The sequence below is a fragment of the Streptomyces sp. BK022 genome (genome assembly GCF_004217355.1).
Classification (GTDB): domain Bacteria; phylum Actinomycetota; class Actinomycetes; order Streptomycetales; family Streptomycetaceae; genus Streptomyces; species Streptomyces griseoluteus.
In genome coordinates this window covers 558,565-669,861 of sequence record NZ_SHKU01000004.1, presented here as the reverse complement: position 1 = coordinate 669,861, position 111,297 = coordinate 558,565, and the positions used below count along the sequence as shown (strand labels likewise).

105 protein-coding genes and 4 pseudogenes (3 of these 109 running past the window's edge) are annotated in these 111,297 nt (G+C 71.9%); 52 read left to right on the top strand and 57 right to left on the bottom strand.

The annotated features are described in order from the left end of the window. Together EV284_RS19850 and EV284_RS19845 are read left to right on the top strand one after the other, a co-directional pair. Positions 1–1,535, top strand: partial view of an SDR family oxidoreductase gene (locus EV284_RS19850; protein WP_165425584.1) — the 3' portion only. Its footprint begins 52 nt before the window's first position; only the last 1,535 of its 1,587 coding nucleotides appear in the window; its start codon lies off the left edge, out of view; its stop codon occupies positions 1,533–1,535. A gap of 70 nt (positions 1,536–1,605) precedes the next feature. Then, a complete protein-coding gene (locus EV284_RS19845) occupies positions 1,606–2,982 on the top strand; it encodes a deoxyribodipyrimidine photo-lyase (protein WP_130335949.1) in 1,377 nt (458 codons plus the stop codon). Here the strand turns inward: EV284_RS19845 and EV284_RS19840 are convergent. Then, the gene (locus EV284_RS19840; protein ID WP_130335947.1) at positions 2,957–3,946 is read right to left on the bottom strand and encodes a MerR family transcriptional regulator; all 990 of its coding nucleotides are present in this window, start codon (positions 3,944–3,946) and stop codon (positions 2,957–2,959) included. The genes EV284_RS19845 and EV284_RS19840 overlap by 26 nt on opposite strands. A 102-nt stretch (positions 3,947–4,048) precedes the next feature. Between EV284_RS19840 and EV284_RS19835 the strand changes: the two genes are divergently transcribed. The 3 genes from EV284_RS19835 to EV284_RS19825 all read left to right on the top strand — a co-directional run bounded on the left by EV284_RS19835 (position 4,049) and on the right by EV284_RS19825 (position 8,157). Further along, entirely contained in the window at positions 4,049–4,675 is a 627-nt protein-coding gene (locus EV284_RS19835) for a sigma-70 family RNA polymerase sigma factor (RefSeq protein WP_130335945.1), read from the top strand. Positions 4,676–5,023: 348 nt separating this feature from the next. Beyond that, positions 5,024–7,747 carry a sugar-binding domain-containing protein gene (locus EV284_RS19830; RefSeq protein WP_130336492.1) on the top strand — a complete coding sequence of 908 codons (2,724 nt, stop codon included), beginning with the start codon at positions 5,024–5,026 and terminating at the stop codon, positions 7,745–7,747. 143 nt (positions 7,748–7,890) lie between these two features. Then, a complete protein-coding gene (locus EV284_RS19825) occupies positions 7,891–8,157 on the top strand; it encodes a GlsB/YeaQ/YmgE family stress response membrane protein (RefSeq protein ID WP_130335943.1) in 267 nt (88 codons plus the stop codon). Between the two features lie 8 nt (positions 8,158–8,165). Here EV284_RS19825 and EV284_RS19820 read toward each other — a convergent pair whose 3' ends face one another. The 3 genes from EV284_RS19820 to EV284_RS19810 all read right to left on the bottom strand — a co-directional run bounded on the left by EV284_RS19820 (position 8,166) and on the right by EV284_RS19810 (position 10,805). Further along, positions 8,166–8,942 carry a GNAT family N-acetyltransferase gene (locus tag EV284_RS19820; RefSeq protein ID WP_130335941.1) on the bottom strand — a complete coding sequence of 259 codons (777 nt, stop codon included), beginning with the start codon at positions 8,940–8,942 and terminating at the stop codon, positions 8,166–8,168. A 62-nt stretch (positions 8,943–9,004) separates the two neighbouring features. Continuing rightward, positions 9,005–9,859 (bottom strand): GNAT family N-acetyltransferase, encoded by an 855-nt coding sequence (locus EV284_RS19815; protein ID WP_130335939.1) that lies wholly within the window; start codon positions 9,857–9,859, stop codon positions 9,005–9,007. Positions 9,860–10,031: 172 nt separating this feature from the next. Further along, entirely contained in the window at positions 10,032–10,805 is a 774-nt protein-coding gene (locus EV284_RS19810) for a chaplin (protein ID WP_130335937.1), read from the bottom strand. A 310-nt stretch (positions 10,806–11,115) separates the two neighbouring features. On the opposite strand from EV284_RS19810, the gene EV284_RS19805 reads away from it, so the two are divergent. The 3 genes from EV284_RS19805 (at position 11,116) to EV284_RS19795 (ending at position 14,750) form a co-directional block, all read left to right on the top strand. Continuing rightward, the gene (locus tag EV284_RS19805; protein ID WP_130335935.1) at positions 11,116–12,789 is read left to right on the top strand and encodes an alpha/beta hydrolase; all 1,674 of its coding nucleotides are present in this window, start codon (positions 11,116–11,118) and stop codon (positions 12,787–12,789) included. Positions 12,790–12,909: 120 nt separating this feature from the next. Beyond that, a complete protein-coding gene (locus EV284_RS19800; RefSeq protein WP_130335933.1) occupies positions 12,910–13,434 on the top strand; it encodes a DUF4232 domain-containing protein in 525 nt (174 codons plus the stop codon). Positions 13,435–13,703: 269 nt separating this feature from the next. After that, positions 13,704–14,750, top strand: coding sequence for a SpoIIE family protein phosphatase (locus tag EV284_RS19795; protein ID WP_242625738.1), 1,047 nt, complete (start codon positions 13,704–13,706; stop codon positions 14,748–14,750). Between the two features lie 12 nt (positions 14,751–14,762). Here EV284_RS19795 and EV284_RS19790 read toward each other — a convergent pair whose 3' ends face one another. After that, on the bottom strand, positions 14,763–16,256 hold the full coding sequence (locus tag EV284_RS19790; RefSeq protein WP_130335929.1) for a hypothetical protein: 1,494 nt from the start codon (positions 16,254–16,256) through the stop codon (positions 14,763–14,765). 261 nt (positions 16,257–16,517) lie between these two features. Between EV284_RS19790 and EV284_RS19785 the strand changes: the two genes are divergently transcribed. Continuing rightward, positions 16,518–17,654, top strand: coding sequence for an aminoglycoside phosphotransferase family protein (locus EV284_RS19785; RefSeq protein WP_130335927.1), 1,137 nt, complete (start codon positions 16,518–16,520; stop codon positions 17,652–17,654). 264 nt (positions 17,655–17,918) lie between these two features. Then, a complete protein-coding gene (locus tag EV284_RS19780) occupies positions 17,919–19,886 on the top strand; it encodes a peptidoglycan recognition family protein (RefSeq protein ID WP_130335926.1) in 1,968 nt (655 codons plus the stop codon). Between the two features lie 13 nt (positions 19,887–19,899). Here the strand turns inward: EV284_RS19780 and EV284_RS19775 are convergent, their stop codons facing one another. The 3 genes from EV284_RS19775 to EV284_RS19765 form a co-directional block, all read right to left on the bottom strand. Continuing rightward, the gene (locus EV284_RS19775) at positions 19,900–20,397 is read right to left on the bottom strand and encodes a hypothetical protein (protein ID WP_086695114.1); all 498 of its coding nucleotides are present in this window, start codon (positions 20,395–20,397) and stop codon (positions 19,900–19,902) included. Positions 20,398–20,468: 71 nt separating this feature from the next. After that, positions 20,469–21,371 (bottom strand): universal stress protein, encoded by a 903-nt coding sequence (locus tag EV284_RS19770; protein WP_130335924.1) that lies wholly within the window; start codon positions 21,369–21,371, stop codon positions 20,469–20,471. A 164-nt stretch (positions 21,372–21,535) separates the two neighbouring features. Continuing rightward, entirely contained in the window at positions 21,536–21,778 is a 243-nt protein-coding gene (locus tag EV284_RS19765) for a DUF397 domain-containing protein (protein WP_130335922.1), read from the bottom strand. Between the two features lie 249 nt (positions 21,779–22,027). Between EV284_RS19765 and paaK the strand changes: the two genes are divergently transcribed. Then, on the top strand, positions 22,028–23,323 hold the full coding sequence (gene paaK, locus EV284_RS19760) for a phenylacetate--CoA ligase PaaK (RefSeq protein ID WP_130335920.1): 1,296 nt from the start codon (positions 22,028–22,030) through the stop codon (positions 23,321–23,323). Here the strand turns inward: paaK and EV284_RS19755 are convergent. The 5 genes from EV284_RS19755 to EV284_RS19735 all read right to left on the bottom strand — a co-directional run bounded on the left by EV284_RS19755 (position 23,320) and on the right by EV284_RS19735 (position 28,448). Next, positions 23,320–24,813 carry an acyl-CoA synthetase gene (locus EV284_RS19755; protein ID WP_130335918.1) on the bottom strand — a complete coding sequence of 498 codons (1,494 nt, stop codon included), beginning with the start codon at positions 24,811–24,813 and terminating at the stop codon, positions 23,320–23,322. The two genes, paaK and EV284_RS19755, sit on opposite strands and share 4 nt — an antisense overlap. 56 nt (positions 24,814–24,869) lie before the next feature. Further along, positions 24,870–26,429 (bottom strand): NAD(P)/FAD-dependent oxidoreductase, encoded by a 1,560-nt coding sequence (locus EV284_RS19750; protein WP_130335916.1) that lies wholly within the window; start codon positions 26,427–26,429, stop codon positions 24,870–24,872. A gap of 48 nt (positions 26,430–26,477) precedes the next feature. Then, complete coding sequence (locus EV284_RS19745) at positions 26,478–27,020, bottom strand: hypothetical protein (RefSeq protein ID WP_130335914.1); 543 nt, start codon at positions 27,018–27,020, stop codon at positions 26,478–26,480. Between the two features lie 135 nt (positions 27,021–27,155). Next, positions 27,156–28,013 (bottom strand): oxygenase MpaB family protein, encoded by an 858-nt coding sequence (locus tag EV284_RS19740; RefSeq protein ID WP_130335913.1) that lies wholly within the window; start codon positions 28,011–28,013, stop codon positions 27,156–27,158. Positions 28,014–28,052: 39 nt separating this feature from the next. After that, positions 28,053–28,448 carry a ferredoxin gene (locus EV284_RS19735; protein ID WP_130335911.1) on the bottom strand — a complete coding sequence of 132 codons (396 nt, stop codon included), beginning with the start codon at positions 28,446–28,448 and terminating at the stop codon, positions 28,053–28,055. A gap of 155 nt (positions 28,449–28,603) precedes the next feature. Between EV284_RS19735 and EV284_RS19730 the strand changes: the two genes are divergently transcribed. Continuing rightward, a complete protein-coding gene (locus EV284_RS19730) occupies positions 28,604–28,957 on the top strand; it encodes a DUF6479 family protein (RefSeq protein WP_130335909.1) in 354 nt (117 codons plus the stop codon). Positions 28,958–28,984: 27 nt separating this feature from the next. On the opposite strand, the gene EV284_RS19725 is transcribed toward EV284_RS19730, so the two are convergent. Then, positions 28,985–29,434 (bottom strand): RpiB/LacA/LacB family sugar-phosphate isomerase, encoded by a 450-nt coding sequence (locus EV284_RS19725; protein WP_130335907.1) that lies wholly within the window; start codon positions 29,432–29,434, stop codon positions 28,985–28,987. A 388-nt stretch (positions 29,435–29,822) separates the two neighbouring features. Between EV284_RS19725 and EV284_RS19720 the strand changes: the two genes are divergently transcribed. After that, positions 29,823–30,308: a phospholipase gene (locus tag EV284_RS19720; RefSeq protein ID WP_130335905.1), complete on the top strand. Its 486-nt coding sequence runs from the start codon at positions 29,823–29,825 to the stop codon at positions 30,306–30,308. A gap of 52 nt (positions 30,309–30,360) precedes the next feature. Here EV284_RS19720 and EV284_RS19715 read toward each other — a convergent pair whose 3' ends face one another. Then, positions 30,361–32,430: a SpoIIE family protein phosphatase gene (locus tag EV284_RS19715; RefSeq protein WP_130335903.1), complete on the bottom strand. Its 2,070-nt coding sequence runs from the start codon at positions 32,428–32,430 to the stop codon at positions 30,361–30,363. Between the two features lie 262 nt (positions 32,431–32,692). Here EV284_RS19715 and EV284_RS19710 point away from each other — a divergent pair, with 262 nt between their 5' ends. After that, positions 32,693–34,057 (top strand): DEAD/DEAH box helicase, encoded by a 1,365-nt coding sequence (locus EV284_RS19710; RefSeq protein ID WP_130335901.1) that lies wholly within the window; start codon positions 32,693–32,695, stop codon positions 34,055–34,057. Positions 34,058–34,083: 26 nt separating this feature from the next. Here EV284_RS19710 and EV284_RS19705 read toward each other — a convergent pair whose 3' ends face one another. Together EV284_RS19705 and EV284_RS19700 are read right to left on the bottom strand one after the other, a co-directional pair. Next, positions 34,084–34,467, bottom strand: a complete 384-nt coding sequence (locus EV284_RS19705; RefSeq protein WP_130335899.1) for an SRPBCC family protein — start codon at positions 34,465–34,467, stop codon at positions 34,084–34,086. A gap of 165 nt (positions 34,468–34,632) precedes the next feature. Then, positions 34,633–35,061: a CBS domain-containing protein gene (locus EV284_RS19700; RefSeq protein WP_165425583.1), complete on the bottom strand. Its 429-nt coding sequence runs from the start codon at positions 35,059–35,061 to the stop codon at positions 34,633–34,635. A 134-nt stretch (positions 35,062–35,195) separates the two neighbouring features. Here EV284_RS19700 and EV284_RS19695 point away from each other — a divergent pair, with 134 nt between their 5' ends. Next, positions 35,196–35,426, top strand: a complete 231-nt coding sequence (locus tag EV284_RS19695) for a DUF2945 domain-containing protein (protein ID WP_130335895.1) — start codon at positions 35,196–35,198, stop codon at positions 35,424–35,426. A 203-nt stretch (positions 35,427–35,629) separates the two neighbouring features. Then, positions 35,630–36,562 carry a helix-turn-helix transcriptional regulator gene (locus EV284_RS19690; RefSeq protein ID WP_242625737.1) on the top strand — a complete coding sequence of 311 codons (933 nt, stop codon included), beginning with the start codon at positions 35,630–35,632 and terminating at the stop codon, positions 36,560–36,562. A 10-nt stretch (positions 36,563–36,572) separates the two neighbouring features. Here EV284_RS19690 and EV284_RS19685 read toward each other — a convergent pair whose 3' ends face one another. Both EV284_RS19685 and EV284_RS19680 read right to left on the bottom strand, forming a co-directional pair. Further along, on the bottom strand, positions 36,573–37,367 hold the full coding sequence (locus EV284_RS19685) for an SAM-dependent methyltransferase (protein ID WP_278045849.1): 795 nt from the start codon (positions 37,365–37,367) through the stop codon (positions 36,573–36,575). A 280-nt stretch (positions 37,368–37,647) separates the two neighbouring features. Next, positions 37,648–37,872 (bottom strand): DUF397 domain-containing protein, encoded by a 225-nt coding sequence (locus EV284_RS19680; protein WP_242625736.1) that lies wholly within the window; start codon positions 37,870–37,872, stop codon positions 37,648–37,650. Between the two features lie 563 nt (positions 37,873–38,435). On the opposite strand from EV284_RS19680, the gene EV284_RS19675 reads away from it, so the two are divergent. Together EV284_RS19675 and EV284_RS19670 are read left to right on the top strand one after the other, a co-directional pair. Then, positions 38,436–38,738 (top strand): hypothetical protein, encoded by a 303-nt coding sequence (locus EV284_RS19675; protein WP_130335891.1) that lies wholly within the window; start codon positions 38,436–38,438, stop codon positions 38,736–38,738. After that, positions 38,728–38,997: a helix-turn-helix transcriptional regulator gene (locus EV284_RS19670; protein WP_242625735.1), complete on the top strand. Its 270-nt coding sequence runs from the start codon at positions 38,728–38,730 to the stop codon at positions 38,995–38,997. Before EV284_RS19675 ends, EV284_RS19670 begins: the two co-directional genes overlap by 11 nt. A gap of 167 nt (positions 38,998–39,164) precedes the next feature. Here the strand turns inward: EV284_RS19670 and EV284_RS19665 are convergent, their stop codons facing one another. Together EV284_RS19665 and EV284_RS19660 are read right to left on the bottom strand one after the other, a co-directional pair. Then, a complete protein-coding gene (locus EV284_RS19665; RefSeq protein WP_130335889.1) occupies positions 39,165–39,809 on the bottom strand; it encodes a dihydrofolate reductase family protein in 645 nt (214 codons plus the stop codon). Between the two features lie 102 nt (positions 39,810–39,911). After that, a complete protein-coding gene (locus tag EV284_RS19660) occupies positions 39,912–41,363 on the bottom strand; it encodes an aromatic amino acid ammonia-lyase (RefSeq protein WP_130335887.1) in 1,452 nt (483 codons plus the stop codon). A 107-nt stretch (positions 41,364–41,470) separates the two neighbouring features. Between EV284_RS19660 and EV284_RS19655 the strand changes: the two genes are divergently transcribed. Then, positions 41,471–42,295: a MurR/RpiR family transcriptional regulator gene (locus EV284_RS19655; RefSeq protein WP_130335885.1), complete on the top strand. Its 825-nt coding sequence runs from the start codon at positions 41,471–41,473 to the stop codon at positions 42,293–42,295. Then, entirely contained in the window at positions 42,261–43,631 is a 1,371-nt protein-coding gene (locus EV284_RS19650; RefSeq protein WP_130335883.1) for an MFS transporter, read from the top strand. The genes EV284_RS19655 and EV284_RS19650 overlap by 35 nt, the downstream gene beginning before the upstream one ends. A gap of 97 nt (positions 43,632–43,728) precedes the next feature. On the opposite strand, the gene EV284_RS19645 is transcribed toward EV284_RS19650, so the two are convergent. Continuing rightward, on the bottom strand, positions 43,729–44,505 hold the full coding sequence (locus tag EV284_RS19645) for a response regulator (RefSeq protein ID WP_130335881.1): 777 nt from the start codon (positions 44,503–44,505) through the stop codon (positions 43,729–43,731). A gap of 112 nt (positions 44,506–44,617) precedes the next feature. Here EV284_RS19645 and EV284_RS19640 point away from each other — a divergent pair, with 112 nt between their 5' ends. Continuing rightward, positions 44,618–46,210 carry a sensor histidine kinase gene (locus tag EV284_RS19640; protein WP_242625734.1) on the top strand — a complete coding sequence of 531 codons (1,593 nt, stop codon included), beginning with the start codon at positions 44,618–44,620 and terminating at the stop codon, positions 46,208–46,210. A gap of 157 nt (positions 46,211–46,367) precedes the next feature. Here EV284_RS19640 and EV284_RS19635 read toward each other — a convergent pair whose 3' ends face one another. Together EV284_RS19635 and EV284_RS19630 are read right to left on the bottom strand one after the other, a co-directional pair. After that, complete coding sequence (locus tag EV284_RS19635; RefSeq protein ID WP_130335879.1) at positions 46,368–48,002, bottom strand: cation acetate symporter; 1,635 nt, start codon at positions 48,000–48,002, stop codon at positions 46,368–46,370. Then, the gene (locus tag EV284_RS19630) at positions 47,999–48,394 is read right to left on the bottom strand and encodes a DUF485 domain-containing protein (RefSeq protein ID WP_242625733.1); all 396 of its coding nucleotides are present in this window, start codon (positions 48,392–48,394) and stop codon (positions 47,999–48,001) included. Before EV284_RS19630 ends, EV284_RS19635 begins: the two co-directional genes overlap by 4 nt. Before the next feature lie 409 nt (positions 48,395–48,803). Here EV284_RS19630 and EV284_RS19625 point away from each other — a divergent pair, with 409 nt between their 5' ends. Beyond that, positions 48,804–49,346 (top strand): SUKH-4 family immunity protein, encoded by a 543-nt coding sequence (locus tag EV284_RS19625; protein ID WP_130335875.1) that lies wholly within the window; start codon positions 48,804–48,806, stop codon positions 49,344–49,346. Between the two features lie 113 nt (positions 49,347–49,459). On the opposite strand, the gene EV284_RS19620 is transcribed toward EV284_RS19625, so the two are convergent. Continuing rightward, positions 49,460–49,867, bottom strand: coding sequence for a hypothetical protein (locus tag EV284_RS19620; RefSeq protein ID WP_130335873.1), 408 nt, complete (start codon positions 49,865–49,867; stop codon positions 49,460–49,462). Between the two features lie 99 nt (positions 49,868–49,966). On the opposite strand from EV284_RS19620, the gene EV284_RS19615 reads away from it, so the two are divergent. Beyond that, the gene (locus EV284_RS19615; RefSeq protein WP_130335871.1) at positions 49,967–50,737 is read left to right on the top strand and encodes a transposase; all 771 of its coding nucleotides are present in this window, start codon (positions 49,967–49,969) and stop codon (positions 50,735–50,737) included. 229 nt (positions 50,738–50,966) lie between these two features. On the opposite strand, the gene EV284_RS19610 is transcribed toward EV284_RS19615, so the two are convergent. Next, on the bottom strand, positions 50,967–51,389 hold the full coding sequence (locus EV284_RS19610) for an Imm1 family immunity protein (protein WP_130335869.1): 423 nt from the start codon (positions 51,387–51,389) through the stop codon (positions 50,967–50,969). A gap of 449 nt (positions 51,390–51,838) precedes the next feature. Here EV284_RS19610 and EV284_RS19605 point away from each other — a divergent pair. Both EV284_RS19605 and EV284_RS19600 read left to right on the top strand, forming a co-directional pair. Next, positions 51,839–52,552 (top strand): annotated as a pseudogene (locus tag EV284_RS19605) (transposase). 11 nt (positions 52,553–52,563) lie between these two features. Continuing rightward, positions 52,564–53,286, top strand: coding sequence for an SMI1/KNR4 family protein (locus EV284_RS19600; RefSeq protein WP_242625732.1), 723 nt, complete (start codon positions 52,564–52,566; stop codon positions 53,284–53,286). A 199-nt stretch (positions 53,287–53,485) separates the two neighbouring features. Here the strand turns inward: EV284_RS19600 and EV284_RS19595 are convergent, their stop codons facing one another. From EV284_RS19595 to EV284_RS19580, 4 genes are all read right to left on the bottom strand, one after another. Continuing rightward, positions 53,486–54,694, bottom strand: coding sequence for a hypothetical protein (locus tag EV284_RS19595; RefSeq protein ID WP_130335867.1), 1,209 nt, complete (start codon positions 54,692–54,694; stop codon positions 53,486–53,488). A gap of 187 nt (positions 54,695–54,881) precedes the next feature. Further along, positions 54,882–55,928 (bottom strand): GDSL-type esterase/lipase family protein, encoded by a 1,047-nt coding sequence (locus tag EV284_RS19590; protein WP_130336480.1) that lies wholly within the window; start codon positions 55,926–55,928, stop codon positions 54,882–54,884. Between the two features lie 415 nt (positions 55,929–56,343). Then, positions 56,344–56,997 (bottom strand): histidine phosphatase family protein, encoded by a 654-nt coding sequence (locus tag EV284_RS19585; protein WP_130335865.1) that lies wholly within the window; start codon positions 56,995–56,997, stop codon positions 56,344–56,346. A 136-nt stretch (positions 56,998–57,133) separates the two neighbouring features. After that, positions 57,134–57,760, bottom strand: coding sequence for a TetR/AcrR family transcriptional regulator (locus EV284_RS19580; protein ID WP_242625731.1), 627 nt, complete (start codon positions 57,758–57,760; stop codon positions 57,134–57,136). A gap of 152 nt (positions 57,761–57,912) precedes the next feature. Here EV284_RS19580 and EV284_RS19575 point away from each other — a divergent pair, with 152 nt between their 5' ends. The 3 genes from EV284_RS19575 (at position 57,913) to EV284_RS19565 (ending at position 60,730) form a co-directional block, all read left to right on the top strand. After that, positions 57,913–58,863 carry an RNA-binding protein gene (locus EV284_RS19575; RefSeq protein ID WP_130335863.1) on the top strand — a complete coding sequence of 317 codons (951 nt, stop codon included), beginning with the start codon at positions 57,913–57,915 and terminating at the stop codon, positions 58,861–58,863. A 150-nt stretch (positions 58,864–59,013) separates the two neighbouring features. Continuing rightward, positions 59,014–59,901 carry an MBL fold metallo-hydrolase gene (locus EV284_RS19570; RefSeq protein ID WP_130335861.1) on the top strand — a complete coding sequence of 296 codons (888 nt, stop codon included), beginning with the start codon at positions 59,014–59,016 and terminating at the stop codon, positions 59,899–59,901. A 67-nt stretch (positions 59,902–59,968) separates the two neighbouring features. After that, positions 59,969–60,730 carry an isocitrate lyase/phosphoenolpyruvate mutase family protein gene (locus tag EV284_RS19565; RefSeq protein ID WP_130335859.1) on the top strand — a complete coding sequence of 254 codons (762 nt, stop codon included), beginning with the start codon at positions 59,969–59,971 and terminating at the stop codon, positions 60,728–60,730. A gap of 159 nt (positions 60,731–60,889) precedes the next feature. Here the strand turns inward: EV284_RS19565 and EV284_RS19560 are convergent, their stop codons facing one another. After that, the gene (locus EV284_RS19560) at positions 60,890–63,322 is read right to left on the bottom strand and encodes a hypothetical protein (protein ID WP_130335857.1); all 2,433 of its coding nucleotides are present in this window, start codon (positions 63,320–63,322) and stop codon (positions 60,890–60,892) included. Between the two features lie 196 nt (positions 63,323–63,518). On the opposite strand from EV284_RS19560, the gene EV284_RS19555 reads away from it, so the two are divergent. The 3 genes from EV284_RS19555 (at position 63,519) to EV284_RS19540 (ending at position 68,495) form a co-directional block, all read left to right on the top strand. Continuing rightward, a complete protein-coding gene (locus tag EV284_RS19555) occupies positions 63,519–64,040 on the top strand; it encodes a hypothetical protein (RefSeq protein ID WP_130335854.1) in 522 nt (173 codons plus the stop codon). 356 nt (positions 64,041–64,396) lie between these two features. Next, on the top strand, positions 64,397–65,965 hold the full coding sequence (locus EV284_RS33345; RefSeq protein WP_242625761.1) for a DUF4157 domain-containing protein: 1,569 nt from the start codon (positions 64,397–64,399) through the stop codon (positions 65,963–65,965). Between the two features lie 121 nt (positions 65,966–66,086). Beyond that, complete coding sequence (locus EV284_RS19540) at positions 66,087–68,495, top strand: FdhF/YdeP family oxidoreductase (RefSeq protein WP_130335852.1); 2,409 nt, start codon at positions 66,087–66,089, stop codon at positions 68,493–68,495. Here the strand turns inward: EV284_RS19540 and EV284_RS33340 are convergent. After that, a pseudogene (locus EV284_RS33340) lies at positions 68,492–68,938 on the bottom strand (MarR family transcriptional regulator); the annotation flags it as partial. The gene EV284_RS19540 and the pseudogene EV284_RS33340 sit on opposite strands and share 4 nt — an antisense overlap. Before the next feature lie 123 nt (positions 68,939–69,061). Next, positions 69,062–69,259, bottom strand: a pseudogene (locus tag EV284_RS33560) (helix-turn-helix domain-containing protein); the annotation flags it as partial. A gap of 232 nt (positions 69,260–69,491) precedes the next feature. Here EV284_RS33560 and EV284_RS19530 point away from each other — a divergent pair. The 3 genes from EV284_RS19530 (at position 69,492) to EV284_RS19520 (ending at position 71,930) form a co-directional block, all read left to right on the top strand. Next, the gene (locus tag EV284_RS19530; protein WP_130335848.1) at positions 69,492–70,157 is read left to right on the top strand and encodes a DUF4097 family beta strand repeat-containing protein; all 666 of its coding nucleotides are present in this window, start codon (positions 69,492–69,494) and stop codon (positions 70,155–70,157) included. A gap of 45 nt (positions 70,158–70,202) precedes the next feature. Then, positions 70,203–71,021: an alpha/beta hydrolase gene (locus EV284_RS19525; protein WP_130335847.1), complete on the top strand. Its 819-nt coding sequence runs from the start codon at positions 70,203–70,205 to the stop codon at positions 71,019–71,021. Positions 71,022–71,177: 156 nt separating this feature from the next. After that, positions 71,178–71,930: an MgtC/SapB family protein gene (locus EV284_RS19520; RefSeq protein ID WP_242625730.1), complete on the top strand. Its 753-nt coding sequence runs from the start codon at positions 71,178–71,180 to the stop codon at positions 71,928–71,930. Between the two features lie 134 nt (positions 71,931–72,064). Here EV284_RS19520 and EV284_RS19515 read toward each other — a convergent pair whose 3' ends face one another. Next, on the bottom strand, positions 72,065–72,679 hold the full coding sequence (locus EV284_RS19515; RefSeq protein ID WP_165425581.1) for a phosphatase PAP2 family protein: 615 nt from the start codon (positions 72,677–72,679) through the stop codon (positions 72,065–72,067). A 2-nt stretch (positions 72,680–72,681) separates the two neighbouring features. After that, positions 72,682–73,356 carry a DedA family protein gene (locus EV284_RS19510; protein WP_130335843.1) on the bottom strand — a complete coding sequence of 225 codons (675 nt, stop codon included), beginning with the start codon at positions 73,354–73,356 and terminating at the stop codon, positions 72,682–72,684. A gap of 149 nt (positions 73,357–73,505) precedes the next feature. On the opposite strand from EV284_RS19510, the gene EV284_RS19505 reads away from it, so the two are divergent. Both EV284_RS19505 and EV284_RS19500 read left to right on the top strand, forming a co-directional pair. Then, positions 73,506–73,877, top strand: a complete 372-nt coding sequence (locus EV284_RS19505) for a BlaI/MecI/CopY family transcriptional regulator (protein WP_130335841.1) — start codon at positions 73,506–73,508, stop codon at positions 73,875–73,877. Further along, on the top strand, positions 73,874–74,815 hold the full coding sequence (locus tag EV284_RS19500) for a M48 family metalloprotease (protein WP_130335839.1): 942 nt from the start codon (positions 73,874–73,876) through the stop codon (positions 74,813–74,815). Before EV284_RS19505 ends, EV284_RS19500 begins: the two co-directional genes overlap by 4 nt. A 54-nt stretch (positions 74,816–74,869) precedes the next feature. Here the strand turns inward: EV284_RS19500 and EV284_RS19495 are convergent, their stop codons facing one another. Then, a complete protein-coding gene (locus EV284_RS19495; RefSeq protein WP_130335837.1) occupies positions 74,870–76,069 on the bottom strand; it encodes an alcohol dehydrogenase catalytic domain-containing protein in 1,200 nt (399 codons plus the stop codon). A 407-nt stretch (positions 76,070–76,476) separates the two neighbouring features. Between EV284_RS19495 and EV284_RS19490 the strand changes: the two genes are divergently transcribed. The 3 genes from EV284_RS19490 to EV284_RS19480 are packed head-to-tail and all read left to right on the top strand — an operon-like array spanning position 76,477 to position 79,319. After that, a complete protein-coding gene (locus tag EV284_RS19490) occupies positions 76,477–76,698 on the top strand; it encodes a ferredoxin (RefSeq protein ID WP_130335835.1) in 222 nt (73 codons plus the stop codon). Further along, positions 76,695–78,086, top strand: a complete 1,392-nt coding sequence (locus EV284_RS19485; protein ID WP_130335833.1) for an FAD/NAD(P)-binding oxidoreductase — start codon at positions 76,695–76,697, stop codon at positions 78,084–78,086. Before EV284_RS19490 ends, EV284_RS19485 begins: the two co-directional genes overlap by 4 nt. Before the next feature lie 12 nt (positions 78,087–78,098). Beyond that, positions 78,099–79,319, top strand: a complete 1,221-nt coding sequence (locus tag EV284_RS19480; protein WP_130335831.1) for a cytochrome P450 — start codon at positions 78,099–78,101, stop codon at positions 79,317–79,319. A 66-nt stretch (positions 79,320–79,385) separates the two neighbouring features. On the opposite strand, the gene EV284_RS19475 is transcribed toward EV284_RS19480, so the two are convergent. Together EV284_RS19475 and EV284_RS19470 are read right to left on the bottom strand one after the other, a co-directional pair. Beyond that, positions 79,386–81,209, bottom strand: a complete 1,824-nt coding sequence (locus tag EV284_RS19475) for a glycoside hydrolase family 15 protein (protein ID WP_130335829.1) — start codon at positions 81,207–81,209, stop codon at positions 79,386–79,388. 294 nt (positions 81,210–81,503) lie between these two features. Next, entirely contained in the window at positions 81,504–81,710 is a 207-nt protein-coding gene (locus tag EV284_RS19470) for a hypothetical protein (RefSeq protein WP_130335827.1), read from the bottom strand. Between the two features lie 250 nt (positions 81,711–81,960). Here EV284_RS19470 and EV284_RS19465 point away from each other — a divergent pair. Beyond that, positions 81,961–83,147: pseudogene (locus EV284_RS19465) on the top strand (amino acid permease). Positions 83,148–83,173: 26 nt separating this feature from the next. On the opposite strand, the gene EV284_RS19460 reads toward EV284_RS19465, so the two are convergent. Beyond that, positions 83,174–84,448: an FAD-dependent oxidoreductase gene (locus EV284_RS19460; protein WP_242625729.1), complete on the bottom strand. Its 1,275-nt coding sequence runs from the start codon at positions 84,446–84,448 to the stop codon at positions 83,174–83,176. A 683-nt stretch (positions 84,449–85,131) separates the two neighbouring features. On the opposite strand from EV284_RS19460, the gene dhaK reads away from it, so the two are divergent. Genes dhaK through EV284_RS19445 form a run of 3 tightly spaced genes read left to right on the top strand, consistent with a single transcriptional unit; the run spans position 85,132 to position 87,185 of the window. Then, a complete protein-coding gene (gene dhaK / locus EV284_RS19455; RefSeq protein WP_130335825.1) occupies positions 85,132–86,124 on the top strand; it encodes a dihydroxyacetone kinase subunit DhaK in 993 nt (330 codons plus the stop codon). 46 nt (positions 86,125–86,170) lie between these two features. Beyond that, positions 86,171–86,782 carry a dihydroxyacetone kinase subunit DhaL gene (gene dhaL, locus EV284_RS19450; protein ID WP_130335823.1) on the top strand — a complete coding sequence of 204 codons (612 nt, stop codon included), beginning with the start codon at positions 86,171–86,173 and terminating at the stop codon, positions 86,780–86,782. Further along, complete coding sequence (locus EV284_RS19445; RefSeq protein ID WP_130335821.1) at positions 86,775–87,185, top strand: PTS fructose transporter subunit IIA; 411 nt, start codon at positions 86,775–86,777, stop codon at positions 87,183–87,185. Before dhaL ends, EV284_RS19445 begins: the two co-directional genes overlap by 8 nt. A gap of 39 nt (positions 87,186–87,224) precedes the next feature. On the opposite strand, the gene EV284_RS19440 is transcribed toward EV284_RS19445, so the two are convergent. Then, positions 87,225–87,911, bottom strand: a complete 687-nt coding sequence (locus EV284_RS19440) for a glycoside hydrolase family 75 protein (RefSeq protein WP_242625728.1) — start codon at positions 87,909–87,911, stop codon at positions 87,225–87,227. A 375-nt stretch (positions 87,912–88,286) separates the two neighbouring features. Between EV284_RS19440 and EV284_RS19435 the strand changes: the two genes are divergently transcribed. Both EV284_RS19435 and EV284_RS19430 read left to right on the top strand, forming a co-directional pair. Beyond that, the gene (locus EV284_RS19435) at positions 88,287–89,261 is read left to right on the top strand and encodes a fibronectin type III domain-containing protein (protein ID WP_207229078.1); all 975 of its coding nucleotides are present in this window, start codon (positions 88,287–88,289) and stop codon (positions 89,259–89,261) included. Between the two features lie 151 nt (positions 89,262–89,412). Further along, on the top strand, positions 89,413–89,952 hold the full coding sequence (locus tag EV284_RS19430; protein ID WP_130335817.1) for a hypothetical protein: 540 nt from the start codon (positions 89,413–89,415) through the stop codon (positions 89,950–89,952). A 4-nt stretch (positions 89,953–89,956) separates the two neighbouring features. On the opposite strand, the gene EV284_RS19425 is transcribed toward EV284_RS19430, so the two are convergent. The 4 genes from EV284_RS19425 to EV284_RS19410 all read right to left on the bottom strand — a co-directional run bounded on the left by EV284_RS19425 (position 89,957) and on the right by EV284_RS19410 (position 94,039). Then, entirely contained in the window at positions 89,957–90,511 is a 555-nt protein-coding gene (locus EV284_RS19425; protein WP_130335815.1) for a PadR family transcriptional regulator, read from the bottom strand. A gap of 22 nt (positions 90,512–90,533) precedes the next feature. Continuing rightward, positions 90,534–92,549 carry an NADPH-dependent 2,4-dienoyl-CoA reductase gene (locus tag EV284_RS19420; RefSeq protein WP_130335813.1) on the bottom strand — a complete coding sequence of 672 codons (2,016 nt, stop codon included), beginning with the start codon at positions 92,547–92,549 and terminating at the stop codon, positions 90,534–90,536. Positions 92,550–92,698: 149 nt separating this feature from the next. Next, positions 92,699–93,073: a hypothetical protein gene (locus tag EV284_RS19415; protein WP_130335811.1), complete on the bottom strand. Its 375-nt coding sequence runs from the start codon at positions 93,071–93,073 to the stop codon at positions 92,699–92,701. A gap of 84 nt (positions 93,074–93,157) precedes the next feature. Then, positions 93,158–94,039, bottom strand: a complete 882-nt coding sequence (locus tag EV284_RS19410; protein WP_130335809.1) for a hypothetical protein — start codon at positions 94,037–94,039, stop codon at positions 93,158–93,160. 307 nt (positions 94,040–94,346) lie between these two features. Here EV284_RS19410 and EV284_RS19405 point away from each other — a divergent pair, with 307 nt between their 5' ends. Further along, complete coding sequence (locus tag EV284_RS19405) at positions 94,347–96,428, top strand: SpoIIE family protein phosphatase (RefSeq protein ID WP_130335807.1); 2,082 nt, start codon at positions 94,347–94,349, stop codon at positions 96,426–96,428. 15 nt (positions 96,429–96,443) lie between these two features. Here the strand turns inward: EV284_RS19405 and EV284_RS19400 are convergent, their stop codons facing one another. Continuing rightward, complete coding sequence (locus EV284_RS19400) at positions 96,444–97,241, bottom strand: putative protein N(5)-glutamine methyltransferase (RefSeq protein ID WP_130335805.1); 798 nt, start codon at positions 97,239–97,241, stop codon at positions 96,444–96,446. 247 nt (positions 97,242–97,488) lie between these two features. After that, positions 97,489–98,565 carry a hypothetical protein gene (locus EV284_RS19395; protein WP_130335803.1) on the bottom strand — a complete coding sequence of 359 codons (1,077 nt, stop codon included), beginning with the start codon at positions 98,563–98,565 and terminating at the stop codon, positions 97,489–97,491. A 144-nt stretch (positions 98,566–98,709) separates the two neighbouring features. On the opposite strand from EV284_RS19395, the gene EV284_RS19390 reads away from it, so the two are divergent. Next, positions 98,710–99,138 carry a MarR family winged helix-turn-helix transcriptional regulator gene (locus EV284_RS19390; RefSeq protein WP_130335801.1) on the top strand — a complete coding sequence of 143 codons (429 nt, stop codon included), beginning with the start codon at positions 98,710–98,712 and terminating at the stop codon, positions 99,136–99,138. 7 nt (positions 99,139–99,145) lie between these two features. Here the strand turns inward: EV284_RS19390 and EV284_RS19385 are convergent, their stop codons facing one another. Further along, positions 99,146–99,916 carry a GNAT family N-acetyltransferase gene (locus EV284_RS19385; RefSeq protein WP_130335799.1) on the bottom strand — a complete coding sequence of 257 codons (771 nt, stop codon included), beginning with the start codon at positions 99,914–99,916 and terminating at the stop codon, positions 99,146–99,148. A 172-nt stretch (positions 99,917–100,088) separates the two neighbouring features. Between EV284_RS19385 and EV284_RS19380 the strand changes: the two genes are divergently transcribed. The 3 genes from EV284_RS19380 to EV284_RS19370 all read left to right on the top strand — a co-directional run bounded on the left by EV284_RS19380 (position 100,089) and on the right by EV284_RS19370 (position 102,118). Continuing rightward, entirely contained in the window at positions 100,089–100,694 is a 606-nt protein-coding gene (locus tag EV284_RS19380; RefSeq protein ID WP_130335797.1) for a sulfite oxidase-like oxidoreductase, read from the top strand. A 4-nt stretch (positions 100,695–100,698) separates the two neighbouring features. After that, the gene (locus EV284_RS19375; protein ID WP_130336470.1) at positions 100,699–101,466 is read left to right on the top strand and encodes a ferredoxin reductase; all 768 of its coding nucleotides are present in this window, start codon (positions 100,699–100,701) and stop codon (positions 101,464–101,466) included. 70 nt (positions 101,467–101,536) lie between these two features. Next, a complete protein-coding gene (locus EV284_RS19370) occupies positions 101,537–102,118 on the top strand; it encodes a hypothetical protein (RefSeq protein ID WP_130335795.1) in 582 nt (193 codons plus the stop codon). Between the two features lie 15 nt (positions 102,119–102,133). On the opposite strand, the gene EV284_RS19365 is transcribed toward EV284_RS19370, so the two are convergent. The 3 genes from EV284_RS19365 to EV284_RS19355 are packed head-to-tail and all read right to left on the bottom strand — an operon-like array spanning position 102,134 to position 104,665. Then, positions 102,134–102,847: a class I SAM-dependent methyltransferase gene (locus EV284_RS19365; RefSeq protein WP_130335793.1), complete on the bottom strand. Its 714-nt coding sequence runs from the start codon at positions 102,845–102,847 to the stop codon at positions 102,134–102,136. Between the two features lie 30 nt (positions 102,848–102,877). Further along, a complete protein-coding gene (locus EV284_RS19360; RefSeq protein WP_130335791.1) occupies positions 102,878–103,717 on the bottom strand; it encodes an alpha/beta hydrolase in 840 nt (279 codons plus the stop codon). Positions 103,718–103,774: 57 nt separating this feature from the next. Beyond that, positions 103,775–104,665 carry a hypothetical protein gene (locus EV284_RS19355; RefSeq protein ID WP_242625727.1) on the bottom strand — a complete coding sequence of 297 codons (891 nt, stop codon included), beginning with the start codon at positions 104,663–104,665 and terminating at the stop codon, positions 103,775–103,777. Positions 104,666–104,956: 291 nt separating this feature from the next. Here EV284_RS19355 and EV284_RS19350 point away from each other — a divergent pair, with 291 nt between their 5' ends. Continuing rightward, complete coding sequence (locus tag EV284_RS19350; protein WP_130335789.1) at positions 104,957–106,141, top strand: serine hydrolase; 1,185 nt, start codon at positions 104,957–104,959, stop codon at positions 106,139–106,141. 4 nt (positions 106,142–106,145) lie between these two features. Here EV284_RS19350 and EV284_RS19345 read toward each other — a convergent pair whose 3' ends face one another. The 4 genes from EV284_RS19345 to EV284_RS19330 form a co-directional block, all read right to left on the bottom strand. After that, positions 106,146–107,150, bottom strand: a complete 1,005-nt coding sequence (locus EV284_RS19345; RefSeq protein WP_207229095.1) for an asparaginase — start codon at positions 107,148–107,150, stop codon at positions 106,146–106,148. 38 nt (positions 107,151–107,188) lie between these two features. Further along, a complete protein-coding gene (locus EV284_RS19340) occupies positions 107,189–107,947 on the bottom strand; it encodes a FadR/GntR family transcriptional regulator (protein ID WP_130335787.1) in 759 nt (252 codons plus the stop codon). Positions 107,948–108,065: 118 nt separating this feature from the next. After that, positions 108,066–108,902: an undecaprenyl-diphosphate phosphatase gene (locus tag EV284_RS19335; RefSeq protein ID WP_130335785.1), complete on the bottom strand. Its 837-nt coding sequence runs from the start codon at positions 108,900–108,902 to the stop codon at positions 108,066–108,068. Between the two features lie 222 nt (positions 108,903–109,124). After that, positions 109,125–109,409 (bottom strand): ArsR family transcriptional regulator, encoded by a 285-nt coding sequence (locus EV284_RS19330; protein ID WP_130335783.1) that lies wholly within the window; start codon positions 109,407–109,409, stop codon positions 109,125–109,127. A gap of 238 nt (positions 109,410–109,647) precedes the next feature. Here EV284_RS19330 and EV284_RS19325 point away from each other — a divergent pair, with 238 nt between their 5' ends. Beyond that, complete coding sequence (locus EV284_RS19325; protein WP_130335781.1) at positions 109,648–110,049, top strand: MarR family transcriptional regulator; 402 nt, start codon at positions 109,648–109,650, stop codon at positions 110,047–110,049. 121 nt (positions 110,050–110,170) lie between these two features. Here the strand turns inward: EV284_RS19325 and EV284_RS19320 are convergent, their stop codons facing one another. Then, positions 110,171–110,575, bottom strand: a complete 405-nt coding sequence (locus EV284_RS19320) for an SseB family protein (protein WP_130335779.1) — start codon at positions 110,573–110,575, stop codon at positions 110,171–110,173. 166 nt (positions 110,576–110,741) lie between these two features. Next, a protein-coding gene (locus EV284_RS19315) for a cysteine hydrolase (RefSeq protein ID WP_278045837.1) crosses the window boundary here: on the bottom strand, positions 110,742–111,297 show its 3' portion. The gene runs 2 nt beyond the window's last position; the window shows 556 of its 558 coding nt (coding positions 3–558); only part of the start codon is in view: it crosses the right edge, with 1 base visible at position 111,297; the stop codon is at positions 110,742–110,744. After that, positions 111,296–111,297, bottom strand: partial view of a cytosine permease gene (locus tag EV284_RS19310; RefSeq protein ID WP_130335777.1) — a 2-nt sliver only. The gene runs 1,504 nt beyond the window's last position; just 2 of its 1,506 coding nucleotides fall inside the window; its start codon lies off the right edge, out of view — the gene reads right to left on this strand; its stop codon straddles the right edge of the window (only 2 of its three bases are visible, at positions 111,296–111,297). The genes EV284_RS19315 and EV284_RS19310 overlap by 4 nt, the downstream gene beginning before the upstream one ends.

The window sequence follows — 111,297 nt, the reverse complement described above, 5'->3', positions numbered from 1 at the left end:
CCGGCTACATCGGAGGCAGGCTCGTGCCGGAGCTGCTCGCCGCCGGACACCAAGTGCGCTGTCTGGCCCGCACCCCGGGCAAGCTGCGCGACCATCCGTGGGCCGGTGACGTGGAGGTGGTGCGCGGTGACGTGACGGACCCCGACTCGCTGGCCGAGGCGCTGCGGGACGTCGACGTGGCGTACTACCTGGTGCACGCGCTGGGCAGCGGGGACGACTTCGAGGAGACCGACCGGCGCGCGGCCCGGTACTTCGGCGAGCAGGCGAAGGCGGCCGGGGTGCGCCGGATCGTGTACCTCGGCGGCCTGACCCCGGCCGGGGTGCCGGAGCGGGAGCTGTCCCCGCATCTGCGCTCACGGGCGGAGGTGGGGCACATCCTGCTGGAGTCCGGGGTGCCGACGGCCGTCCTGCGCGCGGCGGTGATCATCGGCTCCGGCTCGGCCTCCTTCGAGATGCTGCGCTACCTCACCGAGCGGCTGCCGGTGATGGTGACCCCGAGCTGGGTGCACACCCGTATCCAGCCGATCGGGGTGAAGGACGTGCTACGGCTGCTGGTGGGCTCCGCGCGACTGCCGGCGGACGTGAACCGGACCTTCGACATCGGCGGCCCGGACATACTGACGTACCGGGAGATGATGCTGAGGTACGCCCGGCTCGCCCGTCTGCCGCACCGGCTGATCCTGTCCGTGCCGATGCTGACGCCGGGTCTGTCCAGCCACTGGGTGGGGCTGGTGACCCCGGTGCCCGCGTCGATCGCCCGCCCGCTGACGGAGTCGCTGCGGTACGAGGTGGTGTGCCGCGAGCACGACATCCGGCGGTATCTGCCGGAGCCGCCCGGGCATCCGTACACCTTCGACGAGTCGGTCCGGCTGGCGCTGCGCCGGGTCCGGGAGGCGAAGGTGGTCACCCGCTGGTCGTCCGCGTCGGTGCCGGGCGCGCCGAGCGATCCGCTGCCGACCGACCCGGACTGGGCGGGCGGCAGCCTGTACACCGACGAGCGCGAGACGGTGGTGGACGCGCCGCTGGACCGGCTGTGGCGGGTGATCGAGGGGGTCGGCGGCGACAACGGCTGGTACTCCTTCCCGCTCGCCTGGTCCCTGCGCGGCTGGATGGACCGGGCGATGGGCGGGGTGGGGCTGCGCCGAGGCCGCCGGGACGCGGAGCGGCTGCGGGTGGGCGACTCGCTGGACTTCTGGCGGGTGGAGGAGATCGAGCCGGGCCATCTGCTGCGGCTGCGGGCCGAGATGCGGCTGCCGGGACTGGCCTGGCTGGAGATGTACGCGGAGCAGGACGGCGAGGGCCGCAGCCGGTACCGCCAGCGCGCCCTGTTCCATCCGCGCGGGCTGCTCGGCCAGGCGTACTGGTGGGCGGTCTCGCCGTTCCACGCGATCGTGTTCGGCGGGATGGCCCGGAACATCGCGCGGGCCGCGGTGCACGGTCCGGTCCCGACGATGAGGAGCCGGGGGCCGCGGAAGCGGGGCGTCAAGAACCTGGGACTCCAGCACCGGAGGCTGAAAAAGCGGGCCCGGCGTTGACGTCCGCGTCCGTCCGGGGCGCTCGCCCGGAAGAGTCCACCGTAAGCATCCCCTGCTCCGGAGCCGTTCGATGAACACCTCGGTCGTCCTCTTCACCGCCGACCTGCGTCTGCACGACCATCCGCCGCTGCGGGCGGCCCTGGACGGGACCCGGCAGGTGGTGCCGCTGTTCGTGCGCGACGACGGGATCGACGGCGCGGGGTTCGCCGCGCCCAACCGGCTGGCGTTCCTCGCCGACTGCCTGCGGGACCTGGACGCCGGGCTGCGCGAGCGCGGCGGCCGGCTCGTGGTGCGCTCCGGTGACGTGGTGACCGAGGTGCTGAGGGCGGTGGCGGAGGCGGAGGCTGACGAGGTGCACATGGCCGCCGACGCCAGCGGCTACGCGCACCGCCGCGAGCACGCCCTGCGCGCCGCTCTGGAGGCGGACGGCCGCAGGCTGCACGTCCACGACACGGTGACCGCCGCCGTGGAGCCGGGCGCGGTGACTCCGGTGGCCTCGGACCACTTCGCCGTGTTCACCCCGTACTTCCGTCACTGGTCCGGGCATTCCCGGCGTGACCCGCTCGGCGCGCCCCGGAAGGTGAGCGTGCCGGAGGGCGTCAAGTCCGAGGAGATCCCTTCCCGTGACGCGGTGCCGGGCACCTCGCCGGCGCTCGCGGAGGGCGGTGAGGTGGCGGGGCGCCGGATGGTGGCCGACTGGCTGAGCACGGGGATCGACGCCTACGGGGACCAGCACGACGACCTGGCCGGCGACGGCACCTCCCGGCTCTCCCCGCATCTGCACTTCGGCACCGTCTCCCCGGTGGAGCTCGTGCACCGGGCACGGCTGGAGGGCGGCGCGGGCGCCGAGGCGTTCGTCCGGCAGGTCGCCTGGCGGGACTTCAACCGGCAGTTGCTGGCGGTGCGTCCGCAGGCGTCCCACGCCGACTACCGCACCCGGCGCGACCGCTGGCGTACCGGCGGCAAGGCCGAGGCGGACATCCAGGCGTGGCGGGACGGCCGCACCGGTTATCCGATCGTGGACGCGGCGATGCGGCAGTTGCGGCACGAGGGATGGATGCACAACCGGGGCCGGCTGCTCACCGCGAGCTTCCTGACCAAGACGCTGTACGTGGACTGGCGGGTGGGCGCCCGGCACTTCCTGGACCTGCTGGTCGACGGGGACGTGGCCAACAACCAGCTCAACTGGCAGTGGACGGCCGGCACGGGCACCGACACCCGCCCCAACCGGGTGCTGAACCCGACGGCCCAGGCCAGGCGGTACGACCCGGACGGGGCCTATGTCCGGCGCTGGGTCGAGGAGTTGGCGCACGTGCAGGGGGCGGCGGTGCACGAGCCGTGGAAGCTGAGCGGGCCGGAGCGCGCGAGGCTCGGGGACTACCCGGACCCGATCGTCGACCTCAAGGACGGCCTGGACCGGTTCAGGCACGCCCGCGGACTGGAGTGAGGTCCGGGCCGGGCTCGGTGCCGTAGGCGGCGGTCAGGGTGTCGAGGGCGTCGGCGAGTCCGGTCGGGCGGAGCATGCCGTGCGTGGAACGGCCCGCCCAGCCGGGGCCGCCGAGCATCAGCAGGGTCTGCCCGCGGGCACCGCGTACACCCCACTCGATGGCCGCGACGTGCCGGGCGAGCGGCAGGCTCGCGGTGGCACGGGACTGGGACCACAGCACGACGGCTGCCGGACCGAGGCGCCGTACGGCGGCGGCGAGCGCGTCGGCGGGCACGGCGCTGCCGAACATCCGGGTGGGGACGCCGTGCCGGCCCAGCGCGGCGTTGAGGGCCTCCAGCGGGAGGGTGTGCTGCTCGTCGGGGGCGCAGGCGAGCAGCACCGGTCCGGTGCCGGGGGTGCCGGGCGGGCCGAGCCGGGGGGTGTGGCGGCGCAGGGCGGTGGAGATGTGCCAGGACAGCAGGTGCTCCACCTCGATGTACCGGTCCCCGGAGGAGACCCACTTGCGGCCCACGGCGTGCAGGGCGGGTGCCATCACGTCCTGCCAGGCGACGGTGATGCCGTACTCGGCGAGCACACCGTCCAGTTGCTCCTCCACGGCCGGGGCGTCCAGGCGCACGGCCGCACGGGCCAGGCCCCTGCACTCCTGGCGCACATCGCCCAGCGGCAGGGCGCCGGGGGCGCGGGAGCGGGACCCGGGGGGTGGGGTCCGGCCGGCGGGCGGGCCGGTCGCGGCGCGGGCGGCGCGGGCGGCCTCGGCGGGGGGTACCCCGGACGAGGTCAGGCGGCACATCGCCTCCAGCACGGCCACGTCGTCCGGGGTCCAGCGGCGGTGCCTGCCGTCGGCGCGCGCGGCGGGGCCGAGACCGTAACGGCGGTCCCAGGAGCGCAGGGTGGTGGGCGAGACACCGAGCCTGCGGGCCAGGGCGCCGGTGGTCAGTCCGGCGCCGGGGGCTTCGTCGTCCATACGCCGACTGTACGCCGGGAACGACGCAGAAACGATGCGAGTTGTCGGCGCCCGGCACCGGCTCCCACGATGACCTCACCGTCCCACCCGAGGAGCCAGGTCATGACCTCCTACCCGTCCCCGCCCGCCACCGCCGCACCGCCCGTGGCCCCGGCCGGGGACGGCCGCGACGACGAGGAGCTGGCGCTGGGCCTGGTCGCGGGGGACGAGGACTGCCTCGCGGCCGTGTACCGGCGCTGGTCCTCGCTGGTGTACGCCCTCGCCCGCCGCGCGCTGGGGAACGCCGGTGAGGCCGAGGACGTGACCCAGCAGGTGTTCCTCGGGGTGTGGCGGGGCCGTGCGGGCTACCGGCCGGACCGGGGCCCGCTGGGCGGCTGGATCGTCGGCATCACCCGGCGCAAGATCTTCGACGCGCTGGCGGCACGCGCCCGGCGCGGCGAGCTGGTCGCGGCGGCGGCCGCGTCGCTGTCCCGCGCCGCGCTCGGCGCCGAGACCGCGGCCGACCCGGAGACGGTGCTCGACCGGCTGGAAGTCCGCCGCGAGCTGGGACGGCTGCCGGCCGCCCAGCGCCGGGTCCTCTACCTGGCCTTCTACGAGGACCTCACCCAGCCGCAGATCGCCGCCCGCACGGGCTGGCCGCTCGGCACGGTGAAGAGCCACGCCCGACGGGGCCTGCACCGCCTGCGCTCCGGCATCGAGCGAGGGGAACCGCTGAAGGCGGCCGTGTGAACGGAGGCCGCGCGAAGGGAGGGGCGGGGAACCGAATCCGGTCGAAGTATTGCGCGAACCCCCCTACACATATGGGAATAAAAGGCGCAGAATAGACGGATACGCGATACGCGGCACTCCACCGCAGGCCCACCGGACGCGGTCGAGTCCGCTCGGTTCGACGGAAGGAGGACCGTACGCAGACTCCCACCGACAACGAAGGACGCGAGGCCGGCCCGCCGGAGCGGACCGGCCTCCTCGTGCGCGCGGGCGGCGCGTCCCGGCCGGAGGTCTTTGACACGGTTCGCGGTGCTTTCTACCTTGAGCCGGGCCATAGCGTTCCGTGACCTCACGAGGCTGGAGACCGCCCTGTCCGCTCGCCCCGCCCCCGGCCGCCGCCTCGCCACGGCAGCCGCGTTCCTCGGCCTGATCGGCACCCTCACCGCCACCGCCTGGGCGGACCCCAAGGACCGCGCCCCGGCCCCGCTTCCGGCCCCCGCGGCGACCCGCGTCCCGGACACGGCGGTCTCGGTCAGCCCGCTGGCCTCCTTCGCGCTCCAGTCCACGGCGAAGGTGAGCGACTCGGCGGCCACCGTCTCCTCCCCCGGCTACCCGGCGCGCGGGTGGCACAACGCCGGCCCCCGCTCCACGGTCCTCGCCGCCCTGCTGGCCGAGGGCCGCTACCCGGACCCGTTCCGCTCGACCAATCTGAGCAAGATCCCGAAGGCCGACTTCAAGGTGCCCTGGTGGTACCGCTCCGACTTCACCGTGGACGACACCTCCCGGCGCACCCGGCTCGACTTCAGCGGGGTCGTCCCGGCCGCCGAGGTGCACGTCAACGGCCACCGGGTGGCCACGGACACGCAGGTCGAGGGCGCGTACACGCGGCACGAGCTGGACATCACCGAACTGGTGCGGCCCGGCCGGAACACGGTCGCCTTCCGGGTCCGGCCCAATGATCCGAACCGGGACCTCAGCATGGGCTGGCTCGACTGGCTCCAGCCGCCCCCGGACCAGAACATGGGCCTGGTCCGGGACGTGCTGGTCCGGCGCGGCGGGCCGGTCGCGCTGGGCGACGCCCACGTGGTGACCGACCTGGCCGTACCGTCGCTGGACAGCGCCGACCTGACCGTGAAGGCACGGGTGCGCAACGACACCGGCCGCCCGGTCACCGCCCTGGTCACCGGCAGCGCCGCCGGGACCACGCTGGTCCGCCGGGTCCCCCTCGCCGCACACGAGTCGCGTACCGTCGCCTTCTCCCCCGCCGACGTCCCCGGCCTGCGCCTGCGGTCCCCGCGCGTGTGGTGGCCCGCGGGAATGGGCGGCCAGCCGCTGTACGACCTCAGGCTCACCGCCTCCGTCGCCGGTGCCGTCTCGGACACCACGCACGAGACCTTCGGCATCCGTGACGTCCGGGCACCCCTGAACAAGGACGGCGCCCGCCAGTACCGGATCAACGGACGCCCGCTGCTGATCCGGGGCGCCGGCTGGTCGCCGGACCAGTTCCTGCGCTGGGACCGCAGCTACGCGGAGGACCGGCTGCGGTACGTCCTCGACCTCGGGCTGAACACGGTCCGCCTGGAAGGGCACATCGAGCCGGACGAGTTCTTCGACCTGGCCGACCGGCTCGGCGTGCTCACGCTGCCGGGCTGGGAGTGCTGCGACAAGTGGGAGGGCCAGGTCAACGAGGACGGGTCCGGGGAGAAGTGGGACGCGGACGACCACGCGGTGGCGAAGGCGTCCATGGCCGCCGAGGCGGCCCGGCTGCGCACCCACCCGAGCGTCATCTCCTTCCTGATCGGGAGCGACGCGGCACCGGACGCCGCCATCGAGAAGAACTACCTGGACGCGCTGAACGCCGCCGACTGGCCCACCCCCGTCGTCCCGGCCGCCTCCGACAACTCCTCGCCCCGGCTGGGCCGTTCAGGCATGAAGATGAGCGGCCCCTACGACTGGGTACCGCCCGCCTACTGGTACGCCAAGCGCGAGGGCGGGGCGACCGGCTTCAACTCCGAGACCAGCGCGGGCCCCAGCATCCCCACCCTGGACACCCTGCGCCGGATGATGACCCCCGCGGAGCTGGACACTCTGTGGAAGACCCCGGCGGCCAGGCAGTACCACCGCTCCCCGTCGGCGGTCTTCTCCACCCTCAAGCTCTACGACGACGCCCTCACCGCCCGCTACGGCGCCCCCGCAGGCCTGACCGACTACGTGCGCAAGGCGCAGCTCGCCCAGTACGAGAACGTCCGCGCCGAGTTCGAGGCGTACCGCCGCAACGCGCACGACGCCGCCCAGCCGGCCACCGGGATCGTGCACTGGATGCTGAACAGCGGCTGGACCTCGCTGCACTGGCAGCTCATCGACCGCTATCTCGACCAGAACGGCGCCTACTTCGGTGCCAAGAAGGCGGGCGAGCCACTGCACGTCCAGTACTCCTACGACGACCGCTCGGTGGTCGTCGTCAACGACCGCCACTCCCCCGCCACAGGCCTCACCGTGCGGGCCACCCTCTTCGACCCGGACGGCACCCCGCGCCACGACCGCACCCTGACCGGGCTGCGGGTCCCCGGCGACGGCGCGCACGGCACCGCGTTCACGCTGCCCGAGAGGCTCGGCGGCACCTCCCGTTCCCACCTGCTGCGTCTGGTGGTGACCGGCCCCGACGGCCGGGAGGTGAGCCGGAACGTGTACTGGCTGTCCACCCGCCCCGACACCCTCGACTGGGCGCACAGCGACTGGTATTACACCCCGACGACGGCCTACGCCGACCTGAGGGGCCTCACCGCCATGGCGCGGGTGCCGGTGTCGGCCACCGCAGCCACCCGCTCCTCGGGCGCGCTGTCCACCACGACGGTGACCCTGCGCCGTACCGGCGGCGGCCGGACACCCTCCCTGCTGACGGACGTCCGTATGGTCGACGCCGAGGGCCGGCCGGTGCTGCCGGTGCGCTGGTCGGACAACCAGGCCGGCCTCTGGCCGGGCGAGTCGGTGACACTCACCGCCACCTACCGAACGGCGGACCTGCGCGGCTCGGCACCCCGGGTGCGGGTGTCCGGCTGGAACACCCTGGAACGGACGGTCCCCGCCGCCTGAGATCCCGCCTCCGGCCGCATCGACCGCCACCGCCGCGGGCACGCTCCGGGTGGGACTTCCCGGGGGCGGCGCCGGCGTGGAGTGACTCCGTCCGCAGGGGGCACATGGCAGAGCAGCAGGGGCCGAGACCAGTAGGGGTGGACATGGAGATTTCAGGACTCATCAGCGCCGTCATCATCGGCATCGTGATCGGTGTGCTCGGGCGGCTGGTCGTGCCGGGACGCCAGCACATCGGCGTGATCGTCACCATCCTCGTCGGCATCGTGGCCGCCCTGCTGGGGACGGCCATCGCGGCGGCCCTGGGTGTCGCGGACACCGACGGGCCGGACTGGATCGAGTGGCTGATCCAGATCGCGCTGGCCGCGGTCGGCATCGCCGCGCTGGACCGGACGGTGGGCCGCCGCCACTGACCCCCGGGTCACCTCTCGTACGCATACGGCGTCGTCGTGGTCAGGGCGTGCAGCCCGAGGCGCTCCAGGACGGGGCGGCTCATGGCGGAGGCGTCCACCTGGACATGACGGCAGCCACGGGCGGCGGCGACGCGGGCGCGGTGGGCGACCAGGGCGCGGTACAGGCCCCGGCCCCGCCACTCCGCGACGGTGCCGCCGCCCCAGAGTCCGGCGAAGTCTCCGCCCGGCACCAGCTCCAGCCGGGCGGAGGCCACCGGCTCGTCCCCGGCCAGCGCGACCACGGCGAGGACCGTACCGGGGTCGGCCGCGAGCCGGGCCAGCAGATGGTCGCGCAGGGCGGTGCCATCGGTGCCGAACACCCGTTGGTGCACCGCCACCACGAGGTCGACGCCGGCCGCGTCGGCGGCCCGGAGCAGGCGGACGCCGTCCGGGAGCCGTTCCTCCAGCGTCAGGTCCGCGATCTCGCCGACCATCAGTGTCTCGGGCTCCTCGGCCCGGAAGCCCGCCGCGATCAGGCGCTCGCCCAGATCCGCCGGCCCGTCGTGGCCGTAGAGCTTCCACTCGAAGGACCGGCCCAGGTCCGTGAAGTACCCGATCTGCTCCGCGATCGCGCGGTCGGCTCCGGCCGCGTCGAGGGCGGACCAGACGACGCCGTTCCAGCCCCGCCCGCCCGCCACCTGGCGCACCACGGCACCCGCCCGTTCGATCCGGGCGCCGGGCGCGTCGGGGCGGGCGTTCCGCCGCTCTTCGAGGTCGTAGCGGGCGAGTACCGCGGCGTGGTCCATGCGGTCAGTCCAGCATCCGGGCCGGCACCGGGCAACGGGATTATCCCGAACCCGCCCCGCGATCAGCCGAGTTCGAGCGTGGTGATGCCGAAAACCCGCTCGGCGGCGTGTTCGCGGACCGGGCCGGTGTACATGCGGGCGGTCTCGAAGGAAGGGGTGAGCCCCGCCGCGAGGGCCATCTCGACGCCCGCCTTGTTCGGCTCGGGTACGTCGATGGCGATCTGCCGGCCGGCATGGTCGGCGGTGAGGGCCGCGAACAGGGCGCGCGCGTCCTCGGGCGTGTCGGCGAAGAGGGGACCGACGCGCAGGCAGTCCGCGCCGGGGCGGATCACGCCGTAGCCGGTGAGGTGCTCGCCGTCGTGGCGTACGTAGGCGTGGTGGCCGGGGGCGGTGAGCCACTCGGCGAGGAAGCGGGGGCGGTCGGCCGGGGTGCAGGCGCTGTCGTAGCGGGTGATGGCGTCGAGGTCGCCGGGCTGGGCGTGGCGGACTCCGGTGGGCGGCTCGGCCGCCGGGGCGGGGCCGGTGTAGCGGGCGGTGCGGTGGGCGAGTTCGAAGCCGGAGCGACGGTAGTTGTCCTGCTGGTCGACGACGCCGTCCAGGCCGACGGTGCGCTCCCCCGCGTGGGCCAGCGCGGTCTTCCAGGTGGTGAGGCCGTAGCCGTGGCCGCGCAGGTCGGGGCGGACGAGGTAGCAGCCGAGGAAGGCGTACTCCGTGCCGTAGTTGACGACGGAGATCGCGGACACCGGCTCGCCGTCGATACGGCCGAGGAAGAAGCCCTCGGGGTCCTGGGCGAAGAAGGCGGGGCCGTCGGAGAGCCCCGGATTCCAGCCTTCGGCCGCCGCCCAGCCACTGATCACCGGCCAGTCGTCCAGGGTGGCCTGCGTGACGGTGAACTCCTGGTTGGCCGGTGACGTCATCGCCGCGCTCCGTTTCCGGGGGGTGTCGGGGGGTCGCTCGCGCCGCATCCTTCCCGATCGGGCGGTCCCGCGTCACGCCGGGACCGCGCGGGGCACGCCCGTACCGGGCGCAGGCACGACAAAGGCCCCACCGAGTGGTGCGGTGTCGGTGGGGCCGTGCGGTGGAGCGGGATCAGACCATGCTGCCCGGGCGGTAGCGCCGGTACAGGGCCGCGCCCGCCACCAGGAAGGCCGCGCTTCCGGCCAGCGCCGGGGCGGCGAAGTCCGCTCCGGTGTGCGCCAGGCTGGGCGGCGTCACGTGAGCGGGCGGCACCACGGTCTTCGGCGGCGCCGGAGGCTGGTGCTTCGGCGGGGCGGGCGGCTGGTGCTTGGGCGGCGCCACGGGCGGCGGGGTCGGCGCCTCGGAGTGGTTCTCGCAGTGGTTGCCGAAGGCCGGGTTGAGGGCGCCGACGACGTCCACGCTGTTGCCGCAGGCGTTCACCGGGATGTCGACCGGCAGCTGGATGCCGTTGCCGGAGAGCACGCCGGGCGAGCCCTGGGTGACGCTGTGCGCCGTGGCGCCGCCACCCCCCACGTTGCCGGCCCTGGTGCCGCCGGCCCTGGTGCCGCCGGCCTTGCTGCCACCGGTACCGCTGCCCCCGGCCTTGCTGCCGGAGCCGCCGCCGCTCACCGCGCCGCCGCCGTTGTCGGAGCCGGTGTTCGCGCAGGAGTTGCCGAAGGCCGGGTTGAGGAGCCCGACCACGTCGACGCTGTTGCCGCACGCGTTCAGCGGGACGCTGACCGGGGCCTGGACGGTGTTGCCGGAGAGCACACCGGGCGAGCCGACAGCGGCGCCGTCGGCGGTGGCACCACCAGCCGCGAAAGCGGCGGAGACGGGCATGGCCATGGCCATCGCACCGGAGGCGGCGGCGACGCCGATCACACCGTTTCGGGTAGCCCGTTTCATAGGTTCCCTGCCTTCCAGAAGTCGTAGCGGGCAGCCACCCGCACCACATAGAACGCGCACAAACCGTTCGGGTTATGGCCTGTGCGGCTTTCACCCGTTCGGGGGGCACGGTCGTTCGAGCCGCACGTCAATCCCCTGTCGCGTCGGCCACGCGGATAGGTGGACCCCTCACCCGGCCGGCGTAGGTGGCACCCTCGGCGCCGGTCCGGAGGTGACGCCCGCACGGCCGGGAGGCGACCGGTGCGGGGCGCGCTTATGGTGAGGACGGCGCCGCCCCTGTTCAGGGCGGTGGCGCCCTGGGAGGCGAGCGATGCCGGCCAAGGTGAAGCAGCAGTCCAGACGGTCCGCCGTACGGCGCGGCGCGGGTGCGGGTGTGCTCGCCCTGGCGCTGGTCGCCGCGAGCCTGCCCGCCGCGGTGGCCGCCGGTTCCCGGTCCGGCGAGGCCGACCGGCCCGGCATGGCCCGCTTCTACGAACAGAAGGTCGCCTGGGGCCGCTGCGCGGGCCCGGACATGCCGAGGGATCTCCAGTGCGGCAAGGTGACCGTCCCCCTCGACTACGCGCACCCCGGGGCGGGCACCCTCGATCTGGCGCTGGCCCGCTACCGCGCGACCGGCTCCGGACATCGCGCGGTGCTCCTGAACTTCGGCGGGCCCGGCGCCTCGGGTGTGAACCAGCTCGCGGCAGGCGGCAAGGAGTTCATGGACCTCACCAACGGCTCCGACGTGGTCTCCTTCGACCCGCGCGGGGTCGGCCGCTCCTCCCCGGTGAGCTGCGGCGTCGGCGAGGAACCTCCGTCGGACTCGTCGGACTCGTCCGGTTCGGGCGCCGGTGTCGAGGTCAGCAGTCCGCAGCAGCTCATGACCTTGCTCCGGCAGTCCGCGGAGCTGTGCGCCAAGCACTCCGGGCCGGTGCTCGAGCACATAGGCACCGTGAACGCGGCCCGCGACATGGACGTCATCCGCCAGGCCCTCGGCCAGAAGAAGCTGGACTACCTGGGCTTCTCCTACGGCACCCGGCTCGGCGCGGTGTACGCGGCGCAGTTCCCGCACAAGGTCGGCCGGATGGTCCTGGACGGGGTCGACACGCTGACCGAACCGCTGTCCGAGCAAGGGGCCGCGGGCGCCCAGGGGCAGCAGACGGCCCTGGAGGGATTCCTGGACTGGTGCGTGACGGACATGGGCTGTCCGTTCGGCCAGGACCGCCGGGCGGCCGACGACCAGGTCGTCCAGCTCGTGCGCTCGCTGGACGCGAACCCCGTTCCGACCGACTTCGGCGGCAGCCTCTCCGGGCAGGACCTGGTGGGCGCCATCGGGCAGGGTCTGTACAGCAAGGAGCTGTGGCCGTCCCTGGAGCGGGCGCTCGCCACGCTGGTGGAGGACGGGGACGCGCGCCGGGTGCTCAGCTTCTCCTCGGGCGGCTTCGGGCTCCCGACGCGGGCGAGCGGGTCCGGCGACGCGGACGGGGCCGCGAAGAACGACGGCGGCCTGACCGATCCGGGGCAGGTGCCGATCGACAACCTCACGGCCGCGCTGATGGCGGTCAACTGCGCGGACGACCCGGACCGGCCCACCGCCGCCCAGCTCACCAAGGACCTCACCGACCTGCGGGCCTCCTACGTCGCCGCGTCCCCGGTGTTCGGCCGCTACCGCCTCACCCAGTTGCTGATGTGTTACGGCCGCCCGAAGGGCACCGACTACATCAGGGACTCGGTGAAGAACGTGCCGTCCCCGCGGATGCTGCTGGTCGGCACGCGCGGCGACCCGGCGACGCCCTACCGCTGGGCCGAGGAGACGGCACGGCGGCTGGGGTCCTCGGCCGTGGTGCTCGACAACAAGGGCGACGGGCACACCGGTTACGCCTCCTCCAAGTGCGTGCACCGCAAGGTCGACGACTTCCTGATGTACGGCACGCTGCCGCCCGACCGCAGCTCGTGCCCGGCCGACGGGAAGGCGTGGAGCTCGACCTTGTCGACGGACCCGTGAACTCCGGGACCCCTGGACGCGGGGTGACGCCGCAACCGGGGTGCCATGCCCGGCGTCACACCGGGTAGGCGCTGCCCCAGCCCGCCGACCGGACCCGATCGTGACAAGGGGGACCCCTTCATGCGTATCCGTACCGTCCACACCGTGCCCGTCCTGGCCGCCTCCGCCGCCCTGCTGCTGGCCGCCGCACCCGGCCAGGCGGCCCCGCAGGCCCAGGCCGCGCCCGCCCGGTGCGCCGCGAAGGCACTCGACATCCACGCCAAGGCGGTGAAGGGGAGGACGACCGTCGTCCGCTTCTCCGTGACCAACTCCGGCTCGCGCGCGTGTCTCGTGGACCGGGTCCCGACGATCACCTTCGGTGAGCTGGACGGCGCCGCGCTGCCGACGCCCGAGGGCGGCCGGGGCACCTACCGGCTGGCCGCCGGCGGGACGGCCTACGGGGCGGTACGCACCATCGGCGATCCCTCCGACCCGGAGGCCCGGCGCTCCCCCTCGATCGGGGTGTCGGCCTCGGCCTCCCAGTACGGCCGTGACTTCTCGGCCGCCCACCTCGGCACCGGCCGGCAGGTCCGCGTGTGGGAGCCGGTGACGACGTGGTGGCAGCCGACCCGCGCGAAGGCCGACAAGGCGATCGGACTCGGCTGACACAGGGGAACAGGTGAGCGGCGAACGCACGGCCGAGCACCGCGCCGGGGTCCACGCGCATGGGTCAATACCCGTACGCCGACTACGACTTGGCCGGCGCGGCGCTTAGCCTCGGGGACCACGCGAACCACTCCCGGAAGACTCTGGCATATGCCAGACGCACCCTCGTATCGTGTGTTGCCAAATCCCTTACGAGGCATCGCGGGCTGTGCCACAGTCGTAGCGCTCCCTCCGTTCCCCCTGGCCCTACCGTCCCCTCGGAGTGCGTCATGCAGCCCTCAGTCTCCGCGGACCGCCCGCCCGCCGGGCATCCCGAGGGCGTGCCGTCCGGCCGGGTCGGCCGCGCGGAGTGGGGCCTGCTCACCGACGAGGCCGACTGGTCGGTGGAGCTGTACCGCATCCTGGGCCTGGACCCGTCCGTGCCCGCGCTCACCCTCGACGAGCTCCCGGCGCTGGTCCACGAGGAGGACCGGCCCCGCCTCACCGCCATGGTGACCGGCTGCCTGGTGGACGCCCGGCCGATCGACGGCGAGTTCCGCGTGCGGCGCCCCGACGACTCGGTACGGACCGTGCACATGAGAGGCGAGCCGGTGCTGGGCACGGACGGCGACGCGGTCTCCATGTGGGCCCTGATCCGGGACGTGAGCGAACTCGCGCCGCGCGGACGGTCGTCGAGCACGACCCCGGAACCTCCCGCTCGCCGGCCTCCGCTTCAGGCCCCGCCGGGGCTCGACCTCGCGGCACACCACACGGCCGGCGCACCGCCCCTCACGGCGGCGGCCGGCTGGTGGGACGTGCTGGAACTACCAGGCGGAACAACCCTGTTGAGCCTCGGTGACCTCACCGGCCCGGACCCCGCCACTCTGCTCGGCGCCGTGCACGGCCTGGCTCTGGCGGGCATCCCGCCCGCGCAGCTACTGGCCATACTCGATCAGTTGAAGACCACCACCTCCTTACGCCATGCGGTCTGCTGCCGTTATGAGCCGCAGAACCGTAACTTCACCTGGGCCGGGTCCGGGCGCCCCGTCCCGCTGCTGTTCCGCGACGGGGCGGGGCGCCGGCTCACCGCACCGGACGACCCGCCACCGGGTGCGGGCTCCCCCTACGGGCAGGCCGAACTGACCCTGCGGCCGCACGACGTGATCGTGCTGCACACCGAGCGGCTGAGCGAGCCGGACGTGGCACGCCTGCTCGGTCTCGGCCCACGACTGCGTACGGCCCGTACCGCGCGGGAGTGCGTGCGGTTGCTGGCCGGGGAGCCGGCCGCGGGGCAGCACGGCGACGCCTGTCTCCTCGTGGCCAGGGTCTCCGGGTAGCGCGGACCTCTTCTACGCCGGTGCCGTACCGGTGTCGCGGCTCCGGGGCTTGGGCAGGGCCTGCCTGATCTCCTCGCGCAGTTCACCGACCTTCGGATAGCTCGCGTACTCGGCGGTGAGCCGGTACATCTCGCGCAGCCGGTCCCAGGTGCGGCGGGAGGAGTTGGCCCCCATCGCCATCAGCGCCAGCCGGGCGTACCGGTCCGCCTGTTCGGGGTCGTCCGCGATGAAGCAGGCCGATGCCATGGAGAGATGGTCGAAGATCTTCGACCGCTCCCGCCCGTCCGTCCTGAGGGCCAGCGCCTTCTGGGCGTAGTGCTGGGCGTGCACGGCCGCGCTCGGGTCGTGCTCGGCGAGCGTGCGGTAGGCGAGGGCCTGCATGCCGTACAGATCCTCGTCCTTGAAGGTCTGCATCCAGTCCGGCTGCCGGGTTTCCTGGCGGTCGGAGACGAACAGGTCCTCGGCCTGGCCGAGGGTGCGGCGCATCGCCTGCCCCCGGCCCATCGCGGCCTGCGCCCACGCCTCGATGGTGTGGAACATGGCCTTGGTTCTGGGCTGCAGCTCCTCCCCCGCGCCGGACTGGGCCAGCTTCATCAGGTCCATGGCGTCGTCCGGACGGCCCAGATGCACCATCTGGCGGGCCGCTCGCGACAGCGCCTCGCCGGCCCGGGGTCGGTCGCCGCCCTCGTGCGCGGCGTGCGTGGCGATGACGAAGTACTTCTGCGCCGTGGGCTCCAGACCCACGTCGTGGGACATCCAGCCCGCCAGGACCGCGAGGTTGGCGGCGACGCCCCACAGGCGCCGCTGGAGCTGGGGTGGATGGTGGTAGGCGAGCATGCCGCCCACCTCGTTGAGCTGGCCCACGACCGCCTTGCGCTGGAGGCCGCCGCCACGGGCGGCGTCCCAGGCCCGGAACACCTGGACCGATCCCTCCAGTTCCTCGACCTCCTGGGAGCCGATGGGTGCGGCCTCGTAGCGGTCGAACCCGGCGGGTTCCGCGTGCAGTGGGTTGTCGAGGACGGGGGCGTCGGCCCGGAGCGTGGGGTCGGTGTGCAACCAGTCGTGCATGGCGCTGCTGAGTGTGGCTCCCGCGGCGAGCGCGGCACCCGCGCCCACCAAGCCGCGTCGGTTGAGCATGAGGTCCATTCCCGTGAATTCGGTGAGGACCGCGGCGGTTCGTTCGGGCGCCCACAGCACGCCGTCGGGATCTTCGCTCTTCCCGTCGCCCTGCCGTCTTCCCGCACGCCCGTGCCGCACCAGACCGAGGTCCTCCATGGTCACGACACGGCCGAGACGCTCGGTGAACAGGGCCGCCAGCACCCTCGGCACCGGATCGCGCGGGATCTCTCCCATGTCGATCCAACGCCTTACCCGCGAGGTGTCCGTCGACAGTTGGGGGTGGCCCATGGCCGCCGCCTGCCGGTTGACCAGCCGCGCGAGTTCGCCCTTGGACCAGCCGGCCATGCCGAACAGGTCCGCAAAGCGGGTGTTGGGTTGTCCGCTCACGTCAAGCCCCCAGGTTCTCGGCTGAGTTGACAGTAGCCCCGTGCAAGTTGCCGGGCGACTATTCGCCAGGGTTCGCCAGGGTGCGCCAGATGGTGTGCCAGTGGACGCCGGGTGTCAGGTAGGAAAGCGCCACCCCGGCCCGGTCCTCCCAGGGGCACTCCCCAGGGTGTGCCTGGGAGGACCGGGCCGGGTGGGCGCGCAGCTCGTGACAAGCGACGCACAGGCAGGCACAGCAGGCACACGAAGGGATCTGTATCTCCCATGTACGCAGCATCGTCCTCCGTGTCCGCCCCGCCCCGGCCACCACGTCCCCGCCCCGTGGGCGGCGGACCGTATCTGGACCCGGCGGCGCGACCCGGAGCTCCCCTCCTGGGCGTGGGCCGGGCACCACGCATTCCCGGGCAGCCCGGCTCCCAGCCGCTCAGCGGCAGGCTGGACCTGTCCGGCCCGCAGGGCGCCCAGCTCCGCACCGCCATCGCCTCGGTGCAGCGGATCTGCCCGGAGTTCGCCCCGGTGCAGGTACTCCGCCGCAGCCCCCGGTCCGTCACCTTCGTGGGGACGACCGGCCGCAGCACGGCGGTGGCCAAGTGCCTGCTCGACCACACACCTACGGCGGCGGAGCGGGTCCGGCACGAAATAGCTGCCTACCGCTCCTTCGTCCGGCACCGTCCGCCGGTGCGCGTGCCGCGGCTGATCGCGGCCGACCCGGACAACTGCACGCTGGTGATCGAGCGGATGCCCGGCCGGGTGGCCTCGCACCGCCGCCACCCGCTGGAGGCGCCCCCGCGCGCGGACATCAGGGCCGCGCTCGGCGCGATCTGCCGGCTGAACGGCTGGCGGCCCCCGGCGGGCACCTTCGGCGCACCACTGGACTACGCGGACCGCCTCGCCCGCTACCACGAGCTGGGCCTGCTCACCGACCGCGACCTGGGCGACCTCCAGAAGCTGCTGCACGGCATCGCGCACGCGGCAGGCCGCCAGGGCATGGGCCAGTTCTGCCATGGCGACGCGCTGCTCTCCAACATCCTGATGTCCCCGGCCGGCCCGGTGCTGGTCGACTGGGAGCACGCGGGCTGGTACCTGCCGGGATACGACCTGGCCACCCTCTGGCTGGTCCTCGGGGACGCCCCGGAGGCGCGCCGTCAGATCAGCCAGCTCGCCCAGTCGGGCGGCCCGGCCTCCCGCGACGCCTTCCTGGTCAACCTGATGCTGGTGCTGACCCGCGAGATCCGGGCGTACGAGACCGCCGTACAGCGCTCGATGCACGGCACTCCCCCGGCCCCGGGCGCCTCGGGCGTGACCCCCTCCGGTGAGGAACAGCGCCTGCTCCTGCGGCGGCTGCACGACGACTGCCACATGGCCCGCCGGGCCGTGCGCGCGGCGGTCGGCACCCGGTAGCGGGGCCCAGAACACCGCGGTGCGCCCGAGCGGCGGCGCACCGCGGTTCCCGGTGCCGGGCCTGTGGGGCGGCAGGTCAGTGGTATAGGCCACTGACGCCCCGCAGGCCCGCGCCCCGTCAGCGCGAAACTCGCCCGAAACCCTTTGTGACGTGGGAAATCATCTTCCCGAAGGCATCATTGACGGATCGTCGGCAAGCCGGTACCACTGACCCAGCTCGGCGCCGCCCGCCCCGCCACGCCCCGCCCGTCACAGGAGGCCGCATTGCGAGGATTCGCCCCCGACCCGTCGTCCGCACCCGGTGTCAGACGCCTGAAGCGGACCGCCGGAACGCTCGCCACGGCCGCCCTGGTGCTGCCGCTGCTCGGCGCGGCCCCGGCCGCGCCCACCGCTCCCCCGGACGGGGGGCTCCAGCGCGCGTTCGGCAGTGCGGCCGCCGAGTACCGCGTACCGCAGAGCCTCCTGCTGGCCGTGTCCTACCTCCAGTCCCGCTGGGACGCGCACGCCGGTGCGCCCAGCGTCAGCGGCGGCTACGGCCCCATGCACCTGACCGACGCGCCTACCGCGCTGGCCGCGACGGAGCACCACGCGGAGGGTACGGAGGACGCCCGCGGCGACGACGCCCGTCCCGCGCCGCACCCCAGGGCCGAGGCGCCCTCCTCCTCCGAGCTGCCCGACCGGCTGACCACGCTGCGCCGTGCGGCGGAGCTGACGGGCCGTCCGGCGGCCGAGCTGCGGACCGACCCGGCGGCCAACATCGCCGGCGGCGCCGCACTGCTGGCGGCCGCGCAGCGCGAACTGGGCGAGCCCCTCAGCGCCGACCCGGCCGCCTGGTACGGCGCGGTGGCCCGCTTCTCCGCCGCCGAGGACACCGCGACCGCCGCCGCGTACGCGAACGACGTGTACGACGTTCTGCGCACCGGCGAGCAGCGCACCACCGACGCCGGCCAGCGGGTGGAGCTGAAGGCGAGCCCGCAACTCGAGCCGGACACGGCTCAGTTGCAGCGGGCAGGGCTGCGCACCGCGCCGGCCGGTGACGTCGAGTGCCCGAGGTCGGTGTCCTGTGTGTCGGTGCCGGCGCCGTACGAGGAGTTCGGGGACGACGACTACGGCAACCACGACCTGGGCCTGCGCCCGGCCGCCCAGCGGGTGAAGTACATCGTCATCCATGACACCGAGGGCGGCTGGGACGGGGTGATGAACCTGATCCAGGACCCGACCTATGTCTCCTGGAACTACACCATCCGCTCGACCGACGGTCTGATCGCCCAGCATGTGAAGGCGAAGGACGTCGCCTGGCACGCCGGGAACTGGGATGTGAACGCCCGCTCCGTGGGCATCGAGCACGAGGGTTTCCTCACCGCCCCGGACGCCTGGTACACGGAGGCCATGTACCGCTCCTCGGCCCGGCTGGTGAAGTACCTGTCCCGTGCGTACGGCGTGCCGCTGGACCGGCAGCACATCCTGGGCCACGAGAACGTGCCCGGCCCGACCGCGTCCACGATTCCCGGCATGCACACCGATCCGGGCCCGTACTGGGACTGGGCGCACTACTTCCAGTTGCTCGGCCACCCCTTCAAGCGCACCGGCACCAGCCGTTCCGGCCTGGTGACGATCCTGCCGGACTACGCGGCCAACCAGCCGGTCTACACGGGCTGCACGGCCAAGGGCGAGCCGTGCCCGGCACACGGTTCCGGCGAGGTACGGCTCTACTCCGACCACGATGTGCACGCGCCCCTGATCAAGGACATCGGCCTGGGCACCGCCCCGACCGACGGCGTCAACGACCTGTCCTCACGTGTCTCCACCGGCCAGCAGTACGCGGTCGCGGACCGCTGGGGCGACTGGACGGCGATCTGGTACCTGGGGCAGAAGGCGTGGTTCCTGAATCCGCACCGTGAGGCCACCGCCGTCTCCGCGTCCGGGGTCACGATCACCCCGAAGGCGGGTCTGGCGAGCGTCCCGGTGTACGGCCGCGCCTATCCGGAGAAGGAGGCGTACCCGGCGGGCGTCCCGGCGCAGTCGGTGGTGCCGCTGCCGTACACGATCCCGGCCGGGCAGAAGTACGTCGTCGGTGACCGGATGCCGGGCGAGTACTACTACGCGGTCACCTTCACCGAGGACTCGCACCGGGTGGTCACCGGCAAGGACCTGTACTACGAGATCCAGTACGGCCACCGGGTCGGCTTCGTCCGCGCGGCGGACGTGGACCTGGCGGCCGCCCGCCGCTAGGCGGACCGGGACCTCAGCCCTGCTGGAACAGCTCCGCCGGGAGCGGCTTCAGCAGGGCGTACAGGTCGTCGGTGATGGGGCGGTCCCAGGCGGCGATGGTCACCAGGACGCCGTCGCTGCGGTCGAACTGCACGCAGGAGATCCGGCCCTCGGAGAGCTTGAGGCGGCGGACGATCAGCAGGTTGTCGCCCTGGAGGACGGGGGTGTCCTCAGAGCCGACGACGGTGACCTCCTCCTCGTTGTCCAGCGCGAGCAGGAGCTGGGCGACCTCGAAGGGGATCTCGCCCTCGGCGGTCTCGCGGGCCGGGGAGCCCTCGGGGAGGTTGCCGATGATCATGGCGGGGCCGCGGCCGCCGAACAGGTCGTAGCGCAGGAAGACGCCCTGGCAGCTTCCGTCGGGGGCGGGCAGCAGGCCCGCGCCGAGGTTGCCGGGCCAGTCGCCGGGGTCCATGGCCAGCACGTCGAAGTCTGGTCCGGCGGGAGTGGCGCTGCGGCGGCGGAGGAACGACATGCCGCCAATGGTACGTGCCCGGAGGGGCCCGGCGGCGTGCGGGAGCCCTCCCGGCACGCCCCCGTGCGGGCTCATTCCTCGACGGGGCTGGAGGGCACGACCGCGACGGGGCTCGCCGCGTGCAGCAGGACGGCCTGGGTGACCGAGCCGAGCATGCGGGCGGGCGCGAGCAGCCGGCGCCGGTGTCGGCCGACGACGACCAGGTCGGCGCCGGCCGAGAGGGCGACCAGGTGTCCGGCGGCGTCGCCGGGCAGCGCCTCGGCCTCCGCGTCGACGCCGGGGTACTGGGCCCGCAGCGGGTCGAGGAAACCCTCGGCGAGGGCACGGGTCTCGCTCTCCACGGCGACCTGGTCGATGGGCGGCGGGACGAGCTGGCCGGGGGCGGACCAGGTCTGTACGGGCCAGGGGTAGGCCGCGATCACCTGGAGGCGTGCGCCGAGCAGCGACGCCTCGGCGAAGGCGAAGCCGAGGACGCCGTCGTCGGGGCTGTCGACGTGGAGCCCCACGACGACCCGGCGTCCGGCTCCGGCCGGGGGCTCCGCGTGCACCTCGCGGCCGGGGCGGGGGACGACGACCACCGGGCAGGGGGTGTCGCGGGCGGCGGCGACGGAGTTGGAGCCGAGCAGCAGGCTGGCGAAGCCGCCCCGGCCGCGCGAGCCGAGGACCAGCAACTGGGCGTCGGCGCCGAGTTCGGGCAGGACCGCGCCGGGCACGCCCTCCACGGCGACGTACTCCACGGTGGGCAGGTCGGGCAGGCCGGCGAGCCGGTCGCGGACCTCGTCCAGGACGGGGTCGCCGCTGTCGTCGGGCGGGCCGGCGACGAGGATGTCGGCCTGGCCCCAGGCCGCGTACTGGCGGACGTGCACCAAGCGCAGCGGTGCGACGCGGCGGCGGGCGGCCTCCAGGGCCCAGTCGAGGGCGCGCAGGCTGTCCTCGGAACCGTCGACCGCGGCGATGACCGGCACTGCGCTCATCGTTCCTCACCTCCCGGGACGCGGCCTCCCCGTGCCGGGGCGGGCCTCTTGTCGGGGCCAGCCTCGCTCAGGCGGCGGCCGGGTGGCGGCGCCGCGGGGCGCGTGTTGGGCAATCGCGGCCGGAACACCCCCGGTCGGCTCCGGCCCGGCTCCGCCCGGTCGCGTCAGGTGAGGTCGAACTCGCCCTCGCGGGCCCCCAGGACGAAGGCGCCCCACTCGGCGGGGGTGAAGATCAGGGAGGGGCTCTCGGGGCGCCGGCTGTTGCGCATGGCGACGAAGCCCTCGACGAAGGCGATCTGGACATCGCCCCGGCCCCCGCTGCTGGACTGCCACTCGGCCCCGGTGAGATCGAGGTCCGGCTTGTCCCAGCCCGTGAGCGACTGCTGCTGGATGGTGCTCTCGGCCACGTCCGTGCTCCTCCCATTACGTCGTCCGCGGTTCAGCCTAGCGACCGGCCAGGACGCCGCACAGGCCACGTGAGGGGGACCTTGTGGCGGGTGGGTGTACGCGGGAGCCGGGTCGCGCGCGGAAAAATCCCGGCCCGCCTCTTGCCCGGGGCCCGATGGCCTGAATTACTGGCCTCGGCAAGATCGACCGAATGATCGGTCGTCCGTATTGCGTGTCGTGATGCGTGTCATGTGCGAAGGGATGACCCGATGGCGGAGGAGACGGACCTGCTGGACGCGGGCGAGCGGCTCGGGCCCGAGGAACTGCGGGCACTCCAGCTGGAACGACTGCGCGCCTCGCTGCGGCACGCCTACGCCCATGTGCCGTTCTACCGGGAGTCCTTCGACAAGGCGGGGGTCCGCCCTGAGGACTGCCGCTCGCTGGCGGACCTCGCGCACTTCCCCTTCACCACCAAGGCGGACCTGCGGGCGAACTACCCCTACGGCATGTTCGCGGTGCCCCGCGAGCGGGTGCGGCGGCTGCACGCGTCCAGCGGGACGACGGGGCTGCCCACAGTGGTGGGCTACACCGACAACGACCTTTCGGTGTGGGCGGACATGGTGGCCCGCTCGATCCGGGCGGCGGGCGGCCGGCCCGGGGACATCGTCCATGTGGCCTACGGCTATGGACTGTTCACCGGCGGACTGGGCGCACACTATGGCGCCGAGCGGCTGGGGTGCACGGTGGTGCCGGCGTCCGGGGGCATGACCTCCCGGCAGGTGCGGCTGATCCAGGATCTCGGGCCCGGCGTCATCATGGTCACCCCCTCGTACATGCTGACGCTGCTGGACGAGTTCGAGCGGCAGGGCGTGGACCCGCGCTCCACCTCGCTGCGGGTGGGGGTGTTCGGGGCGGAGCCGTGGACGGAGAGCATGCGGCGGGAGATCGAGGAGCGGTTCGCCATCGACGCCGTGGACATCTACGGGCTTTCGGAGGTGATCGGTCCGGGCGTGGCGCAGGAGTGCGTGGAGACCAAGGACGGTCTGCACGTGTGGGAGGACCACTTCTATCCGGAGGTGGTGGACCCGGTCACGGGTGAGGTGCTGCCGGAGGGCGAGCGGGGCGAGCTGGTGTTCACCTCGCTGACCAAGGAGGCGATGCCGATCGTCCGCTACCGCACACGGGACCTGACCCGGCTGCTGCCGGGTACGGCGCGGGTGTTCCGGCGGATGGAGAAGATCACCGGACGCAGCGACGACATGGTGATCCTGCGCGGGGTCAATCTGTTCCCCACCCAGATCGAGGAGATCGTGCTGCGCACCCCCGGTGTGGCGCCGCACTTCCAGCTCCGGCTGACGCGGGAGGGGCGCATGGACGCGCTCACCGTACGGGCGGAGGCGCGTGCCGGTGCCACGCCGGAGGTGCGGGAGGCGGCGGCCCGGTCGATCGCGGCGGCGGCGAAGGACGGCATCGGGGTGTCGGTGTCCGTGGAGATCGTGGAGCCGGAGTCACTGGAACGCTCGGTGGGCAAGATCCGCCGCATCGTGGACCTCCGCCCCAGCTAGCCGAGTTGGTCGCGCAGTTCCCGCTTGAGGATCTTGCCGCTGGCGTTGCGCGGGAGTCCGGGCACGAAGTGCACGCGCTTGGGTGCCTTGAAGGCCGGGAGCTGCTCGCGGACGTGGGCGATCAGCGCGTCCTCGGTGACGTCGCCACGGGTCACGACGACGGCGGTGACGGCTTCGATCCAGCGCTCGTCCGGCAGCCCGATCACGGCGGCCTCGGCGACGGCGTCATGGGTGTAGAGGGCGTCCTCGACCTGGCGGGAGGCGACCAGGACGCCGCCGGAGTTGATGACGTCCTTCACCCGGTCGACGATGCTGAAGTAGCCGTCGGCGTCACGGACCGCGAGGTCGCCGGAGTGGAACCAGCCGCCGCGGAAGGCGTCGGCGGTCTCCTCCGGCTTGTCCCAGTAGCCCTCGCAGAGCTGGGGTGAGCGGTAGACGATCTCACCGGGGGTGCCGTCGGGCACCTCCGTGCCCTCCTCGTCGACCACGCGGGCGTCGACGAACAGCACGGTGCGGCCGCAGGAGTCGAGGCGGCCCTTGTGCTCGTTCGGGGCGAGCACGGTGGCGAGCGGGCCGATCTCGCTCTGTCCGAAGCAGTTGTAGAAGGCGAGCTTGGGCAGCCGTTCGCGCAGCTTCTCCAGGACGGGCACCGGCATGATCGAGGCGCCGTAGTACGCCTTGCGCAGGCCGCTCAGGTCGCGGTCGGCGAAGTCGGGGCGGCCCGCGAGCGCGATCCACACGGTGGGCGGGGCGAAGAGGCTGTCACAGCGGCCCGCTTCGACCAGGTCGAGGAGGCGGTCACCGTCGGGGGCGTCGAGGATCGTGCTGGTCGCGCCGACCGCCAGGTACGGCAGCAGGAAGACGTGCATCTGCGCCGAGTGGTAGAGCGGCAGCGCGTGCACCGGCAGGTCGCCCGCGCTCAGGTCGAGTGCGGTGATCGCGCTCAGGTACTCGTGGACGAGCGCCCGGTGGGTCATCATCGCGCCCTTGGGCAGCGCGGTGGTGCCGGAGGTGTAGAGCAGCTGGACGAGGTCCTCGGTGCGCGGCTCGGGCCCGTCGTACGGCTCGGCGGCGGCCAGCCCCGCGAGCAGGGAGTCCTCGGTGTCGCGCAGCGGGAGGGCACGGGTGCCGCCCGGGAGCCGGCCGGCGAGGGCCGGGTCGGTGAGGGTGAGGGCGCTGCCGGACTGGTCGAGCAGGTAGGCGAGATCGGCGCCGGTGAGGTTCTGGTTGACCGGGACGTGGACGAGGCCCGCGCGGGCGCAGCCGAGGAAGGCGATGAGGTAGGCGTCGGAGTTGTGGCCGTAGGCGGCGACCCGGTCGCCCTTGTCCAGGCCCCGGGCCAGCAGCCAGGCGGCGGCGCGGGAGACGGCGTCGTCCAGTTCCGCGTAGGTCCAGGTGCGGTCGCCGTACCTCAGCGCCACGCGTGCCGGGGTGCGGCGGGCGCTGCGGCGCAGCACCCCGTCGACGGTGCTGCCGTGTCCCTGTGTCATGAGAGCCGATCCTCGGGCCGGGCGGGCGGCGAGGTCAAGATCCTCGGCGGCCGGGGTCACTCCCCCAGGACGGCCATCGCCGCGTTGTGCCCCGGCACCCCGCTGACCCCGCCGCCGCGCACCGCGCCCGCCCCGCACAGCAGGACGTTGGCGTGCCGGGTCTCCACGCCCCAGCGGCCGGTGTCCTCCTCGGCGTAGGGCCAGGTGAGGGGCCGGTGGAAGATGTTGCCGCCGGGCAGGCCGAGGTCGCGGTCGAGGTCGAGCGGGGTCTTCGCCTCGATGCAGGGGCGGCCGTCGGCGTCGGTGGCGAGGCAGTCCGCGAGGGGTTCGGCGAGGTGGGTGTCGAGCTGGGCCAGGGTGGACTTCAGCAGTTCCTCGCGTACGGCGTCGTTGTCGTGGGCGAAGAGGCGGGCGGGGGTGTGCAGGCCGAAGAGGGTGAGGGTCTGGTAGCCGCGCCCGGCGAGATAGGGGCCGAGGATGGTGGGGTCGGTCAGGGAGTGGCAGTAGATCTCCGAGGGCGGGGCGGCGGGGAGTTCACCGGCGGCCGCCTGGGCGTGGGCGGTGGCGAGCTGCTGGTAGCCCTCGGCGATGTGGAAGGTCCCGGCGAACGCCTCGCGCGGGTCGACGGAGCTGTCCTTGAGCCGGGGCAGCCGCTTGAGCAGCATGTTCACCTTGAGCTGGGCGCCCTCGGCGGGCTCGGGCGCCGGGTCGCCGGTGAGCGCGGCGAGTTCGCGCGGGGAGGCGTTGACCAGGACGTGCCGGGCGGCGGCGACGCCCTCGCCGTCGGCGGTGCGGTAGGTGACCTCGGCGGTGCGGCCGTCGGTGTCGATGCGGACGGCCTCGTGCCCGGTGACGATCTCGGCTCCGGCCGCGCGGGCCGCGTCCGCGAGGGCGTCGGTGAGGGCGCCCATGCCGCCGACGGGGACGTCCCAGGCGCCGGTGCCGCCGCCGATGACGTGGTAGAGGAAGCAGCGGTTCTGGGCGAGGGAGGGGTCGTGGGCGTCGGCGAAGGTGCCGATCAGCGCGTCGGTGAGGACGACACCCCGGACCAGGTCGTCGCGGAAGTTCTCCTCGACGGTGACCCCGATCGGCTCCTCGAACAGGGCCCGCCAGGCGTCCTCGTCACCGACGCGGGCGCGCAGTGCGGCGCGGGTGGGCAGCGGTTCGGTGAGGGTGGGGAAGACCCGCCGGGCGACCTCGCCGGTCATGCCGTAGAAACGCTGCCAGGCGGTGAACTCCCGCTCGCCGCCGGTCAGTTCCTCGAAGGCCCGCCGGGTGCGCTCCTCTCCGCCGCCGACGAGCAGTCCGGTGGCGCGGCCGCCGCGCTCGACGGGGGTGTAGGAGGAGATGGTCCGCCCCCGCACCCGGAAGTCCAGCCCGAGCTCTCGGACGATCTTGTCCGGCAGCAGGCTGACGAGATACGAGTACCGCGAGAGCCGGGCGTCCACCCCGGCGAACGGCCTGCTGGACACCGCCGCGCCCCCGGTGTGCCCGAGCCGCTCCAGCAGCAGCACCGAGCGACCGGCGCGGGCCAGATAGGAGGCCGCGACCAGGCCGTTGTGTCCCCCGCCGACGATGACGGCGTCGTACGTCCGGGTTCCCTCGTGTGCAGGCATGGTTCTTGGTAGCACGGTTGATCTTCGCCGGGTAGGGGGTGTCTGCCCTCAGTCCGTGCAGTTCCCTCCTGCCGCGCCGCCGTCGGCGTCGGAGCCGACCATGACCTCGTAGCCGATGCCCTTGCCGGGGTCGGGGACGGGGGACCAGGTGTCGAGCTGGAAGTCGACGTCGAGCACCAGGTGGCGCCCGTCGTCGATCCGGGTCCAGCAGGCGGCGCCGGCGTGCGGGGTCGGCCCGCTGGTCCAGCCCTGGGCGGCGGCGGTGCGCGTGTAGTGGTCGATGACGGCCTGGCGGGTGCCGGGGAAGGCGTAGACGCGGCCGGCGTGCAGCCAGGCCGGGCCCGGGCTGTCGTCGTCGCAGCCCGTGGAGACGCCCGCGCCCCGGTAGTTGGCCGGGTCGGTGGCCCCGGCGGGCGGCGAGGACAGCACCTTCTGGGCGGCGAGGTCCTCGCGCGCGGCACCCGAGCCGTCGCAGCGTGCGCCGCTGTCGGCCAGGGAGCATCCGGTGAGCAGGGCGGCGGGCAGCAGGAGGGCGGCGGGAACGGCGGTGCGGCGGGACAAAGAGGTGACGGTGGGTGCGGTGAGGGACAACTCTGCTCCTCGTCAGAAGGGGTCGGTGAGCATGCCGTGCGCTCCCGGAAGGCGGGAGCGTACCGGCACGCGGGTGTCACGGGTACTGCCAACTCGCCTGCTTCTACCAGGCGTTACCAAAAGGCGATCACGGCCTCAGAGCGGCACGCGCGTCGGGTGGGGGCAGGCGGCGGGGCCCAGGCGGGCGACCGCGTGCAGCAGGTGCCGGGGCGGGGTCCGGCGGCGCAGGGAACTGGGGATCGCGCGCAGGAGGGTGCCCGTGGTGCGCAGGTGGCGGGTGACCGCGGCGGGCGGGGGCGCGGGGCGGCCGTAGAGGGCGTGGGCCCAGGTGGGGAGTGAGGCGTAGGCGAGACCGGCGACGTGGCGCCAGAGGAGGGCCCGGGCCGGGACGAGCAGGGGGTGGACCGGCGGCCGGCGCAGGAAGTCGTCGACCTCGCGGGCCTCGGGTCCGGCGGCCAGCTCGGGGCGGACCTGCTCGAAGTAGGCGTCGAGCGCGGCCCGGTCGGCGGGGACCCCGGACGGGTCGAGGCCGACCAGACGCGCGCTCACCCGGTGCTCGGCGAGGTAGCGGTCGGCCTGGGCGCCGGTGAGCGGGAAGCCGGAGCGGCGCAGGACATGGAGGTAGGACCCGATCTCGGCGCAGTGCACCCAGAGCAGCAGGTCCGGCTCGCCGACCCCGTAGCACTCGCCGGTGTCCGGGTCGGCCGCGGTCAGCATGCTGTGGATCTTGCGCACGCGCTCCCCGGCGCGCTCGGCGTCCTCGGTGGTGCCGTAGGTGGTGACGCCGACGAAGTCCGCGGTGCGCAGCAGCCTGCCCCAGGCGTCACGGCGGAAGTCGGAGTTCTGCAGGACACCGCGCACCGCGCGCGGGTGCAGCGCCTGGAGGTAGAGCGCACGGACACCGGCGATCCACATCATCGGGTCGCCGTGGAGCTGCCAGGTCACCGAGGCCGGGGTGAACAGACCCGGATCGCGTGCGCGCGCGCCGTCCATGCCCGCAGGCTACGCCGCGCTCCGCGCGCCGGGACAGGGTCAGGCGGCGAGGGCCGCCATGAAGTCCGTGCACGCCTGGGCGCAGGTACGGCAGGCGTTGGCGGCGTTCTCGGCGCCGGGCTGGCCGTCGAACGCCTCGGCCGCCTCGACACAGAGGGAGCGGCACCATTCGAGCTGGAGCCTGATCTCGTCCTCGGTGCCCTCGCCGTCCGCGCGGCCCTCCTCGGAGAGCGCGCGGCAGGTGGTGTCGCACACCTCGGCGCACATGATCCCGAGGCGCCGGGCGCGCTCCTGCCCGGCGGTGCCGTACGAGCCGACGAGGCTGGCGCGCACCGCGCAGGCCCGCGCACAGTCGGAGCAGGCCTGGGCGCAGGCGAACCTGTCCTCCAGGAACTGGTAGAGCTGCTGTCGTGAAGGGTGGGGCGGAGGTGTCACAGGGGGCGGGTAGCCGTGGTGCGGCGGCGTAAACGCGTCGGCAACGGCCCTGTGGGTGCCGAAAGTCCGGTGGTGCACCGGGTGCTACGAACAGCCACCCAACGTGTCCGGTTCGCACCGTTTGTACGGGGTACTCCACTGCTATGAACACCGCGATGACACAGTTGGCGGCACCGAGCGGGCTCATCAGCCTGGTGCTCTTCGTCGTGGCCGTCGGCGTGCTGGCACTGCTCGCGGGCGGCTTCTGGATCAACAGCCGGATCAAGGACAGGGAGCCACCCCGCCCCAGCGCCGAGGAACAGCCACACCTTCCCCCGGAGGGCGTGACTCGGGAGATACAGGAGAACCGGGAACCCGACGAGATCCCGCAGACCCCCAAGGGCGGGCGCGCGCTCACCCCGTACGAACTCCACAACATGCACACCAGGCCCAGTGAGAACAAGGACCGGCCGCGCTGGAGCAAGGGGTCCAGCGGCTCGTTCGGCGGAGGTGGCCTGGGCGCCCACTGACCCGGAACCCCACCCGCGAGGACCGTCTCAGCGTGGCCGCGCGTCGAGTGCTTCGACGTGGGCCACGTTGCGGCGGTCCTCCTCGTCGTGGCTGGGCGCCGCCGCGAACCAGGCGTCGAGGATCTCCCGCAGCAGCGGCTCCGAGGTGAGGCGCAGGCTGAGGGCGAGGACATTGGCGTCGTTCCAGCGGCGCGCGCCCTCCGCCGTGGCGGCGTCGGCGCAGAGCGCGGCGCGCACTCCCGGCACCTTGTTCGCGGCGATCGAGGCGCCGGTGCCGGTCCAGCAGCAGACGACGGCCTGCTCGGCCGCGCCCTCGGCGACCTCCCGCGCGGCCGCCTCCGAGCACACCGCCCACTGAGGGTCGGCCCCGGCCCGTAGCGCGCCGTGCGCGCGCACCTCGTGACCCCGCTCGCGCAGTTCGGCGACGAGCAGACGGGCCACCGGTTCGTCCATGTCGGAGGAGACGGAGATCCGCACGGGCCACCTCTTTTCCGTCGCGCCTGTACGGGTGTCAACGCTACCCGGAATCGGCCCCGGCCTGCCCGCTCGCGGCCCTCTTCAACGGTCCTCCACCGACCCGCAGCCGGGTGAGGGGCCGTTGCCCACGTGCATGACGAAGCGTCAATTGTTCTCTGCGTAGGTTCACTTGACGCACACCCTCCCGCGCGAAGCACACGAAGTCCCCCACGCGATGTGATAGCCGCCGGATTGGCCGAGTTGAGACCGGTTCGAGCTGACAGTCTGTTGAAATTCGTGCGAGGAATTCTTTGACATGGACTGTTCAGGTCGGCGAGTGGTGGTCCAAGCTGAGCCCGCCTCGCGAACCCCGCGAGGCCTGCTGGGCCCCACACTCCGGAGGTCTTCCATGCGCCGTCCCCACGCCGTCTCCCTCGCCGCCGCCGGTGCCGCTCTGGCACTCCCCGCGGTGCTGGTACTCGCCAGTGACGCCTCGGCGGCGCCCGCCGACAAGCCGCAGGTGCTCAGCTCCTGGACCCAGACCAGCGCCGCCAGCTACAACGCCTGGGTCTCCGCGCGGGGCAACCAGGGCGCCTGGGCCGCCTACGGCTTCGACTGGTCGACGGACTACTGCAGTTCCTCCCCCGACAACCCCTTCGGCTTCCCCTTCCAGACCGCGTGCGCCCGCCATGACTTCGGCTACCGCAACTACAAGGCCGCCGGCACCTTCTCCGCGAACAAGTCCCGCATCGACTCCGCCTTCTACGAGGACCTCAAGCGCGTCTGCAACAACTACTCCGGTGCCAACAAGACGTCCTGCAACTCCACGGCCTGGACCTACTACCACGCTGTCGACATCTTCGGTCTGAAGGGCGCGGACACCGCCCGGTCCTGACCGGCCGAGCCGGGCACGCCGTCCGCCCGCGTGCCCGGCTCCCTGTGCGGGACTACGCCCCGCCGAACCGCGCCAGCAGCAGCGCCACATCGTCCGCCGACGTGGGGTCGACCGTGTCGAGGAGGCTGTCGCAGGTCTGCTGGAGAGAGCCGGTCGCGTTCTCCAGCGTGCGGGAGAGGGCGTGGAGCCCGACGTCGATGGCGTCGTACCGGGTCTCCACCAGGCCGTCGGTGTAGAGGGCGAGCAGGGAGCCCTCGGGGAGTTTGACCTCCAGCGTGCCGAAGGGCACTCCGCCGACGCCCAGGGGGGCGGCGGTGGGGACGGTGAGGAGCGTGGCTTCGTGGTCCGGGTGGACGAGGACCGGCGGGAGGTGGCCCGCGCTGGAGAAGGTGCAGGTGCCGCGCTTGGGGTCGCAGACCGCGTAGACGCACGTGGCGAAGGACTCGCTGAGGGTGGCGGCGGTCTCGTCCAGGTGGCCGAGCAGTTCGGCGGGCGGCAGGTCGAGGCGGGCCAGCGCCCGCGTGGTGGTGCGTAGTTGGCCCATGATGGCGGCGGCCCGTACACCGCTGCCCATCACGTCGCCGACGACGAGGCCCACCTTGCCGTCGCTGAGCGGCAGTACGTCGTACCAGTCGCCGCCGACCTCGGTGCCGCTGCCCGCGGGGCGGTAGCCGACCGCGATCTCCAGCCCCTCCGGCTGCTCGGGCGGGGTCTGCGGGAGCAGGCTGCGCTGGAGGGTGAGCGCGGTGTCCCGCTCGCGGCCGTACAGCAGGGCGTTGTCCACACTGATGGCAGCCCGACCGACGATCTCGCACACCATCTGCAGGTCACGGCTGTCGAAGGGGCGGGTGCTGCCCGTGCGGTACAGGCTGAGCACGCCGAGCACGGTGCCCCGCGCGACCAGCGGCGCCACGAGGTAACTGCGCACCCCCGCCTTGCGGAGCGCCGCGCCGGCCTGTTCGTCGCCCGAGATCCGGCGCAGCGCGGCGGAGTCCACGCGGGGGATCATCGCCGGGGTGCCCTCCCGGACGCTTCGCCGCATCAAGGGGGCCGGTTCCTCGGTGTCGAGGTCCTCCCACAGCGCGGCGCCGCCCATGTCGTCGTCCGGCTCCGCGGGGGCGACGGCGACGGCGACGAACCGGGCCTGGTCGCCCGGCGCGGTGCGCCGCCCCGTGGCGACGGACTCCAGCAGGTCCACCGTCGCCAGGTCGGCGAACCTGGGCACGACCGCCTCGGCCAGTTCCCGCGCCGTCTGCCGCAGGTCGAGCGTGCTGCCGATGTCGGCGCTGGCTTCGGAGAGGGTCGCCAGGTGCCGGTGCGCGGCCGCGATCTCGGCCGCGGCGAGATGGCGGGCGGTGACGTCCACGACGGACACCGCGACGCCCAGCACCTTCCCGCGCCGGTCCTCGATCCGGTAGTACGACTCCGACCAGGCGTGGTCATGGTCCGGATCGGCCGGGACGCGGCCGATGGTGCGGTGGTCGAGTATCGGCGCACCGGTACGCAGCACGCGGCGCATCGCGGCCTCGATGGCCTGGGTGTCCACGCCCGGCAGCGTGTCCGCGAGCCGCCGCCCGACCACGTCCTCCTCGGTCACCCCGTTAGCGGTACTCAGGGCGTCGTTGATACGCATCCAGCGCAGCTCGGTGTCGAAGACGGCGAGGCCGACCGGCGACTGGTTGATCAGCAGCTCGGACAGGGCGAGGTCGCTCTCCATCCGGCGCATGGTGTCCACGTCGGCCGCGAGCGCCAGCCCGAGCACATTGCCGTCGGGATCGTGCAGACGGCCCTTGCGGTATTCGACCGAACGGGTCGAACCGTCCCTGCACCGGGCGCGGAAGATCCCCGCGACGGTGGTGCCGACCTGCGCCTGCTTGAACAGGTCCTGGATGCGCTGCGCGTCCTCGGGCAGCGCCAGCAGGTCTTCGATCAGCCGGCCGAGCGCCTCGGAGGCGTCGTAACCGAACAGCTGCTCGGCCTCGGGGCTCCACAGGACGATGCGGCCCTCGGCGTCCATGACCACGGCGGAGGCGTGCAGCAGGTCGAGCAGGCCGCCGGACGCCCTGACCGCCCGGTCCTCGTCCGGGTCGGGCCCGTGCTCCCACGAGTCCTTGCCACCCATACCTGTCGCCTTCCCGTCGACCGCTCCGGTACGAGTACACGGAACGCGTCTTTTGCATCAGCTCATACCACTATGCCGTGCACCTCTGATCCGCTCCTGCCCGAGCGGATCGGGGTATCAGGCCGACCGGACCCTGGTACGCGCCTTGTGTTAGCGTGAAACTTTTGCACGGTAGTGACGGTCGGCGGCCCCGCCCGTCCGGTCGCCGTACCTCGTCCTACCGGGCCTTCCTCGGTACGTCCCCTCTTGCGGAAGGCTTGTCATGAACCACCCGGACCCCGCCGAGTCGCAGCCGTCGGTGACCTCCTTCGCCGACCTGGACCTGCCGCCCGCGGTGCAGCGCAAGCTCGCCGAACTGGATGTGCGCGAGCCCTTCCCGATCCAGGCGGCCACGATCCCCGACGCCCTCGCCGGCCGCGACATCCTGGGACGCGCCCGCACCGGCTCCGGCAAGACCCTCGCCTTCGGCCTCCCCCTGCTCGCGCGTACGGCGGGCCGCCGGGCCGAGTCCAAGCAGCCGCTGGCCCTCGTCCTGGTACCCACCCGTGAGCTGGCCCAGCAGGTGTGCGAGGCGCTGACCCCGTACGCCGACGCGCTGGGGCTGCGGATGGCCGCGGTGGTCGGCGGCATGTCGATCGGCCGCCAGATCGCCGCCCTGCGCGACGGCGCCGAGGTCGTCGTCGCCACCCCCGGCCGGCTGCACGACCTCATCGAACGCAAGGCGTGCCGTCTGGGGCGGGTCCGCATCACGGTGCTCGACGAGGCCGACCAGATGTGCGACATGGGCTTCCTGCCGCAGGTCACCGAGGCCCTGGAGCAGGTACGGCCCGACGGTCAGCGCATGCTGTTCTCCGCGACCCTGGACGGCGATGTCGACGGCCTGGTCCGCGACCACCTCCAGGACCCGGCCTCGCACTCCGTCGACCCCTCGGCCGGCGCGGTCACGACGATGGACCACCACGTCCTGGTCGTGCACGGGCCGGACCGGTATGCCGTGACCACGGAGATCGCCGCCCGGGACGGCCGGGTGCTGCTGTTCCTGGACACCAAGCACGGCGCCGACCAGCTCACCCGGCACCTGCGGGCCAGCGGGGTGCACGCGGCGGCCCTGCACAGCGGCAAGTCCCAGCCGCAGCGCAGCCGTACCCTCGCGCAGTTCAAGGACGGGCAGATCACCGCGCTGGTGGCGACGAACGTCGCCGCGCGCGGCCTCCACATCGACGACCTCGACCTGGTGGTCAACGTCGACCCGCCCGCCGATGCCAAGGACTACCTGCACCGGGCCGGCCGCACCGCGCGTGGCGGCGGCTCCGGCAGCGTGGTCACCCTGGTGCTGTCGGGTCAGCGGCGCGAGCTGAGCAAGGTGACGTCGGAGGCCGGAATCGAGCCGACGGTCACCAAGGTGCGCTCCGGCGAGGCCGCGCTCACCCGCATCACCGGCGCCCGCAGGCCGTCGGGCACCCCGCTCGACGGCGGTCCCTCGTCGCGCCCCAAGAACACCAACGCGCCCTTCCGGGGCATGGGCTCCAGCAAGGACGCGTCCGGCGGTCGGCCGTCGCGCAAGACGAGCGAGGCCCGCAAGCTGGCGGAGGCCCGGCGGGCGGCGCAGGTGCGGCGCGGGCGGTGAGTCCCGGGCGCGGCGTGGGAGCCGCGTCAGACCCGGGTCAGCCGGTGCAGCGCCCAGTCGACCATGGGGGCGTAGACCAGCGGTACCGGTAGGGGCGCCGTCAGGTGGACGGCTACCCGGGTACCCGTACCCTGCGCCTCCATGGTGTGTCCCACCAGTACCGGGATACCGAGGAAGTTGACCTTCCAGGCCCAGGCGCCCTTCGGCTCGTCGACCTCGGTGACCTCGAAGCGCCCGCGCAGGAACCCGGCGACCTCGACCTCGCCCCGGGCACCCGGCCGGATGACGTCGCCCTCCGTCCGGACCGCGCGCAGGTGCGGCGCCCAGCGGGCCCACTCCTCGTAGCGCGCGTACCGCTCCCAGACCACATCGGGCGCAGCGGGGCCCGCGACCGTGACGGTGTGCCGCATGACTGTCCTCCCAGCGGTGTCCGGCCCAATGTAAGGGGGCGGGCGGGGGGCCGCGCGGCGAGCGGGGACGCGGTCCGGGCGCCCGCCGCTCGCCGCCGGGAAGCACGTGGGCGGTCTCCCCGGTCCTGGCGCGCCGCCGGCCCGCCAGGACCGGGTGGACACCCCCTAGCTGTCGCCGCGTGACTTGCGGGCGTGTTCCGGGGTGGGTGAGTCGATGCGGCCGGAGCGGCCCTGAAGGCGGGGGTCGCTCGCGTTCACGACGCCGACCGGGGAACCGCTCTCGATGACGGCGACCTGCCGGACCGCGTTCTCCTCCATCAGCCGGGCGACGTCGTCGAGACCGTCGTCGATGTCGACGGTGACGAGCCCTCCGCGTACCACCTCGGCCACGGTCATCTCCTCGGCGTCTGCCGCCTCGGCCAGCGCGTGTACGACGAGATCGTGATCGCTGACGAGTCCCCGCAGCGCGCCGCCCTCCACCACGAGCACGACGTCGACCCCGTCGTCCCGCATCGTCCGCGCCACGGACGTGACGGACTCCCGGCCGTCCACCGTCGTGGGGCTTCCCGTCATGATCTCGCGCACCCTGTCCATCGCCACTTCCTCCTTGATCGGCCACGGTCCTACGCCCCACCGTGTACCCCGCGACGCGGCCATGACCCCGCGCCCGGGTGCGAACGGGCCGGCGTCCGGCCAGGGTGGAAGGACGCCTCTCACCAGGAGCCCCCATGAACGCCTCCGACAAGGACCGCCCCGCCAAGGGCGACAAGGTCGCCTGGAGCACTCACGGCACCGAGACCACCGGCAAGGTCGAACGGAAGATCACCGACCGTACCGAGGCAGCCGGCCGCACGGTCGACGCCTCCCCCGACGACCCGCAGTACGAGGTCCGCAGCGACAAGTCGGGGCGGACCGCGGTGCACAAGCCTTCGGCGCTGAAGAAGAAGGGGAGGTCGTAGCGGGTCGGCCAGCGCCAACCCGCGCCAGACCTCGCCACGTTGACGCGGTCCGCTCGGCCGTCCGACGCTGAGCGGGGTCGGTGTTTCGGCGGGCATGTGAGCACTAATTGGACATTGTTGCGATTCACCCTCCGACACGGGCACCGGCGGGCACTATGTGTGCCAGCAGCAACACGCTTCGTGTAAGGAATCAAGGAGCACAAGTGTTCGATGAGTTGCCCGCCGCCATGGAGCCTGACGACGGCTCCGGCCACAGGGCCGGGCGTAGGGGAGCGGTGCGCTACCTCCAGAACGAGGCGGCGCCACGTGCGGCACGCATGGTGCTGGGCAATGCCCTGCGCTTCTGCCGGGAGGCCGCAGGGCTGAGCGCCGGACAGGCGGCCGACCGACTGGGGGTGTCCGCCTCGAAGGTGAGCCGGATCGAATCCGGGACCACCTCCCCCAGAGAACGGGACCTGCTGCGGTTCTTCGAGTTGTACTCGATCGCGGATGCCGAACGGGGCAACCTGCTGGAACTGGCAGCGGCGGCCCATAAGAGCGCCTGGTGGCACGAGTGGTCCGCGGTCACGCCCAAGTACTTGCAGGCCGTGGTGAGCTTCGAGGACATGGCAATCCGGGTCAAGTCCTACGAGCCCACGTACCTGCACGGCCTGCTCCAGACGCCGGAGTACGCACGTGCGCTGATCGGCCGGGGCCGGGGCGCCGAGAGCAGTCATGACGTGCTGGCGAGGTTCCGGGCCCAGCGTAAAGAACGATTCGCCAATGCGCCGGACAAGCAGCTGATTTGCATCGTGGACGAATCCACGCTCCTGCGCCCCGTCGGTTCACGGGCCATCATGCGGCGGCAGCTGGAGCACCTGTTGACCCTGATGTCCCAGCCCCGCATCAAGCTGCGTCTTGCGCCGCTGAACGACTACGACGTGCATGTCGAGCTCGGCCCCACGACGATATTCGACTTCGCCGGCCCTCTCCTTCCGACGATCGTCTTCACCGAGGGCTACGACGGTGGCCTGGTCATCGAGGACGAGGAAATGGTGGACCGGCGCAAGAAGGCGTTCGACGCACTCGCCACTCGCTCGCTGGATTCCCACGCCATGCGGCGCAGGTTGCGGCATCTGGCGGATCGCTACAAGTGACCGTCAGCGGTCAGGCTTTCCGCCCCACCCCCGCGTACAACGACACGAGCCGGTCACTGAGCACCGCCGGTCCGCTCCCCACCTGAGGGTGCCACTGGTGCGCCAGCACCACCTTCGGCTGGATGAGTTCGAGCCCCTCGAAGAACCGCTCCACCTCCGCCCGGCTGCGCACCTGCGCGGGCGTCCCCCGCCGGACGTACGTCTCGATGATCGCGTCCCAGGTCTCCGGGGCGAAGTCACCCGTGCAGTGGGTCAGGCTGAGGTAGGAGCCGGGGGCGAGGTGGCCCATGAAGGCGCGAACGATGCCGTAGGGGTCCCGGTCGTCGGGGATGAAGTGCAGCAGTGCGTGGAGGCTGAGGAGCACTGGCTCGCCGAGGTCCACGACACCCTCGGCCTCCACCGCGGCCAGGACCGCGGCGGGGTCGGTGGCGTCCGCCTGGAGATAGCCCGTTCGCCCCTCGGGAGTACCGGCGAGCAGTTCGTCCGCGTAGACCAGCACGATCGGGTCGTTGTCGACGTACATGACCCGGCACTCCGGCGCGACGTCCTGGACGACCTCGTGCAGGTTGGGCGCGGTCGGGATACCGGTACCCACGTCGACGAACTGCCGAATTCCGCACCGCTGCGCCAGGTACCGCGCGGCCCGGTGCATATAGGCGCGGTTCACCCGGGCCACGGTCTCGATCGCCGGGAACAGCCGGATCACCGCCTGGGCCGCTTCCCGGTCCACGCGGTAATTGGTCTTTCCGCCCAGGTAGTAGTCGTACATCCGCGCGCTGTGGGGCTGGTCCTGCCCTGAGAACACGTCGCTGTTGTCCTGCTCGTGCCCGTGTGCGGCCCGGTCCCCCACCGTGTCCCCTCCCAGGCATCCACGCCTACCCGTCCTCGCCAGGAGCGGAATGCACTTGCATTGTCCCCATCCATACCGACCGTTCAGCAGCGATGTCCAGAGGTGAACGGTATTCACAGCCTTACGAACGGGCCCGTACCGAATTGACGCCGTTCGGTCGGACGGACCCACGCGGGCACCAGGAGTCAGGGAAGGACACCGGCCGGGCCGCGGCCGGCTCCTCTCCTCACCTGCCTCAGAGTTCGCCGCGGTCGAGCGCGGCGGTGAACGCGGCGGCGGTCCCCCGCGAGACCGCCATGACCGGGCCGTTCCGGGTCTTGGAGTCACGGAACAGCACCTGCTCGCCGGACGGCTGAGCGATCTCCACGCACGAGCCCTCCGGCAGGCTGTACGAACTCTTCCGCCACGCGAGGCCGGCCCCGTTCGAGCCGTGTCGCTCCACAACCGTCGGTTTGCTCACCGGACGACCTCCTGCGGTGAATGAACTCCCCGTCGCCGGGATGCAATTGCATCCCGGTCCAGACGAGGAGAGGTTGACCGCTCTCCGCGTCATGTATGCACGCTGCATTCAACAATGTCTCGATTCAACTGTCGGCCCCTGGCGTGCAAGTGCGTCGCGCGGACGGCCACTTCCCCTTCATTTCAAGCTCCGTTGAACGGGACGGAGGAATATGCACAAGGCAAGGAGTATGCGGGCGGCATTCGTACAGTCATAGCGGAGACCGCCATCCGGGTCTCGATGCAGGGGCTCTCAGCTGGAACAGACCGGGCGCACAAACACGGCGCACTCTCCCCGCGAATCGAACATGACTCCCAGAAGCGGTGAGGCATCCCGCTGGCAATACGGCGTCGATCGCAAGGGAAATGCCGTATTCCGCTGCTCAAGTGGATTCCGAATGGCCCTGGTTCGACTTAACGTCCGTCGTGCTCGGCGACGTGTCGAGCGGCATCGGGGCCCCGGTACGTGATTTGGCGGTCGACGGCCGGGGCCCCGTATCCACGATTCCTCCTAGGAGGCCCGCGATGACCCCCTCCCCTCGGCGACGGCGCCGTAAACCGCGCCACGCCCGCCCCCGGCCCGCACGCTGGGGCCGGAGGTGCCCGCTCTGCGTCGTCGACGCACTGGAGGCTGCCGTCGGCCCCGCCGGGCAGTTGTTCCTCGCCCACCAGTCCGAGCACTGGCTCGCCGCGGCGGGTGCCTGTCTGGTGCTGCTGCGCATGGCCGGACAGCGATGCCCGCACACCCCCGGTGCGCGTTGCCGGCTCACTCCTGGGACGGAACGTCCCGACGATTCCGGCGCCCGCGAGGCCCACGATGCCCACTGAATCCAGCCACGCCGCGAACAGCGCGGCCCACATCGGACACGTCATCGAGCGCGTTCGCAGGCAGGCCCGCGTGAGCCCCGAGGCCCTGGCCCGGAAGACCGGGGCGGCTCTCGATCACCTCACCGATGTCCTCGCCGGGCAGCGCTTCCCCAGCCGCCGCTTCATCGTCACCTGCGCCAGGGCGTGCGGCGCCGATCCCCAGGTGCTGCTCATGGTCTGGGAGGACGAACACGACCGTCGTCGTACCCGGCCGCGCTGAGGGCCGGCCACGAGAGCATCCGTCGGGCGAGGAGGTGCGGAGCGCTCCTGATGACCGCCTCCCGCCGCCCGCACGGTCACCGGCGCCCCCGGCCGGAGCGGACGAGGAGGAGGGACGACACGGCCGCCTCGGGGCAGCCCCCTTCGGGAGCTGCCCCGAGCGCTGGTTCACTTGCGCCAGAACAGGTGGTGCGTCACTCCGCTCGGGCTGGGCACGACGTCCCGGTGGAACCGGTCCAGCAGGTCGTCCGGGGAGTCCCAGAGCCGTACGCCGGACCCGAACTTCACCGGCGAGACCACGACGTGCAGGGTGTCGACCAGGTCGGCGTCGAGGAACTCCCGGATGGTGGTGGCCCCTCCCCCGAGCCGTACGTCCTTGCCCTGCGCCGCCTCCTTGGCCTGCGCGAGCACCTCCGCCGGTTCCCCCTCGACGAAGTGGAACGTGGTGTCGGAGAGGGTGATCGAGGGCCGCTTGTGGTGCGTCAGCACGAACACCGGTGTCCGGAAAGGCGGTTCGTCACCCCACCACCCCTGCCACTCCAGGTCCTCCCAGGGCCCCCGCTGCGGTCCGAACTTGTTCCGGCCCATGATCTCCGCGCCGATGTTCCGCGCGTAGTCCCGCGTGAGGTAGTCGTCCAGCCCCCGGCTCCCGCCCGGCTCCGTCCGCATCGGCCAGCTCGCCGTGGCGCCGGCCCAGGCGAACAACTCACCGGGATCGACGTGCCCGAACGGCCGCTCCAGCGTCTGCTCCTCTCCGGCACCGATCCCATCACTGGAAACATTGAAGTTCTGTACCCGCAACAGCTGCGCCACGAGCTCCTCCTCGACAGTCGACAACGGTGGTGAGACTGGCGGGACCAGTGAAACTCATCGCGGTTCGCGTACCCGCGCCCGACGCGGGCCCGGGCGCCCCGCCTACAGAACCGCCAGCCGGTCCAGCAGCCGTTCCGCCTGCTGGATCTCCGTGCTCAGCGGGTGGTCCTCGGCCACATGCGGAAGGCTCGCCGAGGCCAGGGCGAAGGCGTGGCGGAGGGGGGTGTCGGGCAGTTCCGTGTCGGACATGCGCAACGCGCGCACCGCTCCGAGGAGTTCGCAGGCCAGGACCGTGCGGTAGGCCGCCGTCGCCGCGACCGTGCTGCGGACCGCGTGGGTGGAGAAGCTGGCGTGGTCCTCCAGGCCGCGCGAGATGACGGCGGTGCCGAGGGTGACCGGGGAGGCGGCGTGGCGCAGGGTGCCGAGGGCGTCGTGGGCGACGTACTCGAGGATCATGACGCCGGAGCTGCCGGCAGGGCCCTCGGCGAGGAAGGGCGGCAGGCCGCTGAGGTCGGGTTCGACGAGGTCGCTGAGGCGGGCGGCGGAGAGCTCCGCCGTGTGGTGGAGCGCGGCGCGCAGGTAGTCGAAGGCGAGCGCGACGGGCGCGGTGGAGAACTGGCCGTGGTGGAAGGCCTGCCGGGTCTCCGTGTCGATGAGCGGGTTCTCCGCCGCCGCGTTGATGTCCACCTCCAGCACCTGTTCCACGTGCGCGGCCGCTTCCAGCGCGGGCCCCTGCACCTGGGGGAAGGCCCGTAGGCCGAACGGGTCCTGGAGGCGGCGGCCGGGTGGCAGATCGCCACCCGAGGTGAGCAGCCGGCGCAGCTCGGCGGCACACCGCACGGCGCCGGGATGCGGCCGGGAGGCGTGCACCCGCTCGTCGTACGCCTCGGCCGAGCCGCCCAGCGCGCAGAAGGTCAGCGCGGTCACCACATGGCTCGCCGCGAGCAGCCGGGACAGGTCGTGCCAGGCGAGCACGGCCTCGGCGAGGGTCGCGGCGTTGCTGGAGATGAAGGCGAGCGCGTCGCCGGGGCTGATCGCGACGGGGTCGATCCCGCCGGACTCCCAGGGCAGTTCGCCGGCGAGGGTCAGCGCGATCTCGGCCAGCGCGGTGAGGTCGCCGGTGCCGATCGCGCCACGGGTGTGCACGAGGGGCAACGCGCCTACGCGCAGGGCCTGTTCGAGCGCCCGGAGCAGCCGGGGGTGCACCCCGCTGCCGGCGGCGGCGAGCTGGTTGAGGCGGACGGCCATGACCGCGCGCACCGCGTCGTCGGGCAGCGGCGCGCCGGTGCCCCCGGCGTGGCTGCGCAGCAGGCGCAGTCCGTGCAGGTCGGCACCGTCGGGGTCGACGACGATGTGGCGGTTGGCGCCGACGCCGGTGGTCCGGCCGTACACGGCACCCTTCGCCCCCAGCTCCACGGCCAGTTCGTAGCTCTGCTCCGCCCTGGTCAGCGCGTCGGGCGCCAGCTTCGGCCACGCGCTGCGCCGGGCCACGCGGACCACGTCGGCGCACCTCAGTCCGGCGCCGCTGATCAGGATGCGGCTGGAGTCGGTCATCGCCACCCCTCTTGACAAGAGTTCATTCATTGCTGCGAATAGCATGTAACTCTTGATTCATCCTGCTGGCAAGAACCTGCCGGCGAGAAGGCGAGAAGGAGAACCTGGTGCCCCGGTCGCTGCACGAGCTGCTCACCGCGCACCGGCTCACCCCCGCCCAGCGGCGCATCGCCAGCTACCTGGCCGAGCGCCCGCGCGACGCCGCCGCGCTGACCAGCGCCGAGCTGGCCGAGCAGGCGCAGGTGAGCCAGCCGTCGGTGACCCGTTTCGTCGCCCTGCTCGGCTTCGACGGGTACGCGGGGTTCCGGCGCTATCTGCGCGACGCGACCACCGAGCCGGTGCCGGCGCGCGGCGGCAACAAGTTCCAGGCCGCCGTCGACGCCGATGTGCGGAACCTCGCCGCGCTGCGCGCCCAGCTCTCCGACGAGACCCGGCTGCGGGCGATCGCCGAGCGGCTGATGGCCTCCGTTCCGCTGGTCGTCGCGGGGTACCGCGTGTCGGCCGCTCAGGCCGCCTCGTTCGCCTACCTTGCCACCAAGATCCATCCGGATGTCCGGCTGCTGACCGACTCGGGCAGTGTCTTCGGCGACCAGCTGCGACACGCCCACCGGTGTGGCGCCCGAACTCTGGTGATGGTCGCGCTCCCCCGCTACCCGCGGGAGTGCGCGGCCGCGCTCCAACAGGCTCGCACCCTGGGCCTGCACACGCTTCTGATCACGGACCGGCTCGTCACGGCGCTCACCCCCCTCGCCGACGACGTGCTGAGCGCGGGAGTCGCCTCCGAGTTCGTGTTCGACTCGCACGCCGCGGTCGTCTCGCTGACCGTGGCGCTGGTGGAGGCGATGGCCGACGCGGCCGGTGCCTCGGCCCGGCAACGACTGGAAGGTTTCGAAGACTATGCCGCAGAGCAAGACCTCTTCCTCCGGGAGTGACAACCCCGGACCCTCGGGGAGTGACAAGGCGGCGACCGCGTTCGACGACGCTCCCCTCAACCGCTTCCATCTGCGCATCACGGCGCTGACGTTCTGCGCGAACTACTCCGACGGCTATGAACTCGGCATCATCAGCATCGCGCTGCCGTTGATCGCCCGGCAGTTGGGATTCGGCTCCGTGTGGGAGGGGCTGCTCGGCGCGGCGGCGCTGATCGGTATCTTCCTCGGCAGCGTGGTCGTCGGCTGGGGAGCCGACCGGATCGGTCGCCAGCGCCTTTACACGTACAACTTCCTGCTCATCGCGGTCGCGTCGGCCGCCGAGTTCTTCGTGACCGGCCCCGGCCAGTTGTTCGTCCTGCGTCTGCTGATCGGTATCGGCATCGGCGCCGACTACGCGCTGGGCCCCACGCTGGTCGCCGAGTTCGTCCCGCGCCGCTACCGGGGCGGGCTGCTCGCGTCCCTGACCGTCATGTGGACGGTGGGGTACGTGGTGGCGTTCTTCCTCGGCAACTGGGTGGTCGGCCTCGGCGGCGAGGCGTGGCGGTGGCTGCTCGCGTCCAGCAGTCTGCCGGCGCTGGCGGTGGTGCTGCTGCGGCTCGGGGTGCCGGAGTCCCCGCGCTGGCTCGTCGCGCGCGGGCACCTGGAGCAGGCACGGGCCGTGGTGCGCCGGCTCGGCGGCAAGGAGGACGAGGTCGCCTCGCTGGCCCGTGTCGCGGGCGCCGCGGGCGAGCGCCCCCGGGCACGCTACCGGGACCTGTTCGGCCCCGAGTACTGGCGGCGCACGGCGTTCGGCGTCATCTTCTACAACGCCCAGGTGGTGCCGTACTTCGCCATCTACACGTTCCTGCCGCTGGTGCTGGCCAAGATCGGGGTCGGTGAGGAGGACACCACCAGCGACGGCATCCTGAACCTGTTCCTGCTGGGCGGCAGTGTGGCGGGCCTGTGGTTCGTGGCGAAGATGACCCGGCGGGGGCTGACGATCTGGTCCTTCGTCGTCCTCATCGCCGCGCTCGCGCCCATGGCGGTCTGGCCCGACGCGCCGAAGGCCCTGCTCTTCCCGCTGTTCCTGGTCTTCACCTTCACCATGTCGGCGGCCGTCAACCTCGACCAGGTCTATCCCGCCGAGCTCTTCCCCACCGACCTCCGCAGCTCCGGTGTCGGCCTCCTCAACGGCATGAGCCGCATCGGCTCCGCGATCGGTACCTTCCTCCTGCCCCTCAGCCTCGACCACATCGGCTTCTCGCCCACCATGCTCGCCCTGACCGTGGTCCTGGCGATCGGCCTGGCGGCATCGGTGGCGTGGGCCCCGGAGACCAAGAACGTGGCCCTGGACTGACGGCCCGGCCGTCCGGCGGGCTGCCACGGCTCCACGCGGGCAGCGCGGTGCGGTCGTACGGGCCGGCGGGGTCCGTACGACCGTGCTCCGCGGTGGGTCAGGCGCGGGGCGGGCGGGTTGCCGTCTCGAGGTAGAAGGCGTCGATGCTCTGGACGGCCTGTTCGAATTCGGCGAGGTTGACGGGCTTGGTGACGTAGGCGTTGGCGTGGCCCTGGTAGGCGCCAGTGACGTCGTCGGGGGCGGAGGACGTGGTGAGGACGACGACGGGGATGGTCTGGAACTCCTCGTCGGCCTTGAGGATCTGCAGCAGCTCACGGCCGTTCATACGGGGCATGTTGAGGTCGAGCACGATGAGGTCGGGACGCACGCTGTCCGGGGACCGCAGGTGCTCCAGCGCGGCGACTCCGTCGGTGACCTGGACCAGGTTCCGGGCGCCTCGCTCGGACAGGGCCTCCTCGATGAGGAGGGCGTCTGCGACGTCGTCCTCGACGAGCAGGACGTCGAAGGGGCGGGTGGGGGTGGTCATCATCGGATGCTCCGTGGGTGCTTCATTGGAGTGGGTGAAGAGTCCCGGCCAGCGGCGCCGGGCGCCCTGGCGTGTCATGTCGCTGGCCTCGCCGAGCTGGGGGTAGCCGGCGCCCGCGCGTGCGGCGTCCACGGCCGCCGCGCGCTGGAGGCGTTCGGCGGCCCGCTGGAGATGCGTCAGCACGTGCAGCCGGGTCAGCGCGTGCATGGGATCGTCCCGCGAGGGAATACGAGAACTTCCGCCCATGACCTCATGGACGACACGCCGCGCGACCTCGTCGACGGCGGCGTCCGCGAGGGCGGCCATCTGCTGCGGGGCGGTCGGCGCGACGAAGTTCTTGCCAGGCATGACCAGCAGCGTAAGCCCTAGGCATCACCCCCGACAACAACTGTTGTCGCCGTCGCTTAAGGTATGCCTGCGCCGCTGCGATCGCGGCCGTCACCCCGGAGGAGAACAGAGCATGACCGTCGTCGAGAAGCCGCCGCACCCGCGGGAGCCGTCCCGGTGGACGACTCGGCGCTGGCTTCGCCTGGGAGTCACCGTGGCGATGTCCGTCCTGGTGCTCCTCGGGGCGACCGGCGGCTGGGCGCTCCAGCGGACCGCGTCGATCAGCGACAACCTCGTGGACGTGAAGTCCCCCGCGCTGACCACCTCGATCCGGCTGGAGTCGGCCCTGCTCAACCAGGAGACGGGCATCCGGGGCTATGGACTCACCGGCACCGCGGACTTCCTCGACCCGTACCGGCAGGGGCTCAGCCAGCAGAAGACGTACACGAAGAGTCTGGCGGACCTGCTGCGCGGCAATCCCGCGCGCCTGCGGGACCTGAAGGTGGTGGAGGACCGGATCGAGGCGTGGCAGGCGCAGATCGCGCGGCCGATCGCGGCCTCACCGGCCGGCCGGCCCTCGCCCCTGGCCACCGAGAACGCGGCCAAGGGCAGGACGACCTTCGACGCCACGCGCGCCGCGATGGCCGCTCAGCAGGAGCGGCTGCGCGCCGACCGCGCCTCGACCAGGGCGGACCTGGCGGCCACGATGCGCCTGCGGAACTGGATCTTCACCGCCATCGCGGCGGTCATCGTGGCCCTCGCGGTGATCGTCTCCGAGGCACTGCGCCGGGGTGTCACCGGGCCGCTGGAGCGGATCGGCGCGGACGCCCGGACCATCGCGGAGGGTGACTTCCGCCACCCGATCACCCCGACCGGCCCCGCCGACCTGCGGCAGTTGAGCGACGAGATCGAGTCCATGCGCAAGCGGCTTCTGCGCGCGCTGGACTTCAGTGAGGAGGCCCGCCTGCGCCTGGACGAGCAGTCCGCCGACCTCAAGCGGTCCAACGCGGAGCTGGAGCAGTTCGCGTACGTCGCCTCGCACGACCTTCAGGAACCCCTGCGAAAGGTGTCCAGCTTCACGCAGCTGCTCCAGCGGCGGTACGGCGGCCAGCTCGACGCACGGGCGGACCAGTACATCGACTTCGCCGTCGACGGCGCGAACCGCATGCAGACCCTCATCAACGACCTGCTCGACTTCTCCCGCGTGGGCCGCGTGCACAACACCCACCAGAGCGTCGACCTGAACACGGTGATGAAGCGGACCCTCACCGCGATCAGCGTCAGCATCGAGGAGTCGGGAGCGGTGATCACCCGTGACGAACTCCCCACCCTCCTCGCCGACTCCACGCAGATGGGCATGCTCTGGCAGAACCTGATCGGCAACGCCATCAAGTTCCGTCGCCCCGGCGAGACCCCGCTCATCCACATCTCCGCCGAACAGGACGGCGACTTCTGGCGCTTCGCCGTCACCGACAACGGCATCGGCATCGCCCCCGAGTACGCGGAGAAGGTCTTCGTCATCTTCCAGCGCCTCCACACCAAGGACCACTACCAGGGCAGCGGCATCGGCCTCGCGATGTGCAAGAAGATCGTCGAGTTCCACGGCGGCACCATCGCGGTGGACCTCGCCCACACCAAGGGCACCCGCATCGTCTTCACCCTGGCGAGCAGGCCGACGCAGGCCGGCGAGCCGGAGGACGTGATCCCGCAGGCGGAGACGCGGTAGGAGCGGCCTGCGCCGCGTCGGTCGACGTCCGTGCCCGTCGCCCACGTCGCCCGCGTCGCCGAGCATGAACTGCGCGTTGGTCCACACCCGGCCGCGTTCGGAGAGGTCGAGCCGGTCGCAGAGGTCACGGACGCGCGTGGCCCGTTGCCGGAACTCGTCAAGAGCCGTCCGAGCCTCCCGCCGAGCGGTCCCGGGCCGGCGGCCCCGTCAGGAGGCGGTGCTCGGCGGATTCGTAGCGGGCGCGTTCCCGGTCGGCGGTGGACTTGCGGGCCAGGACGGAGGTGAGCCAGCCGGCCAGGAAGCCCGCCGGGATGGAGGCGAGGGCCGGGGTGTTGTACGGGAACCAGTCGAAGTCGGCCTCGGGGAAGGCGGAGAGGGGGGTCCCGGAGACGAGGGTGGTGCCCGGGGTGAGGGCGAGGACGGTGAGGGAACCGACGACGAGGGTGGCGAGCAGGCCCGCGCGGGTGTAGCGGCGCCAGAAGAGGGTGTAGAGGAGCGCGGGCGCGATCGCCGAGGCGCCGAGGGTGAAGGAGAGGGTCGCCAGCGGCTGGAGGCTGCGGTGCTGGGCGAGGGCGGCCACCAGGATGACGGGGATGCCGACCAGCAGGGCGCACGAGCGGGCGAGGGTGAGTTCCCGCACCGGTGCCAACGGGACGCGCCGGGAGGCAGTCAGGTCATGGGCGAGCGCGTTCGCGCAGGCCAGCGTCATGCTCGCCACGGACGCGAGCAGGGTCAGGAACACGGCGGTGGTGACCGTGGCGAAGAGCAGGCTCTCCGAGCGCGAGAGATCGCTGCCGAACGCGGCCCGGGCGCCGAGCAGATAGGCCGTCGTCCCGTGCGGATCGGCCCCGGTGACGCGCGCGTGCCCGAGGAGGGCGGTGGCCCCGGTGCAGATCAGTACGAGCATCAAGATGAACAGGGTGACCGAGGAGACCGCCCAGGACATGGCCCGCCGCACCTGGCGCGGCGTCCCGGCGGTGTACATGCGCATGGTGACGTGCGGCAGACACCCGGCGCCCAGCACGATCGCGCACTGGGTGCTCGCCAGGTCCAGCGCGGGATGCGGGCTGCTGGAGTACTGCAGTCCCCAGCGCAGGTACGCGGGCCCGGCCCCGCTCTCGCGCGCGGCGGTCCGGAAGAGCGCCTCGGTGCTCCAGCCGAAGGTGTGCAGGATCAGCCCGCTGACGACGAGCCCGGAGGCGAGCAGCATCACCGTCTTGAAGATCTGCACGAGCGCCGTACCCCGCATGCCGCCCAGTGCCGCGTAGCTGATCATGAGTATCCCGGCCCCGACGACACAGCCGTTCTTCGCGGCGGGCTCGGTGAACCCCATGACGTAGGCGAGGAGTTCGCCCACCCCGGCGAGCTGGACGATCATCATCGGGACGAGCGCGAGCAGGGTGACCGCGCAGGCCGCGATGCGGACGGACCGGGCGGGATGGCGGTGGCCGAGCACGTCGCCCATGGTGTAGCGGCCGGTGTTGTGGAGCGGCTCCGCGAGCAGGAACATCAGCAGGAGCAGGGACAGTACGGCACTGAGCGCCAGGACCACCCCGTCGTACCCGCACAGCGCGACGATGCCGCCGATGGTGAGCACGGTGGCGGCGGAGATGTAGTCCCCGGCGATGGCGAGCCCGTTGCGCAGGGGCGAGAGGGACTTGTATCCGGTGTAGAACTCGGCCAGGTCGTCCGCGTCCGGGCCGGTGAGGACGCAGAGCAGCAGGGTCAGCGCGACGACGGAGCAGAAGGCGGCCAGGGACCAGGACTGCGCGGGACCGCTGAACTCCGTCACCGGCCTCCTTTCCGGTGCACGGGCGCCGGGTAGGACTGGCGGGCGCGGCGGGCCAAGGGGTCGACGAGCCGGTAGGCGGTGGCCTCGTAGAGCAGGACGGCCAGCCAGGTGACGGGGATCTGCACGAGGGCCAGGACGAGACCGGTGGGCAGTCCGCCCGGCCCCGGACGGGTCATCAGCCCGGGGGCCTTGACGGTCAGCGTGAGGAAGACGGCGAAGTAGCCGAGCGCGGTGAGGGACGCCACGCGGCGCTGCCAGCGGTAGGCGCGGCGCAGCATGCGCAGGGTGCGGTGCGGACCGGAGCGCGGACCCGCCGGCTCCGTCGTACCGTCTCCCCTCGACCAACTGGGTTCGCGGCGATCGGAGGATAACTCGGAGCTGTCGTAGGACACTTCGTGATCTCCTGGCGGGGACCGGGCCCGGAAAGAGACGGACCGTGCGGGATGACCATGACGCTATGTCGACATGTTCCCTGCCGGGTACCGTTCTAGGCGGTGTCTTCATGATTATCGCCGGGGGATCGTGGCGTCGTGATACTTCGCCATGAGCTGTCGGATGCCGGACGGGAGTGCGGCAGGCCGTTGCCGCCCAAGTCGTTGCGGGGGCGGAAGCGGCTTCATCGCCAAGGCACTCGGCTATCACGACAAGACCACTACCCGCCTGGTCACCGAGGCCGGCGGAACCTGGAGCCGATACGCCCCCGGCGACCACTGAGGAGTGTGTCGTCCCCGATGGGGTCACGTGCTTGTCAGCCCTGCTCGATAGGGTCCGCATCGCAGCCGGCCGCGGAAGGACTCTCGCATGACAACGTTTGACGAGCTCACTGCCTGGGCCGGCACAGGAAACGTCACAAGGGCAGACTCGGCACTAGTGTCGGGCTGGCAGATCCCCGAGGATCAGAGGGCACTACTGGTTGATGTCGGGATCCCCATCGTCGATCAGTTGATCGAGTACGTATCGCTCCAGGTGGAGGCGGCTCCAGCACTCCAGACATCAGATGGTAGGTCGCTCTACCGCCTCACCCAGAATCACCATGGCGACCTCGTGCCCGGCATGGAATGGTCGTTCGGCGTCGAACCCGGGACAGGCACGGTCCACTACGTCCTTCCCCAAGGCGAGGCATGGTTCGCCAACTCCTCCATCGACCTGTGGCTACGGACCCTGCACCACTACGGCCTGCACGTCAGCGAGTCCGAGATCCTCGGCGATCCGGACGACCGCGAGGACGAAGCCCTGGCCGAGCTCAGCACGCTCGCTGACGAACTCAAGAAGATCGATCCACCTGCCTTCGACGGCTACAACGGTTTCATCTGGGCCGAGTTCCTCGACCGCTGGCTCTGGTAGTTACCCGCGGCCGCCAAGATCCCCAATCGATCACTCACCGTGTCCGGCGCGTCGAGCGGCTCAAGAACACGCGACACCGCAACATGCGAGCCCCCCAGTCACGAGGCTGAGGGTCATGCCGTGTCGGCGCCGATGGCAGCGGCCGAGCGAAGTGAACGCCCGAGGTCTCCGGTGAGGATGCGGGGGTGGCGCCGCCACCACCACAGGTCGGGGCCAGGCACCCTGTGGAACTGATCGAGCGCTTGGCCGTCGTCGTCGATGGTCGCGGCCTTGTACTGCGCGTCCAAGGCTTCGATCCGCGGGGTCCAGAGCTGGACGACGTGTTCGTCCAGCAGGAGCCATGCCTCATGCAGCCAGTTTCGGCAGTAGAGATCGTTGGTGTACTCGTAGATGTCGTCGCCGTAGCCTCGCTCGATGGCGCTCACCAGGGCAGCCCACGCGTTCACCCTTTCAGCGACCGTGAACGCCGACCTCCAGCCGCGCTGGTGCAACAGCTCTCCCACCTCGGTTTCAGTAGCCACGGGCGTGAGGCTCTCATGCCGAATCCGTCCAGGCGACCGAGATGTGTCCCGTCAGAGGCCAGCGGCCCCGCACCATGATCAAGGTGGGACGATATCGCCGTGGCTGGTGCAATCACGGCGTCGGAGCCATCCTGGACAGCCCCGTTCAGCGGGCTGAGCCCGAGGCAGTTCGGGAAGCTGGTAACCGTTCTCAGGCGCCAGGGTGCTGACGCCGTCCGCAAGGGCCGGCCATGGAGCCTTCCGCTGGAGGACCGGGCCCTGCTGGTCGCGGCCTGCTGGCGCACGAACCTGACCATGCGCCAACTCGCCCCACTGTTCGGGGTGTCCAAGTCGGCAGCGGACCGCATCATCGACCACCTCGGGCCGATGCTCGCCCTCCAACCCCGCAAGCGGTTCACCAAGGACACCGTGCTCATGGTGGACGGCACCCTGCTCCCCACCCGGGATCACACCATCGCCGAGCGGTCGAAGAACTACCGGTACTCCATCAACCACCAGGTCGTCATCGGCGCCGACATCCGCCTGATCGTCGTGGTCGGCCTACCGCTCACGGGGAACCGCAACGACTGCAAGGCGTGGGAGGAATCCGGCGCCAAAGCTGCCGTGGGCAACACCGTTACGATCGCCGACGGCGGCTACCCGCGTACCGGACTCGTCATCCCCCACCGCCGGCAGTGCGGCCAGAGTGAACTCCCGGCCTGGACGGAGGAGCACAACAAGCCCCACAAGCAGGTCCGCGCCCGCGTCGAACACGTCTTCGCCCGTCTGAAAACTTGGAAGATCCTCCGCGACTGCCGCTTGAGGGGCGATGGTGTCCACCACGTCATGCTCGGCATCGCCCGGATGCACAACCTCGCCCTCGCCGGGTAGGCCAGCGGGCCGCACAGCGGCCAACCGTGCTCGAGTCGACCCGAAGATCAGGGGCCTGGGCAAGCTCCGCTACGTCGTCGAGCAGACCTTCGCACTGCTCCACCAGTTCAACGCCTCGCCGTCCGATGGGAACGACGCCTCGAACTACACGACGCCTTCGCCTCGTTGGGCCCCAGCCTCATCTACTGGAGGCGTCTCAAGAAGGCCCAACCATGATCCTCATGCGAGCTCAAAACTCTTCCGTTTGCCATTCGATGCACATCGGAATCTGACCACCGCTGACGAGAAACTCCTTCACCGCCTCGCGGACAAGATCGATGGGAATTTCTGATCCAGGCATGAACTCCCGTACATGCCCCAAGAGCATGTACTCGCCTATCCCGCGATCCATTTGCCCCTTCGAAACGTAGCCGTCATCGACTGCGAGGGTCAGCGCACCCACCTGGGCAACCCTGTCAACCCCAACAGACAACTCGTGATCCCAATATCCCGATGGCATCATGGGGCGATCAAGCGAATAGACCACTGCACAACTACGATCATGCTGCCCACTTAGCAAGGCATCGATAAAAGTATCCACGTCATCCTCGCTACCCAGCCGAGCGGGTATTTCCGTGTGCTCGGGCCGAAACTGAACCTCGAGTCCTCTCATAGTCACGCAACACCCCCGAAAAGACGACTTACCATCTCGCCCGCCCCTCTGTCGCGCCCAGTGCACCCTCGGCGTCTTGTCGCCCGTCCACAAGGCGTCGTCCACGATCCACGGTCAGGTGCTCACACTCTCACGAACGGCCAAATTGTCACATGGGTCACGCCCGACCAGGGCACCTCAACAAGATCCTGTTACGAGCTCCAAGGCCCGAGCCGGCCGCTGGCTCTCCAACCGCTACGACGGCGGGCGCTCCCGGGTTGAGATTGAGGGCCCTGCGGGACGCTGACACTCTGATGAGACCAGCGACTATCTACCGGCGGACAAGAATCTGTTCCACGCCTTCGACAGTCTTGGCGGTGGCCTCTTCGACTTTGAAGCTGCCGAGGTCTCCGGAAAGCTGGAAGCAGCGGAAGTGACGTTCGAAGAAGTGACGAACTAACTACCGCACGTTGAGGAACTGGGTGGCTCCGCTGTTGCCGCCCGCTCCCGCGCGGCGCCACCGGTATCCAGGGCGGTTGCGTGTTCCCGACCGAGCGGCACTCGCCGGCGTCCTGTACGTGCTCCGGACCGGTGTCGCCCGGCGTGACGTCCCCGCAGAGACTGTGGGCTGCTCCGGGGTGACGGCCTGGCGCCGGCTGCGGGACTGGACCGACGGCGGCGCCTGGCCCCGCCTGCACGCCGCCCTGCTGAACGAGTTGCGCCGCGCCGACCTGCTGGACCTGGACGACTGCGCCGTGGACGGCTCGCACATCCGGGCCCTAAAAGAGGGGATCACGTCGGCCCCTCGCCTGTCGACCGAGCCCGCCCCGGATCCACGCACCACCTGATCGTCGATCGTTCCATCCATCCGGGGTCTGCGGGGACGTCCCCGCCGCAAGCCTCGGAGGCTGTACGTGGACCGGGGCTACGACTTCGACAAGTACCGCCGCCTGCTGTGGACGCGTGGCATCAAGCCCGTGATCGCGCGACGCGGCGTCGCCCACGGCTCCGGACTGGGCAAGGTCCGTTGGGTAGTCGAGCGCGCCTTCGCCTGGCTCCACCAGTTCAAACGACTCCACACCCGCTACGAGCGACAAGCCGACCTCCATCAAGGCATGCTTCAACTCGCCTGCGGAATCATCTGTCTCCGACGGCTTCGGAGAGCAGTCGAAGCGCAGCAGTAGGCTCCTGGCGCGTGACCTTTTCTCCTGACGACGTACCAGCGCCACTCCACCATGAGCCCAGCCCGGTGGCCGGGCAAGAAGTGGACGACGACGCGTTGATCGAAGCGCTGCAGGCACGCGCATGGGATCCGGGCCTGCGATTCGACCGCGCGGACGTCCCCGTCGCGTGGATCGTCGAGCGCTATGGCAAGTCCCGGTTGGAGCAGGATCGAGACGACATAGTGTCGTACGGCAGTGACGGGACGGTCCAGCTCAAGGCTGGGGCCGAGGAGGTGACTGACTACTACGCCGACGCTCCTCGCGGGCCTCTGTTCCCTCCGATCTCCCTGTCCGAGGTCGAGAGGGCGGAGAGCAGAATCGGACGCCGCCTTCCCGAACTGCTTCGGCGTGTCTACACCGAGGTCGCCAACGGAGGATTCGGACCCGATGGCGGCCTTGCCTCCCTGACCGACGGCAACCGGGCTCCGAGGCACTTGCGAGACTGGCCGTGCGCGGCCAGCGTCCACGAACGCAACCTGTCTGAAGGCATGCCGCCATCATGGCTCTTCCTCACCTACGGCGGCTGCACGATGGAATGGCATGTCTCATTGACCGCGGTCGACAACCCAGTGCTTCTCTACGACGCCGACAGTTACACCGACCCTCACAACGGCCTGTGTCATGCGACGGCCTCACTACGAAAGTGGCTGGCGACCTGGGCTGGCGGCGGCGACGTCTGGGATGAAGTCCTGTGACTGCTCTTACGAGCAAGGGTGATGTCGCATCCCACGTCCAGCTCATTCAGCGTGGCTCTTGCAGGAGGCAACCGGGGGTTGACCGAACGAAGTGGCCGGCGCGCGGCCCGGATTGGGCCGGCTCCTCCGAGATCAGAGGCTTCCTCACACCAGTCACACCCGACCAGGGCACTCAGCAAGATCCTGTTACGAGCTCGATCTATGTGACAGGGATGATGTTCACGCGCAATTTCGGCGCAGCCGCCCCTGTGGCCACGTACACATGAAATCGCAAGTCATATGTGTACTCGCAGCCGTCGGCTGGGATTCCCCTCTGCTGAGCCATGGTCTTAGGGTCGGACTCCCACGGGTCGATCGTCCTCATGCCGTTGGTGAAAGAAATCGTTCCCGCCGACCGCTCTTCCCAGTCCCAGTTGCCGACGTTTGGACTTGTTCCCTCGATGCGGTAATCGAATCGGTAGGATTCGTACGTCCTGGAATCTCCTTGGTACTTCTGGGGTGGGCACTGCACCGAGATTCCCGTGAAGTAGTCCTCACTGAACCCTCGTCCGGCGCGTCGCAGTCCGCCCCCCAGAGACTTCACCGTGCTTTCCTGTGGGCCGGTAAATCGCCACCGGACGTGGTTTTCACCAGAATTTGCGTCCATTCGGTCGGGCGGCCCGGTGGGCGGAGCGTATTCATCTACTACGGGGTCAGGAGGTGTGGGAATATTGAGCAGCGTATCAGCCTGATAATCATATTCCACTCCTTCTCTCGGCTCGCTCGGCATTTGCCGGGCGAGCCTCATGCCTCCTTTGGCGTCCGGGCATTCCAGGATCCAGCCCATTTTCACCACGACGTCCGATACGACACTTCTCCGCACCAGCTTCAGACGTCCGTCGGCTTCTTTCACCCACTCGTCGGAGACTGATTTCACCTTGAAATATACAGGCCGGGCGAGGATCGTCTTTCCGGCGAGGGGAACGATTTTGACCTTGTCGCTGACGCTGAAGGAGACCTCCTCCTGCTTGCTGACCGAATCTGCGCTGCCTGCGCTGAATCCGAGGAGGCCGGAAATCGCGCCGTCCGGGAGGAGGGGATACTTCTCCCTGAGAGCGTTCTCCGCCGTTTTTACGATGATCCCCAGTACAGATTTGATGGTGCTGCGCCAGTCTTCGCTACCGCCACCGCCACCCACAGGGATCGTTTGAGTGGTGGACCATTTTTCTCCGATCGTCAGCTCATGGGCTCCCCCTTTTACCTGGATGGGTTTACCCGCATCCTCGATGTAGATTCCGTGCTTCTGGTAGAACGGTAGAGCGACCGCATACCGAAGGCCGTTGGCAGGAATGGCGTCAGGGCTCGCGAATGAATCCCTCCCCATACCACTCACCCCAGGGGCTTTGTCGACAGTGTACGACTCGTTCATTTCTTCACACTCCCTGTCGCGGAATGACTCGAAAACGCAGATCAAAGCGGCGCGGACAAGTACAGCAAGTCGCCGACGTCAACAGATTTCCCCCACCATCGACCGGCCGGTGACGGGCAAGCGGAATGATCACTCTTCTGGGGGCCCGCCGTTCGTCGCGGTTGAGCTGGGTCCGTGCTGAAAGAGATCAGGAGTCGGCGGGCTGCACCGTCATGGATTGGGGTGACTGCCGGGGAATGTTGTCGCACCGGTAGGCACCGGGCCTACGCTCGAGGACCAGGCCGAGGCAGGTGCCGAGAGCGAGCTGGCCGTAGTAGTTCGGGTGCAAGGACTCCTGGCGCTGGCCCTGTCCCAGGCCGCTGGCGGTGAAGCGGACCCACTCGCTGCGGACACCGGAGGGGCGCTCGCCCTTCCCGACAAGGCTGGTGGTGTCGGAGCAGACCTCTCGCCCGTCGAATGCATGGGAGAGGTCGAGGAACTCGGTCTTCTGCTCCTGGGCCACCCGGGCGAGGCCGGCGCTGACGGCAGGTCCCAACTCGTCGTGCGCCCAGGTCAGGTCCTTGTCGAAGAACGGGCAGCCGCCGGTGTAGAGGCGATCGTACTTGTCGCCGGGATACCGGATCCGAGCGGCGTCCGGCAGCGGGCTGGGCGCGGACTGCAGAATGAGCCGGTAACTGCCGGCCGGATGACCTGCTCGGGTCATCGCGGTGCGTACGTCGCGGACCGCTGCGGTGACGGCAGCGCGCATGGCCGGCAGGCGCTGGTCGACGACCTCGGCCTGGGTGGGCGAGCAGGGTTTGGCGAAGAGCGGGGGTTTGACGAAGTTCTTGGCGCAGGTGCTGATGATGCCCGAGAAGCCGAGGTCGTTGCCGCCGACGGACATGACGACGGCGTGCACGGGGTGGCCGTCGGCGGCCATCTGGAGCTGCTCCGCCTGGGAGGGCTGGCCCTTGAAGAGTTCGCCGCCGTTCTCGGGAAGCAGGATCGCAGTCGACGTGGCGCCTGAGCAGGCCAGATTGACGCGCCGGTCCGAACCCGGAGCGGAGTGGACTTCGGCGCTGTCGGAACGGTTGCAGCCGTCGTCGTAGGTGGCGCCGTACACCGTGTGAGGGTCACTGGCGCCGGTCTGCGGGTCCCATGCCCGGTCGGTGCCCGCATGACCGGCCGCGGACTCGTTGCTGTTGCCGGCCCACCGGCCGGCCTCACCGGAGATGAAGCTGTCCCCCAGCGTCACCAGCAAGGGTCTCTCGTCCGCCGCAGCCGCCTGGGCGGGAAGAGCAGAGGCAGACACCAGAGCGGCCAACACAGCAAGCGTGCCGGTAGTCGCAGTGATGAGTGCCTTCTGACGCATGTTCCGGGGCGGTGCCATGCCGTCGTTTCTACCGTCGCGAGGGCACCTGTCGAGTGCACCACGCGGTCACCGGCTTCCCCCAGTGTCGAGGGCGCGGAGGCCGCGCTCCCCGGGCGGTCATACATTCATGGCGACGTATGACGACACCGTGATCCACCAGCGAGAATCATTGGAAGACACCGCCTAGGCCAGAGGGCGCCACCCGACCGGGCGGCACCTTCCCGGCCCCGCACGGCCGGGCAGTCCCCCGCTCGGCGACCTGGCTTCCGCGGGGGACCTGGAGGGTGCGGTCCGCGGCTCAGCGATAGGTGAGCAACTGCCGCCTGTCACCGCTGAAATGGGCGTGCTCGTTGAAGGTCAGCAGGGTGGTGCCGGACGCCCCCACCGCGAGGGTGGTGACGGAGGCGTTGACGGCCACCCGGTTCAGGGCGACGACTCCCTCGTGGGGCAGTGAGAGCAGCGTTGCGCACAGTGCGGCGAGGACACCGCCCGAGGTGACGACGACCGCGTCCCGCCCCCTGCCGAGACCGGCGGACAACTCGGCCAGTGCGGCAGCGGCGCGCCCGGCGAACGCGGCCCAGGTCTCGCCGTTGGCATCGGTGGCGGCGGGGTCCCGCATCCAGGCCGACAGGGCGTGGTCGAGCAGGTCCTGCGTCGAGGAGCTCCGGCCGGGCGCGGGGGCGTAGCGGGCGATGAGGTCGAGGTGGTCGTACTCGTTCCAGCGCGCGTCCTGATGGCGCGGTCGCTCGAATCCGGCCGCGTCCGCGAGGAGTTGGGCCGTGTCGCGCTGACGGGTCAGGGTGCCCGACACGACGTACGGGTCCCGCAGGCCCCGGCGCGCGAGTTCCCGGCCGACGGCGGCCGCCTGGACGCGGCCGGGTTCGGAGAGGACGTCGTAGTCGTCCGCCCCCGCGGAGGCCTGGCCGTGGCGGACGAGGCAGATCAGTGGCATGGCGGAACTCCCGTTCCTCTTCTGTCGATTGTCAGGCGCTTCGTGGAATGAAGCTGTCGGCTGTGCCCGCGCACCGCCGGGAGAAGCGGCCTGGCGAGCGGGGCGCGCGGGACGAGCCGCTGCGCCGGCAGCCGGGCTACGCCTCCGCGGGGGCGTAGGTCCGGAAGTACGCGGTCAGCATGCGGCGCCCCTCGTCGATCGTCACGTCGTCGCCGTCCGGGGAGCGCCGGAACGCGATGTCGAAGAACCGGCCCGCGATCTCGAAGGCGATCTGCGCGACGTGGCGCGGGGTGTCGGCGGCGATGAGGTTCCGCTCCGTCAGGAGGAGCCAGAGCCGCTCCGCCTGGGCCTCGTCGAAGCCGCGGACCAGCGCCTCCAGCGTCTCGGTGCGCCCCGCGAACCACAGCTCGGTGCAGCTGCGATGGCCGCGGAAGTAGGCGAGCACCGCGTCGATGAGGGCGTCCGCGACGCCTTCGAGCGTGCAGGGCTCGGGGGCTTCCAGCACACCGTGCACGAGGGCGTCGAGCTGCCGCGCATGGTGCTGGAGCAGCTCGGCGTCGACCTGGTACCGGTCCGGGAAGTAGTGGTACATCGACGCGGTCGGAATACCCGCCCGCTCCCCCACGGCCTTGAGCGTGGCCGCCTCGTACCCCTGCTCCGCGAGCAGCGCCTCGGCCGCGTCGAGAATGGCGCGCCTGCGCTCCACACCGCGCCGCTGGACGACGGGGGGCCGGGTGGACGTCGCCGAATCCTTGTCGAACACGATTCGGGATCATATCAGCGGAGTCCATGGCGGTTGAGGTGGTGACTTGGCGGCGAAGTCGGCCCGTCAGCGGCAGAGTTACCCTCCCCCGGGCCGGAGCGTCAGGGCCGGGATCTACGCTGGGCACTCCTTCCGCCCGTCCGAGGAGTAGCGTGCCGCCGGCCTTCGTCCACCGGATCACCAGATACGACCCCGCCGACCGCGACGAGCACGGTCACTACACCGGCACCGAGGACACGGTCAGCGACCACGGGCCGGTCGAAGCGGCGTACCTGGAGGCGGTGGCCGCCTTCGCAGAGGGCTCGGGCATCGACCGGCTGGAGATCCGCGACCCTGCGGTCACGGGCTTCGTCCACTTCGGCGGGGAGCCCTCAGACACGGGACACGGCCTCGGCGGGCTCTTCCCGCCCGACCTCACCGGCTACCACGACGGGGCCGAGGTCTCTCTTCCGGTCGCCCTGGAACTGGTCCGGGCCATGCTCCGCGACCAGGGCGCTTGGTGCCGACTGGAGGTGGGGGACCTGTTCACCGTACATGTCGGGTGGGATCAGTACGTGTACGTCGGCAGCGACCGGCCCTGTGCGGACGCCGTGGCCCGTACGCGGGAACTCGGACTCTTCCCGGAACCGCTCACGGCCTCGCCCTATGCGGCCGAGGCCGACGAGGCGGAAGTGACGGAGCCGGCCGACGAGGACTTCTGGAGAGGCGTGCACACCATGCTGGCTTCACGGCATGCGCTGCTCCTCGAGGAAAGCCGGGTCCGCAACGCCGCGCGGTGGCACCGGATCACGCCGGAAAGCCTCGACACCGTGCGCGCCGGTCTCGGCCCGCGCGCCTTGCTGACCGTCTGGCCCGACCTGAACCCGGACGTCGGCGCCGTCCTCGCCGCACTGCCCCAGGACGAATCCGTCGAGTTCGTCTGGGAGACACCGGACGGCACAATCAGCCACGCGATCGTCGACGACACCGACTACCAGGAACTCGGCGCCCTCGTGGCGGATGCCCGAGCCGCCTGCGCCCTGCCCCTGACCCTCGCCGAACACCACCCGCTGCTCCGTGCCGCCCTCCCGGACAGTGACGGCGTATTGCGCGCCCGGTGGTGACCACGAGGGCAGCCAGGTGACCTACCTCCTCAATCGGCTCACTCTCACACCGGGGATCGACGCGCTCGGCTGACGCTCCGCGGGCACTGCTACGGTTTCGATCGCGATTCCAATTTCAGGCGCGTCAGCTGAGGGGTGGGGTGGCCGCACATGGGCGGGGAGTACACCGAGGAGGCCTACGGCGAGGTCATGGTGCTGGTCGGCGCCCGGCGCGGCGCGTATCCGTGCGCCAACTCGCTCCTCGTACGGGGTACGGACGCCGCGCTGGTCGTCGACCCCTCGCTGTCTCTCGTCAACGGCGCGCCGCCCGCCGACGTGGTCCTGGTGAGCCACGCGCACGAGGACCACATCGCGGGGCTCGGCAGCTACGACGTGCCGGTGCACGTCCACGTCGGCGACCTCGGCCCGCTCCGGTCCCGCGAACTCATGGTCGCCGGGTTCGGCTACCCGCCCGAGGAGGCCCGCGCCGCCGACCGGATGCTGCGCGACGACTTCCACGTGACGGGACGCCCGGACGCCCTCGGCTTCACCGACGGCACCGTCTTCGACCTCGGCGGCCGCACGGTGACGGTGGTCCATCTCCCCGGCCACACACCGGGCCACAGCGGCTTCCTGATCGAGCCGGACGGCTTCCTGTTCGTCGCGGACATGGACCTGACCTCGTTCGGTCCGTTCTACGGCGACGCCCGCAGCGACCTGGCCGACTTCGAGGCGTCGATGCGCCGGTGCGCGGACATCGACGCCCGCTGGTACGGCACCGCCCACCAGAAGGGCGTGATCGAGGGGGCCCAGGAGTTCCGGCGCGGGCTCGCCGAGTACGCGCAGGTGGTCGAACGGCGGGAAGCGGCACTGCTGGCCTTCCTCACCGAGCCGCGGACGGTCCCCGAGATCGCCGAGCACCGCCTTGTGTACCGGCCACATGTGTCGGGACCACATGTGGACCCGGTTGAACGCCGCACGGCAACACACCACTTGGCCCGTCTGGCAGCCAAGGGCCTGGTGACGGAGACCGAGCCGGGGTTGTTCCGGACCACCTGACGGCAGCCCCCTTCGCCTTTCCGAGGTCGCCGCGTCCGCCCGTCGGTCCAGGGGTAGCGTCCACGCCATGGACCTACACACCACTGTTGAGCGCGCCCGACGACTCAAGAAGCTGCATGCCGAGTACCAGCCCCTCGTACTGCCGACCGTCTGGGACGTCTGGTCCGCGCGGACGGCGGCCGGCGCCGGTTTCCCCGCGCTGACGATCGGCAGTCATCCGCTCGCCGACTCCCGAGGAGCCGAGGACCACGAGGGGCAGACCTTCGAGGAGGTGCTCGCCGCCGTCAGGCCGATCATCGCGGCGGTCGACATCCCCGTGTCGGTGGACCTGGAGGCCGGGTACGGACAGGAGCCCGCGGATCTCGTCGCCGGACTCGTCGAGGTCGGCGGCGTCGGCCTCAACCTGGAGGACACCGTCCACTCGGACGGCGGACGCGTGCGCGGCACCCAGGAGCACGCCGACTACATCGCCGGCCTCCGCGCGGCGGCCGACAAGGCCGGGGTCCCGGTGTGGGTCAACGGCCGCACCGACCTCTTCCTGCACGCGGAGAACCCCGCCGCCGTCCTCGACGAGGCGATCGAGCGCCTGCGGGCCATGGAACAGGCGGGCGCCGACAGCGTCTACCCGGTCGGCATCCAGGACGACGACGACCTGCTGACCGCTGTGACCAGCGCTGTCTCCATCCCCGTGAACTCCACCGCCCACCCCGTGCGGCACGACCTCGACCGCTTCCGCCGCCTCGGCGTCGGCCGCGTCACCTACGGCCCGCTGCTGCAACTCGCCCTGACGGACTCCATGAAGGACATGCTCAAGCCCTGGGCGCCGTAGAACTCCCGCCGCGCCGCCTCGGCCGACGACTCCGGGGTATCGGCGCCGCGCTCCCTCCGCTCGCCCGGCGAGGGGCTCGCGGCAACCGCTGACGCCCGTGGACCGGCCCCGCATCCGAGGTGCTGTGGATGCGGGGCCGGGATTCCTGCCGTGTGCCGGTTACTGCCGGCCGGTCCTGCGGCGCTTGGCCCAGAGCAGGCCGAGTCCGGCCGCGAGGAGCGCGGCGGCGAGCCCGGCGACGGCGAGCACCTGGGTACCGGTGGCGGCGAGACCGCCGCCACCGTTGCCGTCGGAGGGCGGGGTGGCCGGTGGCGTGGGACCGCCGGCCGGGGTGGAGGGGCTCGGCGAGGGGGTGTGGTTCGCCGGAGGCGTGCTGCCGTGGTCCGACGGAGCCGGGGTGGGCCGATGGGTCGGCTCGGACGAATGCGTCGGAGTCGGTGTCGACCCGCCTCCGTCACCGGCGAAGGCGCTGCCGCCGCCGAGGAGGGCGAGCGCCGGGTTGTCGGCGCTCTCCGTCTGGCCCTCGGTGGCGATCTTCGTCGTCTTCTCCAGGTTCGGGTGCTGGGCCTTGAACTCCACGCGGGTGATGTTCTGCTTGGGCGCCTTGCCGAAGTCGACGCCGCCCATGACGCACATCTTCTGCTGACCCCCCACCTCGCAGGGCAGCGTGTAGTCGCCCTTGGTGAAGGACTTCATGTAGTCGTCCCAGGTCTGCTTGGGCGTCCACGACCGGTTGGGCGAACGGACCGGCCAGCGGGCGACGTCACCGCTGTCGATGACCGCGTGGTAGTCCCCGGCCTGCTCGGCGTCGCTCTGGCGGACGTACTCGGCGGCCACGCGGGCGCTGTAGACGCGGCGCAGGTCGGCGTAGTCGGCGGAGGTGTTCACCTTCTTCTCGACGCCCGGGATGATGTACTGCTTGAGCAGGCCGTTCGCGGTGTCCTGCTGGGCCTTGGTCAGTTTGCAGTCGTTGCCGTTGGGGTCGGGGGTGTCACGGTCGATGTGGTCGACGTTGACCTTCAGCGGGGTGTCGAGGATGTAGAGACCGCCGTCGTCGGCGCGGACCTTGGCCGTCTTCGGGGTGATCCACAGCCGGATGGTGTCGCCGCACGGGATGTCGGCGGCGCGCATGGCCTCGGCGTACTGCTTGCCGGGGTCCTTGCGGTAGTCGACGTCCTTGGCGTAGTCGTGCTTCATCTGGAGGTCGGCCTGGAGCAGGACACGGCCCGCGTCGGTCTTGCCGAAGGTCTTGTCCATGATCTGGTCGGGCTGGTCGGGGTTCAGGTTGACCCAGAACTTGTCCGGCGTGAGCGCGAGCCAGGTGAAGAAGGAGTCGGAGATGAGCTGGGCCTTGGCCTTGCCGCCCCAGCCCTTGTCCTGGGTCTCGTCCTGCACCTTGTCCGCGGAGAAGGCGTACGGCAGGCCCTTGCCCTTGACGGGCTTGCCGACGTAGGCGAGGTCGAGGGTGGAGAAGTCGACGCCGCCGGGACCGCGGACGCCGAAGCGCGCGGGGCCGCTGCCGCCGAGGCGGCGGATGCGGTCGGCCATCTCCTTCGGGGTCTCCGGGGACTGGCCGATGGTGCGTGAGGCCGAACCGCCGAGCCGGTTGTTGCCGTTCGCGGCGAAGTTGGGGTCCGGCCTGGTGGTGCCGGACACGTGCTTGTAGCTGACGGACCTGTACTTGGGGACGTCCGTGGAGAGGTGCTCGTAGGCGCGGACGCGGGGCTGTCCGTCGGTCCCCTTGTACTGCTCGGCCATGCGGCCGAGGTACTTGGTGGTGGCGGAGTCCTTGGACTGGCCGTTGACGTAGGAGATGCGGCCGTTCCTGGCCAGCTCGCCGTTCTGGAAGCGCGGGTCCTCCAGGAATCTCCTGTTCGCCAGGTCCTGTCCGGTGTCACGGCCGGGCCCGGCCTTGAACTCCAGGAACTGCCCGGTCTTGTAGTTCACGGCGTCGAACTTGCGCACCAGCGGCTTCTGGCCGCCCTTGCCGTCACTGACCATGACGGGCTTGCCGTTCTTGTCCTTGATGGCGATCTCTTCCTGGCAGAGCCAGTCCTCGCCGACCAGGCCGAGATCGTTGATCACCTTCGTCTCGAAGGCGGCGCCGCGCTTGTTGTTGTTGTGCGGCATGATGTAGCCGCCCTCGAGCCAGTCCGCGAACGTCTTGTACTTCGGGTTCCCGTTGTTCAGGTAGCTCTTGTACCGGGCGAAGACGCGCTCCTCGCTGTCCTCCGGGTAGGAGGTGTAGGGCTTGTCGAACTTCGCGAGGAACTTGGCGCGCTGGGCCGCCTGTTCGTCGGTCGGGTTCTCGGCGTCTCCGGGCAGCGTGAGCCCGTCGAAGCTCTGCCGGGGCGCGTCGTAGGTGTAGGAGTCCCGGTCACTCGGGGCACGGACCTTCAGGCCGCGGTCCCAGGGGAGGTTGCCGGTGCCCGGCCGGGTGCTGGTGACGCCCGGGAGGCTGTCGCAGCGCTTCCCCTTGGCCGCGTACGCGAGGTCGCCGTGCAGACCTGGCAGGCCGGTCAGTGTCAGAACGCCCGCCGCGGTTAAGGCGAGCGCGGCACGCGGCCACACACGGCGGCGCGATGCCGTCATCACTTGAGTCACGAGGGTTCTCCGAACGGGAGCCCTGCGAATACGGGTTCACGGTCGGCGCCAGGGCCCCCGTGACTGTGACGCCGATTTGCTCACTCTAGCCATCGTGTCGCGTTGCATGTCTGCGTCAACTGCCGCCGCACACAGGATCGTTACATCCGGCCGTACGGGGCGTACGGGCCGTAGAGTCATGGTCATGCGCAGCATCGACGACCCCGCCTGGCACCACAACCCGCGCCTGGACGCATGGCTGGAAGCGGCGCGCACCGCCTTCGACGCCCTGGCCGCCGAGACGGGCGGCGACTGGGACTGCTCCCCCGCCTCGCTCGGCCGCCTCGAACGGCTCCTGCTCTCCCGCTACGGCACCTGGGAGGACGTCTACCACCACCAGGACGACCCCTGCCTGATGGCCGCCGCCTTCTACCTGGGCGAGGTCGCCGTCCGCCGCCACGGCGCCGTCTGGGCGTGGTCCCCCGACGGCCCGCGCCCCGGCGAGGACTGGCCCGGCTCCCCCCGCCTCACCTACCCGCGGGACGGCCTGACGGCCTCTGAGGCGGACGCGCTGGACGCCGACGAGGAGGCGGGCGAAGACCCCCTGCCCACCGTCGTCCCCCTCTCCCACGTGGGGTCCCTCTACGCGGAGGGCGAGCACCATCTCGCCACGATGCTCGAGCACTTCACGGCGTTCGAGCAGTGGCGGGCGGGAGTGCCCGGCTGAGTCCGGACGAAGGGCCGGTCGCTGCCGTGGAGGACGCGGCCGGGCTCGGCGGGAGCGAGCAGGCCCGGCAGGGCGGAGGGGCCGGCGGACAGGGCTGCTCTCCCAGCCCGACGGGGGCGACTCCGCACGACCGGTGACCTGCCGGTTCGCGCCGGACGTTGCCTCTCCGGTCAACCGAGTCTGCCCCGGCGGTCCTTGTACGGGGCGGTGATGATCGTCTACCAAGGGGACATCACTTCCGGTCAACAGGAGAGTTCATGCACGCGCACGGCAAAAACCGGAAGGACGACCTCCACGACGAGCGGCTCCCGGCACGCGGACCGAAGGCTTCGGGCGCCGGTGCGGCGCCGGGCCTCATGGGTCTGCAGGGAAGCATCGGCAACGCGGCGGTGGTCCAGCGGATGCGGCGCGCGGGCATGGCCCAGGAGGAGCAGGAGCACCGGCACGAGGCCGGTTGCGGCCACGGCGGGAGCGCGCAGGCCCCGGTGCAGCGGTCCTCGGTGCACGACGTCCTGCGGGGCGCCGGCCGTCCGCTGGACCGTTCCACCCGCGCGGACATGGAGTCCCGGCTCGACGCCGACTTCTCCGACGTCCGTGTCCACGACGACCGTTCGGCCAAGAACTCCGCGTCGGAGATCGGCGCCCGCGCGTACACGTCGGGCAGTCACGTCGTGCTCGGGGAAGGCGGCCGGGACAAGGAGACGCTGGCGCACGAGCTGACCCATGTGATCCAGCAGCGGCAGGGGCCCGTCTCCGGTACCGACAACGGCTCGGGGCTGCGGGTGTCCGACCCGTCGGACCGCTTCGAACGGGAGGCGGAGGCGAACGCGCGGCGCGTCATGAGCGCACCCCGGCCGGCCGCGCGTGCCGGTGCGGACGGGGCGGTCCAGCGCGCCTCGGCCCGGCGGGCGACGGCCCGTACGGCGTCCGTCCAGCGGATGCCGAAGGCGCCGAGGGCGAAGACCGGCGGCAAGAAGAAGGGCAGTACGCCCAACCCGAAGGACGAGCTGATCAAGGAGCTGACCGGGACCTGGGGCTGGACGGCGCACGGCGGTGCGCAGAACCGCACCCTGCACCTGACGGAGGCTCCGGAGGAGAACCAGACGGCGGGCCTGAACGCGACGGAGAGGATCTACAAGGGCTCGGGGAACACCCGTCCGCCCAAGGACTTCGCCGCCGCCCGGACCACGCAGAGCATGCGCTGGATCTCGACCCTCGCCAAGGAGTACCTCGGGAGCGTCACCTCCTCGGCCGCCGAGGAGGTGCAGGTGAGCGCGATCGGCACCGACCTGTACATCTCCGCCAACCGCAACACGCACAACGCGAAGCTGCGGGAACTCGCGGGGCAGCACGGCACGGGCAAGGCGTTCGCCAAGGCCCTGGTCGAGCACTTCGGGCAGCCCGACGCGAAGGCCCAGGACCGCTTCGCCCGCCACACCGGCAAGCTGTCGGACCGGGTGGCCGAGGGCGAGACCGAGAACGGGGACTACGCGGAGATCGCGAGCATGGCGGTCAAGGTGCCCGAGGACGTCTCCGCCGACGACGACGGCCTCCACGCCGAACGGCGACTGCAGAAGATCGAGGGCTTCGACCCCGCGAAGACGGTCGGCGTCAAGCGCCCCTGCGTCGTCTGCTACACCCAGATCTACGCCACCCCCGTCCAGGACGGCGACGTCGAGGTCTACCCGGGCCCGCTCTGGCCGAGCAAGGCGGCCAACAAGGGCATGGAGGACTACGAGGAGGAGAGCGTCAAGGACTACGCCAGGTACCTGCACGACCTGGTCGAGGCGGCCGGCGGCACCTACATCACCTTCACCCAGCAGGGCGACCTCACCTGGGACCAGAACAGCGACTCCGACACGGACCGCGAGGGCACGAAGGTCGGCGCGGAAGCCGACGCCATGGAGGTCGACTCGGACTCCTGAGGGGCCCGTGGTCACCCCTGTCCGCAGGCGGCCGCGCCGGTCTGACCGGCCGCCGTCGCCTGCGCCGGTTCCGTGCTGCGGATATAGCCTCAAAAGGCACAAATGCCGAAAGAGGTCATTCATGGGTGATCGTGAGCTTTTCGAAGGCGGCGACGACATCGCACGCCAGGAGCGGGCCGCCGCCGGACAGCCGCTGGAGCCTCGGGTGGGCCCCGTGCCGAAGGGCCCGCCCAGGTCGAAGCCGTACACCCATCCGGCGGCGGGCTGGGGCGCTGCCAAGGCCGTCACCGAGTTCCTGGTCGACGAGCGTGAGGTCGTGGTGGGCTCGCTCGAGATGTTCAAGATGAACCAGGAGGACAGCGACGGCTTCGACTGTCCCGGCTGCGCGTGGCCCGACACCAAGGACCTGGCGCTGGACCTGTGCGAGAACGGCATCAAACACACGGCGTGGGAGATGACGGGCAAGCGCACCACCCGCGAGTTCTTCGCGCGGCACACCGTCACGGAGCTGTCCGAGTGGAACGACCACGACCTGGAGGCGGAGGGCCGGCTGACCGAGCCGATGGTCTACGACCCGGACACCGACCATTACGTGCCGATCGGCTGGCAGGACGCGTTCAACCTGTTCGGCGACGCCGTCCGCGCGCTGGAGAACCCGGACCAGGCCTCGTACTACACCTCGGGACGGCTGGGCAACGAGTCCTCCTTCCTCTACTCGCTGATGGCCCGCGAGCTCGGCACCAACAACCAGCCCGACTGCGCCAACATGTGCACCGAGGCGGGCAGCCGCGCCATGCGGGCGGCACTCGGCACCGGGAAAGCCACCGTGGACCTCAAGGACTGGGAGAGCGCGGACGCGGTCTTCGTCATGGGCATCAACGCCGCGTCCAACGCGCCGCGCATGCTCACCCCGCTGGCCCAGCTCTACCGTGCGGGCAAAAAGCTCGTCCACATCAATCCGCAGATCGAGGCGGGTGCCACCCGGACGATCATCCCGCACGACATCCTGGCGATGGCGACCTTCCGCGCCACCCCGACCAGCAACCTCAACATCCGGCCGCGCTCCGCCGGCAACATGGCGCTGATGCGCGGCGTCGCCAAGGCCACCCTGGAGTGGGCGGAGACCGACGAGCACGCGGTCGACCGGCAGTTCCTGGAGCGCTTCACGAGCGGCTTCGAGGAGTACCGGCGACTGGTCGCGGCGACCTCCTGGGACGAGATCGTCCACCAGTCGGGTGTGCCCAAGAAGGACATCCTCGAGGCCGCCGCGATCTACCGCGACGCCGACCGGTCGATCATCACCTGGGGCCTCGGTGTCAACCAGCACGAGCACTCCGTCGACACCATCCGCGAGATCATCAACGTGCTGCTGCTGCGCGGCAACATCGGCCGCGAGGGCGCCGGTGCCGCCCCCAACCGCGGCCACAGCAATGTGCAGGGCAACCGCACCTGCGGCGTCACCAACGCCCCCGAGCGGGAGTTCCTGGACAGGCTCGCGGAGGTCTGCGGATTCGACCCGCCGCGCGAGAAGGGTCTGGACGTCGTCGGCACCCTCGAGGCGATGGCCCGCGGCGACATCAAGGTCTTCGTCGGAATGTCGGGCAACTTCGCGCTCGCCTCGCCCGACACCGCGTTCGCCTATGCCGCTCTGCGGAAGGTGGACCTGACCGTCTACGTCAGCACCAAACTGAACCGGAGTCACATCGTCCACGGCAGACGAGCCCTGATCCTGCCGTGCCTGGGCCGTACCGAGAGGGACGTCCAGGCGGGCGGCCCGCAGCGGATCTCCGTCGAGGACGGCGATTCGATGGTCCACCTCTCCCAGGGCAACCGGCCGCCGGCCTCACCGCACCTGCTCTCCGAGCCCGCGATCATCGCCGGGCTGGCCCGGGCGGCGCTGCCCGGCTCCGGCACCCCGTGGGAGTGGTACGTCGAGGACTACGACCGTATCCGCGACACCATGGCGAAGGTCCTGTACGGCTTCGAGGACTTCAACCGGCGGGTCCGGCAGCCGATGGGCTTCCGGATCGAACAGCCCGCCCGCGAGCGGGTGTTCCTCACCCCTTCCGGCCGCGCCGAGTTCTCGCACGCTCCGCTGCCCGACGTGGTGCCGCGCGCCGGGAGGCTCGTCCTGGGCACGATGCGCTCCCACGACCAGTGGAACACCACGGTCTACACCGACAACGACCGCTACCGGGGCATCCGCAACCTGCGCACGCTCGTCTTCATGAACAGCGACGACATGAGCGAGCGCGGGCTGGAGGAGTTCCAGCCGACCGTGATCACGGCACACGCCAAGGACGGCACCGAGCGGACGCTGGACGGGTTCCTGGCGGTCAGGCACGACCTCCCGCGCGGCGTCGCCGCGGGTTACATGCCGGAGCTGAACCAGCTCATCTCGATCAGCGACTACAGCGCGCAGAGCGATCAGCCCCTGATGAAACAGCTCGATGTCACGATCGAAGCGAGCATCGGACGGACGGGCGCCCCCGGGCCGGTCGAGAGAACGGGGGCGGGGCGGGACGGCTAGGGAGTGCCTCCACGGCCTTCGCGGTCCGAGCCGGGCGCCTCGTGTGAGGGGGCGTCCGGTCGGGCGTGGAGGACCTCGCGGGCCTGTTCGGCGGCACGGGTGATGCTTTCGCTGATGAAGTCGAGGAAGCGGGCGACGTTTTCCAGCCGGTTCGCGGCCGGGGTGTCGGGGCCGAGGACGGCGACGCCTCGGCGTGCCGTCTCCACGAGCCGGTCGTTGGCCCGTGCGCTGGCGATCGTCGACTGGTAGAAGAGGTCGTTGTCGACGACGTAGTGGTCCCGGCGGCGGTCGTCGCGTTCCCGGCGGACGAGGCTCTGGCTCTCCAGGAAGGCGATCGCCTTGGAGATGGACGCGGGACTGACCTGGAGGCGCCGAGCGAGCCCAGCCGCGGTGAGGCTGCCCGTGTCCGTGACGAACAGGCAGCTCAGCACCCTTGCCGGCATTCTGGGCAGGCCGGAGGCCATGAGGACGGCGATGAACGTCTCCTCGTACTCGGCCACGGCCCCGCCGTCACGCCCGTGCGGCTGGGGGGCAGGCTCCGGACCGGGGGATGTGGGACTCCTGCGTCGGTGGGCACGGCGTTCGGTGGCACGGTGGGCCGTGTCGGCGCGGTAGGCGGTGGGGCCGCCGTTGCGCATCACCTCACGTGTGACCGTCGAGGTCGGGCGGCCGAGGCGCCGGGCGATCTCGGCGTAGGGGAGGCTGTCGGCCAGTCCCAGCGCGATCTGCCGGCGCTCCTGTTGGGTGAGCCTGCCTCCCGGCATCGCTGCCTCCTTCGTGGTCCTTCGCGGCGGGTCCCGCGCCTCACCGTAGCGTTCACTCTCGGTCCATTGCAATGCACGCCTCCGAGTCGTTGCCTTGCGCTGTAGCTCCATTGCAACGAATAACGCTTTCTACCTGCACTATCAACACCACAGCACAGCAAGGGCGTTGCCGTATGTCAGAACGCAACGTAGCGTTTCCGTCATCGGAAACCGAAAGCGTCCGGAGGACACCATGCAGAAGTTCGACACCCCGGCCCCGATCTCCGCCCTCGTGGAGATCCCCGCCGGACGCGTGCAGTTCATCGCGGGGGACCGTACCGACACCACCGTCGAGGTGCTGCCCACCGCGCCCGCCAGGCGCCGTGACGTCGAAGCCGCCGCACAGACCTCCGTCACCTGCACCGACGGCGTCCTGCGGATCACGGCCCCGGCCCCGGGCAACCAGCTCCTCGGCCCCTCCGGGTCCCTCGAGGTCACGGTCCGCCTGCCCGCCGGCTCCCGGGTGGAGGGCGAGTCCGCCGGTGTCGAACTCCGCTGTGTGGGGCGCCTGGGCGACATCGACTTCGAGGGCGCGTACCGGCGCGTCAAGATCGACGAGGCCGGCGGGGTCCGTCTCACCGCGATCGACGGCGCCGTCGAGATCGGCCGGCTCAACGGCCGCGCGGAGATCAGCACCGCACGGGGCGACATCCGGATCACCGAGGCGCGGCGCGGCACGGTCAGGCTCCACACCGGGTCCGGCGACATCACGGTCGGCGCCGCCGCCGGTGTCTCGGCTGCCCTGGACGCCGCCGCCGGCCACGGCCGCGTGAGCAACGCCCTCAAGAACGACGGCACCACCGAACTCGACATCCGGGCCACCTCCGGGAAGGGCGACATCACCGCCCGCAGCCTCTGAGAGAGCAGACCCGGAACCCGACGGCGATCAGACCAGGGGGAACCCATGACGAACAACGACCGTCCTTCTTCCACCACTTCCCAGTGGACCGGCATGGTGCCGGTCGACGACACCGCCCTGGCCGTCACCGACACAGGCGGCGCCGGCGTCCCGGTGCTCTACCTCAACGGCCAGTTCGCCACCCAGGGGTACTGGCGACGGGTCATCGCCGAACTGGGTCCGCGATGGCGGCACATCACCTACGACGAGCGGGCCCGCGGCAGATCGCGGCGCTCGGCGGACTACTCCTTCGAGGCGGCCGTCCGGGACGTCGACGCCGTTCTCGCGGCCAGGGGGGTGGACCGGGCACTCGTGGTGGGCTGGTCCTACGGAGCGGTCGTCGGAGCGCACTGGGCCGAACGGAATCCGGAGCGTGCCCTCGGCGCGGTCCTGGTCGACGGCGCCTTCCCCTACGACTGGCTGGACGAGGCCATGGAACTGCGGATCCGCAAGCTGTTCCGCCGGCTGGGCTGGTTCCTGCCGCTGTTGCGCCCCACCGGCCTGGCCCCGCGGATGACCGCCGCGCAGCAGGCGGACAGCAACATCGAGCTCGGCAGGCTGTCCCGCGAGCGCGAACTGGGCCCGGTGCTGGACGGCATCACGGTCCCGGTGCGGTACGTGGTCGCGTCAGGGACGTCGTTCGGAAGCCGCGGTGACGAGCAGGAGCGCATCCGCGCCGGCCTCGAAGCGGTCACCACGCGCAATCCGAACATCCGGATCGGCGCGAAGGTCGCCAGCAACCACGGCGCGCTCCTGAAGAAGGACTTCCCGGCCATCGCCGAGGCCGTACGCGAGGTCTTCGCCTCCACGAGTGAAGGACGCTGACCGGAACCGGCCGCCAGGCGTACCGGAGCCCGCGAGCCGCGTTCCCCCTCGGGGCGATGCGGCTCGGCGGGCGTCCGCCGTGTCAGGGTGGCACGGGCGCTCCGCCTTGTGAGGCTGGGCTCGTGGGATGGCCGGACGGACCGTGAGGGAGAGACCGTGCACTGGAGCGCTTCACTGCTGTGGGACCCGAGCGCCGGCCAGAGCCTGCGGCAGCTCGCCGAACTCGGCCTGGCCCTGGTGCTGTCGACGGTGATCGGGCTGGAGCGGGCGTTTCAGCAGAAGAGTGCCGGGCTGCGCACCCACACACTGGTGGGGCTGGGGGCGGCGCTGTTCATGGAGGTCTCCCAGCACGGCTTCGACGACGTGCTCGGTCTGTCGCACGTCGACCTGGACCCTTCCCGGGTGGCGGCGCAGATCGTGTCGGGCATCGGTTTCATCGGAGGCGGCCTGATCTTCGTACGGCGGGACATCGTGCGGGGCCTGACCACGGCCGCGACGGTCTGGCTGACGGCGGCCGTCGGCATGGCGTGCGGTGGCGGGCTGTGGCTGCTGGCGCTTGCGGTGACCGGGGCGTATCTCCTCATCGTCCGTGGCTATCCCCTGCTCACCCGGCGTATCCCGGCCATCTCCACGGTCGAGGAGACCGATCTGCGTCTGTCCTACCTGCCCCGACGCGGGGTCCTGCCCCGCGTCCTCGAACGCTGCACCGCCGCGGGCTTCCTCGTGGTGAACGTCCGGATCGACCGCACCCTGCGCGAGGGCGGCGAGGAAGCCGGGCTGAGCACGGGCAACACCCGGGTGGACCTGTCGATCGAGGGGACCGGCGACGTGTACCGGCTCATGGCGGAGCTGGCCGAACTGGACGGCGTCGTCAGCCTGGCGGGCCCCGAGACCGAGGGCGCCGACTGAGGGTCACGCCGCTCGGCGCCGGCGGCCCGGACGGCGGCCCCCCGGTGGGGTGGCGGACGACCGGGCCCGCGCACCGGCTCCGCCCAGGCCGCGTACGAGCGGGTCGGGCCGGAGGCGGGACTCCCCCGCCGAGGTCATGAGACGACGAGCGGACGCAGCCGTCCCCGGATCAGCAGCCCGGCCAGGGCGTCGGCGTGCCGGCGAAGGGGCAGTGCGAGCAATGCCGCGACGAGCGCCCCGACCGCGAGGCCCGCGACGATGTCGTGCGGATAGTGAGCGCCGACCCACACCCGGGAGGCCGCCATCGCCAGCGCGCCGATCGTGGCGATCACACCGAGGCGGGCGCTGACGATCCACAGGGCCACCGCCGCGGCCGCGGCCAGGGTGGCGTGGTTGCTGGGGAAGGACCAGTCGCCGGCAGCGGGACACGCCTCCAGCGTGATCACGTGCAGGGACTGGCAGGGCCGGTTCTCCTGCACCGCCTGCTTCAGCGAGCTGCTGACCACGAACGCCAGCACGGTGAGCACGGGCGCGGCGAGCGCCTTCACGGCCTGCGCCGCGTCCCGGTGGCGGGCCCGCCACCAGCCGATCACCATCAGGAGGGCGAACAGCGCGAGCCCGTAGCTGGAGTAGCCCGAGACGAGCTGGTCCAGCCAGACCGGCGCGTGGTGCGCGGCGTCGACGACGTCGACATAGACCGCGCCGTCGATACCCGAGCCGTCGTACGTCGACGCGGTGGTGGCGGTCACCGTCACGCACCCCCGTTCGCACCGCGGGAGCGGCGGGAGCGCAGGAACTCCAGTCCGACGGGGATGAGCGACACGATGACGATGACGGCGATGATCGGCAGCAGATAGCGGTCGACGTTCGGAACCGACGCGCCGAGGGCGTATCCGGCCAGCACCAGGCCGACGGTCCACACCAGACCACCGACGACCTGCCAGAGGGCGAAGGTCCGGGCCGGGACGGCCAGGACGCCCGCGAGCGGGTTCAGTACGGTCCGCACGACCGGGATGAAGCGGGCGAGCACGATGGCCTTGGCATGCCCGTACCGCTGGAGGATGTCCGCGGCCCTGTCCGCGGCCTCAGTGATCCTGCGTGACCTCGTACGCTTGAGCAGGGCCGGCCCGGCCCGGCGGCCCAGCAGATAGCCGACCTGGGCTCCGATGAGCGCGCCGGCCGCGGCCGCGACGAGGACCCGGCCCAGGGACAGGTGGACCGACCCTCCGGCGGAGCCCGAGGCGCACAGCAGACCGGCGGTGAACAGCAAGGAATCGCCGGGCAGGACGAACCCGACCAGCAGACCGGTCTCGGCGAAGAGGACCACGGCGATGCCGAGCGTGCCGAAGGTGGCGAGCAGCGAGTGGGCGTCGAGGACGTTCACGGCGAGTTGGAGCGGGGGTGCTGCGTGGTGCGCGAGCGTCATCGGCGCTGGCCCCTTCGATGGCGGCTGTCGGGTATACCGGACACGGACGGGCCGGGCCTCACGCGGGAACGAGGCGGCGACCCACTTGCGTCTACAGGACTGTAGTCGGTCTACTTCACTGTAGACGACCTGGAGGAAGGGAAGGTTCCATGACCGACGCAGAGGGTGAGCGCAGGCCCGCCGGCGAGCTGGAGGCGAGCGTGCTGGCGGCTCTGTGCGCGGCGGGTCAGCCGCAGTCGGCCGCCGATGTGCGCGCCGCGATACCTCAGGAGCTGGCCCGCACCACGGTGGCGACGCTCCTCGCGCGGCTCCATGACAAGGGGGCGGTGGGACGCAGTCCGGGCCGACGCGGCTTCCTCTACTTCGCACGGGAGGACTCCCACGGCCTGACCGCACAGCGCATGCACCGGGCACTGGACCAGGACGACGACCGCAGTACGGTACTGGCCCGGTTCGTCGAGGGACTCAGCGCCGACGACGAGGCGGAGCTCAAGCGCCTGCTGGAGGGAGGCGGTCGTTGATCACCTTGCTACTGATCCCCCTCCTCCTGCCCTGGGCCCTGGCGCCGCTGGCCCGGCGCACCACCCAGCGCGTCCGGCCCGAGATCGCGCTGTGGACGATCACCTGCGCCACGACCGCGCTGGCCGTCGGAGTCGTGGCGAGCCTGGGCGTCCTGCTGCTGCCCCTGGCCCTGGCCTTTCCTCCGGCGGCCGCACTCGCGGAGCTGATCCGGCCGCTCACGGCGGGCCCGCGGCCCCTGGTCCTGGGGGTCTCGGCGCTCGCCGTCGGCGGACTCTGCGTGGCCGCTGTCCGCGTGGTACGGGGGACGGCGTCGGAGGTGGCGCGCCTGCGCGTCGTGCGTCGCCTCGTCCACGGCCTCCCGGACGCCGGAGGGCTGTGCGTCCTGGACGACCCCCGTCCTGACGCGTTCGCGCTGCCGGGCGGACCGGCCCGGCCGGACCGGATCGTCGTCACCACCGGCATGCTGCGCGCCCTCGGACCAGTGGAGCGCGAGGCGCTGCTCGCGCACGAGCGGGCCCACCTCGTCGGCAGGCACCACCTCTTCCTGTGCCTCGCCCAGTTCGCCGGCTGGTGCCATCCAGCCCTGACGACTGTCGCCGGCCACGTCTCCTTCGCGGCCGAGCGCGCGGCCGACGAAGCCGCGGCCCGCCGCTGCGGCGACCGCGGCACAGCGGCCCAGGCCGTCGGGCGCGCCGCCCTGGCGGTCCGGAGCGCCCCCGATGCCGTCGCCGGGCACACGCTGACTCCCGGCGCCGCGAGTGGCCCGGTCCCGGCCCGGGTCAGGGCCCTGCTCGCCCCCGCGCCCGTACGGCGGGTGGCTCCGGCCCTGCTCGCCATGCTGCTGGTCTGCACGGCGGCCGGGACGTCCTCGCTGGCCGGAGCCGTCTGGCTGCACCAGGATGTCGAGGTCGCCCAGGGCGAGGCAACCGCCGACTGACGGCCGCTCACCCGCCAGGTCGGCCACCAGGCCGGGTTGCTGTCCGGGACGGACTCAGGTGGGAATGAGACCGTGCGGGTTGATGATGAACTTCTCGGCCACTCCCCTGTCGAAGGTCGCGTAGGCCTCGGGGGCGTCGTCGAGGCTGATCACCTTCGTGTTGAGCATGTCGCTCAGGTAGGGCATGCGGTCCCACAGGATCGCCATCATCAACTCGCGGTTGTAGTGCATGATCGGCGCCTGCCCGGCGGCGATCCGCGGCGACTTGATCCACGCCTTGCCGAAGTCGATCGGGTAGGTGCCCTCTTGCTCGGCCTTCGACTCCGCGAGCGGGTCGGGGCCGTAGACGCCGATGACTCCGGTGGCCCCGCCCGCGCGCGTGGCGTCGATCACCTGGTTGATGGCGTAGGCCGGGTCCATGTCCTCGGCCTCGCGGCCGATGCCGTGTGCCTCGGTGCCGACGTAGTCGACCGCGCAGTCGACCATCGGTTCGCCCAGGATGGCCTCGATCTGGTCGGTGAGCGCCGCGTCCTGGCTCAGGTCGATCGTCTCGCAGCCGTTCCTCTTCACGAGCTCCAGGCGGTCCTTGTCGTAGTCGCCGACGATGATGCAGGACGCCCCGAGGAGGCGTGCCGCCGCCGCGCCGCAGCGGCCGACCGGGCCGGCGCCGGCGAGGTACACGGTCGAGCCCGGCTTGGCACCGGCCTCCATGAGACCGTGGAACGCGGTGGGCAGGATGTCCGAAAGCAGCGCGAGGTCACGGATCTTCGCCATGGCCTGGTCCTTGTCCGGGAAGCGCAGGAGCTGGAAGTCGGCGTACGGGACGAACAGGTACTCGGCCTGGCCGCCGGTCCAGTCTCCCAGGTTGAAGCCGTAAGCTCCGCAGGACACCTTGGGGTTCGTGGTCTCGCAGACGTCGGTCCGCCGCGCCCTGCAGTTGCGGCATCGGCCGCAGGCGACGTTGAACGGGACGGAGACGAGATCCCCCTCACTGAGGAACTCGACGTCCGGGCCGAGTTCGATGACCTCTCCGGTCATCTCGTGCCCCATCACCATGCCTTGGGGGACCGGGAAGGACCCGCGGTAGATGTGCAGGTCGCTGCCGCAGATGTTGGTGGCGACGATCCTGAGGATGACACCGTGCGGGGCCTTCTTGCCGTTCGGCATCTCGAGCTTCGGGAAGTCCAGGGACTCGACACGCATGTCCTTCGTGGCCTGGAAGGTGACGGCGCGGTTGCCGTTGCTGCTTGCCATGACGATCTCCTCTGTTGATCCGGGGGACTCGCCCTCCGGAGTGCCGAGGCGATTTAGGAGGATTTGCGACCCCGGCCACTCCCAACGTAGGCCGCTGACCGAGGTATGCGCGAACGCCCCACCGCCGCGCCCTCGCGGACCGGCGCACCGGCGCTGGGGCCGCACTCCCCCAGGTGCAGGTGCCGCACCCAGGACCTAGGCTTTCGAGTGTGGGGGCAGCTTCCTCAGGCGGTTCGGCGCCCCGGGGTCGCCATTTCGCGGCGGCCGGGTTCTCTGCCGGAACCGGCGATTCGTCACTGCCCCTCCGCCCGTCGCAGGCAAGGGTGACGGCCGGGTGTCCCTGTCCCGCGTAGCGTTCTCGCTCTGCGCGTCACGCCCCACAGCCTGCAGTCCCTGTGGAGGCCGGGATGAGAATTGTCGTTGACCTTTCGCGGTGCGAGGGGTACGCGCAGTGCGCTTTCCTCGCTCCGGACGCGTTCCGGATGCACGGCGAGGAAGCACTGATGTACAACCCCAGCCCCGACGACGCCGAGCGCGACCAGGTGGTGCGGGCCGCCGCGGCCTGCCCGGTCCAGGCGATCCTCGTCGAGTGGGAGGCGCGGCCCACGCCGGCGGAGGCGGCGTCGTGACGAGCGCGGAGAACCTGCGGGCGTTCAAGCGTGACGGCCGGATCGTGATCGTCGGTGCGTCACTGGCGGGACTCCGCGCCGCGGAGGTCCTGCGTGACGAGGGTTTCACCGGGTCGCTGACCATGATCGGTGACGAGTCGGCGGAGCCCTACGACCGGCCGCCCCTGTCCAAACAGGTCCTGACCGGCTGGGTCCCGGCGGACGACACCACGCTGCCACGGCGACGCGACATCGACGCGGAGTGGCTCCTCGGCGTCCCCGCCGACGGACTGGACCTGGCGACCAACCACGTGCGGCTCGCCGACGGACGTGAGATTCCCTTCGACCGGGTGCTGATCTCCACCGGAGTACGGGCGCGGCCCTGGTTCGTGGAGAGCGAGGCGGCCCTGGACGGCGTGTTCGTCCTCCGTACGCGGGAGCACGCCGCGGGCCTGCGGCAAGCCCTAGCCGCCGGACCCTCACGTGTCCTCGTCATCGGTGCGGGATTCACGGGCTCCGAGATCGCCTCCGTGTGCCGGGAGCGCGGTGTCCCCGTGACGGTCGCCGAACTCGCGCCGGCCCCTCTGGTCGGGGCGCTGGGCGCCATGATCGGCGACGTAGCGGCGGACATGCAGCGCGCTCACGGTGTCGACCTGCGCTGCGGTGTCAGAGTGACCCGGCTGGAGGGCGACGCCCAAGGGCGCCTTCGCCGCGCCCACTTCGACGACGGGAGCTCGATCGACGTCGACGTGGCGGTGGTGGCGCTCGGCGGCATCCGCAACACCGAGTGGCTGCGCGACTCGGGACTCGCGGCCGGCGTCTGGGGGATCGCCTGTGACACGGGATGCCGCGCCATGACGCTCGACGGTCTGATCACCGACGACGTCTTCGCCGCCGGGGACGTGGCACGCTGCCCCAACCCGATGTACGAGTACCGGCTCATCTCGCTGGAGCACTGGGCGAACGCCGTGGAGCAGGCCGAGGTCGCGGCGCACAACATGGTCAGTCCCCAGGCGGACCGGTGGCCCCATCTGACCCTCCCGCTGTTCTGGTCCATCCAGTTCGGCGTCAACATCAAGTCCGTCGGCGTGCCGACTTTCGCCGACGAAGTGGCCGTCACCCAGGGGTCGGTGGCCGAGCGTCGCTTCGTCGCGGCATACGGCTACCGGGGCCGCGTCACCGCCGCGGTGAGCTTCGACAACGCGAAATGGCTCGACCATTACCGCCGGTTGATCGAGACGGCCGCTCCCTTCCCGCCGCCCTGCCCCACCCCGGACCAGCCCGCCGGCATGAAGCCGGTGCCGGTCGACTTCCCCGGCCCCACCCTGCTCGCCCAGGGAGCCACGGTGGTCGTCACCGGCAACGACCCGGGTGAACGGCGCGTCACGGCCGCGCAGCAACACCCGTAGGAGGGAAGCGAGATGGGCACGTCCGAGACGCACGACATACTGCGCCGCATCCTCGACTACTCCTCCCGGGCCGACCCGTACCCGCTGTACCAGGAGTTGCGCGGGACACCGGTGGCCCAGCAGGCGGACGGCAGCTATGTCGTCAGTACGTACCGCGAGCTCACGGATCTGCTGCACGATCCGCACCTGAGTTCCGACGTCCGCAATCTGTCGCGGCCGATGCCCGGAGCCGAGTCGGAGGCCACGCCCGCCTTCATCAACATGGACCCGCCCGCACACGACCGTCTGCGGCGCATGGCCATGCGGCATTTCGGGCCCCCGCACACCCCCGGTCTGGTGACGAGCCTGGACCCCGACCTGTCCGAGACCGTCGGCGGTCTCATCGACGGCTTCGCGGGCAAGGACCGGATCGACATCGTCGACGACTTCGCCTATCCGTTCCCCGTCGCGGTGATCTGCCACCTGCTCGGGGTGCCCCGCGAGGACGAACCGACGTTCAGCCGGTGGGTGAACGACGTGGTCGACGCGATCGACTACGACCCCGAGACCGACCCCAAGGAGAAGCTGGACAGGGGTGTTCAGGCCCGCAAGGCGCTGCGTGAGTATCTCGGCGGCTTGCTGGAGCAGCGCCATGGCAGTCCGGGCGACGACTTGTTGTCCCGGCTGGCCCACGACGACGGCCCGGACGGGCGGATGACCGACGAGGAGATCGTCTCCACCGCCAACCTGCTCCTGATCGCCGGCCATGAGACGACCGTCAACCTCATCACCAACGGCGTGCTGACGCTGCTGCGCCACCCCGACGTGCTGCGGCGCCTGCGTGACGACCCGGATCTGGTCGTGCCGGTGGTCGAGGAACTGCTGCGCTACGAACCCCCGGTGCACATCATTCCCTGGCGGGCGGCGTACAGCGACATCACCGTCGCCGACACCGTCGTCCCCCAGGGCTCGCAGATCATGCTGATGCTCGCCTCGGGCAGCCGGGACCCGAACCGCTTCGAGCATCCCGACCGCTTCGACCCCGATCGGCCCGACAACCGCCACCTCGGCTTCGGCAGCGGCATCCATCTCTGCTTCGGCGGCCCGCTGGCCCGGCGGGAGACCCAGATCGCGCTGGCCGAGCTGGTACGCCGGCTGGACCGGCCCCGGCTGGTCGCCGACCCGCCACCGTACCGGCGCAGCCCCGTACTTCGCGGCCCGGTCCATCTGTACGTCGAGCAGGACGCCGCCTGACCGCGCTCCCCCGCACCGGCGCCTGACGGGGCGGGGTCACACCTCGCCCGTCAGGCGCCGGTGTCGTCATGCGCGCCGCCAGAGCCGGTCGAGCGCGTCGTTGAGCGTCGTGGCGGCCATGATGAGGGAGAGGTGGGTGAACGCCTGCGGGAAGTTCCCGAGTTGCTCTCCGCTCGGTCCTATCTCCTCGGCGAACAGCCCGACATGGTTCGCGTACGTCTGCATCTTCTCGAAGGCGTAGCGGGCCTCGGCCAGGCGCCCGGCACGCGCGAGGGCGTCGACGTACAGGAACGTGCAGAGGCTGAACGTCCCCTCCGACCCCCGCAGTCCGTCGGGGGACGCCTCGGGGTCGTAGCGGTAGACCAGGCTGTCGGAGACGAGGACGCGGTCCATCGCGTCCAGGGTGGTGAGCCACGCGGGACTCCGGGGGGAGAGGAAACCGACCCGGGGGGCGAGCAGGAGGGACGCGTCCATGACGTCGCTTCCGTAGGACTGCACGAGGGCCTGTTCCTTCTCGCTCCAGCCGCGCTGCATGACCTGTTCCAGGATCTCGTCCCTGGCCCGGGTCCAGCGCGCGGTGTCGGCCGGCCTGCTGAACTCGGCGGCCAGCTTCAGACCGCGGTCGAAGGCCGTCCAGCACATCACCCGGCTGTAGGTGAAGTCCTTGCGCCCGCCCCGGGTCTCCCATATCCCCTCGTCTGGCCGGTCCCAGGAGTCGGCGAGCCAGTCCAGTGTGGCCGCCAGGCTCTTCCACCCGTGATAGCCCGCGTGTTCCCCGACCTCACGGCCCTGGGCCAGGCCGTAGAGGGCCTCGCCGTAGATGTCGAGCTGCAGTTGGTCCGCGGCGGCGTTCCCGGCCCGGACCGGGTAGGAGCCTCGGTACCCCTCGAAGTGCTCGAGTACCTCCTCCGTGAGGTGGGGATCGCCGTCGACCCGGTACATGATCTGCAGAGGTTCGCCGTCCGACCCCTCCTGGGCCTGGAGGCGTTCGCCGAGCCAGTGGATGAACCGGGTCGCCTCGTCCGCGAAACCGAGGTCGAGCAGCGCCCGGACCGACAGGGAGCCGTCCCGCACCCAGGTGTAGCGGTAGTCCCAGTTGCGCTCACCGCCGATCTGCTCGGGCAGCCCCATGGTGGCCGCGGCGACCGGGGCGCCCGAGGGGGCGTAGGTCAGGAGCTTGAGGGTGATGGCGGAGCGGTACACCATCTCCGTCCACCGGCCGCGGTAGCGCGAGGTGCGCACCCACAACTGCCAGAAGTCGATGTTCTCCCAGACCTCTTCGGTGATCCCCGCGGTGGTGGGCGGCGGGGGCGGCGGCGCGTCCGGCGGGCACATCGTGAACACCACGGCGGCCGCCTCACCGGCCTTGAGCGTGAGCGCGCCCCGGACGTCCTGCCCGTCCTGTTCGAGCGGGAAGTCGCCCTGGAGGTACGCGGTGGCGACCGGGGCGTGGAAGGCCGCGCCCTCGGGTGTCAGAGCGAGCCGGTGACCGGCCCGCCCGTAGTCGAACCGCGGCCGGCACGCGAGGTCGAAGCGCACACTCCCGCGGACCGTGCGGGCGACACGGACCAGCCGGTGCCGGTCGGACGCCGTCGGGCCGGGCTGGACCGGCATGTAGTCGACGATCTCGCCGACCCCGTCCGGTGACATGAAGCGGGTCACCAGCACCGCGGTGTCCGGGTAGTAGAGCTGTCTCCAGGTCCCTTCGGTGCCCTCCGGGGCGAGCAGGAAGTAACCGCCGCCGCCGTGGTCGAGCAGGGAGGCGAAGACGCTGGGCGAGTCGAACCGGGGCGCCGCGAACCAGTCGATGACACCGTGCGACGACACCAGAGCCGCGGTCTGCAGGTCCCCGATGAGCCCGTGATCGGCGATGGGCGGGTAACGGTCCATGACGGTCTCCTTGCCGGTCCTCCGCCGACACCCCCGCGCCGCGCCCCACCCAGGGCTGCGCTCAGGTCACGCCGGTCACCGCCCCGGAACCTCGTCCGATTCCGCCGGGCCGGCGAAGACACGGGCCGGCAAGGACATCCGTCCGGCCGTCGGGCGGCCCCGTCCACCAACGTATCGCCGGGCGGTGTACCCGGCGAGTCGGGCTGTGCGGGTGAGCCGGGGCCGCCGGGCCCGAAGACCCCTGGTCAGCACGTTGCCGGTCGCGGTCCTTCCCCGCGAGGAGAACGGTCCCGGCTACCAGTGCTCCGGTCCGCCCCCGCGCCACTCGATCAGCTCGGACCGGACCACGTCCAGCTCGTCCCAGTCCTGGAGCCCCGCCTCCTGGAGGAAGGCGGCCACGTCCCGTACGGCGAACGCGTGCCCGACGAACCGGTCGCCGATCTGCACCTTGCGGCCGGTCTCCGGGTCCGGGGGGCCCACGATCACGCGAGTGCTGGTCATGCTCCCAGCCTGCCGCCCGAGATCGGACAGCGCACGTCTGCCGGCGGCGAGGGGACGCACCCGGCCGTCTGTTCACCGGCCGGTGTCCTTCTCGTGCTGTGTCCGGCCTCTCGACCGTGCTTCGATGTCGGGGCTCGTCATCGTACGGAGAGGCAGGGGCGTGCGGGAGAGACCACGACCGACTGCGGCGCCGGGTGAGCTGGTCCGGAGCCTGGGTGTGCGGGATGCGGTGGTTGTCGGCCTGGGGTCGATGATCGGCGCCGGAGTGTTCGCGGCGCCGGCGCCCGCGGCGCGGGCCGCCGGTTCGGCGCTGCTGGTCGGTCTGGCGCTCGCGGCGGCGGTCGCCTACTGCAACGCGACGTCGTCGGCCCGCCTCGCGGCCCGGTATCCGGTGTCGGGCGGCACCTACGTCTACGGACGCGAGCGCCTGGGCGCGTTCTGGGGGTATCTGGCCGGCTGGTGCTTCGTCGTCGGCAAGACCGCTTCGTGCGCGGCGATGGCGCTCACTGTCGGCGCGTACGTGTGGCCGGGGCAGGCGCGCACGGTGGCGATCGCGGCGGTGGTGACGCTGACGGCGGTGAACTACGCGGGGATGCGGAAGACCGCGTGGCTGACGCGCGTCCTTGTCGCGCTCGTGCTGGCGGTGCTCGCGGCGATCGTGAGCACGTCGTTGGCGTCGGGGGCGGTGGACGCGTCCCGTCTGGACGTCGGGGCGGACGCGTCGTGGAGCGGGGTGCTGCAGGCCGGCGGTCTGCTCTTCTTCGCCTTCGCGGGGTACGCCCGGATCGCCACGCTGGGCGACGAGGTGCGGGACCCGGCGCGGACCATCCCGCGCGCGATCCCGGTCGCCCTGGCGATCACGCTCGTCGGTACGCCCTGGTGGCGGTCAGCGGGCTGCTCGTGCTCGGTCCCGACCGGCTGGGGGCGTCCGTCGCCCCGCTGTCGGACGTCGTGCGGGAGGCGGGGGCCGGCTGGCTGGTGCCGGTGGTGCGGCTGGGAGCCGCCGTGGCGGCGCTCGGGTCACTGCTGGCCCTGATCCTGGGGGTGTCCCGGACCACGCTGGCGATGGCCCGCGACGGCCACCTCCCGCGACGGCTGTCCGCCGTGCACCCTCGGACCAAGGTGCCGCACCGGGCCGAGTTGCTGGTGGGGACGGTCGTCGCCGTCCTGGCCGCGTTCACGGACGTGCGCGGCGCGATCGGCTTCTCCTCGTTCGGCGTGCTGGTCTACTACGCCGTCGCCAACGCCTCCGCGCTCACGCTGTCTCCTCGGGAGGGGCGCCCGGCGCGCGTCGTTCCCGCCGCCGGGCTGCTGGGGTGTCTCGTGCTCGCCTTCGCCCTGCCCGCCGACTCGGTGATCGCGGGTGCCTCGGTCGTGGCCGCCGGCGCTGTCGTGTACGCCGTGCGCCGGGCGCTGCGCGGTTCGCCCTCCGCCTGAAGGGCGTGGACTCCGGGGCGCCGCCATCAGAGGCGCGCCGCGCCTAGGGTGAGATGTCGGCTGATGCGGGTGGCGGCGAAGGCGGTGCCGGCCACGAACCGCATCACCGGGCCGAAACAGGGCGCGGTCAGCGAGCCGGTGAAGTACAGGCGGGGCACGCTGGACTCGAAGGCGGCGGACAGGTGCGGGGCCGCGCTGCCCTTGGCCCGCCGCACCTCTCGCCGCAGGGACGCCGAGAGGAAGGGAAGCCGCTCCAGGTCGAGCCGGTAGCCGGTGGCGGCCAGCACATGGTCCACACTCAGCGCACCCGGGACCCGGCCGGAGAGCCGCAGCAGGGCGCCGCCACTGCGGTCGGCCTCCGCCCCGTCGACATGGCAGCCGGTACGCACCGGAACGATGCCCTCGACCCGCTCACGGAGCCACCAGCCTCCCGAGGGGCCGAGCGCCCGGCGGAACAGATACATGCGGGCGGCTGACGGAAGCCGGCGCACCGCCCCCGGCGCCCGGCTGACCGCCAGCAGGCTCCAGCCCGTTCCCAGCGCCGCCGACGGCGACACCACGCGGTGAGCCAACGGCCTTCCCAACTCGGGTGGTTCGCCCCACAGCACCCGGTTCTCGCGGACCAGGACAGTGGGGATCGCGCGCGCTTCGTGCAGCAGCGCCGCACTTTCCAGTGCCGACTGGCCACCGCCGATCACCGCCACCCGCTGCCCGGCGTACCGGGCCAGGTCCTGGTGCTGGCTGGTGTGCGACACCAGGCCGTCCGGGTGCGGGCCGCCCGGTGCCAGCGCCCTGAACTGTCCGGGTACGTGGGCCAGCCCCGACAGCCCGGTGGCCACCACCACCGCCTGAGCGGCGCACTCCTCCCCACCCTCCACACGGACGACGAAGCCCGCAGGGCCACGCTCCACCGAGGTGACCCGCGACTCCTCCACCTCACCGGCGTGGCGATCGGCGAACCACTGCCCGTAGGCCACGAAGGTGGTGCACGGGATCGGCGTCAGCTCGGTCAGCTCGTCCTGGCCCCGCGCACGGCAGTAGTCCGCCAGCGTGGCTCCCGCCACCGGCGCCGACAGATCGGTGGCGTCCGGCGTCGACTTCAGGAACATCCCGGTGGCCATCGCGTGCCGCCAACTCCCCATCACCTCCCCGAACACCCGCACCCTCACCCCCTGGGCGCGCAGATGGGCGGCCACCGACAGCCCGTAGGGGCCGGCCCCGATCACGACGACCGGTGACCGCCCGCTCTGCGCGGCGAGCGGCGTCCTCCGGTCCCGTTGCCCGGACCACGATTGCGTCACGTGCTTCCCCCCTGCTCGGCCGCGCGCACGTCCGCTGCGCGGCGGGCTCGCGGGCAGCACTGAGCTCTGAAGCCATCACGGCCTCAGGCTTCTCCCCCTTGTGCACCAGTGTGACCGCAGCACCTCCGCCGGCAAGCGAAATGGCCGAACATTACCCGCAGCCGACCATCCCTGAACCGGATCTCTTCGCCCAGCGGGTCTGCCCGCCGCGCTCGCCGCTCTCCACCGGAGCGCTCCGGCGCCCGCCCCCGCCGTCAGGCTCACCCCAATGGCCGATGCGGAATCCGAGGATCCCCGTGGGCGGCAGGGGCGATTCCGCTGTGCCGCCCCACTCACGGGCGCGGCCCGCGCCCCCTGCGCCCGTACAGGTCGAAGGCGGCGGCGGCCGTCCCGCGATGTCCGAGCTGAACCCGCCCTGCGGGCGACCACGGCGCGCGAAGCGCTTCGAGCGCCCGCCGCACTCCACGTGACCTTCGCGGCCGCAAGGTCGATACTGCCGACAGTAGTACTGCGATCCCCACGTCATGGACCACCCACCCGACACCTGACGCGATCTCACAGCAGTCAGCATCAGGACCGCCGCAGCCCGCCTCGGCCGCCCAGACCACAGATCGAGCTCACCCAACCTGACCAGCAAGTAGCTGCTCAAAGGCCCGTCTGCTAGCTCTCACCAGGAGACACCGATGAAGATGCTGATCAACGTCCCCGAGACCGTGGTGGCCGATGCGCTGCGGGGGATGGCGGCCGCGTATCCGGATCTGAACGTGGACGTGGAGAACCGGGTGATCGTCCGGCGGGACGCGCCGGTGGCCGGGCAGGTGGGGCTGGTGTCGGGGGGCGGGTCGGGGCACGAGCCGCTGCACGGCGGGTTCGTCGGGCCCGGGATGCTGGCGGCGGCCTGTCCGGGTGAGGTGTTCACCTCACCCGTGCCGGACCAGATGGCGCGGGCGGCGGCTGCGGTGGACAGCGGGGCCGGGGTCCTGTTCATCGTGAAGAACTACACCGGCGACGTGCTCAACTTCGACATGGCCGCCGAGCTGGCCGAGGACGAGGGCATCCAGGTCGGCAAGGTCCTGGTCAACGACGACGTGGCCGTCACCGACAGCCTCTTCACCGCCGGCCGGCGCGGCACCGGGGCGACCCTGTTCGTGGAGAAGATCGCGGGTGCGGCGGCGGCCGAGGGACAGCCGTTGGAGCGGGTGGAGGCCGTCGGCCGCCAGGTCAACGACAGCTCGCGCAGCTTCGGAGTGGCCCTGAGCGCCGTCACCACCCCGGCCAAGGGCTCCCCCACCTTCGATCTGCCGCCCGGTGAGCTGGAGTTGGGCATCGGTATCCACGGTGAGCCGGGCCGCGAGCGGCGTCCGATGATGACGTCCGGCGAGATCGCCGACTTCGCGGTCAACGCCATCCTGGACGACATGACGCCGCGCGGCCCGGTGCTGGTCCTGGTCAACGGCATGGGCGCCACCCCGCTGCTGGAGCTGTTCGGCTTCAACGCCGAGGTGCAGCGGGTGCTGGCGGAGCGGGGCGTGGCCGTCGCCCGCACGCTCGTCGGCAACTACGTCACCTCGCTCGACATGGCGGGCGCCTCCGTCACCCTGTGCCAGGTCGACGAGGAACTCCTGCGGCTGTGGGACGCGCCGGTCCGGACCCCGGCACTGCGCTGGGGGATGTGATACGGCGGAGTCAGTGGTCGACATCCCTACCAGCCAAGGAGATCCAGTGCTCGACGCCGACTTCTTCCGCCGTTGGATAACGGCGACCGCCGCGTCCGTCGACCGGGAGGCGCAGCGGCTCACCGCGCTCGACTCGGCCATCGGCGACGCGGACCACGGCAGCAATCTCCAGCGCGGTTTCGCGGCCGTGCTGGCCACCCTGGAGAAGGAGGCGCCGGACACGCCGGGTGCCGTGCTCTCGCTCGCGGGGCGCCAGCTCATCTCGACGGTCGGCGGCGCCTCCGGCCCGCTGTACGGCACGCTGCTGCGCCGGGCCGGGAAGGTGCTCGGGGACGCGCCCGAGGTCAGTGAGGCGCAGTTGGCGGAGGCGCTGCGGGCCGGGGTGGACGGGGTGAAGGCGCTCGGCGGGGCGGCGCCGGGTGACAAGACGATGCTGGACGCGCTCATCCCGGCGGTGGACGCGCTCGCCGAGGGTTTCGACGCCGCGCGGCGGGCCGCGGAGTCCGGGGCGGTGGAGACGACTCCGATGCAGGCCCGTAAGGGCCGGGCGAGCTATCTCGGGGAGCGCAGCATCGGCCACCAGGACCCCGGTGCCACCTCGTCCGCTCTGCTGATCGCCGCGCTCGTGACCGCGGCGGAAGGAGGCTCCGATGAGTGACGAGCGGCATGTCGGGATCGTGCTGGTGTCGCACAGCGCCGAGGTGGCCGAGTCGGTGGCCGGACTGGCGAAGGCCTTGGCGGGCGGTGCCACGGCGGTACCGGTCGCCGCGGCGGGCGGCACCGAGGGTGGCGGCTTCGGCACCAGCGCGGAGCTGATATCCGCGGCGGCCGCCGCCGTGGACCAGGGCGCGGGGGTCGCGGTCCTCACCGACCTGGGCAGCGCGGTGCTCACGGTGAAGGCGCTGCTCGCCGAGGGCGACGAACTCCCGGCGGACACCCGCCTGGTGGACGCCCCGTTCGTGGAGGGCGCGGTGGCCGCCGTGGTGACGGCCGCGACGGGCGCCGATCTGGACGCGGTGGTGGCCGCCGCGAGCGAGGCGTACGCCTACCGCAAGGTGTGAGCGCCGGGCCGGCCCCACACGGGACCGGCCCGCGCACCCTCAGCCCGTGCGCCCCACGAACTTCCGGGCCAGTTCCTCCCCCTGGGCCACCGCGTCGTCGTGGTCCTCGATGGGCCGGGCCCGTGTGTCACGGAAGACGATGTACGTGACACCGGAGGGGGCTCCGCCGACGCGCGGGTCGGGGTCGATGCCGAGGGCACGGGCGGTGGCGTAGGACGCCTCGCCGATGATGTCGCGGGGGCCGGTGTCGCCGACGACGGCGTACCGCACCCGGTCGCCGTAGAGCACGGCGGCCACGGAGCCGCCCCGGACGCCGTGGGCGCGGTGGTCCCAGAGCGGGCCCGCGGGCGGGATCACGATGTAGGGCAGCCGTTCGGCGTCGAGGGGGCGGCCGTCGGACTGGGGGAAGGCGGTGGCCGGGGAGAAGTCCGGGTCGGTACGGCGGTTGCACCGGGTGCCGGGCCGGCCGTCGCAGTCGATGTCCATGTCCGCCTTCCAGAACACCGCGTCGCGGGTGCCGCACACCCTGACCTCGGCGGGCCCGCCCGCGTCCTCCCGGTAGCGGCCGTGGGAGACCTGTGCGCAGTCCCGCGTCCTGGCCCGGAGTTCGGCGGCGGTCACCGGCGCCTCGTGCCGGACGCCGCGGGGTACGGCGGCGGCGGGTGGCGACGTCGGGGCGAGCAGGGCGGCACCGGCCAGGACCGGCACCAACGACGGAAAACGCACGCTGAGGAACCTCCCGTAGGGGATATTCCGGACACCATCGCCCACGCGGGTGGCGGGGGGCGCGTACGGCTGGCTCCGTGCGGCCGGACAGGGCATGTTCTGGGACCGGATGGAGCAGCTCACGGGGGTCCGGAGGGCGGATCGACGAGGCCCGGCCCCCCGGCCGCCCGCGTCGGCGCGGTTTCGGCGACGACAGCTTTCCGCGCCGCGGGCATGAACTGGTCACCGCGAAGGGGCAGTTCACGCCTCAGGGAAGCCACAGCATACGTAACGCCCGGACCCCCTCACCAGCGCGGTCCCCTTGCCGGGACGGCCCCGCAGGCGCCATATTGGTCCGGACCTTTGCCGTAATGCGGGCCTCCGGGAGGCAGCGCCGTGCGACGAGTTCCCCCTCGCCCCCGCCACTGGGTGCCGCTCAGCGCGGTTCTCCTGCTGGCCGTCTCCTGCGGTACGGCAGAGGGCGAGTCCGGCGAGGGCCCGCTGCCGGGCGCTCCGACCGGCGTCACCGCGGATGCGGGGAGTGCCACCAGCGTCCATGTGATGTGGAACGCGGCCGGTTCCGGCGTCCATGCCTACGAGGTATATCGCGGCCCCACAAAAGTCGGCGAAGTACCGGCAGCGCAGCACATGGTGGATGTCACCAGGCTCAAGCCGTCCACCCCGTACGTCTTCACCGTGCGGGCCCGGAGCACGGACGGCCGCCTCGGGCCACCGAGCCGGGAAATACGGGCCCGGACGCCCGCCTATGTGGCCGCGGACCATGTGGCACCCAGCCGCCCCGGGCGGGTCATCGGCAAGGTGGTGGACGGGCGTGCGGTCCAGTTGTCCTGGGCGGCCGCGCACGACGACCGGGGTGTGCGGTCGTACGCGGTCCAGCAGGCCGGGGTGAAGATCCACGCCGTGGGCGGGGCGCAGACCGCGACCGTGGTCACCGGGCTGCGCCCCGGAACCCGCTATGTCTTCACCGTCCGGGCCCAGGACGCCGCGGGCAACCTCTCCCCCGCGAGCACCCCGGTCCGGCTCACCACACCGGGCGCCGACGACCGCCGGGGCACCGCGCCGACCGGGGTCGATGTGGTGTCACGCCACACAGCCGGGGCGTACTACCTGGATCTCGCCTGGGACCCGCCGGTCGTGGACGGGGTGATCACCGAGTACCAGATCCGGCTGGACGGGGACACGGACAGCTCGCTGGTGTGGGGCGGCACCCCGCCGTCCGGCCGGGCGCACCACAGCCTGTACGCCGGGCGGCAGGCCGGTCAGGTACACCGGGTGCGGCTGCGGGCCCGGCTGCCGGACGGCACCTGGGGCGGCTTCTCGGCGGAGCGGACCGTCACCACGGGCCGCTGACCGCCCGGACGGCCGAGCGCGTCACCTGGGCGGACGCCCAGCGCGTGCGGCGCCCCGCCGGGCCGCGTTGGCTGCTTCTGGGGTGGCACGGATGTTCCCGACCCCGGCGGCGCACGGGACGTACCGCCACCGTGCCGCCGGAGGCGAGCCCATGCGCTACATACGACTTCTCTCCCGTTCCGCCGCTCCGCTGGCCGCCGCCGCGCTGCCGCTGGCGCTCGCCGGACCGGCGGCCGCGGCGGCCGGGATCTCCGTCAGCACGTCGGGCGCCGGTGTGTCGGTGGTGACCAGCGCCTGCGCCCTGAACAACGGCAGTTGGGGCACGGCCTCACTGCTGGCCGCCCAGCAGACGAACTTCGCCCAGGGGCGGCAGGTCGCGCTGTCGGGGACGGCGGCCGGTCAGTCGGCCGCCTGGTCGGCGGTGGCACCGGGGACCTACACGGTCACGGTGCGGTGCTCCAACGGCGTCTCGGCGGGCAGCCAGGTGGTCAACGTGTCGGCGTCCACCACGCCGGCAGCGACCCGCGCGGCCACCTCCGCGCCGTCGCGGGGGGTGGCCGGCGGCCTCGGCGGAGCCACCCGTGACCACGGCACACTCACCCTCGGGGTGGGCGCGGCGCTGGTGGGGTCGGCGGTCATCGCGGGCGCCTGGTTCCTGAGCCGCCGGCCCAGGGTGTACCGGCGGCACTGAGACATCAGCTCTCGGGGCCGTCCGGCTCGACGTCCGGGATCTCCTTCAGCGCCTCGGCGAGCCACTGGGCCCAGAAGGTCTCCAGGTCGATCCCGGCCCGCAGGACCAGATGGCGGAGCCGGTCCTGCGGGGTGTCCCGGCCGGGCGGGAAGTCGCGCTTCTCGATCTCCCGGTAGACGGCCAACTGACCTTCGTGCAGCTCCAGATGACGCCGCATGTCGGCCGCGAGGCCCGCCGTGCCGACCACCGCCGCCGCCCGCATCCGGAGCAGCATCGCGTCCCGCGGCGGCTTGGGGTCCTGGGGCGCGGCGGTCCAGCGGGCCAGCTCCTCCCGGCCCGCGGGCAGCACCTCGTAACTCTTCTTCTGCCCGCGGGCCGGCTGCGCGGACGGCAGCGCGCGGATGAACCCCTCGGCCTCCAGTTTCCCCAGCTCGCGGTAGATCTGCTGGTGGGTCGACGGCCAGAAGTAGGCGATCGACTTGTCGAACCGCCGGGTCAGTTCCAGACCCGAGGACGGCTTCTCCAGCAGGGCGGTGAGGATGGCGTGCGGGAGTGACATGGGCTCATCCTAGGGACACCCCCTACAGCGCCGCCGCCAGCTCGGTGCCCTGCTTGATGGCCCGCTTGGCGTCGAGTTCGGCCGCCACGTCGGCGCCGCCGATCAGATGGGCACTGACTCCGGCCGCGACCAGCTCCTCGTACAGGTCGCGGCGCGGCTCCTGGCCGGTGCACAGGACGACGGTGTCGACCTCCAGGACGTGGCTCTCCTCGCCGACGGTGATGTGCAGTCCGGCGTCGTCGATCCGGTCGTAGCGGACGCCGGGGACCATGGTGACGCCCCGGAGCTTCAGCTCGGTGCGGTGGATCCATCCGGTGGTCTTGCCGAGTCCGGCGCCGACCTTGGTGGCCTTGCGCTGGAGCAGGTGGACGGTGCGCGGGGACGCGGGGCGGCTCGGCGAGGCCAGGCCGCCGGGGGCCGCGTAGTCCATGTCGACGCCCCAGGTGCGGAAGTACGTCTCGGGGTCCTCGTGCGCCTTGTCGCCGGCGTCGGTGAGGAACTCGGCCACGTCGAAGCCGATTCCGCCCGCGCCGAGCACCGCGACCCGGTCGCCGACGGGGACGGCGTCGCGCAGCACGTCGAGGTAGCCGACGACGCTCGGGTGGTCGATGCCGGGGATGTCGGGGGTGCGCGGGGTGACACCGGTGGCCACCACGACCTCGTCGTAGGCGTCGAGGTCGCCGGGGGTGATCCAGGTGCCGAGGCGTACGTCGACGCCGTGGGTGTCGAGCTGGTGGCGGAAGTAGCGCAGGGTCTCGTCGAACTCCTGCTTGCCGGGGACCTTGCGGGCGACGTTGAGCTGGCCGCCGATATCGCTCGCGGCGTCGAACAGGGTGACCTGGTGGCCACGTTCGGCGGCGGAGACCGCGCAGGCCAGACCCGCCGGTCCGGCGCCGACGACGGCGACGCGCTTCCTCAGCCTGGTCGGGGTGAGGACCAGCTCGGTCTCGTGGCAGGCACGGGGGTTGACCAGACACGAGGTGATCTTGCCGCCGAAGGTGTGGTCCAGGCATGCCTGGTTGCAGCCGATGCAGGTGTTGATGGCCTCGGGCCTGCCCTCGGCGGCCTTGGCCACGAAGTCCGGGTCGGCGAGCATCGGGCGGGCCACGGACACCATGTCGGCGCGGCCGTCCGCGAGCAACTCCTCGGCGAGTTCCGGGGTGTTGATGCGGTTGGTGGTGACCAGCGGTACGGACACCTCACCCATGAGCTTCTTGGTGACCCAGGTGTAGGCACCGCGCGGCACGGAGGTGGCGATGGTGGGGATGCGGGCCTCGTGCCAGCCGATGCCGGTGTTGATGATGGTGGCGCCGGCCGCCTCGACCGCCTTGGCGAGGGTGACGACCTCGGGCAGGGAGGAGCCGCCGGGGACCAGGTCCAGCATCGACAGGCGGTAGATGATGATGAAGTCCTCGCCGACCGCCTCGCGGACGCGGCGCACGATCTCGACCGGGAAGCGCATCCGGTTCTCGTACGAGCCGCCCCAGCGATCGGTGCGGTGGTTGGTGCCCGCGGCGATGAACTCGTTGACGAGGTAGCCCTCGGAGCCCATGATCTCGACGCCGTCGTACCCGGCCCGCCGGGCCAGGCGGGCGGTACGGGCGTAGTCCTCGATGGTCCGCTCGATGTCGGCGTCGGTCAGCTCACGGGGGACGTGGGGGCTGATCGGGGCCTGGAGCGGGCTCGGGGCGACGAGGTCGGCATGGTAGGCGTAGCGGCCGAAGTGCAGGATCTGAAGGGCGATGCGGCCGCCCTCACGGTGGACGGCGTCGGTGACGACGCGGTGTTCCTCCGCCTCGGCGTCGGTGGTGAGCTTGGCGCCGCCCTCGTAGGGGCGTCCCTCGTCGTTGGGGGCTATGCCGCCGGTGACGATGAGCCCCACGCCGCCCCTCGCGCGGGTCGCGTAGAAGGCCGCCATCCGCTCGAAGCCGCGCTCGGCCTCCTCCAGGCCCACGTGCATGGAGCCCATGAGGACGCGGTTGGGCAGGGTGGTGAATCCCAGGTCGAGCGGGGACAACAGGTGCGGGTAACGGCTCATCGGGCCCTCCGTGGGGATGCGGTCGCCTCTTGTTGTAGAGCAACCGCTCACCGTTTTGCAACTAGTTGCATAAGGGTGCGACGGAGGGCACACGGCAGCGTGCCCCGGCCGACGGGGTCGGCCGGGGCACCTCACACGTGGGGCGTCGGTCAGCGGCTGCCCAGCAGCAGGTGGAGTTCCCGCTCCTGGTCGCCGGAGGCCGCCGCGGTCTCCTCGACCGTGAACATCTCGTCCAGTGCCTCCCGGAACCGGTTCACCGCCCAGTAGCCGCCCTGGACGTCCGCCTGGACGGACGAGCTGAGCTTGGCCGGCGGGCAGTTCCCCGTGTGGGAGTCCGCGATGTCGTACGTGCCGAGCCACACCGTGGGGCGTGCCTCGTCCTGCGCTTGCGGGGTCTCGCCCGCGTCACGGTCCGACGCGAAGCAGGCGCTCAGCACATCGAAGACCACGCGCGCGTCGTCCGGCGAACACCCGCTGATCTCCACCGAGACGGTTTCCGGGTGCGATGCCTCCGTGTTCGTCATGTCCGCTCCTTTCCTGGGCCGTGCGCACGGCTCGGGTACCCCGGTCCGCGCAGGTCATCCCAGGAGAGTCACGGTCCCGCGAGATCAGCTCCGGCTGAACTTGTACGTCTTGCTGTCCGTGATCACGCAGAACCCCGGCGAGACGACGATCACGCGCAGGATGCCGCTGCGCCGGTCGTAGTCGATGCCCTCGGTCTCGAAGCTGCCCGAGCAGGAACTGCGCAGCGGCAACTGGCGCAGGGCGGTGACATGGCCGGACACGTCGGAGGCGCCGTTGGGAGCCGCCGAGAGGTCGATCTGGAGGAGCGGCTTGGTCATGCCGAACAGCGTGCCCTCCGGATCGTCCGAGGAGCAGAGCAGCGTGGTGGGCCCGGAGAAGTCGCAGCCCTGTACGTCGCGCACCGGGTGGTCCAGGGTGACGTGGGAGGCGAGCTTCAGGTCGGCCGAGGGCGAGGTGGCGGGGTTGACGCCGGGGGTGGGGAAGACCAGCAGGCGGTTCATGGTGCCCCACTCCCCGGAGAGCATCCACTGCCCGTCGGGTGAGACGGCGGACCAGGAGTTGTTCATGGCCTCGCCGGGGGCGAGCGTGTGCACGTACTCCGACCAGGCACCGCCGGGCGCCTGCACCCGGTACATCTTGGAGTTGCCCGAGTCCCGCTGGTAGGGCTCGATGTAGTAGCCGTTGTACGAGGCGTCGGGGTCGCCGACGTGGTTCCAGCCCCGGCTGGAGACGCCGACCGGGATGGTGCCGATGCCGGTGTAGCGGTTGGGGCTGTTCGCCGGGACCTCCACGGAGGTCAGACCCTGGCTCTCGGTCAGCGGGTCGGCGCGGTCGGAGCCGGTCTCGGTCCAGGTGTCCGCCGCCGAGGCGGGGGCCGCGGCGCCCAGGCAGACGGCGGCGGCGGTGGCCAGGGTGACGAGTCCGGCGGATAAGGCGTGGCGGCGCTTTCGGGCAGGCGCGGGCATGGGCCGACTCCTCGCTGAGGGGGGTGGGGACACTCGGTCGGCGGACAGTCTGGCCCGACCACGTGGGCATGTACAGACCAAAAAGGGAAGCTGCCGGTGAACTCTGCCGCCTCAGCGGGTGCCGCCTGCCCCGCACGTCACGGGACCGCTGGGGCACGGGAGTACGCCCGAGGCGGAAGTGAGGGATGGTGGAGGCGGATGCTCGCGGGCCCACAGCCCTCGGCATGCCGGGTGTGAGCGCGGTACAACAAGGGGAGTCGGCACGGGGGACGGCGTGCCGTGCGGACGGGCGAAGGCGGTGCGTGGCATGAGTGCAGCCGAGACTCAGGCGGCCGGGAACGGCGAGCCCGAGCGCGGCCCGGTGCGCCCCGGCGGGCTGCTCGACATGCTGAACGTGGCCTCCGTGGTGCTGGACGGCCGGGGTCGCATCGTGCTGTGGAGCCCGCAGGCCGAGGAGCTGTTCGGCTACACCGCCGACGAGGCGCTCGGCCGGTACGCGGCCCGGCTGATGGTCCACGAACGGCACATCGAGCTGGTCGGTGAGCTGTTCGAGGACGTGATGCGCACCGGGCAGAGCTGGGCGGGCGGCTTCCCCATCCGCCGCAAGGACGGCACCACCCGGCTGGTCGAGTTCCGCAACATGCGTCTGCTGGACGAGCGCGGTGACGTGTACGCGCTGGGCCTGGCCGCCGACCAGTCGACGGTACGGCGCCTGGAGCACGACGTGGCGCTGTCCGAGCGGATGGTGCACCAGTCCCCCCTCGGGCTGGCCGTGCTGGACACCGGGCTGCGGTTCGTCTCGGTGAACCCCTCGCTGGAGCGGCTCAGCGGGGTCCCGGCCGAGGGGCACGAGGGCCGCATGCTGCGCGAGGTGCTCCCGCTGCTGGACCCCGACGTGGTGGAGGAGGCGCTGCGGGACGTGCTGACGAGCGGGGACCCGGTGATCGACCGGACCGTGGTGGGCCGTACCCCGGCCGACCCGGAGGCCGAGCACACGTGGTCGCTGTCCCTGTACCGCCTCGACGACTCGCTCGGCAATGTGCTCGGCATCGCGCTGTCCCTGACCGACATCACCGAGCAGCACCGGGCGGCCGTGGAGGCGGAGACCGCGCGGCGCCGGCTCGCCCTGATCGCGGACGCCTCCGCCCGGATCGGCACGACGCTGGAGCTGGAGCGCACCGCCTGCGAGCTGGCCGAGGTCGCCGTGCCGGCGCTGGCCGACGTGGCCGCCGTCGACCTGCTGGACGCCGTGGTGGAGGGCAGACGCAGCACGCTCGGGCCGGCCGAAGCCGCCGTGATCCGCGCGCTGGCGGTCCGCCCGGACGACGGCGGCGACGCCACCCGGGCGGCCGACCGGCCCGGCGGGATCGCCTGGTACGGCCCCGACCGGCTGGTCACCGAGTGCGTACGGACCGGTGAGGCGGTGCTCGTGCCGCGGGTGAAGGACGAGGACCTGCCGCGCATCGCCCGCTCCCCCGAGGCCGCCGTCATGCTGAGCCGGGCGGGGCTGCACTCGTACCTGGCGGTGCCGTTGATCGCGCGCGGCGAGATCCTGGGCGCGCTGGACCTGAAGCGGACCCGCACCCCGGAGCCCTTCGACGAGGACGACGTGCTGCTGGCCCGGGAACTGGCGGCGCGGGCGGCGGTGCAGATCGACAACGCCCGCTGGTACCAGAACGCCCGCAGCACCGCGCTGACCCTCCAGCGCAGCCTGCTGCCGAGCCATCCGCCGGTGACGGCGGGCCTGGAGGTGGCGTCCCACTACCAGCCGGCCGGGTCCACCAGCGAGGTCGGCGGTGACTGGTTCGACGTCATCCCGCTGGACGGGGACAAGACGGCGCTGGTGGTCGGCGACGTGATGGGCAGCGGCATCAGCGCGGCCGCCACCATGGGGCTGCTGCGCACCGCCACCACCACGCTCGCCTCCCTCGACCTCGATCCGTCACTGCTGCTGGAGCAGCTCGACAAGGCCACGGCGGCGACCGAGCACTCCATCGCCACCTGTGTGTACGCCGTACACGACCCGCGGCAGCGGCGGTGTCTGATCGCCAATGCCGGACATCTGCCGCCGGTGCGGATACGGCCGGGCCGCGCGCCGGAACTGCTGGACCTGCCCACGGGGGTGCCGCTGGGGGTGGGCGGGGTGGAGTTCGCCACCGTGACCGTCGACTTCGAGCCGGGCGACGAGCTGGTGCTGTACACCGACGGTCTGGTGGAGACCCGCAGTCACTCGCTGGACGAGCGGCTGGAACGGCTGTTGGGCCTGCTGGAGGGTGCCCCGGAGCGCCCGCTGGAGGAGGTCTGCCAGGAGCTGCTGGACACGCTGTACGAACCCGACAACCACGACGACGTGGCCGTGCTCATCGCTCGGGCCCGCGACCTCTCCTAGGCCCGCAGGCGCACCTCACCGTATGCCGATCACCACATGTGCGTCCCACTCATCTGAGACCGCCATATGCGCGGTCAGACCAGCCCGCCCGAAGGCCGCCGTGGCGGCGGGCCCCTGACGGGCGCTGGTCTCGGAGAGCAGGCAGCCGCCGGGCGCCAGCCACTCGGCCGCTCCTGCGGCAACCCGGCGCAGGACGTCGAGTCCGTCGGGGCCGCCGTCGAGCGCGACCGCGGGTTCGTGGTCGCGGGCCTCGGCGGGGAGCAGGGGCACCTCGGCGGTGGGCACATAGGGCACGTTGGCGGTCAGGATGCCGATCCGGCCGCGCAGTACGGCGGGGAGTGCCGCGTAGAGGTCACCGGTGTGGGCGCGGCCCCCATGGGGGGCGAGGTTGCGGCGGGCACAGCGTACGGCGGCCGGATCGATGTCGGCGGCGTGCACCTCGGCGCCCTCCAGCGCGACGGCGAGGGCCGTGGCGAGCGCGCCGGAGCCACAGCACAGGTCCACGACCACGCGGGCGCCGGGCGCCCGGGCGAGGGCCTGGTCGATCAGGAACTCGGTGCGGCGGCGGGGCACGAAGACACCGGGCTCCACCGCGATGCGCAGGCCGTGGAACTCGGCCCAGCCCAGGACGTGTTCGAGCGGGAGCCCGGAGGCACGGGCCCGGGCCATCGCGGTGGCCTCTTCGGCGGTGCGGGCGGTGGCGAGGATCAGACGGGCCTCGTCCTCGGCGAAGACGCAGCCGGCGGCGCGCAGGGCGGCGGTGAGGGACGAGGGATCGGCGAGTGGAGACGGGGATGCGGGCACGGCGGCCATAAGAGCCTGGAGCCTTTCGGGGACCTGGGGCCTCAGGGCACTCCCGCGGTCACCGTCGCGTTGTCCGTACCGTCACACGGCACGGGCGCGAGAAGAGAGCGCCCTGGCTGACACAGCGTTGATGGGTCTCACCTCCTCGGTCGCACCGGCCGCGCACTCGACGTGACCGGACGGCCACCATACCGTGCCGGGTCTCCGGGCGGGGCCGGGTCCCTGGCGCGGCCGGTAGCCGTTCCCGCGTCGTGGCTCAGACGGCCACGCTCTCCTCGGTCTCCTCCTCCGCCTCTCGCGCGGCCTCGCGCTCGGCCTCCCGTTCGGCCTCGGCAGCGGGGGTCTCCCGCGCGGCCGGCGCCTCCGCGACGGTCCTGCGGCCGGGGCGCTCCCAGAGAGCGGCGATCCCGGTGACGGCGATGCCGACGACCAGCCACACCACCAGCGTCCACACGTTGCGGGCGATGCCGTCGTCGCCGAAGTACAGCAGCGAGCGGATGCCCTCGACGAACCCGGCGCCGTTCCAGAAGGCGTGCAGGGTGCCGAAGAAGCCGTTCTGCAGCTCGGGCCGGAACAACCCGCCGGAACTGGTGAAGTTCAGCATCACGAACAGCACCATCATGGCCAGCGTGGTCCAGCGCTTGAGGAAGGTGTGCAGGCCGACGCCGATGAGGAGGATGCCCGCCGAGTACAGCCACGCCATGGCCCACAGGGTGCCCAGGTCGTGGTGGGCCAGGTGGAAGACCGGCCCGGCGAGCAGGGCGCCGACACCACCCACCACGGCGGCCGTGCCGACCGCGACGAGCGCCCGTACCCGCACCGCGAGCGCGGCACCGGCCGCGCCGATGGCGGCGACGGAGGCGTAGGAGCCGATACTGACGGCGATCAGCAGGAAGAACAGGCCCTGGCCGGTGGGGTCGTCGGACACCGGCTCGGCGATGTCGGTGACCTTCAGCGGATGGCCCTGCTGTGCGGCGACCGGGGTGAAGACCTTCTCCACGGCGGTGGCGCCCATGTCGGACGCGGCGCTCGCCACGATCAGCTCGGGCTCATGTGCGCCGGGCACATAGGCGCCAGTGACATCCCGGTGCTCGACCAGCGCGACGGCGTCGGCGCGGGAGGAGACGGTACGGACGTCGAGCTTGTCGCCCGCGGTGTCCTTCACCGTCTGTGCGAAGACCTTCGCCTCGGGTCCGGCGCCGACCACGGCCACCGGCATGTGGTGGGGCTCCGGGGTGACGAAGGCACCCATATAGGCGAGCCCCATACCTATGCACATCAGCAGCGGGGTGATCAGGTGCGTGAGCACATGACGCAGTGCCGGTGACTTCATCGACCGGAACCTCCAATGGTTGTCTTATACAACTCACGTTCAAGTTGTACTATACAACCAGAATCGTTCGAACAAGTCGGGGAACGGACCGGAGAACAGGTCGGCGGAGTTCCGTGAAGGGGTTCTCATGGCGAAGGTGATCTCATGACGGCGGCGGACGCGGCCGTCGAGACGATCCAGCGGGAGATGACGTCGTTCGCGCGCCGGGCCCGCGCCTCGGCGGGGCGCATGCATCCCGAGCTGTCGCTGGTGTCGTACACGCTGCTGGGTCATCTGGAGGAGCGCGGGGGCTGCCGGGCGACCGACCTGGCCTCGCACTACGCGCTGGACAAGTCGACGGTGAGCCGCCAGGTCGGCGCGCTGGAGCGGGCCGGCCTGATCGAGCGGCGGCTCGCCCCGGAGGACGCCCGCGTTCAGGTGCTCCATCTCACGGAGGCGGGCGAGGAGATCCTGGCCCAGGTGACGCGGAGCCGCCGGGCCGCCTTCCGGGAACGGCTCGCCGACTGGCCGGAGGACGACCTGGTCCGCTTCGCGGCCTACCTGGAGCGGTACAACGCGGGGTCCGCCGGGTAGGCCGCCGTCACGACCCGAGGGGGACGCGCAACCCGAAGAACCGGGTGTCCAGCCGGTGCCGGAAGCCCAGGGACTCGTAGAGGCGGATGGCGCCGGTGTTGCCCGCGCCGGTGTGCAGGAACGGGCGCTCGCCCCGCTCGCGGATGCCGTGCGCCACCGCGAGGATCAGCCGGGTGGCCAGGCCCTCGCCCCGGAAGGCGGGGTCGGTGCAGACCGCGCTGATCTCGGTCCAGCCGGGCGGGTGCAGGCGCTCCCCCGCCATGGCGATCAGCGCGCCGTCGCGCCGGATGCCGAGGTAGGTGCCCATCTCGACGGTGCGCGGCATGAACGGGCCGGGCTGGGTGCGGGCGACGAGGTCCAGCATCTCGGGCACGTCGGCCGGGCCGAGCGGCACCGCCTCCGGGTCCGGGGCGCCGGCCACGCCGTCGTCCGCCATCTGCACGCCGGCCACGTCGAAGGTGATCTCCCAGCCCTGCGGGGCGGCGCCCCGGTGACCGAGCAGGGGCACCTCGCCGCCGGGTCCGGCGAGCGCGGCGATCTCGGCCCAGTCGGCGGGCCCGGGCTCGTCGGGCAGGGCCAGCCAGGGCGAGACCTCGACCGGGTACCGGAGCACCCGGCCGTGCCGCTCGGCGAAGTGGGCGTGCGGGCCGGTGAGGGAGGCGCGGGCGGCGTTGTCGAGGGGGTGCGGGACCGCCGTCCCGTCGGGGCCGGGGGCCGCACCGGCCGGGGTGCCGGCCTCGCGGCCGTCGTACCGCGTGGAGACGTACGCCTCGGGCATCCTGAGGTCCTCGTTTCGCTCGCCCTGCGCCGGCGCGGCGGCGCGTCGGCACTTGTCCCCAAGTACGGCGGCGGGACGGCTATTCCCGAGGGTGTCCGGAGTGTGGCCGAGGTCGCTTGGCGGGGCACTGACCAGGGGCGGGACGCCCGTGGCGGGGGCGTACCGTTGAGCCATGAACGTCACCCGAGGCTTCACGGGCCGTCGGCGCGTCTCCCGTCCCGGACTGCCTCCCGGGCAGTACGACGCGGGCGACGACTGGCCCGTCCTGTCCGCCGAGGTCACCCCCGACCTCGCGCCCGCCCACTGGTCCTTCCGCGTCGACGGCCTGGTGGAGCGCCCGCACACCTGGGACTGGGACGAGGCGCACGCCCTGCCCGGCTCGGCGTACGAGGGTGACATCCACTGTGTGACCGGCTGGTCCAAGTTCGGTGTGCGCTTCGGTGGGGTCTCGCTGGACGCGTTCCTCGCTGTGGTGGGGCCACATGTGTCCGCCACCCATGTGCTGGCTCGCTCGCACACCGGGTACACCGCGAACCTGCCGCTGACCGATCTCACCGGTGGCCGGGCCTGGATCGCCTGGGACCAGGCCGGTGTCCCGCTGGCCCCGGAGCACGGCGGCCCTGCCCGGCTGATCGTGCCGCATCTGTACTTCTGGAAGAGCGTGAAGTGGATCGCCGGCCTCACCCTCCTCGACCATGACGAGCCGGGCTTCTGGGAGGCCAACGGCTATCACGAGCGGGGCAACCCGTGGGAGGAACAGCGGTACCGAGGTGACTGAGCAGATGGACGGGACTCCGGGGACGCCCTCCGCTCCCCCGGCCCGCTTCGCGGTGCCCGGCCGTATCGCGGTGAGCGAGCAGGTGGCGGCCGCGTGGCAGACGGCCACGCTGGCCGAGGTCCGGCGGGAGACGCCGTACGCGTCGACCTTCCGGCTCGCGGTGCCTCGGTGGGCGGGTCATCTGCCGGGCCAGCATCTGATGCTGCGGCTGACCGCCGACGACGGATATGTGGCCCAGCGCCACTACTCCCTCGCCTCCGCGCCGGACGACTCCGGGTATATCGAGCTGACCCTGGACCGGGTGCCGGACGGCGAGGTCTCGGGCTGGTTCCACACGGTGGCGCGGCCCGGTGACACGATCGAGGTACGGGGCCCGCTGAGCGGCTTCTTCGCCTGGCCGGGCGACCGGCCGGCGCTGCTGCTGGGGGCCGGTTCCGGGATCGTCCCGCTGATGTCGATGGTCCGGCACCATCGGGCCCGGGGCCTGTCTGTGCCGCTGCGGATGCTGGTGTCGGCGCGCGGTCCGGAGGAGCTGATCTACGCCGGGGAGCTGGGGACGGAGACCACGGCCGTGTTCACCCGCAGCGCCCCGGCGGGTGTGCCGGTGGGCCGTATGTCGGCCGCACATGTGGCGCCCCTCCTGGCCGAGCAGCCGCCGGGTGGGTGGGAAGCCTATGTGTGCGGTTCCAACGGTTTCGCCGAGCACGCCTCCCGTCTCCTCGTGGCGGCCGGTCAGCCGGTGGACCGTATCCGCATCGAGCGCTTCGGCTGAGCCGCCGGGGAGCTCGTGGCGCGCGGGATGCGCGAGGGCGCGTCGGGCTGGGTATCTGACGGATGTGGACATGCGTACGCGGTCGCGCCGCCCGCGCCGGCGGAACAATCCGCTGCGGCGGCGATCGGACGTGGTGGAGACCTGGATGGTGGCGGTCGTCGCCGTCCTGGTCTGTGTGGTCGCACCGCTTACGGGGACGGCGGCCGGTCTGTTCACCTACGACCGCGCGCGGACACACGCCGAGGAGCAGCGGGCCGAGCGGCAGCCGGTGCGGGCCGTGGTGGCCGGCCGTCCCGCGTCGAGGCCCACCGTGCACGGCGACCGCGGTCACGGCTACCGGGCCGTGGTCCGCTGGGCGGAACCGGGCCGGCCGACGCGTACCGCTGTCGCCGGCGTGCCGGCCGGGACGCGGGCCGGGGACACGGTCACCGTGTGGTTCGACGGCCGGGGCCGGACGGTGGCGCCGCCGCCGAACGACGTGGCGGTCTGGCAGCACACGGTCGGGGTCGGCCTGGCCGTCACGGGTGGCACGGCCGCGATCGTGCTCCTGGCCCGCGCGGTGGAGCGCCGGGTCGCGCTGCGGCACCGGCTGGCCGAGTGGGAGCGGGCCTGGGCGCGCACCGGCCCGGCCTGGACGCGACGGCGCGCCTGAGCGCAGCCGTACCGGCTACCCGCGCCGCGCCGTCACCAGCCGGGCACGGGGGCTGCCGTCGGCACGGAGACCGAACTCCGCGAGGGGCCGCAGCTCCACGGTGAACCCGGCCGACTCCAGTTCCCGGCGCACGTCGCCGAGGCGGAACGCGCGGTAGTACATGACGAACGGCGGCCGCCACACGGCGTTGCGCACCCGCATGACCGCGTCGAAGCCGAGCAGCGTCCAGTACGCGGGGCTGGACGGCCGGGGTGGCGCCGCCACGGGAAAGGCGAACCGTCCGCCCGGCCGCAGTGCCGAGTGGACCTGGGCGAAGAGGCCGGGCAGTTCGCGGGGCAGGAAGTGCCCGAACGCGCCGAAGCTGACGACCAGATCGAAGGCGGCCGTGAAGGGCAGCGCGCGAGCGTCGGCCCGCACCAGGGCGACGTCCTCGCCCAGATCGCGCCGGGCCACGTCGAGCATCCCCGCGCTGAAGTCCACGCCGGTGACACTCCGGCGGCACAGCCCGCTCAGCACCGCGAGCCCGGCCCCGGTGCCGCAGCACAGGTCGAGCCCGTCCTCGAACGGCCCCGCCGGTCCGAGCGCCTTCGCGACCGCGTCCAGCACCGTCGCGGGCGTCCGGAACGGTGTGTGGTCGAACTTGGGCGCGAGCAGGTCGTACCCCCGCTCGACGGACGACAGCGCCTGCGCGGCCAGTTCACGCACGGTGGGACCCTCGGGGCTGAACATGGGTCCAGCGTAGGGCGTGGGGATGCGGGGTCAGGGGCGGCCGAGGAAGTCGGCGGCGACCGCCGTGAACCGGTCCGGGTCGTCGAGCCAGGGGTAGTGCCCCGCTCCGGGCTGGACGGCGAGCCGGGCGCCGGGGAGGAGTTCCGCGAGTCCGGCGGTGATGTCGGGCGGGCTGTTCAGGTCGAACTCGCCGGTCAGCAGCAGCACGGGCACGGTCACTCCGGCGAGCGCGGCGCGCGTGGCGGGCGGGTCGAAGGCGCCCTCCTCGCCGAAGCGCTTGACGGCCTCCGGGTTGGCGGGCCGGCTGTCCGCGTGGTGCTGCCGGGCCGTGGCATCCCAACGGCCGTAGAAGAAGGGGCTGATGGCGTCCCAGTCCGTGCCGGTGCCCTCGGTGATGGCCTCGAGCGCGGCGAAGGCCGCCGGGAACCAGGGTTCATCCTCGCGGAGCCGGGCGACCTGGCGCCGCGTCTCGCCCGTGATGTCCAGGCCGACCGCGCGGGTACCGGGCCCGATCAGGGCGAGGCGGCGGAGCCGGTGCGGGTGGCGGGCCGCGTACTGCGTGGCGATGTTGGCCCCGGCGGAGTGGCCGAGCAGGTCGATCCGGTCCAGGCCGAGATGGACGCGGAGGGCCTCGATGTCGTCCACGAGCCGGTCGCAGCGGTAGGAGGAGGGGTCGTCGGGGACCGCGGACCGGCCGGTGCCGCGCAGGTCGGGGACCGCCAGCCGCCGGTGCCCGGACAGGCCCCCGAGGTCACCCAGGTAGCGGGAGTCGGTGGGGCCGCCGGGCACGCAGACCACCGGAGCGGCGTCCCCTTCGCCGAGGTCACGATAGGCCAGCCGGGTGCCGTCGGGCGCGGAGTAGGTGGGCATGACGGGAAGTCTGCCCCGGCGTCCCGTCCCGCGCGGGTCATTTCAGTCCTCGGGGCGTCAGTCCTTCAAGCGGTCCAGCGTGCTGCGGGTGTCCGTCTTCAGCCAGTCGGAGATCTCGTCGATCTTCGCGGGGTCCTTGTCGGGGTCGTACGAGGAGAGGTAGGCGCTGTAGCTCATCGTGTAGGTGACCCAGCCGTCGCGGACGGCGAGGGTGGCGTAGCGGGAGCCGGCGGAGGTGCCGCCGGTGGTGTCCTGGGTGACGAGGTAGGCCTCGTCACCGATGCCCTCGACCGCGCCGACGTCGTAACCGGTGTGCGTGCGCTCGTAGTTCTTCCAGGTGGCGGTGAACTCGGGCGCCGGGTCGGTCTTCTTGTGCAGGTCGACCTGGATGGAGAGGTAGGCGTCGGCGTAGGAGGAGCCGGATTTCTTCAGGCTCGCGCTGCAGTAGCTCTCGTCCAGCGCGCGGTCCTCCAAGGAGCTGTGGGTGGGGGTGGAGTCGCTCGCGGTGTATTCGTCCTTGAAGGAGCCGTAGTCCGCGCGGGAGCAGAGGTCGGAGGGGGCGGTGTAGCCGCGCAGGTCGGGCTCGTCCGCCGCCGCGCCGATCACGAGGACACCGGCAGCCCAGGCGGCGGAGGCCACGACCGCTCCGAGGACGGCCCAGAGCACCGCTCGTCCGGCGGCACCGCCTCCGCCACCGGCCGTGGGCGGGCCGGGCGGGAGTCCGTACGGCGGGGGCTGCGTGTAGGGGTTCCCCGGCTGGGGTCCGGCGGGCATCGTCGGCGGCTGGAAGGGGCCTGGCGGGGGCGACTGCGGAAGCGGCGGCGCGGACTGCGGGTGCGGGTAGGGGTACGCGGTCGGCTGGGCCGGGACGGAGGGCGGCTGCGCGGGCGGTCCGGGCTGCGGCGGCCGGTCGGCCGGCTGCGCGGGCTGCTGCGGTGGCGTGGACATGTCGTGACGATAGGGCACAGTCCGCGCACAGGTATCCCGCTCGACCCGGATCGTTACGGCATCAGGACACCGGCCATGGAGGCGGGACCCATAGGACGACGCCCCATATGGCGCCCCACCATGTCTCTCCGTCACACGTCAGCACAGGCGGGAGCGTGTTCACAGCACGCCCACAGCGGCCCCACAGCGCGCACCGCCACATGACCTCGGAGTGTGGCATCCGGGTTGCTCGGGTCAGCCGTCCGGCGCGGGCAGCTCGCCGCACCTGGCCGACCTTCCTACGTTGATCATATGAGCACCGGATTCTCACGTCGGGCGACCGTTTCCGTCTGTTCCCTGTGCATGGTGGGAGCATTGGCCCTCGCGCCCGCGGCCGCCGCCACCGGAAGCGGCGGGGAACCCGCGCCGCCCGCGCCACGGGCGGCCGTCCCGCAGCCGTCCCTGCTCTACGGCTCCGGCGTCCAGGTGCGCCCGCGCGCCGGCGCCCCCGAGACACCGCGGCTCTCGGCGCTCTCCTGGCTGGTGGCCGACGCCGACAGCGGCGACGTGCTCGCCGCCGACGGGGCGCACCGCAGGCTGCCGCCCGCGAGCACCCTGAAGACCCTGTTCGCCCTGACCGTCCTGCCGACGCTGCCCGCGACCCGGCAGCACAAGGTGAGTTACCAGGAACTGGCGGACGTCGGCGAGGGCAGCAGCCTGGTCGGCGTGGAGGAGGGTCACACCTACCAGGTGGCCGACCTGTGGCGCGGGGTGTTCCTCAGCTCCGGCAATGACGCCGTGCACGTACTGGCGGCCCTGGACGGCGGCGTGGACGCCACGGTCGCCAAGATGCAGACCAAGGCCCGCACGCTGGGCGCCATGGACACCCATGTGATCTCCCCCGACGGCTACGACGCCCCGGGCCAGGTGTCCTCGGCGTTCGACCTGGCGGTGTTCGGCCGGGCCGGGCTGCACAACCCCGACTTCGCCCGGTACTGCTCCACCGCGCAGGCTCAGTTCCCCGGTGACGGCTGGCCGTTCGCCATCGAGAACACCAACCGGCTGCTGAGCGGCGAGGACGGCGTCACCCCGTATCCCGGCATCATCGGGATCAAGAACGGCTACACCAGCAACGCGGGCAACACCCTGGTCGCCGCCGCCCGCCGGGGCGGCCGCACGCTGGTGGTCACGGTGATGAACCCTCAGGAGGGCGGCGGACTCGCCGTGTACGAGGAGGCCCGCCAGCTGCTGGACTGGGGCTTCGCCGCCGCCGGACGGGTGGACCCGGTGGGCTCGCTGGACGGTCTGCGCGCCGCCCCGGAGCCCACGCACTCCGCGATCCCCGTCGCGGCCGCCGTCTCACCGGCACCGGACGACGACACCGACTGGACGCGGACCGCGACCATCGCCGGCATCGTCACCCTCGGCGCGGCCGGTGTCACCCTGGCCCTGCGCGCCAAGAGCGGGAAGGGCACCGGGGGCGACACCAGAGCCTGACCGGTCAGGAGGCGAGGTCCAGCGCCGGCACCGTGCGCACCGCTCCCACCGGCCGTCCCCCGCCCAGCAGGGGTGCGCCCGCGAACGCCGTGAGGAGGGCCGGGTCGACCCCGGCGTGGGCGAGGGCGGCCGCGGCGACAGGGACGCGGGCCCGGTCGGCGCCGTCCGCGATCTTCACGGCGACGGCGCGGCCGTCGGGCAGCGCGGCCACCTGAACGCCCTCGAAGCCGTCCTTGGCGAGCAGGCCGGGCACGGTCCGCATCAGGGCGGCCACGTCCCGGCGGACACCGGAGGCCATCTCCGCGTGCTCGCGCATCGCGTCCGCCACGCGGGCCTCGGGCGTGCCGGGGGCGGCGGTCGTGATGCGGGCCAGGGCGCGGGCGAGTCCGTGCAGGGAGACGGCGAAGAGGGGCGCGCCGCAGCCGTCGACGGTGACGTGCGCGATCCGCTGGCCGGTGAGGTCCTCGACCGTCTCGGCGACGGCCAGCTGGAGCGGGTGGGCCGGGTCGAGGTAGTCGTCCAGGGACCAGCCGTTGAGCTTGGCGGTCCACAGCATCGCGGCGTGCTTGCCGGAGCAGTTCTGCGCGAGCCGGGACGGGCCCCGGCCCTCGCTGACCCAGCTGTCGCGGACGACGGGGTCGAACGGCATGTCGGGGGTGTTGCGCAGCTCGGACTCGGCGAGTCCGGCGAGGTCCAGGATGCGCCGGGTGCCGTCGAGGTGGCGCTCCTCGCCGGAGTGGCTGGCGGCGGCCAGGGAGAGCAGGTCGCCGTCGAGGGGCAGGCCCGCGCGCAGCATGGCGACGGCCTGGAGGGGCTTGAGAGCCGAGCGCGGGTAGAAGGCGGCCTCGGTGTCGCCGAGCCGGAACCGCACCTCGCCGTCGGCGCCGAGAACGACGACCGAGCCGTGGTGGACGCCCTCGATCACACCGCCGCGCACCAGGTGGACGACGGGGACGTGGCCCGGTTCGCGCAGGGCGGGGGCGCTCAGGAGGGAGGCCGCCCGCGTCACTGCCGGGGTCACGGGGTCGGGGATGGCCTGGACAGGGGTCACGCGTCGGCTCCGGGGGTCTCGGGGCCGCCCGGTACGGGCAGCGCCGGGGGTGTGGCGGTGCCCGCGGGGCGGACGATTCGGGTGAGGGTCGTGGCGACCCGGTCGAGATGGTGGGTCATCGCGGCGACGGCATCGGGTTCGGAGCCGGCGGCGAGCGCGTCGACGAGTGCGCGGTGCTCGCGGTCGGAGTGCTCGCGGCGGCCCCCCAGTTCCGTGAGGAAGGCCGACTGGCGGGCGAGGGCGTCGCGGATCTCCTCGATGACCTTGCGGAAGACCGGGTTGTGGGCGGCCTCCGCGACGGCGAGGTGGAAGAGGGTGTCCATGGCGACCCAGGCGGCGGTGTCCGTCTCCCGCTCCATGCGGTCCAGGAGCAGGGTCAGCCGGTCCAGGTCCTCCGGCGTGCGGCGCCGCGCGGCGTATCCGGCGACCGGCACCTCGACGTGCCGGCGGACCTCCAGCAGGTCGCCGGCCGTGTAGTCGCCGAAGGTGGGGTCCTGCACGGCGTCGGCGACGACGAACGTGCCCCTGCCGGTGCGGGAGACCGTGAGCCCCATGGTGTGCAGGGCGCGCAGGGCCTCGCGGACCACGGGCCGGGACACCTCCAGGGCACGGCACAGCTCCGCCTCGGAGGGCAGCTTGTCCCCGATCGCGTACTCGCCGCGCTCGATGGCGCCGCGGAGGTGGCCGAGGACCGCTTCCAGTGCGCTGACGCGTCGGGGGGCCGGGCCACCTGTCTGGCTGTCTGACAGGTTCACCGAGCGATCGTGCGGTCTGAGGCCAGAACCTGTCAAGGCGTGACGATCCGGAACGCGCACGGGGTGCGGACGCCCGGCTCCTCGGGACGTCCGCACCCCGTGCGGTGGCGCGCTCGCCTCAGTTGGCGAGCGTGCCGGTGGCCAGCAGGCCGATGAGCGCCACGCCGACGACGATCCGGTAGATCACGAAGGCGTTGAACGAGTGCTTGGCGACGAACTTCAGCAGCCAGGCGATGGAGGCGTAGGCCACGACGAAGGAGACGACGGTGCCGACCGCCAGCGGGGCGGCGCCGACGCCGGCGCCCAGGGCGTCCTTCAGCTCGTAGACACCGGCGCCGGTGAGGGCCGGGATGCCGAGGAAGAAGGAGAGGCGCGTGGCGGCGACCCGGTCGAGGTCGAGGATGAGCCCCGTCGACATGGTGGCGCCGGAGCGGGAGAAGCCGGGGAAGAGCAGCGCGAGGATCTGCGAGGAGCCGACCAGCATCGCGTCCTTGAACGAGGTGTCGTCCTCACCGCGCTTGTGGCGGCCCATCTGGTCGGCCGCCCACATGACGCCGGAGCCCACGATCAGCGAGCCGGCGACCACCCAGAGGGAGGCGAGCGGACCGTCGATCAGCGGCTTGGCCGCCAGTCCGACGACGACGATCGGGATGGTGGCCGCGATCACCCACCAGCCGAACTTGTAGTCGTGGTGGTAGCGCTCCTCGGAGTTGAACAGGCCCCGGAACCAGGCGCTGACGATCCGCTTGATGTCCTTGAAGAAGTACAGGAGCACGGCCGCGATGGCACCGACCTGGATCACCGCGGAGAACCCGACCACGGACTTGTCGTCCACGGGGATGTGCATGAGTCCCTCGGCGATCTTCAGGTGACCGGTGGAGGACACCGGGAGGAACTCGGTCACCCCCTCCACTACTCCGAGGACGACGGCCTGACCGACAGAGATGGCACTCATGGATTCCAGTTCTGGGGAGAGGGGTCCGACGGCGGTGCGGACACGTCTTGGCGCGCCCGTACGGCACCGGCGCGGACCGCTCCGGAGGGCCGCCCGCGCGTACGGCAGCGTAGAGGCACCCGGGGTGTGGGACGGAACGCGGCCACGCGCGCTTCGGGCGGAACCCGCCTTGCTCACAACGACTTCTTACCGTGGGTGCCCGTATTGCCCGAGATGTGGGGGTCACCAGTTCTTCTCGAGAAGCTGGGCCACTTCGGCGATCCGGACCTCGTCGCGGCGGTAGTACGTGCGCAGCAGCCGGCGCCTGCTGCGCAGGAGGCCGAGGCGGGTGAGGAAGTCGAGATGGGCGGCGGCCGTACGGCGGGGCACGCCGAGCTTGGCGGCGACCGCGCGCGGGGTCACACCGGTGCCGAGCGGGTCCAGGCCCGCCGGGGGGAAGTGGGCGGGCGGGTCCTTGAGCCAGTACAGGACGGTCTGCCGTATCCGGCCCGAGGGAGTGCCCGTCATGCGTCCGCCTCCCCCTCCCCCGACTCCTGGGCCGGTCGTGTCCCGTGGTCCCACTGTGGCGCAGGCGGCGGTGGCGCGTCCGGCTCCGGGGACGGGTTGTCCGGTACCCAACGGCGGGCGGGGGGCGGGGCGCGCGCAGGCGCGCGGAGGCCGGAGGGCCGGGGTCACCCGTACGGCGGCTTGCGCCGATACTAGTTGCACAGTCAACGATTGGCTGGAACGGTGCTACCGTGCGGGTATGGCAGTGAAGACGGGTGAGGGCGCCCGGCTCGAAGAGCGTTGGCGGGACATCCTCGCGGTGCACGCGCGCACCATGTGCGAGATAGACCGGGCCCTGCATCCGCACGGGCTGGGTGCCAGCGACTTCGAGGTGCTGGACATCCTGTCCGCGGAGACGCCCGCCGAGGGCGACCACTGCCGGGTGCAGAACCTGGTCGGCCGGGTCCACCTCAGCCAGTCCGCGCTGTCGCGGCTGATCGGACGGCTGGAGAAGGAGGGGCTGGTCGAGCGCACGGTGTGCGCGGAGGACCGGCGCGGAGTGTGGGTCAGCCTCACCCGCCGGGGCCGCGAGCTGCACGCGGAGGTGCTGCCGCTGCAGCGGGGTGTACTTCAGCGGATGCTGGCGGATTCCTCGGACTGACGTCCGGCTCGTACATAGGCGCTGGCTACATAGGCGCTGGCCACATAGGGGCGCCACACACTCCCCGAGCACACCCCTATGGCGAAGCCGCCCTGTGCGACTTCGCCATAGGTCAGGTGATTCAGCGCGCCAGCAGTGCGCGCACGCCCTGTGAGGTCAGTGTCAGTCCGTGCTCCGAGCTGCCGTCGATGGTGAGCGACAGCTCCTCCTCGGGCCACTGGGAGGCGAGGGCACCGAGCTGGATGAGGCGGTAGCGGGAGACGGAGGGCAGCAGCCCGGCCATCTCCAGTTCCGAGGTGAAGACGGGTACCACCTGCTCACCGCCGGGCTGCTCGAGCACCGGCAGGGCGACCATGGTGGAGTCGGCACCCTCCGCGTCCACGGCCTCGTCGGGCATCGGGACGAGCACGTCGCTGTGCGCGAGGGTCTCAAGGGCGGCCTGGTCGTCGGTGTTGACGGCCAGCACGTCCAGCGCCTGCTGGGCGGGCGTCGGCGTCGGAAGGTCGTCGTGTGCGGGTGTCTCCATGGCACATCCCCAGGTAGTGCGGTCGTACGGGCTCACGCCGGACCGGGGCCCGAGCGCGCTCCCGGCCGCGTACCCATCCGTCCACGGACCATGCGCACGGGTTTCCAGCGGGCCGGAGCCCCGCACGGGCGGTTCACCCGATCGGACGGCCAAGCGTCACGCCCCCTCAGGGCCCGCCGTCGCCCAGCAGCTCGTCGGCCGTGGTGACCCGGGCCAGCGGCCGGTACAGGTCCAGTACGTGCAGTGCCTTGGCGTGCGCCTCGTCGTCCACGCCCGCGCAGGCGTCCGCGACGACCACCACCTCGACGCCGGCGTCGGCGGCGGCCAGGGCGGTGGTGAGGACGCAGCACTCGGTGCTGACGCCGGCCAGCACCAGGCGTGAGCCGGAAGGCAGACGGGCGGCCAGCTCCGGCGTCCACTTGCCGAAGGTCTCCGCGTCCAGGACCGGAGCTCCCTGGCCGGCGAACTCCGGCGTCAGCCGCCACAGCTCGGCGTCCGGCGGCTGGAGGGCGAAGGGCCACCGGTCGTAGTAGGTGCGCCAGACCCCCGCGGGCCGGGCGGGGGCGAGGAACCTGGTGAACACCACCCGGTCCCCGAACGCGGGCAGCAGCCGCGCCACCCCTTCGGCCGCCTCAGCGTAACGCGGGGTGGCCCACGGGCTGCCGGGGTCGGCGAAGACGCGCTGCATGTCGATGACGGCGAGGAGCCCCGGCACCGGACTC

Bases quoted from the DNA above. Each gene is read 5' to 3' on its own strand.
- EV284_RS19845 (WP_130335949.1), top strand. From the start codon at position 1,606: ATGAACACCTCGGTCGTCCTCTTCACCGCCGACCTGCGTCTGCACGAC.
- EV284_RS19840 (WP_130335947.1), bottom strand. From the start codon at position 3,946: ATGGACGACGAAGCCCCCGGCGCCGGACTGACCACCGGCGCCCTGGCC.
- EV284_RS19835 (WP_130335945.1), top strand. From the start codon at position 4,049: ATGACCTCCTACCCGTCCCCGCCCGCCACCGCCGCACCGCCCGTGGCC.
- EV284_RS19825 (WP_130335943.1), top strand. From the start codon at position 7,891: ATGGAGATTTCAGGACTCATCAGCGCCGTCATCATCGGCATCGTGATC.
- EV284_RS19820 (WP_130335941.1), bottom strand. From the start codon at position 8,942: ATGGACCACGCCGCGGTACTCGCCCGCTACGACCTCGAAGAGCGGCGG.
- EV284_RS19815 (WP_130335939.1), bottom strand. From the start codon at position 9,859: ATGACGTCACCGGCCAACCAGGAGTTCACCGTCACGCAGGCCACCCTG.
- EV284_RS19810 (WP_130335937.1), bottom strand. From the start codon at position 10,805: ATGAAACGGGCTACCCGAAACGGTGTGATCGGCGTCGCCGCCGCCTCC.
- EV284_RS19805 (WP_130335935.1), top strand. From the start codon at position 11,116: ATGCCGGCCAAGGTGAAGCAGCAGTCCAGACGGTCCGCCGTACGGCGC.
- EV284_RS19800 (WP_130335933.1), top strand. From the start codon at position 12,910: ATGCGTATCCGTACCGTCCACACCGTGCCCGTCCTGGCCGCCTCCGCC.
- EV284_RS19795 (WP_242625738.1), top strand. From the start codon at position 13,704: ATGCAGCCCTCAGTCTCCGCGGACCGCCCGCCCGCCGGGCATCCCGAG.
- EV284_RS19785 (WP_130335927.1), top strand. From the start codon at position 16,518: ATGTACGCAGCATCGTCCTCCGTGTCCGCCCCGCCCCGGCCACCACGT.
- EV284_RS19775 (WP_086695114.1), bottom strand. From the start codon at position 20,397: ATGTCGTTCCTCCGCCGCCGCAGCGCCACTCCCGCCGGACCAGACTTC.
- EV284_RS19770 (WP_130335924.1), bottom strand. From the start codon at position 21,371: ATGAGCGCAGTGCCGGTCATCGCCGCGGTCGACGGTTCCGAGGACAGC.
- paaK (WP_130335920.1), top strand. From the start codon at position 22,028: ATGGCGGAGGAGACGGACCTGCTGGACGCGGGCGAGCGGCTCGGGCCC.
- EV284_RS19755 (WP_130335918.1), bottom strand. From the start codon at position 24,813: ATGACACAGGGACACGGCAGCACCGTCGACGGGGTGCTGCGCCGCAGC.
- EV284_RS19750 (WP_130335916.1), bottom strand. From the start codon at position 26,429: ATGCCTGCACACGAGGGAACCCGGACGTACGACGCCGTCATCGTCGGC.
- EV284_RS19740 (WP_130335913.1), bottom strand. From the start codon at position 28,013: ATGGACGGCGCGCGCGCACGCGATCCGGGTCTGTTCACCCCGGCCTCG.
- EV284_RS19730 (WP_130335909.1), top strand. From the start codon at position 28,604: ATGACACAGTTGGCGGCACCGAGCGGGCTCATCAGCCTGGTGCTCTTC.
- EV284_RS19720 (WP_130335905.1), top strand. From the start codon at position 29,823: ATGCGCCGTCCCCACGCCGTCTCCCTCGCCGCCGCCGGTGCCGCTCTG.
- EV284_RS19715 (WP_130335903.1), bottom strand. From the start codon at position 32,430: ATGGGTGGCAAGGACTCGTGGGAGCACGGGCCCGACCCGGACGAGGAC.
- EV284_RS19710 (WP_130335901.1), top strand. From the start codon at position 32,693: ATGAACCACCCGGACCCCGCCGAGTCGCAGCCGTCGGTGACCTCCTTC.
- EV284_RS19705 (WP_130335899.1), bottom strand. From the start codon at position 34,467: ATGCGGCACACCGTCACGGTCGCGGGCCCCGCTGCGCCCGATGTGGTC.
- EV284_RS19700 (WP_165425583.1), bottom strand. From the start codon at position 35,061: ATGGACAGGGTGCGCGAGATCATGACGGGAAGCCCCACGACGGTGGAC.
- EV284_RS19695 (WP_130335895.1), top strand. From the start codon at position 35,196: ATGAACGCCTCCGACAAGGACCGCCCCGCCAAGGGCGACAAGGTCGCC.
- EV284_RS19675 (WP_130335891.1), top strand. From the start codon at position 38,436: ATGACCCCCTCCCCTCGGCGACGGCGCCGTAAACCGCGCCACGCCCGC.
- EV284_RS19670 (WP_242625735.1), top strand. From the start codon at position 38,728: ATGCCCACTGAATCCAGCCACGCCGCGAACAGCGCGGCCCACATCGGA.
- EV284_RS19660 (WP_130335887.1), bottom strand. From the start codon at position 41,363: ATGACCGACTCCAGCCGCATCCTGATCAGCGGCGCCGGACTGAGGTGC.
- EV284_RS19650 (WP_130335883.1), top strand. From the start codon at position 42,261: ATGCCGCAGAGCAAGACCTCTTCCTCCGGGAGTGACAACCCCGGACCC.
- EV284_RS19645 (WP_130335881.1), bottom strand. From the start codon at position 44,505: ATGCCTGGCAAGAACTTCGTCGCGCCGACCGCCCCGCAGCAGATGGCC.
- EV284_RS19640 (WP_242625734.1), top strand. From the start codon at position 44,618: ATGACCGTCGTCGAGAAGCCGCCGCACCCGCGGGAGCCGTCCCGGTGG.
- EV284_RS19625 (WP_130335875.1), top strand. From the start codon at position 48,804: ATGACAACGTTTGACGAGCTCACTGCCTGGGCCGGCACAGGAAACGTC.
- EV284_RS19610 (WP_130335869.1), bottom strand. From the start codon at position 51,389: ATGAGAGGACTCGAGGTTCAGTTTCGGCCCGAGCACACGGAAATACCC.
- EV284_RS19595 (WP_130335867.1), bottom strand. From the start codon at position 54,694: ATGAACGAGTCGTACACTGTCGACAAAGCCCCTGGGGTGAGTGGTATG.
- EV284_RS19585 (WP_130335865.1), bottom strand. From the start codon at position 56,997: ATGCCACTGATCTGCCTCGTCCGCCACGGCCAGGCCTCCGCGGGGGCG.
- EV284_RS19570 (WP_130335861.1), top strand. From the start codon at position 59,014: ATGGGCGGGGAGTACACCGAGGAGGCCTACGGCGAGGTCATGGTGCTG.
- EV284_RS19565 (WP_130335859.1), top strand. From the start codon at position 59,969: ATGGACCTACACACCACTGTTGAGCGCGCCCGACGACTCAAGAAGCTG.
- EV284_RS19560 (WP_130335857.1), bottom strand. From the start codon at position 63,322: ATGACGGCATCGCGCCGCCGTGTGTGGCCGCGTGCCGCGCTCGCCTTA.
- EV284_RS19555 (WP_130335854.1), top strand. From the start codon at position 63,519: ATGCGCAGCATCGACGACCCCGCCTGGCACCACAACCCGCGCCTGGAC.
- EV284_RS33345 (WP_242625761.1), top strand. From the start codon at position 64,397: ATGGGTCTGCAGGGAAGCATCGGCAACGCGGCGGTGGTCCAGCGGATG.
- EV284_RS19540 (WP_130335852.1), top strand. From the start codon at position 66,087: ATGGGTGATCGTGAGCTTTTCGAAGGCGGCGACGACATCGCACGCCAG.
- EV284_RS19530 (WP_130335848.1), top strand. From the start codon at position 69,492: ATGCAGAAGTTCGACACCCCGGCCCCGATCTCCGCCCTCGTGGAGATC.
- EV284_RS19525 (WP_130335847.1), top strand. From the start codon at position 70,203: ATGACGAACAACGACCGTCCTTCTTCCACCACTTCCCAGTGGACCGGC.
- EV284_RS19510 (WP_130335843.1), bottom strand. From the start codon at position 73,356: ATGACGCTCGCGCACCACGCAGCACCCCCGCTCCAACTCGCCGTGAAC.
- EV284_RS19505 (WP_130335841.1), top strand. From the start codon at position 73,506: ATGACCGACGCAGAGGGTGAGCGCAGGCCCGCCGGCGAGCTGGAGGCG.
- EV284_RS19495 (WP_130335837.1), bottom strand. From the start codon at position 76,069: ATGGCAAGCAGCAACGGCAACCGCGCCGTCACCTTCCAGGCCACGAAG.
- EV284_RS19490 (WP_130335835.1), top strand. From the start codon at position 76,477: ATGAGAATTGTCGTTGACCTTTCGCGGTGCGAGGGGTACGCGCAGTGC.
- EV284_RS19480 (WP_130335831.1), top strand. From the start codon at position 78,099: ATGGGCACGTCCGAGACGCACGACATACTGCGCCGCATCCTCGACTAC.
- EV284_RS19475 (WP_130335829.1), bottom strand. From the start codon at position 81,209: ATGGACCGTTACCCGCCCATCGCCGATCACGGGCTCATCGGGGACCTG.
- EV284_RS19470 (WP_130335827.1), bottom strand. From the start codon at position 81,710: ATGACCAGCACTCGCGTGATCGTGGGCCCCCCGGACCCGGAGACCGGC.
- dhaK (WP_130335825.1), top strand. From the start codon at position 85,132: ATGAAGATGCTGATCAACGTCCCCGAGACCGTGGTGGCCGATGCGCTG.
- EV284_RS19445 (WP_130335821.1), top strand. From the start codon at position 86,775: ATGAGTGACGAGCGGCATGTCGGGATCGTGCTGGTGTCGCACAGCGCC.
- EV284_RS19430 (WP_130335817.1), top strand. From the start codon at position 89,413: ATGCGCTACATACGACTTCTCTCCCGTTCCGCCGCTCCGCTGGCCGCC.
- EV284_RS19425 (WP_130335815.1), bottom strand. From the start codon at position 90,511: ATGTCACTCCCGCACGCCATCCTCACCGCCCTGCTGGAGAAGCCGTCC.
- EV284_RS19420 (WP_130335813.1), bottom strand. From the start codon at position 92,549: ATGAGCCGTTACCCGCACCTGTTGTCCCCGCTCGACCTGGGATTCACC.
- EV284_RS19415 (WP_130335811.1), bottom strand. From the start codon at position 93,073: ATGACGAACACGGAGGCATCGCACCCGGAAACCGTCTCGGTGGAGATC.
- EV284_RS19410 (WP_130335809.1), bottom strand. From the start codon at position 94,039: ATGCCCGCGCCTGCCCGAAAGCGCCGCCACGCCTTATCCGCCGGACTC.
- EV284_RS19405 (WP_130335807.1), top strand. From the start codon at position 94,347: ATGAGTGCAGCCGAGACTCAGGCGGCCGGGAACGGCGAGCCCGAGCGC.
- EV284_RS19400 (WP_130335805.1), bottom strand. From the start codon at position 97,241: ATGGCCGCCGTGCCCGCATCCCCGTCTCCACTCGCCGATCCCTCGTCC.
- EV284_RS19395 (WP_130335803.1), bottom strand. From the start codon at position 98,565: ATGAAGTCACCGGCACTGCGTCATGTGCTCACGCACCTGATCACCCCG.
- EV284_RS19390 (WP_130335801.1), top strand. From the start codon at position 98,710: ATGACGGCGGCGGACGCGGCCGTCGAGACGATCCAGCGGGAGATGACG.
- EV284_RS19385 (WP_130335799.1), bottom strand. From the start codon at position 99,916: ATGCCCGAGGCGTACGTCTCCACGCGGTACGACGGCCGCGAGGCCGGC.
- EV284_RS19380 (WP_130335797.1), top strand. From the start codon at position 100,089: ATGAACGTCACCCGAGGCTTCACGGGCCGTCGGCGCGTCTCCCGTCCC.
- EV284_RS19375 (WP_130336470.1), top strand. From the start codon at position 100,699: ATGGACGGGACTCCGGGGACGCCCTCCGCTCCCCCGGCCCGCTTCGCG.
- EV284_RS19370 (WP_130335795.1), top strand. From the start codon at position 101,537: ATGCGTACGCGGTCGCGCCGCCCGCGCCGGCGGAACAATCCGCTGCGG.
- EV284_RS19365 (WP_130335793.1), bottom strand. From the start codon at position 102,847: ATGTTCAGCCCCGAGGGTCCCACCGTGCGTGAACTGGCCGCGCAGGCG.
- EV284_RS19360 (WP_130335791.1), bottom strand. From the start codon at position 103,717: ATGCCCACCTACTCCGCGCCCGACGGCACCCGGCTGGCCTATCGTGAC.
- EV284_RS19355 (WP_242625727.1), bottom strand. From the start codon at position 104,665: ATGTCCACGCCACCGCAGCAGCCCGCGCAGCCGGCCGACCGGCCGCCG.
- EV284_RS19350 (WP_130335789.1), top strand. From the start codon at position 104,957: ATGAGCACCGGATTCTCACGTCGGGCGACCGTTTCCGTCTGTTCCCTG.
- EV284_RS19335 (WP_130335785.1), bottom strand. From the start codon at position 108,902: ATGAGTGCCATCTCTGTCGGTCAGGCCGTCGTCCTCGGAGTAGTGGAG.
- EV284_RS19330 (WP_130335783.1), bottom strand. From the start codon at position 109,409: ATGACGGGCACTCCCTCGGGCCGGATACGGCAGACCGTCCTGTACTGG.
- EV284_RS19325 (WP_130335781.1), top strand. From the start codon at position 109,648: ATGGCAGTGAAGACGGGTGAGGGCGCCCGGCTCGAAGAGCGTTGGCGG.
- EV284_RS19320 (WP_130335779.1), bottom strand. From the start codon at position 110,575: ATGGAGACACCCGCACACGACGACCTTCCGACGCCGACGCCCGCCCAG.